The following is a 115343-nucleotide window of genomic DNA, read 5'->3' on the forward strand; positions in this document are numbered from 1 at the left end:
TTAGTGGGTTTGGTCGCACAAACACAATAACTCTTCCTTACTGCTCTCTTGCGTTTACAGCTCGGTCATCCCGGTAATCCGCGATGAACCTTTTTTATGGCTTGCTGCTTACTGCTTGCCGAAGCAGGCCGGGCACGAAACCCCGGGTACGTATTCCGGCGCCAGCTGCTGGCGCGGCGTCACCACCGCGCGGCAGGCGAAGCACTGCTTGGTCTCGGTCGGCTCCAGTTGCGGGTTCAGCGCGGTGCGATAGTCGAATACGAAGCAATCGCCGGTGTAATGCGCGCCGCCGACTTCCTCGAAGTACTTCAGGATGCCGCCTTCCAGCTGGTACACATTGTCGTAGCCGATGTTCTGCATATGGATCGCGGCCTTCTCGCAGCGAATGCCGCCGGTGCAGAAGGTCACCACGGTCTTGCCTTCGAAATCAGCCTTGTGCTTCTCGATGATTTCCGGGAATTCGGTGAACTTGGTCAGGCGGTAATCGACGGTGTTGGTGAAAGTGCCGACGTCGACTTCGTAATCGTTGCGGGTCTCCACCATCACCACCGGCTTGCCGTTGTCGTCGTGGCCCTGGTCCAGCCAGCGCTTCAGGTCTTTGGCTTGCACATGCGGTGCGCGGCCGTCTTCAGGACGGATCAGCGGATGGCGCATGGTGATGATTTCTTTCTTGATACGCACCAGCATGCGGCGGTGCGACTGATCGGCCGACAGGCTTTCCTTCACTTCCAGGTCGGCCAGGCGCGGGTCGCTGCGGACCCAGGCCAGGTACTCGTCAATGTGGGCGCGGGTGCCGGACAGGAACATATTGATGCCTTCCGGGGTCAGCAGGATGGTGCCCTTCAGGCCCAGGCGGGCACAGATGTCCTGGTATTGCGGGCGCAGTTCGTCCAGCTGCTCGAGCGTGATGAATTTGTAGGCCGCTATGTTGACGTATACGGCTGCTGCCGCGCCGGGCATTGCAGGCGCGTTTTCAATGGTTGCTTGCATGGGATGGGTAATCGATTGAATCCGGAACAGCCGACATTATAGCCGCACTCGGCGGAATGCCCAAATAATAGGCAGGGATTGCCAAATGCTTAAATGATCTGGAATAATTGCTATCAAATGTTGAAAAATGGAAAGGTCAATTCAATGAATGATGGTGCAGCAGAGTTTGTGACGCAAGAATTCCTGGCGCGCGCTGTCGCGTATCTGAAAAGCGTGGACATTGCCGGTGGCGCCGCCGCGGTTTCCCTGTCCGAAGCCGACAGCCCGGTACTGCGGCAAGTGGGTTCCGGCCTGGTGGTGGCCTACGTGGTCGACGAGCCCCAAGGGCTGGTGTATGTACAGCATCGCCATCTCGCCGAAGCCGGCATGGACGCGGCGCAGCTGCACCGCTCGGCCATCGCCAACCTGGACAAGCTTTGCAGCCAGCATATGCGGGTCGAGCAGCATGGCCCGGTCTTTGGCGTTTTCGTCGACGGCAATTTCGAGGCCAGCATGTTCCTGCTGCAGGCGTTGTGGCAGCGCGACCTGGCCGGCCTGGTGGACGAAGGGTATATGGTTGCCGTGCCGGCGCGCGACATCATGGCGTTCTGCGACATGGCGTCGGAGGAAGGTGTCGCCGCGCTGAAGGAAATGGTGGAACGCGTCCATGAAAACGGCGATCACTTGATCAGCAGGAACACCTTCCGCATCCGCAAGCCGGCGTGACGATGGGCGGTGGACGGCCGCCCCGGTTAGCGCTTACTTCTGCGCCAGCACCCAGCGTACCAGTTGGTGCGCTTCGGCGTCGGTCACCTGGTTAGGCGGCATCGGGACAGCACCCCAGACCCCGGAGCCGCCCTGCAGCACCTTCAGGATCAGTTTATCCTCGGCGCCCTTGTCGTTTTTGTATTTGGCCGCGACATCCTTGAACGAAGGCCCGACCAGTTTTTTCGCCATGGCGTGGCAGGCGAAGCAGCTCTTCGATTTGGCCAACTGCTCAGGTTCTTCCGCATAGGCCGCCAGCGAGGCGGTCATCAGCAGGGCAGCAGCAACAATTTTCATCTTCATCTCCAAGGGTGGATTGGTAAGGGTGATTCTAGCCGCGCCGTGCGGCTGCAACGGGCTCATTTGTAAGCAATTATGGCGCGCCCTATGCTGGACTAGCCAGCAATCTAGTTCATTAGGAGGCGCCCGGGGCAGCTCAGGCGTTAAAATAGGGGGATATTCGACTTAAAATCCGCCTGCCCCCATGAGCATTGAAACAATCGACCAGCCAGTAGACGCCACGCCAGCCGCCGCGCCCGTGGGACCGCAATTCGTCCACCTGCGCGTCCATACGGAATATTCGATTGTCGACGGCCTGGTGCGCTATGACGACATGATCAAGAAGGCGGTCAAGGATGGCCAGGGCGCCCTGGCCATCACCGACCTGGCCAATATGTTCGCCATGGTGCGCTTCTACAAGGCGGCGCGCGGCAAGGGCATCAAGCCGATCGTCGGTGTCGATACCTGGATCACCAACGACGACAACCGCGACAAACCGCACCGCATCATGCTGTTCGCGAAGAACCGCATGGGCTACCTGCAGCTGTGTGAGCTGCTGTCCGAAGCGTGGTTGAACAACCAGTGGAAGGGGCGCGCAGAAATCCGCACCGAGTGGCTGCGCGACTTGCCCAACAAGCAGTACCCTCTGCTGCCGGACGAAGATCCGCGCAACTGCCTGATCGCCTTGTCCGGCGCTCATTTCGGCGATATCGGCCAGGCCATCGAGAACGGCAACCTGGAACTGGCTGAAGCCAATGCCCGGAAATGGGCGGAGATTTTCCCGAACGGCCATTTCTACGTCGAGATCCAGCGCGCCGGCCAGGCCAACCAGGAAGTCCAAGTGCGCCAGTCGGTGGCGATTGCGGCCAGGCTTGGCCTGCCGGTGGTGGCGACGCACCCGGTGCAGTTCCTGTCGCGGGAAGAATATATCGCCCACGAGGCGCGTGTCTGTATCGCGGAAGGCGAGATGCTGGCCAACGCCAAGCGCGTCAAGCGCTTCAACGAGCAGATGCGCTTCCTGACCCAGGCGGAAATGGCGGAGCTGTTCCACGACCTGCCGGCGGCGCTGCAAAACTCGGTGGAGATCGCCAAGCGCTGCAACCTGTCGCTGGTGCTGGGCAAGCCGCAGCTGCCGAACTTCCCGACCCCGGGCATGACCATCGACGAATTCCTGGTGTCGGAGACGACCAGGGGCCTGGAAGAGCGCCTGGTGCAGCTGTTCCCCGATCCGGAGAAACGCGAGAAGGAGCGCCCGCGCTACGAGGCGCGCCTGAAATTCGAGAACGACACCATCATCAAGATGAAGTTCCCGGGCTACTTCCTGATCGTTGCGGAATTCATCCAGTGGGGCAAGAACAACGGCGTGCCGATCGGCCCGGGCCGCGGCTCCGGTGCCGGCTCGCTGGTGGCGTATGCGCTGAAGATTACCGACCTGGATCCGTTGAAGTACAACCTGCTGTTCGAACGTTTCCTGAACCCGGAGCGGGTATCGATGCCCGACTTCGATATTGACTTCTGCCAGGAAAAACGCGAACTGGTGATCCAGCACGTGAAGGACTTGTACGGGCGCGAGGCGGTATCGCAGATCGCCACCTTCGGTACCATGGCGGCGAAAGGCGCGATCCGCGACGTGGGCCGCGTGATGGATTTCGGCTATATGTTCTGCGATGGGGTGTCGAAGCTGATCCCGTTCAAGCCTGGCAAACCGGTGTCGATCGCGGAAGCGATCGAAGAAGAGCCGCTGCTCAAGGAGCGCCAGGAAAACGAGGAGGAAGTGCGCCAGTTGCTGGACCTGGCGCAGCAGGTCGAAGGCATCACCCGTAACATCGGTATGCACGCCGGCGGCGTGCTGATCGCACCGGGCAAGCTGACCGACTTCTGCCCGCTGTACACCCAGTCCGGCGATACCGGCGTGGTGTCGCAGTTCGACAAGGACGACGTGGAGGCGATCGGCCTGGTGAAGTTCGACTTCCTGGGCTTGACCACGCTGACCATCCTGGACCGCGCCGTCAACTACATCAAGGATCTCGATCCCGAACTGTCCGATTTCGACCTGGCCAAGCTGCCGCTGAACGACCGCCCGACCTACGAGCTGCTGACCAAGGCGAAAACCGTCGCCGTGTTCCAGCTTGAATCGCGCGGCATGCAGGGCATGCTGAAGGACGCGCGTCCCGACCGCTTTGAAGACATTATCGCGCTGGTGGCACTGTACCGCCCGGGCCCGATGGACCTGATCCCGGACTTCTGCAAGCGCAAGCACGGCGAAAAGTTCGACTACCCCGATCCGCGCACCGAGGGCATCCTGTCCGAAACCTACGGCATCATGGTGTACCAGGAACAGGTCATGCAGATGGCGCAGATCATCGGCGGCTACTCGCTGGGCGGCGCGGACATGCTGCGCCGTGCCATGGGTAAGAAAAAAGCCGAGGAGATGGCGGAGCACCGCGAGCTTTTCCGCAAGGGCGCGCAAGAAGGCGGCCTGACCGTCGAGAAGGCCGACGAGATCTTCGACTTGATGGAAAAGTTCGCGGGCTACGGCTTCAACAAGTCGCACGCGGCCGCCTACGCGCTGCTGTCGTACCATACCGCCTACCTGAAGCACCACCACACCGCAGCGTTTATGGCAGCCAACATGTCGCTGGCCATGGACGATACCGAGAAGGTCAAGATCCTGGTCGAGGACTCGATCGACGTCTGCGGCCTGACCATCCTGCCGCCGGACGTCAACCAGTCGGCCTACCACTTCCGTCCGGACGGCGAGCCGGGCAAGAAGGCGACCAGGATCCGCTACGGCCTGGGTGGCGTGAAAGGCGCGGGACAGAACGCGATCGAAGCGATCATCGCCTCGCGCACCTCGGGCGGCCCGTTCACCAGCCTGTTCGACTTCTGCAAGCGGGTCGACAAGAAGCAGATGAACCGCCGCACCATCGAAGCCCTGATCCGCGCCGGTGCGTTTGACGGCTTTGGCGTCGACCGGGCGGCGCTGTTTGCCTCGGTCGGCTTCGCCATGGAATACGCGGACCAGGAAGCCAAGTCGGCCAACCAGGTCAGCCTGTTCGGCGGCGACGATTCCGACCTGGTGGCGCCGCCTGATTATGTGCAGGCGACGCCATGGACCGACCGCGAAAAGCTGGCGGAAGAGAAGATCGCGCTGGGCTACTACCTGTCCGGCCACATGTTCGACTCCTACGCGGCGGAAGCGCGCCGCTTTGCCCGCACCAAGCTGTCCGAACTGGAGCCGTCGCGCGAACCGCGCATGATGTGCGGCGTCGTTTCCGGCATCCGTACCCAGATGACCCAGCGCGGCAAGCTGCTGATCGTCACGCTGGACGACAAGACCGCCGTGGTTGAAGTCACGGTGTACAACGAAGTCTTCGAGCCGAACAAGCATATGTTCAAGGAAGACGAATTCCTGTGCGTGACGGGCAAGGTGTCGGAAGACCGCTTCTCCGGCGGCCTGCGCATTTCGGCGGAAAAGGTCTACAACATCACCGCGGCGCGCATCCAGTTCGGCCGCCAGATCGGCCTGGCCCTGCCGAAGGCCGTGGCGCCGGCCAGGCTGGCCGAGATCCTCGGCCCGCACCGCGACGAATACGGCCTGCCCGTGTCGATGCGCGTCAAGCCGCAAGGCATCGACTGTGTGTTGCAGCTTGGCGACGACTGGCGCGTGGCGCCGTCCGATGCGCTGAAGATCGCCCTGGAACAGGGCCTGGGAGCACAGGAAGTCGCCATCGAGTATTAAGATGGGGCGCTAAGCCAACCCAACAGTATCGTGCGCCATAGTTATTAATAGTTCAACATAATCCGGTAGTACCGCTCCATTCCTCATGGTGGCCACTACCGATCATGTTGTTCAATTCTTTCAGCTTCCTGCTGGGTTTTTTGCCGATCGCCCTGGTCGGCTACTTCCTGCTGGCACGCCGCCACCCGACCTGGGGCGTGGCGTGGCTGGCGCTGGCGTCGCTGTTTTTCTACGGCTGGTGGGAGGTGCGCTATGTGCCGCTGCTGCTCGGCTCCATCGTCGCCAACTATGGCTGCGCCCAGGCCATCCGGCGCGCGCAGGGCAGGGCGCGCAGCTGCTGGCTGGGCGGCGCCGTGGCGGCCAACCTGGCGCTGCTCGGCTACTACAAGTACGCCAACTTCTTCTACACCAGCCTGACCGGCCAGCATACGGAACTGCTGCAGGTGGTGCTGCCGATCGGCATATCGTTCTTCACCTTCACCCAGATCGCCTTCCTGGTCGACACGGCGCGCGGTTTCGTGCAGGAAGGACGCTTCATCCACTACCTGCTGTTCGTGACCTACTTTCCGCACCTGGTGGCCGGGCCGGTGCTGCACCACAAGGAAATGATGCCGCAGTTCGCCGACCCGCGGAACGCCTTGCCGCGCGCCGAAAACTTCTCGGTCGGCGCCACCATCTTCATTATCGGCCTGGCCAAGAAAACACTGCTGGCCGACACCCTGGCGCCGTACGCCAACGCGCTGTTCGCGGCGCCTGGCGAGCCGACCCTGCTGATGGCCTGGGGCGGCGTGCTGGCTTATTCCTTCCAGCTGTATTTCGATTTCTCGGGCTATTCGGACATGGCGATCGGCCTGTCGCGCATGTTCGGCGTGCACCTGCCGCTGAACTTCAACTCGCCCTACAAATCGCGCAATATCGTCGACTTCTGGCGGCGCTGGCATATGACCCTGTCGCGCTTCCTGCGCGACTACCTGTACATTCCACTGGGCGGCAACCGCCATGGCGCAGTGCGCGCCGAAGCGAACCTGATGGCGACCATGCTGCTGGGCGGCCTGTGGCACGGCGCCAGCTGGAATTTCGTGCTGTGGGGCGGCCTGCACGGCGCCTACCTGATGATTGCGCACGCATGGCAGATGCTCAGGGCGCGCCTTGGCTGGCAAGGCGCCGGCAAGGCAGGGGCGGTTGCGGCCCGGGCGCTGACCTTCGCTGCCGTGGCTTATGCCTGGGTGTTCTTCCGCGCCGCCGACCTGCCCTCGGCCATGCGCATCGTGGGCGGCATGTCAGGCCAGTATGGCGTCGCGCTGCCGGATGCTATCGGCGCGCGCCTGGGCGGCCTGCACGATGCGCTGGCCGCGCTGGGAATCAAGTGGACGCTGGGCGGCGCCACCCAGTTCATTGAAACATGGTGCTGGGTCCTGCTGGCCGCGCTGGTCGCTTTCCTGGCGCCGAATACGCAGCAAATCATGCATCGCTTCGAGCCTGCGCTGGATCATGACGGCACGGCGGCCCCGGCGCGCCTGGCCTGGCTGCCGGCGCCGCGTCCGGCGCTGGTGACCGGCCTGCTGGCCGTGTTTTGCCTGCTGGCCCTGTCGCGGCCGAGCGAATTCCTTTATTTCCAGTTCTGACCATGTGCAACGCTTTGCACCATCATTATTTGCGCAAACTGGGCCTGGCCATGCTGGCGGGCCTGCTGCTGGTGGCCGGCGTGGTGATGCTGGCCGACCCCTATGGCCTGTATGGCGTGGTGCGCAAGCCCGGCCTGAATGCGGAAAAACCGGTGCCGCAGCACTTCCGTAACGAGATCAAGCTGGCCGGCGCCCGGCGCCTGGGCGCGACCCAGTTCCTGGTCGGGAATTCGCGGGTTGAAGTCGGCTTCGATCCGGACAGCCCCTTGCTGGGCGGCGGCGCCTACAACCTCGGGCTGGCGGGCACCGGCACCATGGTGGCGGTAGGGCAGTTGCAGTACTTGCGCAGCCTCGGCATCTCGCCTTCGCGCGTGATTGCCGGCCTCGATTTCCACGACGCCTTGCTGGCGCCGGGCCAGCAAGGCGGCGCGCGCAAACCGCCGGTAGCAGGGGCTGGCAAACTGGGCTGGCGTGTGGAAAGCCTGTTTTCGCTGTCCGCCTTGCGCGATGCGGCAGCCACCTTTGCCATGCAGGGCGACCGCGAGGCCGAAACCATGACGGAGCGCGGCCTGAACCCGCTGCACCAGTACATCAAATTTGTGCGCTACGACGGCTACTACAAGATCTTTCGCCAGCGCGCGGAAGAGAATGCGGCCTCGCTGGTGAAGAAAGCGCCGGGCGGGCTTGACCGGCAAGGGCTGCGCGCCGAATTGCGCGCCCTGGTCGATGCGGCGGCGAGCGATAATCCCGGCGTCGACCTGCGCCTGATGGTGTACGCTTATCACGCGCAGATGCTGGCGCTGTATGAAGCGAGCGGCATGTGGCAGCGCTTCGAGGAATGGAAACGTATCGTACTGGAGGAGGCGCAGGCCGCGCGCACCCGTTACCCGCAAGCGCAGATCACGGTGCACGACTTCAGCGGCTTCGGCGAATTCAATTGCGAAGCGATTCCGGGACCGAACCGGAAGGGCACGACGCACTGGTACTGGGAGGCCGGGCACCAGAAGCCGGCGCTGGGTGAAGAGATGCTGCGGCGCATGCTGGCTGGCGCGCCGCAGGATGGTTTTGGCATGGCGCTGACCTTGCAGAACCTGGAGCAGGACCGCCAGCGCATCGCCGCCGAACGTGCCGCTTGCGCCGCGGCGCAGCCGGCGCTGTTTGCGGAAGCACATGAACTGGTGGCGCGCGCGGCGCGCCGGCTCGGAAAGGGACAATGAAATGGAAATGAAACGCATCAACGCAGGCAAGCTGCGCGCCATTGGTTACGACGAGCGCGCACGCGTGCTGCGCGTCGAGTTCGACGACGGCAGCGCCATCGATTACGACGGCGTCGGGCGCGACGTGTGGCAGCGCCTGTCGGCCTCGGGCAGCGCCTGGAGCTTTTACCGCGACAATATCGAGGAAGAGTTCACAGGCCGCAAGGGACGCGCCAAGCCGCAGGCCGGAACGCGTCCCGCCGGGCTTGACGAGCTGTTCGGCGACTGACGCCGCCGCGCTTACATGTCTTTCAAGCCGGTAATGGCGTAGCCTTTGCTGCCCATCTGCTGGGTCAGCCGGTCGATGTGGTAATCAGGCAGGCCTTGCACATCATCGTCGACTTCCAGCGATTGCTCGGCTGGCAGCCAGTCGGTGTTGATGGCTTCCTGTGGGATGGGTTTGCCCTCGGGTACGGCGAGGTAGGAAAAAATGCCGTCATGTTCGGCACGGCGGTAGATATCCAGGCGCATCTTCATCTCCCTTCAACTAGTCCTACGCACAGGCTGGCGTAACGCTTTGATTCTACTCCGCTTGCATGGCTGTGGCCATGCAAGATTTGCCGGCGCGCTGCACTGGAAACAGCAAAATTAACATGGATCAACAAACCCGCACGCCGGATGATTGCTCAAGTTCAATGATATAGTGGGCTTTATGCGTTTTCCGTTTTTGCTGCCGGCCACCGGATTCTTTGCCGCTTACCTGCTGTTCGACTGGATCACTTACGTCGAGCCGCTGCTTGGCCTGAACATCACGCCCTGGAACCCGGACACAGCACTCGGCCTGGTGTTCTGGCTGGTGTATGGCCGGCGCGCGGCGCTGCCGTGGTTTGCCGCCCTGGTGACGGGCGATGTCCTGGTGCGCGGCCTGCCGGGCGGCTTGGCCGGCACCCTGCTCACAGCCGCCTGGCTGATCTGCGGCTACGGCTTGCTGGGCGAATGCCTGCGCCGCGCGCTCGGCGGCGGCACCATCTTCAGTTCGCGCTCGAGTTTCTACCGCTGGCTGATGATCGTTGCCGCCGGCACCTTGCTGAACGCGGTCGGCCATATCAGCCTGCTGGCCTGGCTTGGCCTGGTGCCCTGGAGCGACTGGCTGCGCGCCGCCTGGCGTTTCGGTTTCGGCGACATGGTGGGGGTGGTGGTCAGCATGCCGCTGCTGTGGAAACTGGCCAACCCGCAAGACCGGGTACGCCTGCGCGAGGCCACCTGGAAGCCGGAAACCCTGGGCTACCTGGCGCTGGCGATTTTCGTTCTGTGGGCGGTGTTCGGCTATATCATGACGGCCGAATTCAAGCACTTCTATTTCCTGTTCCTGCCGCTGATCTGGGCCGCTTCGCGCCAGGGCGTGCATGGCGCGGCGCTGGTGGTGTTCGTGCTGCAGCTCGCCATCGTGGCCCTGGTCAGGGCCAACAGCGCCAATAACATCACCGTCTCCGAACTGCAGATGCTCGATGCCGTGCTGGCGCTGGTGGGCTTCTTCATCGGCATCGTGGTCGACGAGCGGCGCCAGGTGGCGGAAGAACTGAAGCAGACCTTGCGCCTGGCCGCGGCGGGCGAAATGGCGGCCGCCCTGGCGCATGAGCTGAACCAGCCGATGACGGCGCTGGCGGTGTACGGCAAGGCTTGCGAGCACCTGCTGGCGCGCGGCGATGCGGGCGATGTGCTGAAGAACGCGATCGGGCAGATGATCAATGAATCGGCGCGCGCGGCGGAAGTGGTGCGCCGGCTGCGCGACTTCTTCCGCACCGGCGCCATGCAGCTCGAAACCGTCGGCGCGGCCGCCTTGCAGTCCGGTATTGTGCAGCAGTTCCGGCCGCAGTTTGCGGAACACGGGGTGCAGGTCTCAATCGACGAGGCGCCGGCGCTGGCGGTGCAGGTCGATCGCCTGCAGGTGGAACTGGTGCTGCGCAACCTGCTGGCCAACGCTCTGGATGCAGTGCGCATGCGCCCGGCGGGGCAGCGCCGCATCCGCCTCGCGGCCGAGAATATCGGCGGCAAGCTGCGCTTCACGGTGGAAGACAGCGGCGATGGCCTGACGCAGCAGGCGGCGGGACGCCTGTTCGAGCCCTTCGTATCGACCAAGGCCAGCGGCATGGGCCTGGGACTGGTGCTGAGCCGCTCCATCGTCGAGGCGCACGGCGGAACTTTATGGGCGGAAGTTGCCGATCACGGCGTCTTTCGTTTTATACTGCCGGCGCTGGACTCTGGAGAATAGCCTTGTCAAACCTTACCGTTTTCATCGTCGACGATGATCCTTCGCTGCGCGACGCCCTTGGCCTGCTGCTGGGGGTGCGCGGCTACCGTACCGCCGTTTTTGCCAGTGCCGAAGCGTTCCTGCATGCCTGGCTGCCCGAATGGGCGGGCTGCCTGGTGGCCGATATCCGCATGTCCGGCATGGACGGGCTGACCTTGCAGCGCAAGCTCAATGAGATGAACTGCCTGCTGCCGGTGATTATCGTGACCGGCCACGGCGACGTCAGCTCGGCGCGCGAAGCGTTCAAGGCGCGCGCTGTCGATTTCCTGGAAAAGCCGTTCGACGACGACAAGCTGATTGCCGCCATCGAGGAAGCGTTTTCGATGCAGCTGCGCCAGCGCCAGGACCAGGACCGCCGCCAGCAGCGCGACCAGCTGCTGGACGAACTGACCCCGCGCGAGCGTGAAGTCTTCGAACTGGTGGTCATGGGGCGCCACAACCGCGAAATCGCCCCCCAGCTGAACATCAGCGTACGCACCGTGGAAGTGCACAAGGCGCGCCTGATGGCCAAGCTGGGCGTGGATAACGTGGCCGACCTGGTGCGCGTCGCGCTGCGCGACTAGGCTAGCGCGACTAGGCTGCGCTTGCGCCCAGCTCGCGCAAGCCGGTCACGGCTTGCGTGGTCTTGTCGACGGCGCGCTGCAGCACCACCGCGCGGTTGCTCGATTCCTGGTCGCGTTTCGCTTCGCGGTGCCACAGGTGATATACCTCGGTGGCGAAGGCGCCGCTCTTGCGCATGACGCCGGCATTGAACAGGCGCAGCACCAGGTCGGAGTCTTCATGGCCCCAGCCGGTGAAGCTTTCGTCGAAGCCGTTCACCAGGTCCAGGTCACTGCGCCATACCGCCATATTGCAGCTCTTGATGCGGCGCCAGGTGAAGCGCTTGCTTTCACGGCCCAGGTTCGGCAGGGTCAGCATCGTTTGCAGGAATTTGTTGGCGTTGCCGGCCAGGTAAAGCTTGAGTTTTTCCAGCGCGCGCGCGCGCTGGATATCGAGGTGCTGCTCCAGCAGGCGGCGCGTATAGGCTTCGCTCAGCAGCACGCGGCTGCCCGTCACCACGTAGCCGCGCTTGGACAGGCGGCGGTGGTTGGCCACGAAGTCCTTCTGCGGCACGCAATCGCCATCGATAAAGATGATGTATTCGCCCTGCGCCGCCAGGGTGCCCAGGTTGCGCGCCCGCGCGGCGCGAAAACCGAGATCCTCCTGCCACACGTGCTGCAACGGCACCGGCGAGCGCGCCTGCAGGGCGGCGACGGTTTCCCGCGTGTTGTTGGTCGATCCGTCATCGGCGATAATGATCTCGAAATTTTGATCGTCCTGTGCAAAGCAGGCCTCCACCACGGCCGACAGGGCGTCCGGACGATTGTATGTGGTGATAATTAACGAGATGGTTGAAGCTTGTTGCATGGATGCTAAAAGATTAATAAAAAATGCCGTCCTGCCGGCGGGCGCCAATCCGGCAGTATATCAGCGCCGGGTGCGCGCCACCGGCTGTGCTGAACAGGAGGGGCGCCAATGAGGACGCTGGTGATCTCCCCCAACTGGATCGGCGACGCCGTAATGGCGCAGCCGCTGTTGCAGCGCCTGAAAGCGCTGCATCCGGAGCGCCCGATCGACGTGCTGGCGCCGCCGGCCGTGTCGCCGGCCTGGCGCCAGATGCCGGAAGTGGCCGAGGTGCTGGAAACCCCGTTCCGCCATGGCGCGCTGCAATTGAAGGAGCGCTGGCGCTACGCGCGCCTGCTGCGCCAGCGCGGCTATGCCGACGCCTACATCCTGCCCAACACCCTGAAATACGCCCTGATTCCCTGGCTGGCCGGTATTGCGCGCCGCGTCGGCTACAAGGGCGAGAGCCGTTATGGCTTGATCAATGTGATGCACCACGACGACACGCCGCCGCGGCCGATGGTGCCGTTTTACGCGGCGCTGGCCGATGCGCCGGGGGCGCCGCTGCATGGCGGCCTGCCCAAGCCGCGCATGGCCGCCAGCGGCGAGCAGGTTGCCGCTGCTTGCGCCAAGGTTGGCCTGGACCCGGCGCGCCCGCTGGTGGTGTTTGCGCCGGGCGCCGAATTCGGCGCAGCCAAGCGCTGGCCGCCTGCGCATTTCGGCCAGTTGGCGCAGCACATCCTGGCGCGCGACCCGCAAGCCCAGGTTGCGCTTCTGGGTTCGCCCAAAGATGGCCCGACATGCGATGAAGTCATTGCTGCCGCCGGGGCACCGGCTGGCCTGTCCAGCCTGGCCGGCAAGACCAGCCTGTCCGATGCCATCGCCCTGATCGCCCGTTCGGCCGCCGTGGTCAGCAACGATTCCGGCCTGCTGCACGTGGCTTCGGCGCTGAACCGGCCGGTGATCGCCATTTACGGTCCGACCGATCCGGATCACGCGCCGCCATTCTCCGAGCTGGCGGCCTCGATTTCGCTGCGCCTGGAGTGCTCGCCATGCCGCCAGCGCGAATGCCCGCTCGGCCACCAGAACTGCATGCACGGCATCAGCGCCGGCCAGGTGTGGCAGGTGCTGCAGCCAATGCTCAGCCGTTGACGATCGGCTGGGCGATGATCCAAAGGCTCAGCAGGGTGTAAGCCACCATCAGCGCCAGCATCGGCAACTGGCTGCGGGTGGCGCGCGGCCCGAACTGGCGCAAGGCGGTCTGGTGTCCCAGCCATACCGCCGCCACATGTCCCGCCACGATGGCGAACAGCGACACATACCAGACCATGCGCGCATCGACGATGCCCAGCCGGATGAAATAGAAGCGGGTGCCGAACAGGTCCCAGCCAAGGTTGAGCGGATCGGAAGCCAGGGGGACCAGGTATTGCCCCGCCATCGCCAGGAAGGACAGGTAATGGGCGAAGTGGTAGGCAATCGCGATGGGCACCAAGGTCAGCACATACCAGCCGGCGGTCGCCGCCAGCGCCGCACCGCCGCCGCACCAGGCAATCGCGCGGCACACGGCCAGGTAAGCCAGCAGGAATACCGCCGGCAGGAGGCATAGCGCTGCGCCGCGCAGCAAGGCGGGCGGCAGTGCCAGTGCGCCCTGCAGGTCCAGCCACGCCTGGGTTTCCAGCAGGCCGTCGAAGCTGACGGAAGCCAGCATCAGCATCACCAGCACGATATGCGACCAGCCGAGCGGCGCCTGCAGCAGCAAGCCGGCGCCGAAAGGGCGCAATTGCCAGCGTCCATTGTGCACCTGGTTTGGTGCAAAGCGCGCCAGCAGGCCGAATACCACCGCAAACACTTCGCCGTGCGCCAGCCAGGTGCGGCGCCCGAACAGGAACATGGCCAGCCAGGACAGGCAGGAGTAGGCCAGCATTGCAGCGGCCAGGCTGGCCGGCTGCTCGCTGCCTTCCCAGTTCAATTCCATGTTCACGAAGGCGAGGAACAGCAGGGCGGCCGGCCACACGCCGGCCCATTGCGGCCAGGCCAGCTTGGCGGGGCGCTCGCCCAGGGTCCAGCGGTACACGGTGTCGAGCGGATTGACCAGCGCCCACAAGTCGCCCAGCAGGGCCGAGACGAAGGCCATGCCGACCCACCAGATAGCCCACACCATGGCCGGCGCAATATTCTTGAACGGATTCTGTGCGCCGGCAAAGCCGGCGCAGATCACCAGCAGGTACAGCGCCAGCACCGCCAGCCGCAAGGCCGTCGCCAGCACGCTGGCCAGCGGAATTCGTTCCAGCAGCGTGAAAGCCCGTTCCGGCGCACGCGGCTGCATATTGCGCTGGCGCGCCAGCAGCAGGAAGGTGGCAGCCACTGTGGCGCCGGCCCCGCCCATGAACATCCACAAGGGCAGCGGCAAATCAAAGCGCTGGCCGAATCCATGCGCCAGCGCGGGCAAGGGAATGGCTGCCAGCAGCCAGCGCTTCATCTGGGAGTAACTTCCACGTAAAGCAGGGCCGGGGCATGGTGCTGGCCCTTGCCATGCGCCGCCAGGGGGAAGCGGCCGAGCACTCGCGCCTGGAGTTGCAGGCGTCCCGGTGCGCCGGGCTTGAGCGAGAACATCAGGTCATAGCCGTGCAGGTGCAGCTCCAGCGGGGCGTCGCTGCGCAATTCCAGCACCAGCGTGTCGCCCTGCGGCACGCGCACCGTGGGCGCCGGGTTGGCAATGCGCTGCTGCTTGACGTCGAAACTGGCACTTTGTTGCGCGGCCCATACAGGAATCCCCGCCAACAGCGTCAGGGTTGCAAACAGCCAGTGGGGGCAGGGCAGGCGCATATGGAGATTCTAGTGCGGCAGGCGTAATATTCAATGCCTGACCCTGCAAAAGAAGGAGTGGACCATGCGTATCCGTTTCCTGCTTCCCCTCGCGGTCGCCTTGGGCATTCCGGCCCTGGCCAGCGCTGAAATCCTGGCGATGATGAATTATGAAAGCAAGTCCGCCGAGTCGCTCAAGGCGCTCAAGAACCCGGTGGCGCCGGCGGCGCGCAAGGAAGGCATCGCGATTGTCGATGTCGACCCCAACTCCAGGACTTTCGGCAAGATCGTCAAGGACATCCCGCTGCCGGCCGACCTGGTGGCGCACCATATTTTCTACAACCACGACATGAGCAAGGCCTACATCACGGCGCTGGGCAAGACCGAGCTGCGCGTGATGGACATGAAGTCCAGGGACTATGCCATGACCACCGTCAGCATTCCCGACTGCAGCGTGGGCGAGGACATGGCTTTCTCGCCGGACCACAAACGCTGGTATGTGAGCTGCATGGGAAGCCAGGCCATGGTGGTGGGCGACGCCCATAGCGACAAAGTGCTATCCACCATCAAGGTGGCGGCGCCGTATCCGCATGGGCTGGCCGTTTCCGGTGCGGCCGACCGCATCCTGCTCACGTCGACCGTGCGCGCCTCCGACCTGGGCGATGCGGGGGAGGTGATCAGCGCGGTGGAGGCCAGCACCGGCAAGGTGCTTGGCACCTACAAGGTGTCGAAGAAAGCTTCGCCGGCCGGCGAGGCGCCGGTGGAAATCCTGTTCGTGCCGAATGCGAAACCGGCTGTAGCCTACATCACCAATATGTATGGCGGTACGCTATGGACGGCCAGCTGGAACAAGGACAAGAAGGATTTCGAGGTGGCGCAGGTGTATGACTTTGCCGACGCCAAGGCAGGCGTGCCGCTGGAGCTCTACTTCAACAAGGCCGCCACGCGCATGTATGTGACCAGCGCCAAGCCGGGGCAACTGCATGTCTTCGATATATCGGCCAAGGCAGGAGAGCCCAGGCTGCTCAAGTCCATCCCGGCAGCAGAAGGGGCCCACCATGTGGCCTTTACCAAGGACGGCAAATATGCCTTCGTACAGAATGCCCTGCTTAACCTGCCGGGCATGAGCGATGGATCGGTCACCGTGGTCGACCTGCAGGCCGGCACCGTCGTCACCAGCATGGATACGCTGAAGAACGCCGGCCTGAATCCCAACAGCATCGTCTTGCTGCCGCAGTGGAATGAGATGATGGGGCACTGAGCCCAGCCGGCGGTGTCATGCCGCGGATATAATCGCGGCATGATACCGCTGGTCCTGATTCCCGGCTACATGCTGGACGATGCCTTATGGGATGGCATGCTGCCGTTCCTGCCTGCCGCACTCCCGCTGCATTTCGCCAGCCTGGCCGAAGGCGATTCCATCGCCGCCATGGCGCAGGCCGTGCTGGCGCACTGCCCGCCGCAATTCAGCTTGCTTGGCTTCTCGATGGGCGGCTACGTCGCGCGCGAAGTGGTGCGGCTGGCACCCGGGCGCGTGCAGTCGCTGGCGCTGGTCGCCACTTCCAGCCGGGCCGATTTGCCGCTGCAGGTTGAACAGCGCAGCAAGGCAGCCCGCGCCAGGCCGATCGGCACCTTCCGCGGCCTGGGGCGCGCCGCCATCGCGCAATCGCTGCACCCGGATAACTCCGCCAACGAAGCGCTGCTGACGCAGGTGCGCCTGATGGGCGAACGCCTCGGCCGCGAGGTCTTCGTGCGCCAGTCGCTGATCGTGCGCGAGGCCGATACCGGCCGCCTGCCCGATATCCGATGTCCGACCCTGGTGGTTGCGGCAGCCCAAGACCAGCTGCGCCGCGCCGAAGAGGCGCGCGAACTGGCCGACGGCATTCCCGGCGCAAAGCTGGTGACCGTGCCCGACGCGGGCCACCTGATTCCCCTCGAACAGCCGCAGGCGCTGGCCAGCATCCTGACTGTGATTTTTCGATAGGATATTGCCTAAACATTAACGCTATACTCGGCCCGTATGGGCTATCACATCTCAATTTTGCGCACTGCTTCCGATCCCATCCGGCTGGAGGAGGTGTCGCTGGCGGTCGGCCGGATGTCCGGCCGCCTCGCATTCGACGGGGACGCGCAGCCGGACCCCCAGGTCTACCAGCCGGCCAGGGACGGCGAGAGTGAGATCATGTTGCTGGAAGATGGAGAACTGTGGGCCAAGAGCCCCAGCGAGGAGTTCCTGCGCCTGATGATTGACCTTGCCGGCTTGCTGGGTGCCCGCGTACGGGGCGATGAACTCGAAACCTATCGTGCCCCAGACCAAACCTACCATCACCCCGACGACAGCGGCTTGATTGCGGAAGCTGCGGAGCTATCGCGCAAGATGGCCAGCCGGCAGCGCAGCAGGGATTGGCTGACCCGCTTTGCGACTGTCGGCGTGGCAGCAATGGCCGGCTGGATTTACGCCCGTTTTATCAAATAAGGCGCAGGCATAGGGTGACGATTCCGCGAACGGCGACTGCCCTGGGCTCTTGCTAATTCCGCGGGACCGGATTTCGTCCGCGTTCCGCAAAAAAACACCTTAACAAACCAAGAGAGCGCGACGTATGAAGAAACTTTATGTGCCTGGATTGCTTGCTGCGCTGGTATGCGCCATGCCAACTGCACAGGCGAACTGCCATGCCGCCTTGAAGGAACGCTTGCCGCAGTCGGGTACGGTCATTTTCGGCGAGATGCACGGCACCAATGAGATTCCTGCATTCTTCTCGGCTTGCGTACGCGAGTTCGTCGAGCACGGCGAGCCGGTCAGGGTGTTCCTGGAATTCGACGCTTCGGACACCGAGCACACGGCGCAATATCTTCGCGGCGAGATCGATGAAGCCGCTTTGCTGTCGTCGCCGCGCTGGCGCAGGCTTGATGGCCGCACCAGCCGGGCCATGCTGGAACTGCACCGTGCACTGAAAGGCGTGCAGGTGGTCGGCTTCGCGCCGCTGTATGGCGTCGCCGATATCAATGCCGGGATGGGGGAGAACTTCCTGCAGCACCGGCTGGAAAACGGCTACAACCTGGTCCTGGTGGGCGGGGTCCATGCACAAGTATCGGCTGGCAAGGGCGATGTCTACGCTTCGGTTCCATTCGGCCAGTACATCCAGGCCAGGTCGAAGAATGTTCTCAGCCTGAACGCCCGCTACACGCGCGGCAACGCATGGACGTGCTCGCCGTATTGCGATGCCAGTCCGCTCGCCGGTAACGAGCCCACTGGCGCCACCCCTGCCCGGAGCATCGGCTTCGGCGGCAACGACCGCCGCTTCGATGGCTACTTCAGCGTGGGCGCTGCGACGGCATCGCCGCCGGCAGTGGAGAGGAAGTAATCAGGCCAGTTTGAAGCGGCCGACCTGGCCGGTCAAACGGCCGGCCTGGTCCTGCATGGCGCTGGCCGCCGCTGCCGCCTGTTCCACCAGCGCGGCATTCTGCTGCGTCACATTGTCAAGCTGCACGATCGCCTGGTTGACCTGCTCGATGCCGACCGTCTGCTCGCTGCTGGCGGACGCGATCTCCGACATGATGGAGGTGACGCGCTGGATGCTGGCCACCACTTCATCCATGGTGCTGCCGGCCTGGTTCACCAGTTCGCTGCCGGCCTGCACCTGCTGCACCGTGTTGTTGATCAATGCCTTGATCTCTCCGGCCGCCTGCGCGCTGCGCTGCGCCAGGCTGCGCACCTCGCTCGCCACCACCGCAAAGCCGCGCCCCTGTTCGCCGGCGCGCGCCGCTTCCACGGCGGCATTCAGCGCCAGGATATTGGTCTGGAACGCGATGCCGTCGATGACCCCAATGATGTCGACGATCTTGGTCGAGGCCGCGTTGATTGAACCCATGGTGTGAACCACTTCGCTCACCACGCTGCCGCCGCGCGTCGCCACGTCGGAGGCGGTGGCGGCCAGTTCGCGCGCCGTGCGCGCATTGTCGGCATTGGTACGCACCGCGGAAGTCAGCTCTTCCATCGACGATGCTGTCTGTTCCAGCGTACTGGCCTGGTGTTCGGTGCGCGCCGACAGGTCGTGGTTACCGGAGGCGATCTGCTGCGAAGCGGTGGCGATGCTCTCGGTGCCGTGGCGTACTTCGCTGACGATGCCGGCCAGGCTGTCGTTCATGGACTTCAGGGCTTTCAGGAGCTGGCCCGCTTCGTCCTCGCCGTGCGCTTCGATGCGGCGGCTCAAGTCGCCATCCGCTACGGTCTGGGCGATCTTGACGGCTTGGTTGAGCGGCTTGACGATAGAGTGGGTGGTCAGCCAGGCGAAGCCCACGCCCAGGGTGACAGCCGCCATGCCCAGCATGATCAGCAGGTTGCGGCCGCTACGGTTGCTGGCCTGGATTTCAGCGGCCAGCGCATCGAGGTTGCGATGCTCGGCTTGCGTCACTTCATCGAGCGCGCCCAGATAGCTGACGCGGCGCGCTTCCATGTCGACGAACAGGCGCTGCGCCGTTTCCTTATCGCCGTCGGCCTTGGCTTTGTAGACGGCCTTGCGCTGTTCGACATAGGCTTTGCGGTTGTCCAGCACTTTTTCGTAGGCGCTGCGCGATGCGGGATGGGCCAGGAGCTTGGCCAGCAAGTCCTGGATTTCGGTAGCGCGGCCGGAGGCGGCCTTCATTTGCGCTTCGATGGACTTCTGCTGCTCCGGATCGGACACCATATATGCCGCCGTGGTGCGGGCAGCATTGACTTCGACCACCTTCTGCCACTCGGCCACCAGGCGCTCGTTGCGCACATTTTCGGCCACCAGGGCCTCGGTCTTCGCGCTGGCGCTTTGCAGGCGCATGATGCCGACCACCGTCATCACGGCCAGGAGCAGCAGTACCACGGCAAAGGCCAGGCCAAGGCGTGCGCCAATTTTCATGTTCTTCATCGTGATCTCCCCGGACTTTGTGACAGTTCATCGCTGCCATTTGTTCCACGATGGTAACGCTAAATCCGTTTGTGTTCAGCAAGAGAATTGTTAATATGCAAATCGGAACATTTATATTTGCAAGGTAACTTTCGGCATTTCTTGCACTTTCGGGCTAGCATAGGAGCATGCCAAACCTGCTTCGCAATGGCTTGCTGTTGCTGCTGGCCTGGCCCGCCTGGGGCGTAGCTGCAACCTATACGGCCTATAACACCTACCTGAATCCGCCCTTCGTACAAGCGGATGGAAGGGGACTGGCCGCTGAGTTGGTGTCGGCCTTGAACCGCCACATGGGCGAAGACCAGTTCGTGCTGGAAAATGTGCCGCGCGCCCGCTTCCTCGCAATGGCGGGACGGTCCAACAAAAGGATCGATGGAATTGCGCTGTTCCTGTCGCCAGGCTTCCTCGACGAGGCGCTGGCCAAGCGTTACGACTGGAGCGCACCCCTGTTCTTGGACCACAATGTAGTGCTGTTCAAGGCCGGGAATGTCCCTGCCAGCGATCTGCCGGCATCGTTGCGGGGAATGCGCTTTGGCGCTGTGCGCGGCCACGTTTACCGTTTCCTGGATAGCATGGAGCGGCGCGGCGAGCTGCATATCGAAGAGGTCGGCGATGAGGCCAACAACCTGCGTAAGCTGCTGGCCGGCCGCATTGATTTTACCGTGGTGAATCGCCTGCATTTTCGCGCGCTGGCAGAGGCGTCGCCGGAATTGCAGCAGCTGGTCGCAGCGCCGGAACCGGGCGGCGACTTCCTGCGCCATATCCTGTTGTCGCCTAGCTTGCCGCCCAGGACCGCGCGGCGCATCGCGGCGGCAGTGCAGGAGCTGCAGCGCGACCCGGCATGGCAGGCCATCCTGGCGCGCCATGGCGCCGTGCCGATCAGGACTACATCAGAATGACGTCGTACTGTTCCTGGTGGTAGCTGGTTTCAACCTGCAGTGAAATCTTCTTGCCGATAAAGTCGCCCAGCATCGCCAGGTGCTGCGACTCTTCCTCGAGGAACAGGTCGACCACTTCCTGCGAAGCGAGGATACGGAATTCGCGCGGGTTGAACTGCTTGGCCTCGCGCAGCAGCTCGCGCAGGATCTCGTAGCAAATCGTGCGCGAGGTCTTGACCTGGCCTTTGCCTTCGCAGGCGGGGCAGGGTTCGCACAGGATGTGGGCCAGCGATTCGCGCGTGCGCTTGCGGGTCATCTCCACCAGGCCCAGCGCGGAGAAGCCGGATACCGACACCTTGGTGCGGTCGCGCGCCAGTGCCTTCTTTAGTTCCGCGAGCACGGCGTTGCGGTGCTCGTTGTTCTCCATGTCGATGAAGTCGAGGATGATGATGCCGCCCAGGTTGCGCAGGCGCAGCTGGCGCGCGATGGCATGCGCCGCCTCCAGGTTGGTCTTGAAGATGGTGTCGGCAAAATTGCGGCCGCCGACGAAACCGCCGGTATTGACGTCGATGGTCGTCATGGCCTCGGTCTGGTCGACGATCAGGTAGCCGCCGGACTTGAGGTCGACGCGGCGGCCCAGCGCGCGGTGGATTTCTTCTTCCACGCCGTACAGGTCGAACAGCGGGCGCTCGCCGGTGTAGTGCTGCAAGCGCGACAGGACCGACGGCGTGTAGACGCGGCTGAATTCCGTCAGCGCCAGGAAGTTCTCGCGCGAATCGACCTGGATGGTTGCCGTCTCGTCGTGCACGAAGTCGCGCAGCACGCGCTGCGCCAGGTTCAAGTCCTGGTGCAGCAGGGAAGTCGGCGGGCGGGTGCGCGCGCCGTGGCAGATCGCGCCCCAGGTCTTGCGCAGGTATTCGATGTCGGCCTGCAGGTCGCTGTCCGAGGCGTCTTCGGCCTGGGTGCGCACGATGTAGCCGCCTTTTTCGTCGTCCGGCAGCAGGCCTTGCATGCGCGCGCGCAGGGCTTCGCGGTCGGCTTCCTTCTCGATCTTTTGCGAGATGCCGATATGGCCGTCCTGCGGCAGGTAGACCAGCATGCGGCCGGCAATCGAGATCTGGGTCGACAGGCGCGCGCCCTTGGTGCCGATCGGGTCCTTGATCACCTGCACGGTCAGCACCTGGCCGTCGAACAGCAGTTTTTCGATCGGGGTCGGGGTCGCGTTCTGGGCGCCGTCATGCGGACGCGCCTCCCAGATATCGGCCACGTGCAGGAAGGCTGCGCGCTCCAGGCCGATGTCGATGAAGGCCGACTGCATGCCGGGCAGCACCCGCACCACTTTGCCGGAATAGACATTGCCCGCCAGGCCGCGCGTCAGCGTGCGCTCGATATGCAGTTCCTGCACGGCGCCCTGCATGATGAGGGCAACGCGGGTTTCCTGCGGGGTGATATTAATGAGGATATCTTCGTTCATCAGGGGAGTTTCAATCCTGCCTGGCGCAACAGTTGCGCCGTTTCATACAGCGGCAGGCCCATGATGCCGGAGTGGCTGCCTTCGATGTGTTCAACGAACAGGGCGGCCAGGCCCTGGATGCCATAGCCGCCGGCCTTGTCGTAAGGCTCGGTGGTGGCGCAGTAAGTCTTGATTTCGGCCTCCGTCAGCTTGCCGAAGCGGACCTCGGAGACCTGGGTGATATGGCCGGAAAAGTCCTGCGAATGCACGGCCACCGAAGTCAGTACCTGGTGGGTGCGGCCCGACAGCTTGTGCAGCATGTCGCTAGCCTCGCGCACATTGGCCGGCTTGCCGAGGATGTCGCCGTCGATGGTGACGGTGGTGTCGGCCGCCAGGATGGGACGCAGGATCAGGCGGCGGCGCTGGATCATGTCCCAGGCAAAATCGGCTTTTTCCTGGGCCACCCGGCCGACATACACCAGCGGCTCCTCGCCGGAATGGACGTTTTCGCTGACGTCCGGCCCGCGCGGGCCGTCGTTGCGCAGCAATAGCAACTCAAAGTCCACGCCAATCTGGCGCAGTAATTCGCGCCGGCGTGGACTCTTGGAAGCCAGGTAGATCTTCTTTTCGACCAGTTTCATCAGATGCCTTAAGGGTTAGACACGATGATAAGGGTGGTTTTGTGTAATTGTCCACGCCCTGTACAACTGTTCGGCCAACATGACGCGCACCATGCCATGCGGCAGGGTCAGGCTGGACAGGCGAAGCAAGCCTTCCGCCTTGGCTTTCAGCCCCGGATCGAGGCCATCGGCGCCGCCGATCAGGAAGGCGGTATCGCGGCCATCCTGCTGCCAGGCCTCCAGCTGCTGGGACAGACCCACGCTGGTCAGGTCCTTGCCGCGCTCATCGAGGGCGATGATGCGCACCGATTTCGGCAATGCCGCCTCGATGCGCTCCCGTTCCAGGGCCATGGCGGTGGCGGCGGTCTTGCTGCCGGAACGCTCGACGGGCTTGATTTCCTTCAGCACGATGCGCAATTCCGGCGGCATGCGCTTCACGTATTCGGTGAAGCCATTCTCGATCCAGGCCGGCATTTTGTGGCCGACCGCAGCGATAATCAGCTGCACGGGGCTTACTCAGCCGCTGCAGCCTTCTTCAGGCGCTTGATGACGGTCTTGACCGGCGTTGCGGCGGCGGCGGCGGCTTTCTTCTCCTTGGCGGCCTTGACGTTTGCCTCGGCGGTCTTGGTGGAAGCGACCTTCACTTTCTTGCCTTCCGGTGCGACCACCTTCGGCGCAGCCTTTTTGGCGGCAGCTTTCTTCGCTACGGCGCCGGCAGCGGCGGTTGCCTTGGCGGTGCCCGGCTTCTTGGCAGCCGTCTTCTTCTCGATCACGGGTTCGGCGGCTTTGGCAGGCTTGGTGGCGGCCAGGTGGCCGGATTTCTTCGGCGTGGCTTCCTTGGCGGCCGCTTCCTTGCCTTCAGTGGTCGACTTGCGCTTGGCGGCGCCCAGTTTCACCGGCTTTTCGCCCCAGATTTCTTCCAGGCGGTAGTAAGCGCGGATCGGCGCCTGCATGATGTGGACGATCATGTCGCCCAGGTCCACCAGCACCCATTCGCCGGTGTCTTCACCCTCGATGCCGATCACGTCGCCGCCGGCTTCCTTGACCTTGTCGCGCACCGAGGCAGCCAGTGCCTTGGTCTGGCGGTTGGAGGTACCGGAAGCGATGGCGATGCGGTCAAAGAGGCTGGTCAAGCCGGTGGTGTCGAATACGACGATTTCCTGGCCCTTCACGTCTTCCAGGGCGTCCACGACGAGGGTTTGCAGTTTTTTGATATCCATTATTTAGTTCTTATACAAATTATGTTGTTCAATATAGTCTAGCACTACCGGTGGCAGAAGCGAGTTCGCCCCATCCCCCCGTTGTAATGCAGCACGAATGGCAGTGGCCGAGATGTCGACGGCCAAATCGGCCGCCAGCATGGTCCTGCCCGCCGGGGTGTTCCTGACCTGCTCCGGCGTGGCCAGGCGGCGCTGGAATTCAGCTGCCACCTCGGCCGGCACGTGGGCGTCGTCCAGCTCGAAGCCGGGCCTGGCCGCCACGCAGAAGTGGGCCAGGTCGAACAGGTTGCGCCATTCGTGCCAGGTATTCAGTCGCTGCAGCTGGTCGGCGCCCATCAGGAAGGCCAGCGCTACGTCGGGCCCCACGTCGGCGCGGATTGCCCGCAGCGTTTCGATCGTATAAGTGGCGCTGCCGCGCGCCAGTTCCTGCCAGTCGATCGTGACCGGGCAGGGCAGGCCGGTAAAGGCCAAAGTCAGCATATCCACCCGCTGCTGCGGCGTCGCCACCAGCACGCCCTTTTGCCAGGGCAGGGCCGGAATCACCAGCAATGCATCGGCATTGAGCAGCTGGACAAACTGTTTGCCAAGCGCGACGTGGCCGTTGTGCACCGGATCGAAACTGCCTCCCAGCAGTGCGATGCAGCGTTTCACTCGGCCAGCCAGTCGCGGTGCGGCAGGAAGTCCGAGTACAGCGCCGCTTCCGCGCTGCCGTCTTCCGGATGCCAGTCATAACGCCATTTGACCACCGGCGGCATCGACATCAGGATCGCTTCCGTGCGGCCGCCGGACTGCAGGCCGAACAGGGTGCCGCGGTCGAACACCAGGTTGAACTCGACGTAGCGTCCACGGCGGTAGGCCTGGAAGTCGCGCTCGCGCTCACCGTAGGGTGCGTTCTTGCGGGCTTTCACGATCGGCAGGTAGGCGGCCAGGAATGCGTCGCCTACGCTGCGTGTCATGTCAAAACTCTTTTCGAAGCCGAGCGCGTTGAAGTCATCGAAGAAGATGCCGCCCACGCCGCGCGCTTCCTTGCGGTGCTTCAGGTAGAAGTACTCGTCGCACCATTGCTTGAACTTTGGATGCAGCTCGTCGCCGAAGGGCTGCAGCGCGTCGCGGCAAGTTGCGTGGAAGTGCTTTGCGTCTTCCTTGTTGCCGTAATACGGCGTCAGGTCCATGCCGCCGCCGAACCACCATACCGGCTTGCCGTCGGCAGTGGCGGTGCTGAAGAAGCGCACATTCATGTGCACGGTCGGTGCGTAGGGGTTGCGCGGGTGCAGCACGAGCGATACACCCATGGCTTCCCACGGCTGGCCGCCCAGATCGGGACGGTGCGCCGAGGCCGATGGCGGCAGCTTGGCGCCCGTTACGTGGCTGAAGTTGCAGCCGCCGCGCTCGAACACATTGCCGTCCTCGATCAGGCGCGAAATGCCGCCGCCGCCTTCCGGGCGCTCCCACGCATCGCGCAGGAATGGCTTGCCGTCCACATCCTCCAGGGCGGAGATGATGCGCTCTTGCAGGCCAAGCAGCCAGGCTTTGACGTCTTGTGGGGCGGGGGCGGTCATTTCTTCTTTTGCTCTCTTCTTCTAAACCGGTAAAGCTGGGTCTGACCCAAGGGTCAGACCCGCCTGTTCCGGAGTCCGCGGCGTTGGCACGCGCGGGTCCGACCCTTGGGTCGGACCCTGGTTTACCGGTTTTAGTGCTTCAAACCCCGCCAGCCGATATCGCGGCGGAACTGCACGCCTTCGAAACCGATCTTTTCGACCGCTTCGTAAGCCTGCTTCTGTGCCATCTTGATGTTGTCGCCCAGGCCGACGACGCACAGTACGCGGCCGCCGGCGGTGACCAGCTTGCCGTCCGCATCGTCGATGGTGCCGGCGTGGAAGGTCACGGAATCGGTCGTTTCAGCCGGAATGCCGTGGATATGGTCGCCCTTGCGCGGTGCGTCCGGGTAGCCGGCGGCTGCCAGCACCACGCCAACGGCGGTGCGGCGGTCCCATTCCAGTTCCACCTGGTCCAGGCTGCCGTTCACGGCGTGTTCCATCACGCCCAGCAGGTCGGTCTTCAGGCGCGACATGATCGGCTGGGTCTCCGGGTCGCCCATGCGGCAGTTGAATTCCAGCGTCTTCGGGTTGCCGGCAGCGTCGATCATCAGGCCGGCGTACAGGAAGCCGGTGAACTGGATGCCGTCTTTGGACATGCCCTGGATGGTAGGCATGATGATCTCGCGCATGACGCGCGCATGCATGGCCGGGGTCACGATCGGGGCCGGGGAGTAGGCGCCCATGCCGCCGGTGTTCGGGCCCTGGTCGTTATCCTGCAGCCGCTTGTGGTCTTGCGAGGTGGCCAGCGGCAGCACGTTCTTGCCGTCGCACATGACGATGAAGGAGGCTTCTTCGCCGGCCAGGAATTCTTCGATCACGATGCGCGCACCGGCGTCGCCGAAGGCGTTATCGGACAGCATGTGGTCGACTGCGCCGTGCGCTTCTTCCAGGGTCATGGCAACCACCACGCCCTTGCCGGCGGCCAGGCCGTCGGCCTTGATCACGATCGGCGCGCCCTTGGCGTCCACGTAGGCGTGGGCCGCCTTGGCATCGGCGAAGGTTTCATATTCAGCGGTCGGGATGCCGTGGCGCTTCATGAAGGCTTTGGCGAAGTCCTTGGAGGACTCGAGCTGCGCAGCTTCCCTGGTCGGGCCGAATACTTTCAGGCCGCGCGCGCGGAACAGGTTGACGATACCGGCAGCCAGCGGCACTTCCGGGCCGACCACGGTCAGGCCGATGTGCTCTTTCTCGACGAAGGCAGCGAGTTCCTCCAGGTCGGTGATCGGCACGTTTTCCAGGCGCACATCGCGCGCGGTGCCGCCGTTGCCAGGCGCAACATAGACCATCTGTACGCGTTCCGACTGCGCCAGTTTCCAAGCCAAAGCATGTTCACGGCCGCCCGAGCCGACTACCAGGATCTTCATAAGGATTATTCTTCGATGACAGCGTTGGTATAGATTTCCTGGACGTCGTCCAGGTTTTCCAGTGCGTCCAGCAGCTTTTGCATCTTGGCCGCGTCTTCACCGGTGAATACGGTTTCGGTGGCTGGCTTCATGATCACTTCCGCCACTTCGGCCTTGAAGCCTGCCGCTTCCAGCGCGTCTTTCACGCCAGCGAAATCGTGCGGGCCGCACAGTACTTCGATGCCGCCTTCTTCGTCGGTCACCACGTCTTCGGCGCCGGCTTCCAGCGCTGCGTCCATCAGCCTGGTTTCGTCGGTGCCCGGTGCGAACAGGAACTGGCCGGTGTGCTGGAACATGAAGGCCACGGAGCCTTCGGTGCCCATATTGCCGCCGTATTTGTTGAATGCATGGCGCACTTCAGCCACGGTACGCACACGGTTGTCGGTCATGCAGTCCACGATGATGGCCGCGCCGCCGATGCCGTAGCCTTCGTAGCGAACTTCTTCATAGTTGGCGCCGTCGCCGCCACCGGTGCCGCGGGTGATCGCGCGGTTCACATTGTCCTTCGGCATATTGGCATCAGCGGCCTTGTCGACTGCCAGGCGCAGGCGCGGATTGGAGTTCAGGTCGCCGCCGCCCATGCGTGCAGCCACCGTGATCTCCTTGATCAGGCGCGTCCAGATTTTGCCGCGTTTCGCGTCCGTTGCAGCCTTTTTGTGCTTAATATTGGCCCATTTGCTGTGTCCAGCCATGTTCAATCTTCCTTAGACGGTATCCAATCGAGGGCGACATTCTAGCATACCGGTACCTCTCTGAAATTGTCGCGCCGGCGCGACCAAAAGTGCTTCCGCAAGGGGTGCCGGCATGTTTAGTAGCTTTCCTCAGGGCTAATTCATCTGCTTGTAAAGTTAATATCGTAAAACAATAAACTTTTATCATGAAGGAGACATATGGATCGTCGGCAATTTATCAAATTGGGCGGCTTTATTACGGTATCGGCTGCTACTGGCGGCCTGGCAGGCTGCGGCGGCGGCAGCGATTCACCCGCGCCGGCACCTGGCTTGCCGCCCGCGACCGGCGCCAACTGGAAATTCCCGCAAAGCGTAGCCTCCGGTGACCCGCGCGCCGACAGCATCATGCTGTGGACCCGCGTGGTGCCGACTTCCCTGGACGACGTGGCGACGGTCGCCGCCAAGAGCGGCGTTACGGTGCGCGTGCAGGTCACCGCGGCCGACAATACCGCTTCCCTGGGCGGCAACAAGGCGCTTGAAGGCGCCACGGTGGTCGATGCGCAGATCGAGCTGAACGCCGATTTCGATAACACGATCCGCCACAAGGTCACCGGCCTGCTGCCGAACACCGCCTACTTCTATCAGTTCACCGCCGGCGACGTGCGTTCCAATGTGGCCCGCTTCAAGACCGCAGCGGCAGCCGATGCCAGCGTCGACCAGCTGAAATTTGCTTACCTGACCTGCCAGGACTGGAGCATCAACCACTGGGGCGCGTTGGACCATATTGCCAAAAATGAAAAACTGGACTTCATCGTCCACCTCGGCGATTACATTTACGAGACCGTGGGCGAGGGTTTCCAGGCCGGCTCCGTCGAAAAACGCCATGCCGAGTTGAAGCTGCCGGACGGCACGTTCAAGAACGGCGCTTCGGGCGCGAAATACGCGACCACGCTGGCCGACTACCGCTACCTGTACAAGACCTACCGCACCGATACCCGCCTGCAGGCGGTGCACGAGCGCTTCGCCTTCATCGCGATCTGGGACGACCATGAGTTCAGCGACGATTGCTGGGGCGATACCCAGACCTATGCCGAGGGCGAGAAACATGACACGCCGCGCCGCCGCAGCGCCAACCAGGCCTGGTTCGAATTCATGCCGGCCGACGTTACCCTCGACAGCGCGGCCACCGGCTTCCAGAACATCAAGATCTACCGCGACTTCAAGTTCGGTAAGCTGATGCAGCTGGTGATGACCGATGAACGCCTCTACCGCGCCGACCACGTGGTGCCGGAACAGATGGCCAACCCGGCCACCGGCCTGCCGCTGGGCAGCATTGGCGCGCGCTATCTGGTGGCGCAGGACCTGTACAACGGCGTCGAAGCGCAGAAGATGGCGGCCGCCACCGCGGCCGGCGCCGATCCGCTGTCCGTGGCCGGCATGCTGGGCGCCACCCAGCGCGACTGGTGGAAGTCGACCATGAAGGCTTCGAGCGCGACCTGGAAACTGTGGGGCAATGAAGTATCGCTGCTGCGCATGGGCATGAACGGCACCGACGCCATTGCGACCCTGATTGCACTGCAGGCCGTGGGCACTTTGGCCAAAACTATCGGCGACACCGCCATCGGTTCGACCGGCGGCAATGTGCCGGTGGCCGCTGCCATTGTGGCTGCAATGACTGCCGGCGCTTCGGCTTCGGTGGCGAGTGGCGCCGCCATGGCCATAGCCGGCGTGGCAGCCGGCGGCGGCGATACCAGCGCACGCCTGACCGCGGCCGTCGGCGCTGGCCTGACCTCGACCCAGGCCGGCGTCGCCGTGCTGGCGTTCGGCCAGGCGGAGAACGTGGCCAAGGCCGCGGGCGACGCCACGGCGCAGGCTACAGCCGCGGCCCAGGGCATCGCCATTGGCTACATCAAGCCCGATATCCAGGCCAACAAAGCGGCATCGCCAATCGTGGTCGCTTCCGGCAAGGCGGCCGCATTGGCTCCTTACTTCCGCAAGTTCCTGATCAACTGCGACCAGTGGGACGGCTACAATGCCGAGCGCAAGGCCCTGATGTCGCACCTGAAAACCAATGCCATCGGCAATGTGGTGGCGCTGACCGGCGACATCCATTCCTTCTTCGCCGGCACGGTGAGCGACGATTACGACGCAGCGGGCGGCGGCACGCCGGTAATGGTGGACCTGGTATCGGCCGGCGCCAGCTCCGACTCTTTCTTCACCTACCTGCGTGATGCGGCGAAGAGCCTGGGCGCCGAATTGGCCACGCTGGTGTCCTGGCCGCTGCAACTGCCAGTGCCGAATGTGGGCATCGTGGACCTCGACCTGAACCTGCTGGACTACACCCTGGGCAAGGCCGCGCCGACCGCCGATACGCTGGCCGCCTCGCTGACCGTGCAGCTGCGCGGGGCCCTGGGTGCGAAAGGCGTGCCGGAAGCGGCGCTGGATGCGACCGTGGATGCCGTGCTGGCAGGCCTCAAGGCCGACGCCACCTTCAGCAGCCAACTGGTGCCGCTGGCGCAGCAACTGGCAGGCCTGAACAGCAACCCGCACCTGCGTCACGTGAATACCGACGCGCAAGGGTTCACCGTGGTGACGCTGACCCCGGGCTCGTTGACGGCACAGTTCAAGCAGGTCAACAAACTGGTAGGCGGCAATGCCCCGGCCAATGTGATCGCCAAGATCACCACCGCTGCGGTTACCGCAGGCCAGGCGTCCGTCAACGTGTACTAAGGTCGGCAAAACCGGCAAACCGGTGCCTGACCCACAGGGTCAGGCAGCTGGCACGCGGCGGCCGCCAGCAAACCTGGCGGCTTGCCGCTACAATGGTGGCATGGAAATAGCCACTCAGGAATCGCAAGGCAAGCGTGCCGCCTATCTTGGCGGATTGGCAATCGCAATTGGCGGCGCCATCCTGTTTTCCACCAAGGCCATCGTGGCCAAGCTGCTATACCGGTATCACCTCGACGCCGTCACGGTGATCGCCTTCCGCATGCTGTTTTCCCTGCCCGTCTTCGCCGCCATCGCGCTGTGGAAGATGCGCACCGAACCGCCTTTGAGCCGCGCCGATGCCTGGCGCCTGGTTGGACTGGGACTGGTCGGCTACTACCTGTCTTCCTACCTCGATTTTCTCGGGCTGCAATTCATCACTGTCGGCCTGGAGCGCCTGATCCTGTTCCTGACGCCGACTTTTGTACTGCTGGCCTCCGCGCTGTGGCTGAAGAAGCATATCGGGCGCAGCCAGTGGATTTCGCTGCTCACCGCCTATGCCGGCATCGTACTGGTGTTCTTCCACGACCTGCGTGATGGCGGCAGCAATGTGGCCCTCGGCTCGCTGCTGGTGCTGGGCTCGGCCATGGCCTACGCCTTGTACCTGCTGGCTTCAGGCGAAATGGTCAAGCGCCTTGGCTCGCTGCGCCTGGTGTCGTATGCCATGTGCGTCTCGAGTGCCGCCTGTATCGGCCAGTTCTTCCTGCTGCGGCCCGCCGGCCTGCTGGTGCAGCCGATGGAAGTGTACGGCCTGTCGCTGGTGAACGGCATCCTGTGCACGGTGATGCCTGTATTCATGACCATGATCGCTGTGCAGCGCATAGGCGCTGGCCCCGCTTCGCTGGCGGGTATGATTGGTCCTGTTTCCACGCTGTTCTTTGGCGCCGTCATCCTGTCCGAACCCGTCACCAGCTGGCAGCTGGCGGGGACGGCCCTGGTGCTGGCCGGTATCTACCTGCTGTCGAATGTGAAAGGTAAAGAGAAATGACGCCCCGCATTGCCCTGATTGCCCACGACAAGAAAAAAGACGACATGATCGCGCTGGCGCGCGAGTACGCTGCCTTCCTGCGTACCTGCAAACTGTGCGCGACCGGCACTACGGGCGGCCGCCTGATTGCTGAAGTAGGCCTGACGGTGGAGCGCAAGCATTCCGGCCCCCTGGGCGGCGACCTGCAGATCGGCGCCTTGCTGGTCGACGGGCATATTGACGCCATCATCTTCCTGCGCGACCCGATGACCCCGCAGCCGCACGAGCCGGATATCAATGCACTGGTCCGTGCCTGCGACGTGCATAACGTTGCTTGCGCTACCAACCTGGCGACTGCCCACCTGGTGCTGTCCCAATTGCAGGCTGATGCCGCAAAATCGCAGCCTGTCGCATGAGTCTTGGCCGGCGCCCTGGCGCGCTGGCAATGTAGCGCCCTCATTACAAAATCGGGGAGACTGCATATGAAAATCATCCTGGGCGGCATTGCCGCCTTTGCCATTGCTTCCGCCGCGCATGCCGCGCCACCGGTGCTGGCTGGGCATTGGGTCGGCACCTACGGTGTCGGCAACGACGTCAACTTCCTGCGGCCGCATTTCGGCGTCGATGGCAAGGCCACAGTCGATATGCCCGCCTTTGAAAAGAAAGGCCTGCCGCTCGACGCGGTTGCGCAGCAGGGCAGCCAGGTGCGCTTCGCCTTGCCGGGCCCTGACGGCGTGCTGCAATTCGACGGCAAGCTGCAAGGCGGCCTGCTGTCCGGCAAAGTAAGCCTGAACGGGAAGGAAGGCAGGTTCGCCTTCCGCCGCACCCTGGCCGACGATCCCGCACGCCACCAGCCGCTGCTGGGCGCCTATGAATTCCCCGGCAAGCGCGTGGTCGTGCTGTCGGAGTGGGGCGACTTCCCGCAACTGTTTTACAGCGATATGAGCACTGGGCGCTATGCCTCCATGTTCGCCGACAGCGAGAAGGTATATTACGCAGGCGCGGGCAACCTGAATCCCGAAGTGCGCGAAGCCACGATGCGCTTCGAGGGCAACAAGATGATCTGGCGCCAGGCCGGCAAGAAGGAAACCGGCCGCCGCCTGCAGTTCCGTTCCGAAGAAGTCACATTCAGGAACGGCGACGTCACCCTCTCCGGGACCCTGGTCCTGCCGGAAGGGAAGGGGCCATTCCCGGCCATTGTACTGACGCAGATGTCCAGTCCCGCGCCGCGCGGCGCCTATGCGCTGCAAGCCTATTATTTCGCAGCCCACGGCATGGCCGCGCTGATGTACGACAAGCGCGGCGTCGGCAAATCCAGCGGTGAGTTCAACAAGGCCACCATGGAGCAACTGGCCGACGATGCAATCGCCGGCATCGAACTGCTTGGCAAGCGTGGCGACATCAAGGCCAACGCCATCGGCACATGGGGACATAGCCAGGGCGGCTGGTTGGCGCCGCTGGCAGCGATTCGTTCACAGAAAGTCGCCTTCGTGATCGCACAAGCCGCGTCGGCCGTGCCGCCGGCCGAACAGGAGGTCTATCGCATCGAGAATTCGCTGCGTGCGCAAGGATTCAGTGAAGACGAGGTAAAGGCGGGCGCCGCCTACCAGGAAAAACTGATGCGCTGGGTGACCAGCCGCGGCGCCAACCGCGCCGAGTTGCTGGCAGCAGCACGCGCCGGCGAGAGTGCGCGCTGGGCCAGCCAGGTCGAAATCGTGCCCGACACGCTGAAAGAGAAACCGAGCGAAACCAGCACCGCCTTCTACAGCTACGACCCGCTGCCGGACCTGAAGAAGCTGAATGCGCCAGTGGTGTATATCCTCGGCGAGAAAGACGCCTTCGTGCCGGTGCATAAGAGCGCGAAACTGTTCCAGCAAACGCTGGACGCGAGCGGCCACAAGGATCACCAGGTGTGGATGCTGCCGCGCGCCGCGCACGGCTTGTGGGAAACCGATCTCGATGGCGGCAGTGCCTACATCAACTCCACGCACTGGGCGCGTGAACACTATCCACGCATGACACAATGGCTGCGCGAGCGCGGCTTCATCACACACTAAAGGAGTAGGTAATGGTTAAGGCGATACGCATGTCCCGCACCGGCGGGCCGGAAGTGATGGAATACGTCGACGTCGAGGTAGGCGCACCTGGTCCGGGCGAAGCGACGGTGCGGCACGAGGCGATCGGCCTTAACTTTATCGACGTGTACTTCCGTACCGGCCTGTATCCGCAGCCGCTGCCGGGCGGCCTGGGCCAGGAAGGCGCCGGCATCGTGGAAGCAGTGGGCGAGGGCGTGAGCCATGTGCGCGTGGGCGACCGCGTGGCGTATGCTGGCCGTCCCAACGGCGCCTATGCGCAGGCGCGCAACATGCCCGCCAGCCTGCTGGTCAAGCTGCCGGATGCCATCGGCAGCGACACGGCGGCCGCCATGATGCTGCAGGGGATGACGGTGCAGTACCTGTTCCACAGCGCGGCGCCGCTCAAGGCGGGCGACACCATCCTGTTCCATGCCGCGGCCGGCGGCGTGGGGCTGATCGCTTGCCAATGGGCGCGTGCCCTCGGCGTGAACCTGATCGGTACCGCCGGTTCGGACGAGAAGGTGGCGCTGGCGCTGCAGCATGGCGCGGCCCACGCGATCAACTACAACGCGGAGAACTTTACTGAGCGGGTCCGCGAGATCACAGGCGGCAAGGGCGTCTCCACTGTGTTCGATTCGATCGGCAAGGACACCTTCATTGGTTCGCTTGACTGCCTGCAGCCGCGCGGCATGATGGTCAGCTTCGGCAATGCTTCCGGGCCGGTGGCCAACTTCTCGCTGGGTGAACTGGCTTCGCGCGGCTCGCTGTTCCTGACCCGTCCCGCGCTGGGCAACTACACCGCCACGCGCGCCGACCTTGAGGCTTGTGCGCAATCGCTGTTCGACGTGGTGGCGCGCGGCGACGTGAAGATCGAAATCAAGCAGCGGTATAATTTGGCCGATGTTGCGCAAGCGCATCGCGACCTGGAGGCGCGCCGCACCACGGGTTCCACCATCCTACTGCCCTGAGTGAATATGACCGACCAGAACCGCCCAACCGAAGACGATGACGGCACCCCGAAATTTGGACGCTTGCTGATCGTCCTGCTGAGTGCTGTGGCCCTGATCGGTCTCATCACCTTCGCCAGCGAAGCGTATTACCGCTGACCATGCGCCTTGTGCTGTCGCTCCTTCTGCTGGTGCTGGCGGTGTATGTCGCCGTATGCGCGCTGGTGTTTTTCCGCCAGCGCAGCATGATCTATTATCCCCAGGCGTTTGAAGGCGGCACGATCCTGACGCTGGGAGGAGGTGCGCGCGTTGGCGTCACGCTGCGCGAGCAGCCGGGGCCTGGCGCCGTGATCTACTTCGGCGGCAATGCGGAAGCGGTGGGATACAGCCTGCCGGAATTGCAGGCTGCCTTTCCCGGCCAGACGCTGTACCTGATGCACTACCGAGGCTACGGCGCCACGCCGGGCGAACCAACGGAAGCGGGCCTGTTTGCCGATGCGCAGGCGCTGTACGAGCATGTGCGTGCACTGCACCCGCAGGTAACGGTGGTCGGGCGCAGCCTTGGCAGCGGTATCGCCACCAGGCTCGCGAGTGTCAAGACTGTGGACCGGCTGGTGCTGCTCGCACCTTACGACAGCATGGCCGGAGCAGCGTCGCACCATTTCCCTTGGCTGCCGGTGCGTCTGCTGCTGCGCGACCGCTACGAGTCGGTAAGCTACGCCGCCAAGGTCAACGCCCCCACCACCATTTTCGCTGCCGAACGCGACGAAGTCATTCCCCGCGCCAGCAGCGAAGCCCTGTACCGCAGCTTCCGCCCTGGCCTCGCCACTTTCCACGTTGTGTCCGGTGTTGGGCACAATGATATCTCGCTCCGATCCTTGCAGCTTCATTGAACTTTCAAGCGCGTGCTTGGTCCAACTCCTGTCACAATTTCAGGCAAGGGCAACTCAAAGTAGACGTCGCGCAACTCAGGGAGGATGTTGGCAGCATGAAGGAGGACGTCACAGGGATCAAGAAATGGATCGAATCTGCAGACCGGATTTACGCGACAAAAGAAGACCTCCACAAGCAAACCTGGAGAATATACGGGGCAATGGCCAGCCTAACAGCGGCGGTCTTTTTCATTGCCCGTTACGTTCACTGAAACGTAGCAAGCTTGGCGCGGATGGCAGTACCGACCGAGATTTGCGGATTCGAGTAGCCGTCGTCCTTGCCCGCTTCGACTTCGCGCTTGCGGATCACTTCGCGCGCGGCGGCGTGGGCTTGTTCAAAGGAGCGCGTGCGGGTGCGCAGCTGTTCGTCGAACATGGCGCGGCCGAAGAAAGTCAGCTCCGATTTGTAGCCGCAACCGTAGGAAGTGTGATCGGCATCGGCCGCGGTCAGAACCATGGTTGCGTCGTCCTTCAGTGACGGAATCCAGCTGCCGGAGAAGCAGGCCGACACTGCGATCACGCGATGCCTGATGCCCGCTTCGTCGAGCCACTTGCGTAGCGTGGATGGAGTCAGCTCGGTGAGCTCGAACGGCCAGAAGTCCGCCGCCAGCTGGCCTTCGCGCGCGCCGTGCGAAGTCAGATAGATGAACAGCACGTCTTCATCCTTGTCCATGGTACGCGCCACGCTGCGGATTGCCTTCTGCAGGTTCACCGTCGTGGCCCAAGGCAGTTTTTCCGCAGTCTGGAAATGATTCACCAGCTGCAGCGTGCGGCCGGCAGTACCGAAACGCTGGGACATCACGTCCGCCACCATCTGGCTTTCGCGGCGGAAGACTTCATCGCCGTAGGGCGCGAAGGTCAGCGCATACATATCGACCTTGCCCGGACGCTGCGGCGCCAGCGCCGCCAGTTGGCGCGACAGCAGCACCGGCTGTGACTCCATCAATTCCGCAGTCAGTTTCAGGTAGCGCGAAGACTCTTCGTTGTTGGCTTCCTGCTTTTTGGGATACCAGAAGTCCGGCTGCTGCGTGGTCACGCCCAGGGCCACCACGCCCGCCATCATGCCCGCCGCGAGCGTCAGCGGCCAACGTCGTCCACGCCCGCCGCGCGCCAGCAGCACCAGTTGCGACAGGATCATCAGGGTGACCGGAATCCCCCAGATGATCCAGGCACCCCATTGGCCAAGGTAGCGCACCGACCACGCTTCCGACCCGCTGTACAGCATGGCGGTAAAGCACAGGTCTACAAACAGTTCCAGCCAGACAGTCTGCGCCAGCAGCAAGGTAGTAAGCAGTGCCAGGTCGGGCGCCGCACCGGGACGTCCGCTCGGTCCCGTGCCGCGCGCCATCAAGGCATAGAAGGGCAGCAGGGCAAAGGGCAGCCAGCCGTAAGCGATAGCCTTCCAGTAGAAGATCGCGGGACCGTGGATATACACGCGCTGGAACAGGACCGACAGTCCCAATACCAGCAGCACGAGTGCCGCAACGACACCAGGGCCGGTGGAAAGGCCTTCCCAGCGCGGGAAACGGAAAAAGGCGGTGGAAACGCCTGCGCGCAACCACTGCCCGATTGATTTGATGGAGTTATTGAAGCTCAAGATCTACGCGCTTGGCCTTTCCGCTTTCGCCAGGGAAGCCGGTGAAGGCGCTTTGCACCAGGGCCGGCATGACCAACGGGGTCGATTGCTTGCGGCTGGTATTCTGGACAGTCACGTCATATAGCTTTTTACCCTGCAGGTTATTGATGGTGACACGCAGGTTGCGGTCGTAGTTATGCTGGATGGTTTCGCGGAATTCCATCGGCCCCCACATCCACGGGTCGTAGTATGGGCGGTAGAAGCCGTAGTAGCGGTACCGGTATGGGTAGTAGCCCCAGCGCGGGTAATAGCCCCACGGGCCTGGCCCATACATCCACGGGTCGCTCGCGGTCAGGACTTTGACCGGGCGGTCGATGGTGCTGAACTGCATGGCGACGCGCAGCTTGGCGTCCTTGGTCGTAGCGGCCTGGGTGAAGCCCAGCTTGGCCAGTTCACCGCTCACCAGGTTCTGGTAGCTGCGGAATTCCAGCGTATCCTCGCCGGGCGAAGGCGTTTCGAAGGAATATGATTTGTCCTGCAGGTCGCTCGGCCACTCATGGAAGACCGTAACGTTGCTGTGCAGGGTAGTGGCGCAGCCGCTCAGCAACAGACTGGTGGCTGCCACCAAAATGGCTAGCGCTTTCATGGCGAAACTCCTTTTTGTCCTATAAGCCAGTTTAATCCGGCAACATGCGTTTCACCTAATTATTACAGAATGTTACCCCCGCAGGGACTCCGGAAAAGAATCGGGCGTGTCCCTTGCCCGGTATTGGTAAAATAGCCTTCTTTGTCCTCGCTCGCCCAAACCATGCGTACCGACAGCCCGCAAACGATTTATCGTAAAGACTACACGCCGCCCAGCTACCTGGTGGAGACCGTGGAACTGGGCTTCGACCTTGATCCCGTCTGCACCATCGTCGCCAACCGCGTGCAACTGCGCCATAACCCGGACAGCAAGAGCCACGACCTGGTGCTGCACGGCGAAGCCATTGAGCTGGTCGCCCTGCGCATGAACGGGGTGGCGCTGAACCCAGACCAATATATTATTGGCAACAATACTCTGACCATCCGCAACGCACCGATCAATGTGCTGCTGGAAATCGAAACCACCTGCGCCCCGGTCGAAAACACCACGCTTTCCGGCCTGTACACTTCGGGCAGTGGTTTCTATACGCAGTGCGAAGCCGAAGGCTTCCGCCGCATCACCTACTTCCCGGACCGTCCGGATGTGATGGCGCGCTACACCGTGATGCTGCGCGCCGACAAGGAGCAATACCCGGTTCTGCTCTCCAACGGCAATCTGCTGGAAGAGGGCGACCTTGGCGACGGCCGACACTACGCCAAGTGGGAAGACCCGTTCAAGAAGCCGTCCTACCTGTTTGCCCTGGTGGCCGCACGCCTGGTGTGCCAGGAAGAGAAATACAAGCTGAAGTCCGGCCGCGAAGTGCTGCTGCAGGTGTGGGTGGAAGAGGGCAACCTCGATAAGACCGACTACGCGATGGAGTCGCTGAAGAACTCGATCCGCTGGGACGAGGAACGCTGGGGCCTGGAACTGGACCTGGACCGCTTCATGATTGTTGCCGTCAGCGACTTCAATATGGGCGCGATGGAAAACAAGGGCCTGAACATCTTCAACACCAAGTTCGTGCTGGCCAATCCGCGCGTGGCGACCGATATCGACTACGCCGGCATCGAAGCCGTGGTCGGCCACGAATACTTCCACAACTGGACCGGCAACCGCGTGACGTGCCGCGACTGGTTCCAGCTGTCGTTGAAAGAAGGCCTGACCGTATTCCGCGACCAGGAATTCAGCGCCGACATGATCGGTACCGAGAGCGGCCGCGCCGTGACCCGCATCGACCAGGTGCGCACGCTGCGCCAGGCCCAGTTCCCGGAAGACGCAGGCCCGATGGCGCACCCGGTGCGTCCCGATTCCTTCGTCGAGATCAACAACTTCTACACGGTGACCGTGTACGAGAAGGGCGCTGAAGTAGTGCGCATGTACCAGACCTTGCTGGGCCGCGAAGGCTTCCGCAAGGGCATGGACCTGTACTTCGAACGCCATGACGGCCAGGCCGTGCAATGCGATGATTTCCGCGCCGCGATGGCCGACGCCAACAAGCGCGACCTGAAGCAGTTCGAGCGCTGGTACAGCCAGGCTGGCACGCCAATAGTCAGCGCCAGCGGCCACCACGATGGCGCCAGGCAGGTGTATGAACTGACGCTACGCCAGACCTGTCCGGCCACGCCGGGCCAGTCCGAGAAGCAGCCGTTCCATATTCCAGTGGCCGTGGGCCTGCTGGACCGCCATGGCAAGGACCTGATCCCGACCAAGGTGCTGGAACTGACCAAGGCCGAGCAGACCTTCCGCTTCGAAGGCGTGGCCGAAGCGCCGGTACCTTCGATCCTGCGCGATTTTTCCGCGCCGGTGGTACTGGAATACCCGTACACCGATGACGAGCTGCTGCACCTGTTCCGCTACGACAGCGACCCGGTGAACCGCTGGGAAGCCGGCCAGCGCCTGGCCATGGAACGCCTGCTGTCGCTGACCGCCGCCGTGCAAAAGGGCGAAGAGCTGGTACTCGATCACACCTATATCGTCGCGCTGCGCGAGCTGCTGGCCGATACGTCGCTGGATCCAGCTTTCCGCGAAATGGCATTGATCCTGCCGTCGGAGACCATCATCGGCGAGCGGATGGACGTGGTCGATCCGCAAGCGATCCACATCGCACGCCAGTTTGTACGTTCCGTCATCGGCGATGCGCTGGAAAACGAGCTGCTGGAGGCGTATCACGCCAACGGCACGCCGGGGCCATACAGCCCGGATGCCCTCTCGGCCGGCAAGCGTGGCCTGAAGAATCTGGCGCTGGCCTATATGCTGGTAGAGCCTCATCCCAAAGCGGTCAAGCTGGCCAGCGAGCAGTTCTCTGCCGCCACCAATATGACCGATCGCGCCGCCGCCTTGTCCGCCCTGATCCACAGCGGCGCCGACGCAGGCAAGCAGCTCGACGCCTTCTACAAGGACTTCAAAGGCGAAGCGCTGGTGGTGGACAAATGGTTCGCCATGCAGGGTTCCGCCCCGCACACCAACGTGGCCAAGGTACGCGAGCTGATGAAACACCCGGCCTTCACGCTGAAGAACCCGAACCGCGCCCGCAGCCTGTTGTTCAGCTTCTGCAACCAGAATCCATCGCAATTCCACGCCGCCGACGGCAGCGCCTACGAATTCTGGGCCGAGCACGTGATCAAGCTCGACGCCCTAAACCCGCAAGTGGCCGCCCGCCTGGCCCGCAGCATGGACCGCTGGCGCCGCTATGCGCCGGCGCTGCAAATCCATATGCGCCATGCGCTGGAAAAAGTCGCCGCCGCCGCCAAACTGTCGAACGACGTGATGGAAGTGGTCAGCAAAGCACTCGCAAACTAATTAAGCACAAACCTAGGGAAATAATGAAACGCATCAGCCTGACCCAATACCTCGTTGAAGAACAACGCCAGCACCACAGCATCCCAGCCGAACTGCGCCTCCTGATCGAGGTGGTAGGCCGCGCCTGCAAAACCATTTCCCACAGCGTTGGCAAAGGCGCACTGGGCGAGGTGCTGGGCGCACTGGAATCGGAAAACGTGCAGGGTGAAGTCCAGAAGAAACTGGACGTGATCTCCAACGAAATCCTGCTGGAAGCGAACGAATGGGGCGGTCACCTGGCGGCGATGGCGTCGGAAGAAATGGAAGACATCCACCCGATCCCTAACCGCTACCCGAAAGGCGAATACCTGCTGGTGTTCGACCCGCTGGACGGCTCCTCCAACATCGACGTCAACGTATCGATCGGTACTATCTTCTCCGTGTTGAAGGCGCCGGAAGGCATGACCGAGCCGACCGAAAAAGACTTCCTGCAGCCAGGCGCCAAGCAAGTGGCCGCCGGCTACGCCGTGTACGGCCCGCAAACCCTGCTGGTGCTCACCACCGGCAACGGCGTGAACTGCTTCACCCTGGACCGCGAGATGGGCTCGTGGGTGCTGACCCAGCGCAATATGCAGATTCCTGCCAAGACCAAGGAATTTGCGATCAATTCGTCCAACATGCGCCACTGGCACGCGCCGGTGCAGCGCTACATCGGCGAACTGCTGGCCGGCACCACCGGCCCGCGCGGTACCGACTTCAATATGCGCTGGATCGCCTCGATGGTGTCCGACGTGCACCGCATCCTGAACCGCGGCGGCATCTTCATGTACCCGGCCGATAATAAAGACCCATCCAAGCCGGGCCGCCTGCGCCTGATGTACGAAGCGAACCCGATGGCCTTTATCGTTGAACAGGCCGGCGGCATGGCCACCGATGGCCAGAAGCGCATCCTCGACATCCAGCCTGAAAAACTGCACCAGCGCGTGCCAGTCTTCCTCGGTTCCCGCGACGAAGTGGCACTGGTCACCAGCTACCACCAGGAATCCGTGTAATTTTTGCAATGATGGCGCCCTGATACTAGCAAACGCGCAAGTTTGTTTGTTATAATCCGGGCTCTTTGCCGGTGTAGCTCAGTTGGTAGAGCAGCTCATTCGTAATGAGAAGGTCGTAGGTTCGATTCCTATCTCCGGCACCAGGACGTACAGAAACCCTGCCAGGTCATTGATCTGGCAGGGTTTTTTCGTTAACTCGCGACCAGCGCAACCAGGGCGAGAAAGACCGCCACCAGCATGCCGATGATCATATAAGTTTGTGAGTCCATGCGGGCATTGAGCTTTTCCGTTGTCGCGAAAAGCTGAGCATCAAAATGGGCACGTTGCTCAATGAAGCGGCCGTCTATGTGCGATCGCAGCGTTTTCAGGTCGCAGGAGAGATCATTCACCGTTTTCTCCAGTTGCGTAGTGCGTTGCTCATATGCGGCGAGCTCGGGCGGGGGAGTGGCTTCCATGGCAGCTCCTTGAAAAGGATCCTATCATTTTCGCCTCTGGCTAAAGCGCGCGGTTGATGTGGCTCAAACGCGCGCGGTGCCGACTTACTTGGCGTTACGTTCGACGAAAGTGCCCATCAGCTAATGGTCGATGACGTTGCGTCATTAGCCGCGCCATCAACCGAAGAAGAATTCCATGAAACCTGCCTCACCAGCAGGCACAAGCACGCGCCGTGCAATGGCACTGACTGCATTGAGAAAGTCGGGAATGGGGCTAAAGTCTTCGTCGAGCACTTCGTAGTTGAAGGTACTCGCCTCAAGCGTCATAGCCTCGGCCATGACTTGGAAAAAGCTGGCGAGATCGTCGGCAATCTTCACATTGAATGAGCCAATGTGGCCAGTTACAACGCCGCTGGCGGTACTGTCATCGACAACGATAGCATCGCCATGGTGGTAGGCGATGACGATCCAATGCTTGTTCCAGGCGGGATCGTCTATGACAGGGCCATTATTTTTGCGTATCCAGCGCCATCCATGCTGGCAAGTCTCAAGATCATCGAGCGTGAACAGCATCAGCAGGAGTCGCCCGCCCACCTGCGGTTTGTCGCTCATACTCAGCCGTCCATAGTAGTCGTGTAGGACCGGACCAAGCGGAATCGGTTCAACGATCGGCTGGAATTCACGACACTCGAGCGTTCCGAAATTTGCGGACCCGGCTGCAAAAGCGCCAGCAAAGTTTTTCAATGCGACGTCAAGCGGCATTCAATTTCTCCAGAAGCATGGTGCGGCTCGGTCCACGCTGAGCCGCCTCAATTTCATCGAGGATGAACGATTTACTGGGTCAATGCATAAAGGTGTCAAATTCACGGTAATAGTTGACCTGATCAATGAATTTTCTTACGCAGTTCTCTTTCGACTCAAGGCGAGCCGCAATGTCAGCAAGCACATTGACAAGCATTCATTCGTTCAAATTTTTTTCCCTCAATACAAGTGGTAGCTCGTCACCATCATCGTTCTCGAAAACTTCGTCATCATCCAGACTTTGCAAGTAAGCCCAATGCACGTAATAAAAATCTGCCGTTTCGGGATTCGACAGCCAAACCGTCATATCCGTGTGAATCCATGCCTCCTGTTTAAGCTTGCTTAAGCCTGCAATCAAATCTGAAATAGACTTGAAGTGCACCATAACTTTATCCTTCTAGAAATTGCGAGTTCTCCGGTAAGGAGTGGACGGTATTGGCAGCCGCGTCCTAACTGAACAGATCGAGCTGTGCGTCGTGAGTCGGAAGTGCTGCGGCCCAGCGGATCCTATGCATATGAACATGAGCCTCGCCGTGAGTGACGCTTTTTGGCCAGCCCTCATGATTGACCCATTAGGGGCTTACGCGGCCTGCGTGCCTTTTCCACGTCTTCCCAATTTTTAAATCGCGCATCCATCGCTTCAGCTAAGGCAATTACTTCTTCCTTTGCTGCGGGGTCGTCCACGCGCAGTCCTTTTGGTACGCGGTGATAGTCATAGCAATCATTTGGGCCGAAGATTCCGGCCAAGTGTGCATTGACCCTAAAAACGATGTGATGCATCCGCCAGCAGGTCGAGTCCTCAAATTCCTGGAGTTCCTCCTTTGTTGCGCTTCGGCTCTTCCCGCCACTCCAGAGCTTTGTATCAAATGCGATGGCAATACTGCCGTAGTCCGATTGGCTTGTGTCGTAACTGGGATCGCTGAACAAAACCTTCCATTTGGGAATTTCCTCAAATCGTAGCGAACACATGATCGGGCGGAATAAGCGCTGGCTTTTATCAACCTCATCGATCGACTTGGGCAGTTCTGTATAAAATCTTGCAAATACCTCGATCAAATGACCAGCATTCGTAGGGACAAGTTCAATATAGCGCCCGATCACAAAGCCAGATTTGCACTCTTTGTTCGTGGCCGGGACGTAAAACAAATCACCCGGTTTGACCTTGCTCATTAGTGGTTTCATGCCCATTTTTTCGTATGCTTAAGGCTGCCTTGTCATACAGCCGGTTGCGCCATATGCCGTGCGCGTAATCGAAGAAGAACTCCATGAAACCTGCCGCACCATCAGGACCAAGCATACGAAGTGCAGTGTCACTGATCGCATCGGAAAATTGGGAATGGAGTGAATTCGTCGTGGAGCATGTTGTAGTTGATGTTGCTTGTTCCAGGTGAAGCCCTTTACGTTGCGCTGGAACAGGAAGCACAAACCGAAGCCCCAGTTGCGCTGGTTGTTCGTCAGGCGAACCAGCCAATCGGCTATGGCCTCATTTTCAGCATTGAGCTTGGCTTGATAACGGTAGCAAGTCTGGCTGATGCCGAAGGCCACACAGGCACTCTTGACAGTCATGCGGCCGGCTTCGACGTAGTGGCGGGCCATCTCACGTCGGCGAGATGGCTTATCAAGTTCAGCGCACCATTTTCCCCAGTGGGCCATCTCGTGGAAAAACGCAATTGCCACGGCCTTTGCGTTTCCTAGCATAGTTGCATCATTCACCGATATCTCTTTGTCATTTCAAATGTTGAGGCTCTTCGCAAATATCGCGCAGAGCCTGCAGATGCTCGGCTTGCGTTTCCTCGCGAAGTAGGAATTGAACCCGACAGGCACGCCTCTCGTTGGCCACCTTCTTCAAAAATGATGCGACGACGCCTACAATCCTATCGAACTTGGTTATCGCATCTCTCCCGCTCTCAAAAGCTCTTGCGGTCATCGTCGGACCGATATCGTCTTTTGCCGACCCGGAGATCCGTCGACAGACTACGCCAAGGATTATAGATCTAAGGCCTTCCTCCATTTTCCGGTATTCGCGACATCGTCTTCCCTAAATGCCACCTTCCAAGTGCCGTCTTCGCTCTCCATTAGAAAGCGCGCACGTCCGTTCATCATGCCTGTCGGCTTATAGACCCAGACCTTTCCACCTTCTGCCGGTTCGACACTGGAAATGCCGTGAGAGAACTCCGGCGGCATCTCGAAGTCAAGGAACTCGTAGCGCGACTGCTTGTGCTTGAGCGCCTTCGCGGTGAGATAGTTGTTGAATATTGCCTCAAGGCGGGTGAGGCGTAACTCATGAGTTTCCTCGCTTGACCGATTCACATCAAATTCAGCACACCATTTCTCCCATTCAGTCATCTCGTGGAAGAACTCAGTTGCCACGGCCTTTGCATTTCCTAGCATAGTTTCAGTCGTTGCCATTTCGCTGTCATATCAGATATCGAGGTATCTTTTCCATTTTCCGATGTTGGCCGGATCCTGTTCCTTCAACGCCACCTTCCAGGCGCCGGCTTCATTCGCCATTAAGAAGCGTGCTTGCCCGTTCATTGCGCCGGTCCCATGGAGCCAGACAACGTTCAAGCAATTCGTCAGCGGTACCGATACTGTCTATTAAAGATCTAGATACCGTTTCCATTTACCGGTATTTGCAGGATCTTGCTCCTTCAACGCCAGCTTCCAAGCGCCGCCTTCGTTTTCCATGAGAAAACGTGCCCGTCCGTTCATTGCGCCAATCGGTTTATAGATCCAAACTTTCCCCCCATCTGCTGGCTCAACATCGGAAATGCCACGAGAGAATTCAGGAGGCATCTTAAAGTCAAGAAACTCGTAACGCGACTGCTTGTGCTTGAGTGCCTTCGAAGTGAGGTATTTGTTAAATATCGCTTCTAAGCGGGCCAAGCGTATTTCGTGCGTTTCCTCGCTTGGTTGATCAATATCAAATTCAGCGCACCATTTTTCCCACTCGGTCATTTCGTGGAAGAACTCTATTGCCACTGCTTTCGCACTTTCCAAAGTTACGTCAGACATCTTTTTTCTCCTATGGACAATTTCTTGGGTTTTGGAACACCGTCGACTCGGTGTGACCATTAATTGTATAGCTGTATGCAATACGGTCGGGTCGGGTTGAATTACCGTTATATATGAGCCTGATGTCAAGATACGCGGTTGCGCCTTGTCTCACCTGGTCGGCAATTTCGCTTTCCCACTGCGCGAATCTTCCTCGGTTAACGCCTAACGTCTGTGGGAATACATACTTCTTCCCTCCGCGCCCGCCTAGCTGATTGCCGACCACGTGACCAGCATCATCCAGCGGACAGCCCAATTTGCGTGCCCATCGTCGAGATGTAGCGTTGGTATTGCTGCCAGTATTGAGGTCCGATGGCGTAATAGTAGCCGTTGCGCTTTCGATTCGATTGCCCACACCGTAGACATACGCTGCCGTGGCAAATAGGCCTAGCGGGTCGACATAAGTAGTTGGGGAATCGACATAGCGATAGAGGTTCGTACCTCCAGCCAAACCGATCGGATCTTGCGTGATATAGCGGGCGCAATCCGGATCGTAATAGCGATAGCGGTTGTAGTAAAGGCCGGTCTCTGCGTCCTCGTATTGCCCCTGGAAGCGCAATGGTTGCGCGACGATTGCTCGGTCGGCGGAGAGCACGCGGCCCCAGGTGCGGTAGATGGCGGACCAAACCAGCGTGCCATCGTCGGCATGCAGCCTTTGCGGAGTCCCCAGCCGATCGCAGCTATAGTGATAAATTCGGTCAGAAGCGCATAATTCAGCTGCCTGCTGGCGGCGCGCGTTCCAACGTTCCTGGTGTTGTAGCTCTTCGAGCTTTGCCAAATGCGCTTGCCAGTCCTCCAAATGCGCTGTCGCATCCCCGACATCCGGCAGGCGCCATGCGGAAACCGGCGCCCTGAACGTTTGCCGGGATGCGTACTCCTTGCTGCCGACCGGTGTTTCGACCATGGCTAATGGCACAAAGCTTTCCGGCTCATACAAATAGCTGACAGACTTATCGTCCCGCACTTCGTGGCACAACTGATCGCCGTCCCAAACGTAGAAGGTCACGCCACCTTGCTCAGTGTGCTTGGCGATTCGGCGCCCGAAACCATCGTATCGGTAATGGACAATGGTAGCGGAGTCGGCGTTGGCAAAAGCGCGGCTGACATGCAGGAGCCGGTTTTCCGAATCGTAAGCAAAGCTCAGTTCGCCCGCATCATTGGCGCCGGCCAGCCGATGGATGGACTTGCGAATGGTGTTACCTTGCTCATCGTATTGATAAGCAAAATTCATGTACTGGCGCAGCAGGTTATGCGTGACTTTTGGCAGGCGCGGCCGAGGAGCCTCAGCCAGTGGTTGTTCTTGCAGGCTTTGTGTGCTGTCTTTGGCGCCAGGGTCCAGCAGGTTCCCTGCGGGATCAAATTCAAATAGCTCAGTGAGGCCCGGCTGTACCGCGGAGCGAATCTGCCCCACAGGATCGTAGGTATAGCGGGTAACGCCACGCAATTCGTCGTCAACCTGGCTCAGGTTTCCCGCCCGATCGTATCCATAATTCTGCTTGTGAAGCACTTGCCCGCCTTTGTGCAAGGAGATGGCAGTCAAGCGGGATTGCGGATCGTAGCGCTTTTCGGTCCGCATGCGTTCGTTGCCGTTGCCGGCCAGCCGCTCGGTTTCGCGGTGCAGCTTGTCGCGCTCAATATCTACGATGGAATTGCCATTCCACAGGGTTCCGTGCCAGTGACCCGAACCGTAGCGCTGGATCTCCACCAAGCGGCCATTGGGCAGGACGGTGTGGATCCTGTTACCCAATTCATCATAGGCGTGTGTCAGCGTGAATGCGGCGTCGTATTCCACTTCCTGATCGGGCAGGGCGACATTGTGCAGGGCATAAGCGGTGCGCTCGTCAATGAGTTGACCCACAGGATCGTAGGCATAGCGAATATCGGCACCGGCGTTGCGGATGGCAGTCAGGCGGCCCAAGGCATCGTAGGCATAGCGCACGCTGCCGTCGACGTCAACTTTGGCATCGAGCTGGCCCAGCGAGTCGCGCGCGTAGCTGGTGCGTTTGCCGGCAGTTTCGCTGGCGCTCAAATAGCCGGCGCGGTCATATTCATAGCTGGTTGTTTTGCCATCGAACCCGGTTTCGCTGGCGAGCCGGCTCTCTGCGTCATACGTGAAGCGATAGCTCTCATTATTCGCGTTGACCAGCTCGACGACGCGCAACGCCTCGTCATGGACGTAGCGCATCGTCTGGTTGTTTGCGTCCATTCGTTCGACAGGCAAGCCGTGACCGTTGTAGGCATAGCGTGTGCGCTGGCCTTTCGGATCGACGTAGTCGATGAGGCGTCCTTCTGCGTCATAGGCCAGGTGCTCGCTTGTACCATCTGGGCGAGCTATTTCCGACAATTCCCCAGTTACATTGTAGCGGTAGGTAGTGCGCTGGCCTGCAGCGTCTTCGACCTGCGACAGGCTGCCACGGTTATCGTAGCTGTAGCGCGTAGTCAGTTGCGAGCAGTCCGTGTAAGAGGCCAGCCTGCCTGAAGCGTCGTAGTGAAGCTGCTTGATGCCGCCACGCGCATCGACAATCTGGATTAACTGGCCGCTGGAGTCGTAACGGTAGCGGGTACTGCGGCCGAGTGCATCCTTGGTTTCAATGAGATTGCCCTGGCCGTCGTACTCCATTGTCGACGTATGGCCCAGGGCGTCAGTTTCGGCGATCAGCTGGTTTTGCGCGTTGTAGGCGAGTGTGGTGACGTAGCCCAAGGCGTCGGTCACTGTCAGCAGGTTGCCTTTGGCGTCGTACGTGTAGCGGCTTGCGTTGCCCATCGCGTCGATGTCCGCAAGCAGCTTGCCGTCTTTGTCCCATTCTCGCTTGCCCAGTGATACTGGCTTTCCTGTGGCGTCGATGCGGCGAATCTCTGTAATCAGCCAATTGTGGTCGAAACTGTATTCGAGCTTTCCGCCATCGGCCTCTGTCACGATGGTGGTGTCGATATCGCGATACTCAATTTGCACCTGGTCGCGGCCATCAGCGGTGGTAGTGCGTACTGCGCGCGCGCTGTAGCTGTTGGCCAGCGTGAGTGGGTGGCGTTGGGCAAGTTCGGCATCGCTTAGCTTGCTGCCAGCCCAGCGTTCTCGAATGTGCGCCAGGCTGACCCATTCCAGGCCGTAGGAAAAACCGCTGTAGGTGGTGCATACGGTGAGCAAGCCGTGAGAATACGCGTAGGTGCGTGCATCGCCGGCGATGTTGGACTGGCGTACCAGGCGCCAGCGTTGCGGAAGCGCCGCATCGGTGCCGGCAGGCTCCACTTCGAAGTCATAACGCGCGTGGCAAAGGCGGGTTTCTTCGTCCAATACTTGCTCGACGCGCCCGATGCGCGCGCTGGCACGCTGTGGGCCGGAGACGACCTCGCCCGGCAGCAGGGGGCCCCGGAAGGCTTCCACCTGCAAACCGTCGTCAGTCGACACGCGCAGCAGGATTTCATCCGGCGCGGCGTCGAAGAAGCGCTGGATGCTGGTGCCGCGCCCATTCCGGCCGACTGCGCGCGTCAGGTAGAAGCGTTGCGTAAGCGCAGGGTCGCGCGGCTTAAGCATGGCGTTGACGCCTTGATAGCCATGCGGCAGAACGCCGTCCGGACCGCGATGGAAGGTGTCGACGTTGCCGTTGCGCCATGCAAGGGTGAACATCGCTTCGCTGTTGCGACAAAGGGTGAAGCCTTCGCCGCGGTGCTCGTGTTCGGCGCCAATCTCCAGGTAGGGCAGGCGTACTGCACGGCCGGTGTCATCGTGGTAAACGATGCCTTCGCGGCAGACCGAGACGCCAGAGTTGAACGGCAGGGCCCAGCGTCCGCCCATCATGCTCCAGTCCTCAGTCTCCGATCCGGAGCGGTAGGTGCGGCTCCAAATGATGGGAATCGCGCCGCTCAGTTCGAAATCTTCCTGGTACAGGATTTCTTCGCCAGTGCCGAAGTGTACCGGCTTGTTGCTGCTGGCTTTCTTCTTCCCCGGACCTTTATCTTTGGGGCAGCACGATGCCGGCTTGTCCTGCTTCTTCGGCTTTTCCTGTTTGGTCTTGCCGCCATCCCTGCCGTCGCCATCGTTGCCGCCCTTTTTCGACTCGGGCGGCTTTTTCGGTGGCGGGGGCGTATGGCCTGGTGCCTGCTTCTTCTTGAAGAGGCGTTTCAGCAAGCCGCTGGCGCCGGGAATCTTTTTCAGTACGAAGTTTTCCGCAGCGTTGGTTGCCATGCCTCCCAAGGTGCCCATCACGTCCGGCGTTTTGCCGCTAAGGATGTAGTCCGCGGCGTTGTCCAGCATGGTGGCCGAGGAGTCTGCAGCGAAACCAGTGCCGGCTACCGCGCCCGCGGTGATGCCGCCAGCGACAGCGCCGGTTTCCATTGCGGCGGCAGCGGGCAAGCCGACACCGGTGGCTGCGACGCCGGCGCCTGCGACACCCAGCGCTGCGCTGCCAGTTCCGATCTTGCCGCCCACGTCCATGGCCTTATTGCCGAAATCGTGCAGCGGTTCGGAGATGTTGTCCTTGTACTCCTGTGCTGCTTCCTTCAGCGTAGGGACTTCGACGCCGAAGATCTTCAAGCGTGGACGAGCTCCTTGCACCTTGCGTTCCTGGATGCGCCCGACCGTGTTCTTGTCGTTCATGTAGACAAAGCGCGATTCCTGGATTGTCTGGGCGCCATTCGAACCCTTCGTGGAGCTGAACTCCATCGGTTGGGCGCGTTTGAGGTAAGTCTGGCTCTTGATACCGCCCAAGGTGCCCCGTTCGTCGCCAGTAATACTGGGGATGTAGCTCTTGTTGTGCAGAAGGACCGGTTCGCTGTGCGTCTTGACGCTTTTGGAGACGCTTTCTGCACCCTTGAACTCACCCTTGATGTTATAGGGAAGCACGGCGACGCTGCTACCTACCGGTGTTTTGCAAAAGTCCGGCGTCATGCTGACGCAATAGAAGCGTGCGGATTTGGTGACTGTTTCGTGAGCCATGGCGTGTAAATGGAGCGGTTATGCAGGCTGCAGGGTGTTCGTTTGGGACGCGGGATCTTCTTTCCCGGACTGCCATTCCTTCAGGCGTGTCAACTGAGCTGGATCCGTTGCGTGCATCAACCTCACTTCTTCGAAATCGCCATCGGCGACGATGGCGATGCGCCACGTGAGTTCGACTTGCTCGGATTCCATGTCAATCAGAACGGTATCTATGGATAGAGGCATGACGGCCACTGCGCCATCCTCATTTGCCCCGAGCGCAAACAGTGACTGCTGCGGCAGGCCGAACGTGAGCTTGCGGTTGCCGCTCGCATCGGCCTGGCCCAACACCGAGCTCTCGCGCCCCAGGTTGGTCAACGTGAACTGTTCACTGCCGGTGAGGTGAGGGCATTGCTGGTCGTCGGGAGCGCCATTCCAGTATCGGAAATCAAACTCTTTCGGTAGTTGCGGGAATTCGTCCTCACCCCAGTCGCTTTTTTCCTCCACTTTGCCAACCAGCTGCCGGCGCGGCAGCCAGCCGCGGCCTACGAATCCCAGGCCGGCCGCGGACATGGCTTCCCCGCCATTGGCAGTTTGCCAGAATAGCTCTGCAGTAAGCGGAGCATCGGAATATTCGATGCAGGGTGCAGGCAGTTCGGAAGTGCGCGTCGCATCCAGGTACCAGCGACGGCTGAAGCCCTGGCCCACCGGATTGCGCTGGCTGCTGTCGTGCGCTTCGGGTGGACCAGGCGGTGTCGGGTAATTGGCGGCTTGGTCTTGCGGCAGGCGATGCTTCTTGGGTATCCGTTTGGACAAGCCGCTGGCGCGTTCGATGCGGCACTCGCCGCCGGGAGCTGCTTCATAACGTAATGGGATTGCCGTTGCTGCTTCGGCCGGCGTCAGGCGCCACGGGCAAGGCTTTACCACACCTAGTGACGCGAAACGCAGCACGCTACCCAGTGCTCGCAGCAGGGCAGGGCGACGGCGCAAATAGCGCTTGCCGCTTACATGCAGCGTCTTGTCGACCAGGACTTTGCCGGGGATGCGGGTATTTTCTGCAATGGCCAACTGTTCCTGCCACTCTTCGAACACGGCTGGTGCCAATGCCTGCATAGGGTTCAACGGCCGCGGGCGTTCGGGCAAAGGCGCCTTGGTGTCGGGAAGCTGGACACGCAGGCCAATGTCGAATTGACGAACCTTTGCATTTGCCGGCGGGCAGGCGTCGCCGATTACCACGACGTCGCAAACGGGCTTGTACGGGGCCAGGTCGCTTTCCGCGCGAACGCTGTGGTCCAGGTCATTGTCGTAGTAGTGATCCTGGTCGTACAGGGGGAGCGGTTCATCGGTTGGGGCGAGCGTCGCTTGTCCGGCCTCGCCAGGGACCAGGCGGTATCCGGTTTTTGCCACAATCACGTGGAACGCTACGCCGTTCTGGTCCAGCGTATCGAAGTGCAGCGCGTCAAATTCGGTGCGATTGTCGAGTCGCAGTGTCGGCAAGGATGGGATCAAGGCGGCATTACCCTTTTGGGTTGGTGTCGACATCGTCACCATGCAGTTCAATCTTCTTCGATGCCCGAATGATGATTTCCTTGCCCGTGATCTCGATTCGCCCGTCTTTTTTCATCACAAAGACGCTTTCGCCCACTTCGATGCGGAACTCTTCGCCCGCGGTGAACGAAGTTTTCTTACCGACGATCACCGACTTGGAAAGGCCAACCTGCTCCGCCTGCATCAGTGCAACGGTGGTGTTCATGCCGGCGCCGACGGTAGTCTGGTAGGCACCGCCGATCGTCAGCATTTTGGCCAACGCCACTGTCTCGGTTTTGATCATGCCGACTGTCACATGGCGGCTGCCGCCAATTGAGACTTTTTCGTCTTTGCCTACGTCCTCGCTCCGATTGTCGCCAATGCTGATCGTTTCATTGTGGTCGACCCGCTCGCTGCGATTGTTATGGACCGTGATGGTTTCGTCCCTGCCGACGGTCTCGGTACGGTCACGCTTTACCTCGGTCGTCTCGTCGCGGTCAACGGTTTTGCGGCGATCATTGCCCACCCACTTGTCTTCATCGTTTTCCACCTCGGTGAGCTGGTCTTTCTCGGCGTGGAGCCACAACTGCTCCTGGCCTTTTTTGTCCTCAAAGCGGATGGCATTGGCATGGTCGTAACTTCCACCAGGGGATGAGCGCGACAGGATGCCGCTCTGCGTCTTATTGGCGGGCAGGTCCCAGGGCGGCATGGTGTCGGCGTTCGGCACCATGCCCATGATTAGCGGACGATCCGGATTCCCATTGAGGAACTGGATGATTACTTCCGTGCCAATACGGGGAATGCTTGTCATGCCGAAATTCGATCCCGACCAGGCGGTTGCAACTCGTACCCAGGCCGAACTCTTATCGTCGTACTTGCCGTCGCGGTCCCAGTGGAACTGGATCCTCACGCGACCATACTTGTCGGTATAGATTTCCTCGCCCGGTGGCCCGACAACCAGCGCGGTTTCCATACCGTAGGCTTGCGGCTCCTCGCTGTTGAAGCCGCGCCCCGGATGCCAGGGAATCGTATTGCGGATGCAGCGAATCGAGTTCTCGTAACTGGAGCGTGCCTGCTTACCGGCTTGGTAGTTGTTACTGGCCTGATGGCGCGCTTCCAGAATCAGGAAGGTCATTGCGGCGGCATCGCCGCCGGCTGCGCCATCGAAATGGCCTTTGAGCTCGAAATGCCGGCCTGGTTGTACCGTGCGGTCGTTGCCGGCGCCCTCAAAGTGCTTGGCATTTGCTTCGATTTCCTCCAGGCGAAGGCGCGTCATCGCATCGCCTTCTCCCTGGTTGCGGAAGCCATACGTCCCAGTGAATTCGTACATCTCCTTGTTCAGGACTTTGCCCTGCCGGTTGATGCTGGGCTGGTCGGTAAACACTGGGCGCGGATTCTTGAAGTCGAAGCTCGACATGGCGTAACTGGCGGGCACCAGGTGGCGCACCGCAGTCCATTCCCCCAAGGCGTCGTCTTCAGTGGCGCCAGCCTCTTTCTGGAACGGTATTTCGGGGTGCTGGCCGTCGATTGCCGCGGACTGCGTGGAATCATCGGTTACTAACAGTGTGTGACCATCGGCCCGATGCTCATACCAGTACATCCAGCCATGCTGCTCCCAGCGTCGGTGCAGGTAGTTGTAATCGGTTTCGCCGTATTGGCAGGCATCGGTGTATGCGGGATCCTCGCCGATGATACGGAACTCAACGTCGCGCACGGGGTAGTCTGCCAGGATGTCGTCGCTTTGCCCAAGCAAGGATTTGTCGTGGAACAGATAGTGATCCCGCCGCAGCTTGAGATAGCTCAACCAGGGCCGCAGGACCAATTCATAGAAGACCAGGCCGCCATCGGCACGTAAGAGCCGGAACTCGAACACATAACCATTGAAGTAGCGCAAGCTGCGGTCTTCACGCACCAGTTCAATGGTGACCATCTTCCCCAGCACATCCTTCAGCGCGATGCCGGGATCGCTCGAGATCGCTTCGACCGTGAATTCGAAATCGCGCGAGACGCCCTCGGAAGCATCAAGGCGATTTGCCAGCAAGCTGGCATCGGGCCCGTCTTCATGGGGGAAGCGCAAGCGAAGCAACCGGTTGGTTTGGTGGAGCTCACCGGTTGCTGATAAGGGATCGGATATGGTGTTCATTCAAGGGTTCTGCGAAGATTGCTTTATGGCATTAAAGCCATGGCCGAATTAAATATTAAAAAAGCATTTAGATATTTGCAACTGCCATTTCAATCGTGCGCAGATCCTTGCATATCGCTACCTAGTCTTGCGCGCCAGAAAATCGCCCATCAGCTTGCCGATTTGCTCGCCGTCCTCTTCGAGGGCGAAGTGACCGGTGTCGAGCAGGTGCAGCTCGGCCTTCGGCAGGTCGCGCAGGTATGGTGCTGCGCCGGCGGCGGGGAAGATCTTGTCGTTCTTGCCCCAGGCGATCAGCATCGGCGGCTGGTGTTTGCGGAAGTAGGCTTGCCACTCCGGATAGCGCGCCGGGTTGCTGCCGTAGCTGTAGAACAGTTCGAGCTGGATGTCCTTGTTGCCGGGGCGGTCCATATAGGCCTGGTCGACGGTCCATGCATCGGGGCTGATCTTGCTGGCGTCGCGCGCGCCGTGTGTGTATTGCCATTTGGTCGCACCGATCTCGAAGAATGGTTTGAGCTTGGCTGCATTCGCCTCGGTCCTGTCGGCCCAATAGACCTTGAACGGCGCCCAGAACTCGTTGTCGAGGCCTTCGGCGTAGGCATTGCCGTTCTGGACCACGATGGCAGATACCCGCTCTGGGTGGGCGGCTGCGAGGCGGAAGCCGATCGGGGCGCCGTAATCTTGCACGTACAAAGCGTATTTCGATGCGCCGACGACGGTGGTGAATTTGTCGACTACGTTTGCCAGGTTATCGAAGCTGTAGGGGAATTTGTCGACGGCCGGTGCATCGCTTTGCCCGAAACCAGGGTAGTCAGGCGCAATGACATGATAGCGGTCGGCCAACTGTGGAATCAGGTTACGGAACATCTGTGATGACGTGGGGAAGCCGTGCAGCAGCAGCACGGTTGGCGCGTCTTTCGGGCCAGCCTCGCGATAGAAGATGTTGACGCCGTCGACTTTCACGCTGCGGTAGCTCACGTCCGTTGAAGCGGCGGATGCGGTGGCGGCTGCAAAGGCCAGGGCCAGGGATGCGGCGATGCGGGAGGTGTTCATGTTCGCTTCCTTCAAAAATAGTTGTGATGGGATGGATTGTAGGAAGCGCTTTTGGGAGCCGGAACTACGCGCAGCGAAACAATCCATTTCGCATGGCGGCGTTCCGCCCGGCCCTTGGCGTCGGTACAGTGGGGCCATCGACATCCCACTGGAGAACAACATGAACAAACTCGTAGCCGCCGCCACCCTCGCACTTGCCGGGGCCGCCCAAGCCGCCCCTGTCGCTTATCGCACGGTCGCCGTGGATGGCATCAACATCGCTTATCGTGAAGCGGGCGATGTCAGCAAACCCACGGTGCTGCTGTTGCACGGCGTGCCAAGTTCCTCACGCATGTATGACGGCCTGCTGCGCAAGCTGGGTGACCGCTACCACCTGGTGGCGCCGGACTATCCTGGCTTCGGCAACAGCGATGCACCCGATCCAGCCAAGTTCGCCTATACCTTCGAGAACCTGGCGTCGGTGATGCACAAGTTCACCGATGCAGTCGGTGCACAACGCTACGTGCTGCTGATGCAGGATTATGGGGCGCCGGTCGGCATGCGCATGGCGCTGTCGCGGCCGCAGGCGGTGCAGGCGCTGGTATTCCAGAACGGGAATGTGTACGAGGAAGGGCTAGGGGCAATGTGGGCCAAGCGCAAGCCATTCTGGGCGGACCGTGCGGCGCACGAGAAGGATGTCATCGCCGTGCACCAGTCGGTGGCTGCGACGCGTGCAAGGCATATCGGCAGTGATCCTGCCATCGACGCGTACGATCCCGACTTGTGGATGGATGAATATGCCTATCTCAATCGCCCGGGCCAGGCGCGTATCCAGGCCGACCTGATTTACGACTACCAGCACAACCTGGCGGCCTATCCTGAGTGGCAGGCCTGGCTGAAGCAGCGACGGTTGCCGACCCTGGTGGTGTGGGGTAAGCACGACCTGGCGTTCACCGTGCCGGGCGCGCAGGCCTTCAAACGCGACAACCCTGCGGCGGAAGTACACGTCCTGGACGGCGGGCACTTTGTGATGGATACGAAGCTGGACGAAGTCGCTGCCATCACCGGCAGCTTCCTCGGCAAGCTCAGTTCAGGTGCGGGTGCGTCCGAAGGTGCTGCGCCAGCAGGTCGATAAACTTGCGGACCTTGGAGGAGCCGTATTTGCTTTCGCGGTGCAGGATGTGTACCGGCCACGGCTCCTCTTCGAATTCCGGCAGGATGATCTTCAGTTTGCCGGCCGCCAGTTCGTCCGCCATCTGGTAGGAAAGCAGGCGGCAGATGCCAAGGCCGTCCACTGCAGCGCGGATGGCGGAGTCGTTGCTGGTGACGGTGAAGCGCGGTTTCATGCGGACGGTTAGGGCATTGTCCCCATCGCCGAACTTCCATTCCACGCGCGGAGTGATATTGCTGGCCGCGATGATCGTATGCTGTTGCAGTTCTTCCGGATGTTGCGGCACGCCGTTCCGGGCCAGGTATTCGGGGGAGGCACACAGGACGCGCCGCATCTGGCCCACGCGCAGCGCCTTCATGCTGGAATCGGGCAGGGGGCCCAGGCGCACGGCAACGTCCATGCCTTCTTCAATCAGGTTGACTACTCGGTCAAGGAAGTAGGCCGACACGTCGACATCAGGGTACTGCTGCAGGAATTGTACGATGCAGGGGGTAACGAAGTTCTTCCCGAACAGGACGGAAGCAGTGACCGACAGGTTGCCCTTCGGCGTCGAATTGACGCCTGCGACGGCGTCGTTGGCCTCGTCGATGCTGGCCAGGATGTTGCGGCAATCGTCCAGGTAACGCTGGCCGGCTTCGGTCAGGCGGACATTGCGGGTGGTCCTTTGCAGCAGCTGGGCGCCCAACTTTTCTTCCAGCGCCGCGATGGCGCGTGTGATTGCGGCCGGCGACATATCCAGGGTGCGCGAAGCGCCGGCAAAACTTTCCTGTTCGCCCACCGCCACAAATACCGACATCAGGTGCACGTGATCCATGAATCTCCTCCTGAACGTGATGGTAGCTGTTAATTATTGAACCAGATTAACTTTTTTGCCTTATACTTCTTGCATCATTGAATGAGAATGATTATCATTTGCGTTCTTTTTCAAACTCACTGCTTGTTATGTCCCTTTCGAAAACCCTTCTCGCGGCAAGCCTGGCCGCCATCGGCCTGCCTGCCTTTGCCGATGATGCTGGCGGCGTCGGCGATGGCAACGTCGTCGTGGTCACCGCTTCCATGCGAGCACACACCGTGGCCAATGCACCCGCCTTCACTACCGTCATTACGGCCGAAGATATCGCCAGGTCGCCGGTCAACGGCCTGGCCGACCTGCTGCGCGACAGCGTCGGTGTGAACAACCAGACCGACGACAACGGCCGCGACGAAATTCGCATCCGCGGCCTGGGCGGCAAATACACCCTGATGCTGGTGAACGGCAAGCGCGTCTCGTCCGGCGGGGCACTGTGGCGCGGCGGGGATTTCGATTTCAGCTCGATCCCGCTGTCCAGCATCAAACGGGTGGAGATCGTACGCGGTCCGATGGCGGCGCTGTATGGCTCGGATGCGATGGGCGGCGTGATCAACATCATCACCTGGCCGGCCACGAAAGAATGGAAGGGCAGCGTGACCGGTGAATACCGCACCGTGGACAGCGGCTACGACGGCGACCAGTATCGCGTGGGCGCCAACGTCTCGGGTGCGCTGAGCGACACCGTCAGCCTGTCGCTGGCGGGTGAGCGCTATGACCGCGACGCGTGGTGGGGAGCCCCGGCCAGCGACCAGACGCGCACCCCGCGCCTGGAGGAGAAAAAGGCCAGCAACCTGACCGGCACTTTGACCTGGCAGCTGGCGGAAAACCAGTCGCTGGACTTCGACCTGGGCTACAACAAGGACAAGCGCCCGCGCGTGATGTACTACTACGCCTTTTACCCTGAATGGAACTTCGAATCCAAGGATATCCGCGACCAGGAGATCGAACGCAACACCTACGGCCTGACCCATCGCGCCAACTGGGACTGGGGCAATACCACAGCCTACATCACCCGCGAGAGCGCCGAGATCCACGATTTCAACACGCGCTACGACAAGCCGCAGCAGCGCACCTTGAAGGAAGAGAACACCTACGCCAAGTTTTACGGCAACACGACCTTTGGCATCAACGCGCTGACCGCCGGTGTCGACCTGCGCCGCCAGGTGATCCGCGATGCCGTCAGCTACAAGGATACCGGGAAGGTCAGCACCGACAGCAAGGCGGTCTTCGTGGAAGATGAACTGACGCTGGCCAAAGACCTGCACCTGACGCTGGCCGGCCGACTGGACGACCACAGCGTGTTCGGCAGCCACTTCTCACCCAAGAGCTACCTGGTATGGCAGGGCAATGACGTGCTGACCGTCAAGGGCGGCATCAGCAAGGCCTTCAAGGCGCCGGATGCCTACCAGTTGACGAAGGAGTACCGTATCGTGAGCTGCGGCGGCAGCTGCTTCCTGGCCGGCAATCCCGAACTGTCGCCTGAGACCAGCACCAACTATGAACTGGGCTTCGAAGTGCACCAGAAGGGCTGGGACCTGACCGCCGTCGCCTTCAAGAACGACGTCGACGACCTGATTGTGGCGACCTATGACGCACCGACCAATTCGCGCCGCTGGGTCAATGTGGCGCAGGCCAAGACCAAAGGCCTGGAGCTGGAAGCGAGCGTGCAGCTGCATCCTTTGCTCACGCTGTCGGGCAACTTCACCCACCTGAAGGCGGATTACACCAACGAAAACGGCAAGACCACGGTGCTGGACAACCGTCCTGAAAACGTGGGCCGCGTCGGGCTGACCTGGTCTGCAGTACCGGGCGTACAGGCTTCGCTGTCGGCGCATTACACCGGCAAGCAGTTCTACTCGGAGAAAGAGCTGCCAGGCTACACCCGCGTCGACCTGGGCATGTCCGCCAAGGCGGGCAAGCACTGGACCCTGCGCACCGGCGTCAAGAACCTGACCGATGTCGACCTGTCGAAGAAGAGCAAGGACTTCAGCTTCTTTGAGCTGGGCCGCAATTACTACGCCAGCGCCACTTACAGCTTCTGATGCACACAGGGGCCAGCCCCCTGATCCCGTAGCCAGCGTAAAGCCAGCGAACATTTCAAACAGTTTGCGAGGTAGAACATGGCTACAAGCTTATTCCTGTCGCCGCACCGTTCGCTGCGTGGCAGCGGCGTTGCGGAACGCATCGATACGCCGGCACACGATGCCGGCCGCCTGCAGGCCGATGTCGCGGCAGCCTTGCGCCGCGCCCGCGAGCGCGGCAATCCGCACCCGGTGGTGCTGGGGGCAATTCCTTTCGATACGCGCCAGCCGTCGGCGCTGGTGGTGCCGCTGGCGTCCGAGTTCGTCGACCGTAACGACATGGTGCGCGGCACGGCGGCGGAACTGCCGCCCATCCTGCATACGCAAAGCATTCCAGGCGAAGAGCGCTTCAAGCAAGGCGTGCGCCAGGCTGTGGCGAATTTTGGCCTGAGCGATATCCGCAAGGCCGTGCTATCGCGCCTGCTGGACGTGGAGCTGGCCGGCAATGCCGATGCCGGCGATATCTTCCGCCGCCTGGTGGCGCGCAATCCTTCCGGCTTCCAGTTCCGGCTGCCGCTGGCGGACGGTTCCGAACTGGTTGGCGTCTCGCCTGAGCTGCTGGTGCGCAAGGAGGGCGGGCGCCTGGAGTCGAATCCGCTGGCCGGTTCGGCGCGGCGCGATGCCAACCCGGCGCGCGACCGCGAGGTGAGCGAGGCGCTGCTGCGCTCTTCCAAGGACGCTTACGAGCACCGCCTGGTGACCGATGAAATCCGCCGCGTGCTGGCGCCGGTCTGCCGAGACCTGAATATTCCTGAGCGGCCTTCTCTGCTGTCGACGGCCGCCATGTGGCACCTGTCCACGCCGATCGAAGGGGCGTTGCACGATCCCGCCATGGGGGCGCTGGAGCTGGCCTGCCGCCTGCACCCGACGCCGGCGGTGTGCGGCTTCCCGACGCGCCTTGCGCGCAAGCTGATCGATCTGGTCGAACCGTTTGACCGGGGGCTGTTCGCGGGCATGGTGGGCTGGTGCGACGATGAGGGCAACGGCGAATGGGCGGTGACGATCCGCTGCGGCCGCGTGGCCGGCAACCGCGTGCAGTTGTTTGCAGGCGCCGGCATTGTGGCCGATTCCTGCCCGGATGCCGAGTGGGCCGAAACCCAGGCCAAGCTGCAGACCATGCTCGGCGCACTGACCGCAAGGGAGGCCGCATGATCGAATTCACCGCATGGCCGCAGGAGGCGGCGCAGCGCTACCGGGAGCAGGGCCTGTGGGCCGGGCTGCCTTTGACCGAGATCCTGGAACGCCAGGCGCGCGCACATCCGCAGGGCATCGCCGTCATCTGCGGCGAGCGCATGCTCAGCTACCGCGAGCTGGACGAACAGGCGGAGCAGCTGGCGCAAGTGCTGGCCCGGCGCGGCCTGGGCGTGGGCGATACCGCCCTGGTGCAATTGCCCAATGTGGCGGAACTGTATATTGCCTTCTTCGGCCTGCTGAAAGCCGGCGTGGCGCCGGTGAATGCGCTGTTCAGCCACCAGCGGCTGGAACTCGCGGCGTATGCGCAGCAGCTGCGGCCCAAGCTGCTGGTGGCTTCGGCCAGCCATGCGCTGTTTGCCAACGACGGGTTCGCGCGCGAGCTGGCCGTGCCGCACACCATGGTGCTGGGGGAGGACGGCTTCCGCGAACAGGCCCAGGGCATCGGGCCGCGGCCGCAGCATTCGCCCGCCTCCGAAGTGGCCTTCTTCCAGCTCTCCGGCGGCAGCACCGGCACGCCCAAGCTGATCCCGCGCACCCATGACGACTACTACTACAGCGTGCGGCGCAGCGCCGAGATCTGCCGCCTGGACCGCGGCACGCGCTTCCTGTGCGCGCTGCCGGCAGGCCACAACTTCCTGCTCAGTTCTCCAGGGGCGCTTGGCGTGTTCCATGCCGGCGGCACCGTGGTGCTGGCGCCGGCGCCGGAACCGCTGGCCTGCTTCGCGCTGATCGAAAAGCACTCAGTGAACATGGCGGCGCTGGTGCCGTCCGCTGTCGCCCTGTGGCTGCAGGCGGCGCAGCAGGCGGAACGCCGCGCGCAGCTTGCGTCGCTGCGCCTGCTGCAGGTGGGCGGCGCCAGCTTTGCGGAGGCCCTGGCGCGCCGCGTACCGCAGGAACTCGGATGCGCGCTGCAGCAGGTGTTCGGCATGGCCGAAGGCCTGGTCAACTACACGCGCCTGGATGACGCCGACGACGTGGTCTACACCACCCAGGGCCGCCCCATGAGCGATGCCGACGAGGTGCGCGTGCTGGATGCGGATGGCCGGCCGGTGGCGGACGGCGAGACCGGCATGCTGGCCACGCGCGGTCCGTACACTTTCCGCGGCTACTACCGCGCGCCCGAACACAATGCGCGCGTGTTTGATGCGGACGGCTTCTACCACACGGGCGACCTGGTGCAGCGCGGCGCCGGCGGCAACCTGCGCGTGGTCGGCCGCGTGAAGGACCAGATCAACCGCGGCGGCGAAAAGATCGCTGCCGAGGAAGTGGAGAACCTGCTGCTGCGCCATCCCGGCGTGCTGCAGGCGGCGCTGATTTCGGTGCCCCATGCGCTGCTGGGCGAAATGAGCTGCGCCTGCATCGTGCCGCGCGGCGACAGCCTGCGTCCGGTCGAACTGCGCAAATACCTGCGCGGCCTGGGCGTGGCCGACTACAAGCTGCCCGACCGCTTTGAAATGCTGGACCGCCTGCCGCTTACGGCGGTCGGCAAGACCGACAAGCTGGCGCTGCGCGCCAGTATCCCGAATTGAGATGGAGCCTGGACCATGAGCATTCCCGTAATTTCTTCCTACCCGATGCCGCAGCCCGACAGCCTGCCCGCCAATAAGGTGGCGTGGCAGCTGGAGGCGCGCCGCGCCGTGCTGCTGGTGCATGACATGCAGGACTACTTCCTGCGCTTTTACGGCGCGGACAGTGAATTGCGCAGCAAGCTGGTGGCCAATATCGGCGCCCTGTGCGCCTGGGCGCGTGCCCGCGGCGTGCCGGTGGTGTACACCGCGCAGCCGGTCGAGCAGAGCGCCGAGGAGCGCGCGCTGCTGAACGATATGTGGGGCCCGGGCCTGACCACCGCCGATCCGGCGCTGCAGCAGGTGAATGCCGCGCTGGCGCCGCAGCCGGGCGATACGGTGCTGGTCAAATGGCGCTACAGCGCCTTCCAGCGCTCCGAGCTGCAGTCGCTGATGCGCGACTGGGGGCGCGACCAGCTGCTGATCGCCGGGGTATACGCCCATATCGGCTGCATGACGACGGCGCTGGACGCCTTCATGCGCGACGTGCAGCCGTTCATGGTGGCCGATGCGCTGGCCGACTTCAGCGAGGAGGAGCACCGCATGGCGCTGCGCTACGTGGCCGGCCGCTGCGGCAGCGTGACCCACACTGCGCAGGTGCTGGCGGCGCGTCCGCAGCTGGACATCGAGTGGCTGCGCGCCAGCCTGCTGCCGCGCCTGGAGGAGGGCGGCTTCGGCCCGGACGACAACCTGGTCGACTACGGCCTCGATTCGCTGGAGGTGATGGCGCTGGTGGCCGAATGGGAGAAGCTGGGCGTGCGCGTCAGCTTCGAAGAGCTGGCCGGCACGCCAACGCTGAACGCGTGGTGGGACGTCCTGCAGCGCAAGCTGGCCGCATGAGGTGAGCCATGTTCCTGGCTGACCAGAACAACCTGACTTCGGCGCGCCCGCATGCGCCGCCGCGCCCTCCCGGCCTTGATTTCGAGGGGCGCCAGGTATGGGTGACGGGCGCCGGGCGCGGCATCGGCTACCAGGCGGCGATGGCATTCCGCCAGCTGGGTGCGCGCGTGATCGGCATCGACCGCTGCTTCGATTCGGAGCTGGGCTCCATGCATGGCAAGAAGTATCCCTTCAAAACGGTGCAGCTGGATATCACCGACCGCGCCGCGATCGACAAAGCCTGCAGCCAGCTGCTGCTGGAAACGCCGCGGGTGGACGTGCTGGTCAACGCGGCCGGCGTGCTGCGCCTGGGGCGGCTGGAGAACACCAGCGCCGAGGACTGGCAGGCTTGCTTCGACATCAATGTGGGCGGCGTGTTCCACATCCTGAGCCGGCTGCTGCCGCAGTTCAAGGCGCAGCGCTTCGGCAGCATCGTCAACGTGGCGTCGAATGCGGCGCACGTGCCGCGCCTGAACATGGTGGCGTATTGCGCCTCCAAGTCGGCACTGGTCAGCCTGAGTCACTGCGCGGGACTGGAACTGGCGCAGTACGGGGTGCGCTGTAACCTGGTGTCGCCCGGTTCGACCGACACGCCGATGCTGCGCTCCATGCTGCCGGACGAGGAGGGCATGCAGCGCACCATCGCCGGCCTGCCGGAGCTGTTCAAGCTCGGCATCCCGCTGCGCAAGATCGCCACCGCGCGCGAGATTGCCAACACCATTGTTTTCCTGGCCTCCGACCTGGCCAGCCATATCACCATGCAGGACCTGGTCGTCGACGGCGGTGCCACGCTGGCCGCATGACCGCACTGGAGCATTTATGCAATTCATGAAGTACCTGCCGGCCCTGTTGCTGCTGGCCGCCTGCGGCGCGAAAGAGGACAAGCCGCCCGTGCCGGCGCTGCCGGAAGTGGCGGTCGCCACGCTGGCGCTGGAAAAGCTGGCGCTGAACAGCGAGCTGCCGGGCCGTGTGGCCGCGGTACGCGTGTCGGAAGTGCGTCCGCAGGTGGACGGCGTCATCGTGCAGCGCTATTTCGAGGAAGGCGCCGACGTGCGCGCCGGCCAGCTGCTGTACCGCATCGACAGTGCCAGCTATGCGGCGCGCCAGGAGCAGGCCAGCGCCGAGCTGGCGCTGGAGAAGGCCAGCCTGGTCAACCTGCGCGTCATCGCCGAGCGCTACGTGCGCCTGCTCGATTCGCGTACGGTGACGCAGCAGGATCACGACCTGGCGCAGGCCAATTACCTGCAGGGACTGGCCCGGGTGCGCGCCCGCGAAGCATCGCTGAAGGCCGCCGACATCGACCTGCAGCGTACCGAGGTGCGGGCCGCGATCGCCGGCCGCATCGGCCGCGCGGAGGCGACCGAAGGGGCGCTGGTGGCGCGTGCGCAGCAGGAACCGCTGGCGCGCGTGCAGCAGCTCGATCCGGTGTACGTTGACGTGGTGCAGTCCAGCCAGCAGATGCTGGCTCTGCAGCGCGCGCTGCGCAGCGGCAGCGTCAAGCCGGGCGCGCGCGCGGTCACGCTGGCGCTGGAAGACGGCAGCGAGTACACCCATGCCGGACAGCTGCAGTTCGCCGAAATGCAGGTGGACCAGCAGACCGGCATGGTGACGCTGCGGGCGCGCTTCCCGAATCCCGACCGGCTGCTGGTGCCGGGCATGTATGTCCGCGCGCGCGTCGAGCATGGCGTTCAGCCGGAAGTGGTGATGCTGCCGCAGCAGTCGGTGCGCCTGGGCGAGGGCGAGAAAGCTTCGGCCCTTGTGGTCAATGCCAAAGGCGAGGTCGAGCCGCGCCAGCTGGTGCTGGCCGGCAGCCACCAGGGACGCTGGGCGGCGCTGTCCGGCGTGCGGGCCGGCGAACGGGTGATCGTTGAAGGCGCCATGAAGGCGGCGTCGGGCACCCGCGTCAACGCTGTCGAATGGCGCGATCCGGCGCTCGGTGCCGCTGCCGCACCGGCGCCGGCGGGGCACGAGGGCTGAGCGATGGTGGCACGTTTCTTTATCGCCCGGCCGGTGCTGGCCTGGGTGCTGGCAGCCGTGGTCATGCTGGGCGGCTTGCTGGCGCTCGCCTTGCTGCCGGTGGCGCAGTATCCGAATATCGCACCGCCGACGGTGCGCGTGTCGGCCAGCTATCCGGGCGCGTCGGCCCAGGTGGTCGAGCACAGCGTGGTGCAGGTGCTGGAGCAGGAGCTGAAGAACCTCAAGCACCTGACCTATTTCGACGCCAGCAGCAGCTCGGCCGGCGAGGCGGAGATCATGCTGACGTTCGCGCAAGGCGCCGACCCGGCGCTGGCCCAGCTCGAGGTGCAGAACAAGGTGAACCAGCTGGCGTACCGCCTGCCGCGCGCGGTGCAGCAGAACGGCCTGAATGTGACGGCCATGCAGAACAGCTTCCTGATGGTAGTGGTGTTCAGCGACCGCCAGGGCACGCTGGGCGAGGGTGCGCTGGCCGACTGGATGAGCAGCCAGGTGATCGATGCAGTCAGCCGCGTGCCCGGGGTGGGCGAAGTGCGCAACTTCGGTTCGCCGTACGCCATGCGCGTGTGGCTGCAGCCGCACAAGCTGCACAGCTTCGGCCTGATGCCGGCCGACGTGGTGCGCGCCATCGAAAGCCAGAATACCGAAGTGCCGGTGGGCGAACTGGGTGCGCGGCCGGCGCCGGCGGGGCAGGCGCTGAACGTGTCGGTGACTGCTCTGTCGCGCCTGAAAACCCCGCAGCAGTTCCGCGACCTGATCCTGAAGACGCGCCCGGACGGCGCCGTGGTGCGCCTGGCCGACGTGGCGCGGGTGGAGACCGGCAGCGAGTCCTATGGCGCGGCATCGCGCCTGGACGGCCAGCCGGCTTCCGGCTTTGCCGTCATGCTGGCGCCGGGCGCCAACGGCCTTGCCACGGCGGCTGGCGTGCGCGAGCGCATCGCGGCGCTGCAGCCGTCCTTCCCGGCCGGCGTCGAGGTGGGCTATCCGGAGGATGCTACGCGCTTCGTCAAGCTCTCGATCCGCCAGGTGGCGGCGACGCTGGCCGAGGCGGTGCTGCTGGTGGTGCTGGTGATGTTCGTCTTCCTGCAGGGCTGGCGCGCCACGCTGGTGCCGGTGATTACGGTGCCGGTGGTCCTGCTCGGGACCTGCGGCGTGCTGGCGCTGACCGGTTTCTCGATCAATACCCTGACGCTGTTTGCCATGGTGCTGGCGATCGGCCTGCTGGTGGACGATTCCATCGTGGTAGTGGAGAACGTCGAGCGCATCATGTCGGAGCAGCGCGTCGGCGCGCGCGAAGCCACCCTGCAGTCGATGCGCGGCATCACCGGCGCCTTGGCCGGCATCGCCATCGTGCTGGGCGCGGTTTTCCTGCCGATGGCCTTCTTCCCCGGTTCCGTCGGGGTGATCTACCGCCAGTTCTCGATCACGCTGGTGACGGCGATGGCGCTGTCCGTGCTGGTGGCGATCACCCTGACGCCGGTGCTGTGCGCGGCCCTGCTGCGCCCGGCCGCGGCGCATGCGGCGGACGGCCGCTTCGCGCGCGCCATGGCGGCGTTGCAGCGGCGCTACGACGCCCTGCTGCGCAAGCTGCCTGGCCGCCGCTGGCGCCTGGTCGCGGTGTACGCCGTGCTGCTGGGGGCCACCGCCTGGGGCTACCTGCGCCTGCCGGCTTCCTTCATCCCGGTCGACGACCAGGACACGGTGATGGTGCGCTTTGCGCTGCCGGCCGGCGCCACCTATCCGCGCACAGCCGAACTGGCGCGCCAGGTGGAACGCCATTTCCGCGAGAATGAAAAGGACAATGTGGCGATGGTTTACACCATTGCCGGCATGGGAATGGGCGGCGCAGGCCAGAACGCCGGCATGGCCTTCGTCAACCTGAAGGACTGGTCGCAGCGCAAGGGCGTGGAAAACTCGGCGCAGGCGATCGCCGCCCGCGCCACCGGCGCGCTGGGCAAGCTGCGCGATGCGCGCGTGTTCGCCATGGTGCCGCCGCCGATCGACGGCCTGGGCGAGGCCAGCGGCTTCGAATTCTGGCTGCAGGACACCTCCGGCGCCACACCGGAAGCATTGGCCGGGCGTGCCATGCAACTGGCGGCGAAGGCGGGCGAACTGGCCGGCGTGATGTACGCCGAAGCCGACGGCAGCGAAAGCAAGGCCCTGCTGCGCATCGACATCGACCAGGCCAAGGCGCTGACATTGGGCCTGAACCTGGACGACGTCAACAGCACGCTGAGCGCGGCCTGGGGCGGCGTCTACGTCAACGACTACCTGCATGAAGGCCGCGTGCGCAAGGTGCTGGTCCAGTCCGACGCGCAGTGGCGCGCCAGCCCGGACGACTTGCAGCACTGGTCGGTGCGCGGCAGCGGCAACGCCATGACGCCGCTGGCCGCTTTTGCCAGTACGCGCTGGGATAGCGGCCCGACGCAGCTGCGCCGCTTCAACGGCCTGCCTGCGGTGCATATCAGCGGCGCCGGTGCGCCCGGCGCCAGCTCGGGCGAACTGATGGCGCATATCGAAAGGCTGGTGGCGCAGCAGCCCTCCAGCCGCCTGGCCTGGAGCGGCCTGTCCTACCAGGACCAGCTCTCGCGCGGCCAGGCGCCGCTGCTGTATGCGGTATCGGTGCTGTTCGTGTTCCTGTGCCTGGCCGGCCTGTACGGCAGCTGGTCGATCCCGTTCTGCGTGCTGCTGGCGATTCCGCCTGGCGTGCTGGGCGCGGTGGCCGGCGCCGGACTGCTCGGCCTGGAGCGCGACATCTTCTTCCAGGTTGGCGTGCTGGCGACGGTCGGCCTGTCGGCCAAGAACGCCATCCTGATTGTCGAATTCGCCCAGGCGGCGGTGCGTGCGGGGCAGGGACCCTGGGCCGCGGTGACGGCCGCCGCCAGCCAGCGCCTGCGGCCGATCCTGATGACGTCCCTGGCGTTCGGGGCGGGCATCGTGCCGCTGGTGCTGGCCAGCGGGCCGGGCGCGGCGGCGCAGCAGGCCATCGGCGCCAGCGTGCTGGGCGGTGTTCTGGTCTCGACGGCGCTGGGCGTGTTCCTGGTTCCGCTGTTCTATCTCTCCATCCTTGAACTCGGCCAACGCCGGGCAATTCCAAATGATCCTGTTCCTATTGCTTGATATTGCGGGCTGCTGCCTGCTGTACCTCGGCCACCGCCACCAGGGCTGGCTGGCGCAGCCCATTGGCCCGCTCGGCGTAGCGGCCGGCGTGCTGGCCCTGCTGCTGGCATTGGCCTCCGCCTGTCTGGCCTTGTCGCCGCTGGCGGCCGTTTTCGCGTGGCTCGCCATCAGCATGCTGGCATTCAGCGTGCTGCCCTTCGCCTCCCTGCTGAAAGGAAAACCATGAGCGCCAAACCCGATGCGATCCGGCCTGACTGGTGGAGCAAGACCTTTGCCGGCGCGGTGCTGGGTGCCACGCTGGCGCTGGCCGTGGCCGGCCTGTTCGCCTGGGCTGGCCCGGGCGGTATCGGCGCCCGCGAGAAGGCGCAGTTCGTGATGTGGATCATGGCGCCGTTGTGGATGGCGGTTTTCTCCACCGTCTACCTGTTCCGCAGCGGCCTGCGTGCCGTGCTGTGGCTGGGCGGCGCCAATGCGGCGGCATACAGCCTGTTGTTCTATGTCCGTTACACCCTGGGGTAAGCCATGAAAGTCCGCAGCGATATCCTTCGCATTTACCAGTCACTTCATACCTGGACCGGCATCTGCGCCGGCATCCTGCTGTTCATCGGCTTTTTCGGCGGCGCACTGACCATGTTCAAGCATCCGCTGGAACGCTGGGTCAGCGCACCGTCCGCAGTCGCCGGTGCGCTGGCGCCGCAGCAGGTCGACACCGTCGTACGCGACGTGCTGGCGGCGCACCCGGCCGCACGGGAAGAATTTACGCTGCACGTGCTGCGGCATGAGAACAATCCGGCGCCGGTGACCTGGAGCGCAGGGCATGCGGGCCGCGACATCGACCTGGATGCCATGCGCTGGCAGGGAATGCTGGATGCGCAGGGCAGGCTGGTGGCGCAGGAAGTGCGTCCTTCCCTGTTCGGCGAACTGGTGGACATGCTGCACCGTACCGGCGGCATTCCCGGCACCTTGGGCGACGAGTACCTCGGCGTGTACCTGATGGGCGTGGCGGGCGTGCTCTATTTCCTGGCGCTGGTGTCCGGCGTGATCCTGCTGCTGCCGACGCTGGTCAAGGACTTCTTCGCCCTGCGCAAGGGCAAGAACCGCAAGCGCTTCTGGCTCGATGCGCACAATGTGATCGGCATCGCCAGCCTGCCGTTCCACATCGTGATCAGCCTGACGGTGATCGTGTTTGCTTTCCACGACCAGTTCTACGGCAGCCTGCAGCAAGTGGTGTACGGCGAGAAGAAGATGTGGATGCGCCCGGCCGGGACGCCGGGCCCGGGCGATGTGGCGAAGCTGGCGCCGGCCAGCGAGCTGCTGCGCCGCGCGCAGCTGGAGGCGCCGGGCTTCGAGGTGACCGACATGCTGTTCATGGACCTGGAGAGCCCGCGGCCGCTGGTTCGCGTCGGCATAGCCAACGAGGACTATGTGGTGCGCGGGGCGGTATCGGGCTATCTCCTGATGGATCCGTACAACGGCGAGGTGCTCAACACCAGCATGCTGCCGACCAAAAGCGACACCTGGAGCAGCATCGTGGCGCCATTCTTCTCGCTGCACTTCGGCAGCTACGGCGGCGACTGGATACGCTGGGCCTATTTCGCATTCGGGCTGTCGGGGGCGTTCCTGTTCTACTCGGGCAACCTGCTGTGGGTCGAGAAGCGGCGCAAGAACCAGCTGCGCGACCAGGCGCCGCCGGAGCAGCCGCGCCGCACGGCCTTGCTGGCGGCAGCTACCGTGGGTATCTGCCTCGGCAGCGTGGCCGGCGTGGCAGGGGCCTTGCTGGCTGCGAAATGGCTGCACGCATCGGCAGGCAATCTCAATGCGGCGCTGATGACGTCCTATTATCTGGTGTTCCTGGCATGCGTGGCCTGGGCCTTTTGGCGCGGCGCTGCGCGGGCTGCGCCCGAGCTGCTGGCGCTGTGCGCCCTGGCCGGGTTCGCGATCCCGGCCACCTCGCTGCTGGCGCGTCTGCTGCCTTCGCTTGGCATGTGGGCGCACGGCAGCATGGGCGCGCTCGGCGTCGACCTGGCAGCGCTGGCGCTGGCATTGCTGCTGGCATGGGCGGCGCGCCTGGCTGCACGCCGTGCCCGCAGCGGCCCGGTGGATAGCGTGTGGGCGGCTCCTGCCGCCGCCGTTGCCTTGCCCGGTCCGGCACAGCCCCTGGAGCGCCGGGCATGATGGATCGCGCCGATCTTGGCAGCGCGTCGTGGTGGAGCGGGGTTGCCGCGCGCGGCACGCCGCTGTTGCGGGTCGCTGAAGGCGAGGATGGGGCCATGGCCGCCGTCACTTTCCTGTGGCGCGAACCTGCGGCCGCGCAGACGCAGGATGTCTACATTGACGTGTACTCGCACACGCCGCACCCCAGCAACGGGCCGGCCGCCATGCGCCGCCATCCCGGCACCGATGTCTGGAGCTGGGAGACTACGCTGCCTTGGGACTGGCGCGGCAGCTATTTCCTGCTGCCGGTGGCAGCGGGCCAGCAGCCGCCGCAAGAGGGCGGTGGCGCAGCCTTGCGCCGCTGGTGGGTCGGTTTGCTGGAGACCAATGCCCAGGCCGACCCGCTCAATCCGGGGCCGGCCCATGGCGGCAATTGGGGCCAGCCGCTGTCGCCCCTGGTGCTGCCCGATGCTGCCGTGCACCGGGCCTGGGACCGGGCTGGCGGTGCCTTGCCCCAAGGTCGCCTGGCCCGCCATCGCTGGCAGAGCGCCGCGCTGGACATCGGCCGCGAAACATGGATCTACCGCACGGCGCCGCATACGGCGTGCGAAGCGCCACTGGTGCTCCTGCTGGATGGCCAGTACTGGGCGCAGCAAATGCCGCTGTTCGGGGCGCTGGATGTGCTGACAGCGCAGGGGGAGCTGCCACCGGCGGTCTACCTGCTGGTGGATGCCGTATCGCCCGGGCGGCGCGCGCTGGAGCTGCCTTGCCACGCCCCGTTCTGGGAAGCGCTGCTGGAGGAGCTGCTGCCTGCGGCGCACGCGCTGGAGCCGTTCAGCGCGCAGCCCGGCCGCACGGTGGTCGCCGGCCAGAGCTTCGGCGGCCTGGCGGCAGCCTATGCGGCACTGCACTGGCCCGCGCGCTTCGGCAATGTGCTGAGCCAGTCGGGTTCCTTCTGGTGGCCGGATCCATCCGATACCGCCAGCGGCGGCTGGCTCGCCGGCTCGGTAGCCCAGGGGCCGGCGCTCGGCCAGCCGCTGCGCTTCCTGCTGGAGATCGGCTGCTACGAAGACGAGATGCTTGGCCCTAATCGTTCCTTCCACCAGGCGCTGTGCGCTGCCGGCCACCGTTCCTTCCTGCGCGAAGTGCGCGGCGGCCACGACTGGCTGTGCTGGCGCGACGGCCTGCTGGAAGGCTTGTGTGAATTGATGAAAGACTTTGACGAGACCGAACAACCATGAACAACGAGAACACGACCAATCCATTTGACGACGAGCGCCACCAGTTCACGGTGCTGCGCAACAGCTCTGGCCAATACAGCCTGTGGCCTGAATTCGCCGCGCAGCCGGCCGGCTGGCAGGTGCAGCACGGACCGGCGCCGCGCAGCGAATGCGTTGAATTCATCGAGCGCCACTGGCTCGCGATCAACCCGTTCGCAGCAAGCGCCTGAGGAGCCCCCATGGACCAGCAATTCCTGCCGCTGAACGGCAGCCAGCTTGGCATCTGGCTGGCCGACCAGGTGGCTGAAAACAAACAAGGCTACGTGATTGCCCACTGCATCGAAGTGCGCGGCGCCCTGCAGCCGGAGCTGTTGTCGCGCGCGATCCAGCTGGGACTGGCCGAAGCCGATACGGTGACCGCGCGCTATGTGCAGACCGGGGACGGCGCCCGCCAGCAGTTGCGCGGCGCCGATGCTGCCCATGCCATCGCGCCGCCAGTGCAGCTCGACCTGCGCAGCCATGCCGATGCACGGCAGCAGGCCGAGGCCTGGATGCGCGCCGACATGGCCGCGCCATTCGATCTGTCCGGCGGCGAGGCGTGCTACCGGCAGGCGCTGTTCCAGGTCGGCCCGGACCACTGGCTGTGGTACCAGCGCTTCCACCACATCATGCTTGACGGCTTCAGCTTCCTCGCGCTGACGCGCCGGATTGCCGCCCACTACACCGCGCTCGCCGCCGGTGTCGAGGCCGCAGCGGCGCCATTCGTGCCGGTCGCCGTGGCGGTTGAGGAGTATGAAGCCTACCAGCGCAGCGAGTCCCGCGAGCGCGATCGCGCCTTCTGGGCCGGTTTCTGCGAAACTTTGCCGCCGGCCGCCAGCCTGTCGCTGCGCAATGCTGCGCCATCCGGCCAGGCGCTCAGCGTGGCGTGGGAATTCCCCGCCGCGGCAACGGCAGCCCTGCAGCAGCATGCCGCCGGTGCTGGCCTGGCAGTGCCGGACCTGCTGCATGGCCTGCTGGCGGCCTACCTGTACCGCATGACTGGCCAGAAACGCCAGGCCATCGGCATGCCGTTCATGCGCCGCATGGGCTCGCGCGCCATCAATGCACTGGCCCCAGCCGTCAATGTTCTGCCGCTTTCGGTGGAGATGGAAGGCAGCATGGATTGGTTCTCGGTATCGCGCGCCTTCCGCGCCGCCGCGCAGGCGGTACGCCCGCACCAGCGCTACGAAGCGGAGCAGATCCAGCGCGATGCAGGCCTCGTCGGCAGCGGCCGCAAACTGTATGGCGCGCTGGTGAACTTCAAGATGTTCGATTACCGTCTGGACCTGGCAGGCCTGCAGGGCCGGACGCACCACCTGGCCACCGGGCCGGTGGACGACCTGGAATTCAACCTGCAGGTGGCCGAACGCATTTCGCTGGAGCTGCGCGCCGACGCGGCACGCTACGAACTTGCGGAGCTGGAGCAGCACGTGACCCGGCTGGCCGGCATGCTGGAGCAATGGCTGACGCAGCCGCAGCGCGAGCTGCAGGCGCTGGCGCCGGCAACGGAGGGGGAGCTGGCCGCCATGGGCGCGTGGTCGCGCGGACCGGACGTCGCGGCGCCGGAGGTGGACCGCCTGTCCTCCCTGCTGGCGCAGCAAGCGGCGGCGCGGCCGGACGCGCTCGCGCTGGTGTGCGGCGCCGACAGTGTGACTTTCGCCGGACTGGCGGGCCGCGTGGCGCAGCTGGCGCGCCTGCTGCGCGCCCAGGGCGCCGGTCCTGGCCGGGTGGTGGCCGTTGCCATTCCCCGTTCCACCGGATCGGTGGTTGCGATGCTGGCGGTGATGGAGTGCGGTGCCGTCTTCCTGCCGCTGGACCTGGACTACCCGGCGGACCGCATCGCCCTGATGTGCGAAGATGCGGCACCCGTGCTGCTGCTGTCCAGCGCTGCGGCTGCGATCGCGCTGCCGACCGGTATCGCGCGCATCGACCTGGATAGCGAAGCTGCACACACCGCGCTGGCGCAATTGTCGTCCGCGCCGCTGCGCGAGGATGAGCGCGGAGGTCCGCTGCCGGCCGACAGCGTGGCGTACATCATCTTCACTTCCGGCAGCACCGGGCGGCCGAAAGGCGTGATGAACACCCATGGCGCCCTGCTCAACCTGTTCCTGGCGCACGAACATACCGTGTACGGCCCGGCGCTGGCCGCCGTGGCCGAACGCCATCCGGGCCGTGCCCTGCGCGCCGCCCACACCCATTCGTTCTCCTTCGATTCTTCGTGGCTGCAGCTGTTCTGGATGCTGCGCGGCCAGGAGCTGTACGTGTTCGATGAAGAGCTGCGGCGCGATGCCTACGGCCTGGTGCAGGAGGTGCGCCGTATCGGTATCGACGCGTTGGACCTGCCGCCTTCGTTCCTGGCGCAGATGCTGGGCAATGGCCTGATGGCGCCGGACGCGCACCAGCCGACGCTGCTGCTGATCGGCGGCGAGGCCGCGCCGGCGGCCCTGTGGCAGCAGCTGCGCTCCTTCCCGGGCCTGCAGGCGCACAACCTGTACGGCCCGACCGAATACACGGTGGATACCTTGCGCGCGGCGCTGGCCGACAGTGAACTGCCGGTGGTCGGGCGCCCGATCGGCAACACGGTGGCGCACGTGCTGGACGCGCGCCTCATGCCGGTGCCGGTCGGGGTGGCAGGGGAGCTGTATATCAGCGGCGCCGGCCTGGCCCTGGGTTACCTGGCGCGCGGTGGCCTGAGTGCCGCGCGCTTCGTCGCCTGTCCGTTCGGCGAGCCTGGCGGCCGCATGTACCGCAGCGGCGACCTGGTACGGTGGAACCATGCCGGCCGCCTGGAATTCCTCGGCCGCGGCGACGACCAGGTCAAGGTGCGGGGCTACCGCGTCGAACTGGGCGAAGTGGAGAATGCGCTGTCGCTGCTGCCGGGCGTGGAAAGCGTAGTGGTGCTGGCGCAGGCTGTGAACAACACGCACCGCCTGGCCGGCTATTGCGTGGTGCCGGGCCTGGACCAGGCCGGGCGTGCCGCGCGCAGTGCCGAACTGCTGGCCGCGCTGCGCCAGACCTTGCCGGACTATATGGTGCCGGCCGCGCTGGTGGTGCTCGATAAGTTCCCGCGCAACGTCAGCGGCAAGGTGGACCGCAAGCAGCTGCCGCCGCCGCATGCCGCTGCTGCGAACGTGCCGGCCGCGCTGGACGAGGCGGCAGGAGCATTGCCGCTGCGGGTGGCACGCGCGATGGCCGAGGTGCTGAAGTTGGCCCATGCTTCGGTCGACGATGATTTCTTCGCCCTCGGCGGCGACAGCATTTCCGCCATCATGCTGTGCACCACGCTGCGCCACGGCGGCCACCTGCTGCGTCCCTCCGCGGTGTTCGCACAGCGCACGCCGCGTGCCATGGCCGTCCAGCTGGCGCCGTTTGCCGCACTGGAAGCCGTATTGCCGGCCGGCGCAGCCGCGTTGCCTGCCGTGACCGCGCAGCAGCGCGAACTGCTGCAGCGGCGCCATGGCGTCCATGGCGATATCCTGCCTGTGCTGCCGCTGCAGGAGGGCATGCTGTTCCATGCGCAAACGGCGCAGGGGCGGGGCAGCTATAACGCTTTCACGCTCTTGCACCTGCAAGGCGAAGTCGATGCGGCGCGCCTGGGCGTGGCGCTTAACGCAGTGCTGCGCCGCTATCCGCAGCTGGGCGGCATGTTCGACCTTGACGCAGCCGAACGGCCGCTGTTCCTGATGCCCGCGCCGGCGGCGGTGCCGGACTGGCCATGGCAGCAGCATGACTTCAGTGGCTTGCCGGAGGCAGGGGCCCAGGCGCAGTTGGCTGAGCTGCAGGCTTCCCTGCTGGCGCGGGACGGTTCGACCACGCGCTTCGGCGGCATGCTGCAGGCGGCCCTGGCGACCATGGCCCCGGGCCGCCACGTACTGCTGCTGGTGGTGCACCACCTGGTCATCGATGGCTGGTCCACGCCGCTGCTGCTGCGCGACCTGCTGGCAGCCTACCGCGAACCTGGCGCGGCGTTTGCGCCGCTGCGGGCAGGCTACGGCCAGTTGCTGGAGCGCCTGGCGCAGCGCGATACCGCGGCTGCGCAAGCCGCCTGGCGCGACGACCTGCAGGGGGCGGAGCCCTTGCTGCTGTTCGACGCCGCAGCGCAAGCCGCACCGGTGCAGGAGTACATGCTGGAACTGCCGGCATCGCTGAGCGCGAAGCTGCAGGAAGAGCTGCGCAGCCGCGGTATTACGCTGAATGTGCTGATGCAGGCGGTCTGGGGCCAGGTACTGGGCATGATGTCCGGCCGCAGCGATGTGCTGTTCGGCAGCCCGGTATCGGGCCGCCACAGCGAAATCGACGGCATCGAAGAGCAGGTTGGCCTGTTCCTGAACACGATTCCGGTGCGGACCCGCCTGGATGCGTCGCAATCCCTGTGGGACCAGCTGCCCGCGCTGCAGCGCCGCCATATCGCCCTGATGGAGCACGACGGCCTGGGGCTGGCGGCGATCCAGCGTGCGGCCGGCGTGCCTGCCTTGTTTGACACGCTGCTGGTGGTGGAAAACTATCCGGACAACGCCTACCTGGCGCAGGACCTGCCTGGGCGCGACAGCCAGCCGCTGCGCATCGGCGAAGTGCTGAACCGCGGCTACAGCCATTATCCGCTGGCCCTGCTGGTGCTGCCGGGCGAACGCCTGTCGCTGCTGGTGGAGCAGCGCGGCGCCGCCGTCGACGCGGCCATGCTGGCCCAGCGCGTGGTGCAGGTGCTGCGCACAGCGCTGTCGCAGCCGCATTTGCCGCTGTCGCGCTACCCCTTGCTGACATCCGGCGAGGAGCAGGCGCTGGCTGCCGCCAACGACACCGGCGTCGACCTGTCCTCCCTGACGCTGCGCGACGTGCTGGCGGCCCAGGCCCAGCGCACACCGCGCCGCCCGGCGCTGGCCGATGCGCGAATCGGGCTGGATTACGCCGAAACGCGGCGCCAGGTTTGTATCCTGGCCGGGAAACTGCTGCAGCAGGGCGTGCAGCCGGGCGATATCGTGGCGGTGGCGTTGCCGCGCTCGGTGCGCCTCAGCATCGCCATCATGGCGGTGACTGAGGCCGGCGCCGCCTACCTGCCACTGGAGCTGGCATATCCCGCCGATCGCCTGGCTTATATGCTGGCCGACGCCGCACCCCGCCTGCTGCTTACCGACAGCGCCCACGCCGGCCGCTTCGATGCCTGCGCCGCGCCGGTGCTGCGCTTCGATGAACTGGCGGGCGCCGGCGAGCCGGCGCCAACACTCGAAGTGAAGATCACGCCGGCGCATCCGGCCTACGTGATCTACACTTCCGGCACCACTGGCCGTCCCAAGGGCACCATGGTGCCGCACAAGGCTATCTACAACCGTATCGCATGGATGCAGTACCAATACCAGCTGCGCGAAGAAGACGTGGTGCTGCAGAAAACCCCGTGCGGTTTCGACGTGTCGGTGTGGGAGTTCTTCTGGCCGCTGATGCAGGGCGCCTGCCTGGTGCTGGCGGAGCCGGATGCGCACCGCGATCCGGCGGCGCTGGTGCAGGCGATCGAGCGGCATGGAGTCACTTGCCTGCACTTCGTGCCCTCGATGCTGTCGGTATTTGCCGGCCACCTGGCGGAACTGGAATCGCGCCGCTGCGCCAGCCTGCGCCTGGTGTTCTGCAGCGGCGAAGCGCTGGGCAAGTCGCTTGCGTGCGAGTTCGCACAATACAGCGCGGCGGCGTTGCACAACCTGTACGGTCCGACCGAGGCGGCGGTAGACGTCAGCTACATGCCGGCCTTTGGCGACCTGGGGCAGGGCGGAGCCGGCGTGCCGATCGGGCGCCCGGTCTGGAATACCCAGCTGCGCGTGCTGGACCGCTGGCTGCGCCAGGTCCCGCCTGGCGCAGTCGGCGAGCTGTACCTGGGCGGCATCCAGCTGGCGGACGGCTATATCGGCAAGCCGGGCCTGACTGCGGCGCGTTTCGTGGCCGACCCGTTCGTGGCCGGCGCACGCCTGTACCGCACCGGCGACATCGTGCGCTGGCTGGATGGCGGCATCGTGGAATACCTGGGCCGCGCCGACGACCAGTTGAAGATCCGTGGCCAGCGCATCGAGCTGGGCGAGATCGAAGCGGTCCTGCGCGAGCAGCCGGGCGTGGCGGAAGCGGCGGTGCATGCCGCGGTGCTGGGCGGCGAGAGCGGCGGCGCGGATGCGCGGCAGCTGCTGGCCTACGTGGTGGCGGCAGCCGATGCCAGGCCGGACGGCGAGCAGCTGCGGGCCGCGCTGGCGGCGCGCCTGCCGCCGCACATGGTGCCGGTGGCGGTGCAGGAGCTGCCGGCGCTGCCGCTCAGCGCCAACGGCAAGCTCGATCGCAAGGCGCTGCCGCTGCCGGCGCGCGGCGGCAAAGTGGACGCCCGGGCGCCGGCGCGCGGCCTGGAGCAGCGCCTCGCCGAAGTTTTCGCGCGCGTGCTGGGACTGGAATCGGTCGGCGCCGACGACGATTTCTTTGCCATTGGCGGATATTCGCTGCTCGCCATGAAGCTGGCGGCGGAAGTGCGGCGCACGCTGCAGCGGCGCATCACAGTAGGCCAGGTCATGACGGCGCCGACGGTGGCGCGCCTGGCGGCGCTGATGAATGGACAAGGCATGGTCAATGACTTCGGCAACGACGGCTTCGACCAGGTGATCCAGCTGCGCCAGGGCGATGGGCCGCCGCTGATCTGCTTCTATCCCGGCTCCGGTTTTGCCTGGCAGTACAGCGTCCTGTCGCGCTACCTTGGCGGCGGCCGCGCCATTGTCGGCCTGCAGTCGCCCCGTCCGCACGGGCTGGTCGCTGCCAGCCGCGACATGGAAGCACTGCTGGACCGCCAGGTCGAAATCGTACGCGGCGTGCAGGAGCAAGGACCGTACTACCTGCTTGGCTACTCGCTGGGCGGCACCGTTGCCTATGGCGTGGCCGAGCGCCTGCGGGCGCAGGGTCAAGAAGTCAGCTTCCTTGGGCTGCTCGACACCTATCCGGCCGAGGTGCATGACTGGAGCGATCCGCAAGGGGCTGAAGCGGCGCTGGGCGCGCAACGGGAGCAGGAACGCCTGCTGGGCGATGCTTATGAGGGAGAAACGGACGATGTGCTGCAGCAGGAAAAGGCGGCGATGCTGGAACAGGTTTTTGCCAACTACCGCGATGCGGTACGCCTGCTGGCGCAGGCGCGGACGCCGGCTTACGACGGCCCGGTCACGCTGTTCATCGCGGGCCAGTCCCTGCCTGGCTACATCCGCCCGGTCGAAGCATGGCGCAAGCACGTAGCCGACCTGGAAGTGCACCACCTGGCGCACTGTTCGCATGAAAACATCCTGTCGCCGCAATCGCTGGAGACGCTGGGCCCGTTGCTGGACCGGGCTATCGACGGTGCCGGGCAGCGGCTCCGGCTGCGCCAGCAACGCCGCGCATGAAAGGAATAGAAAGAAAATGAGTATGAAAATGTTTGTCGACCTTGGCCTGCTGCGGCGCAACCGCGATTTCCGCAGCGTCTTCATCGCCCGCACCATTTCGCTGCTGGGACTTGGCATGCTGTCGGTGGCGGTGCCGATGCAGGTGTTTGCGCTGACCGGCGACAGCCTGCAGGTGGGGCTGGCGCTGGCGCTGGAAGGGGGCGGCATGTTTGCCGGCCTGCTGCTGGGCGGCGTGCTGGCCGACCGCTACGACCGCCGCAAGCTGATATTGCTGGCGCGCGCCATCTGCGGTTTGGGTTTTGTCGGCCTGGCAGCCAATGCCTGGCTGCCGGCGCCCTCGTTATGGGCGGTCTGCCTGCTGTCGGCCTGGGATGGCTTCTTCGGCGCCCTTGGCGTGACAGCGCTGCTGGCCTGCATGCCGGCCATCGTCGGCCGCGAAAACCTGATGCAGGCGCGCGCGGTGAGCATGGTCTCGATGCGGCTGGCGACGGTGATCTCGCCCGCCATCGGCGGCACGCTGATTGCCGCCACCGATGTGGGTTGGGCCTACGCCATTGCCGCCATCGGCACCGGGCTGACGCTGCTGCCCTTGCTGCGCCTGCCCGCGATGCTGCCGCAGCATGCCAGTGACGAGCATCCCTTGCGCGCGCTGGCAGACGGCGTACGTTTCCTGTCAACCAGCCCGGTGCTGGCGGCGACGTTGCTGGTCGGCACGCTGGTGACGCTGACCACGGCGGTACGGGTGCTGTTCCCGGCCATGGCGCCGGGGGCGCTGGAACTGGGCCTGATGTACTCCGCGGTGTCGCTGGGCGCCACGCTGGGCGCCATCCTCAGCGGCTGGACCGAGCGCCTGCAGCGTCCAGGGCAGGCCATGATTGCAGCCAGCCTTGCCGCGTTCGCCTGCCTGATGCTGCTCGGCGCCCAGCCGGCATTCCCCTTGATACTGGCGCTGCTGGCCTGCTTCGGCTATTGCGTGTCGATTGCATCGCTGCTGCAGTACGGACTGGTACAGGGCCACACGCCGGACCACTACCTGGGGCGCGTCAACGGCCTGTGGGCAGCGCAGGATGCGGCCGGCGACTCGCTGGCCACGATCGGCATTGGGCTGCTGGGCAAGCTGCTGTCGGCCACGGCAGGCATCTTCGTGCTCGGCGCCACCGCGGGCATACTGGGCCTGGCGATGCTGGGCCTGTGCAAGCGCCTGCGCAGCGTGCCGCTGAATGATCCCTCGCTGCCCGCTGCCTAAGCGAGGGCAGCTGGGCGCAGGAAGTCCAGTACTGCGGCGCTGAATTGCTCCGGCAATTCAATGTTCGACAGGTGGACGGTCGGCAGGGTCAGCAGGCGTGCGCCGGGGATGGCCGCCGCGATGTCGGCGCCGTGCCGGGCCGATGTCACAGTGTCGTCGCGACCGGCAATGACCAGGGTCGGGGCTTCAATCAGCCTGATGGTACGGCGCAGGTCCGCGTCGCGCACTGCCGCCAGGCTGGCGGCAAGGCCTTGGCGTGTCGTCGCCAGCAGCATCTCGCGGAACTTGCCGACCGGCGGGCGTTGCGCGGCAAGCATATGCGCCGGGAACCAGCGCGCAAGGAAGCCCTCGGCGGTATCGTGCATGTCGCTTGCGGCGCGCACGCTTGCGATCTGCTCGTCAAAGCCTTCCGGTCCCAGGTTGGCGGCGGTATTGGCCAAGACCAGGCGCGCCACCCGTTCGGGGGTATGGATGGCCAGCCATTGGCCGATGAAGCCGCCCAGCGAGAGACCGAGGAAGTGCGCGCGCCGGATGCCGAGGGCATCCATCATCTCGAGCACGTCGCGGCCCAGGCGGTCGAGGGAATAGTCGCCGGCCGGCACATCCGATGCGCCGTGGCCGCGCGTGTCGAAGCGCAGTACGCGGAAATGCTGCGACAGCGCAGCCACTTCGCCATCCCACATGTGGTAGCTGGTACCGATCGAATTGGACAGGATCAGGACGGGCAGGTTTTCCGAGCCGTCGAAGCGGTAAGCAATGCGCACATTGTCGCCGGTGGTGATGTACATGATGCAGGTCCTTTCAAAAAGCAGTTGATGGACCGGATCTTAGGTGCGCTTGCCGGAAAAATATATTATAAAGATCGGCATATCTTTGTAAGGAAAATGGACATTGAGCACATTCACCCTGCACGACCTGCAATGTTTCGACGCGGTGGCCCGCAGCGGCGGCTTCCAGCCTGCCGCGGAGCTGCTGCATCGCTCCCATCCGGCGGTGCACGCGGCGGTGACGCGCCTGGAGCGGCAAACCGGCCTGCAACTGCTGGACCGCAGCGGCTACCGCGTCACGTTGACCGCGGCGGGCAAGTCCTTCCACCGCAAGGCGCAGGCCACGCTGACCGAGTTGAGCGGGCTGCAGGTGCATGCCCAGCAACTGGCCATGGGCCAGGAGGATGAACTGCGGGTGGTCATCGGCGATATGTGCCCGCAGCGCGAAGTGCTGGCGACACTGGCCGCATTCTTCCGCAACCGCCCGGCAACACGCCTGCACGTGCAGGTCGAGGCGGTTACCGGCCCGATCGAGCGGTTATACGACGGCGATGCGGACCTGATCGTGCACGGCGTCGACCAGGGCGATCCGCGCATCGAATGGATGCCATTGTCCAGGATCCCCTTCGTGCCGGTGGTGGCGCCGGGCTTCCTGCGCTTCCCCGCCAGCGGTGCGATCAAGCCGGTGCAATTGCGCGGGTACACCCAATGCGTGATCCGCGACACCGCGCGCCATACGCCGGGCAAAGACTACTTCATGGTCGAAGGCGCGCACCAGTGTTCGGTGCCGGACCAGCAAATGAAGAAAGAGATCATCCTGCAAGGCCTGGCCTGGGGCCATTTGCCGCGCTTCCTGGTGGAGCGCGAGCTGGAAGAGGGGAGTCTGCTGTCGATCGCCGGCAGGTACCTGCCGGGAAGCGTGGAAGAGCTGGTGGCGGCGCGCCGCAACGACCGGCCGCATGGACCGGTCGCGCAGGAATTATGGGAATTCCTTAGTAGCTCGAAATCGCAGCCGGCTGGCCGTTCTTGAAGTTGAAGATGGTCACCGGCGAAGACTTCATATCGCCCTTGGCATCAAACGCGTAGGTGCCCGAAACGCCCTTGTAGCTGCCAGCCGAGATATCGGCGCCAACCTTGACAGGGTCGATGGAATTCACCTTCTGCATCGACGCTGCGTACATCAGCACGGCGTCGTAGTAGGCCGAAGCGTAGACGTCGGGTTCGGCGTTGAAGCGCTTCTTGAACTTCGCCTTGAAGGCCGGGCCGGAAGCCGCCTTCTCCAGCAGCGCTCCGCCCTGGGCGCACAGCACGTTGTCGCCGACGGCGTCGCTGCCCAGCTTGCCCATCTCCGCGGTGCAGATGGTGTCGCCGCCCAGCAGTTTGGCCTGGATGCCCAGTTGCTTCATCTGGCGCGCCATCGGGGCGCCTTGTGGCGCGTAGCCGCCGAAGAAGACGGCCTGCACGTTCTTCGACTTCAGCTTGGTCAGGATGGCGGTGAAGTCGACCGCCTTGTCGGTGGTGTACTCGTGGCCCGCGACCTGCATACCGGAAGCGCGCGCCTGCTTCTTGAATTCTTCCGCCAGGCCCTGGCCGAAGGCGGTGCGGTCGTCGATCACGGCGACGTTCTTCACCTTCAGCTCATTGGCAGCGTAGAGCGCCATCCTGGAGCCGAGCTGGGTGTCGCTGGCGTTGATGCGAAAGATGTTCTTGTAACCTTGTTGCGTTAACTTCGGGTTGGTCGCCACCGGTGCGATCAGGGTACCCGCTTCGTTGTAGATGCGCGATGCCGGGATGGCGACGCCGGAGTTGTATGGGCCGACCACGTATTTGACGCCGGCATCGGCCAGCTTCTGTGCGGCCGAGACGCCAGCTTTCGGGTCGCCCTGGTCGTCTTCCGACATCAGCTCGAATTTGATTTTCTTGCCGCCGACGGTGATCGGTTTGGCGTTCAGTTCCTCGACGGCCAGGCGGGCGCCGTTTTCATTGTCTTTGCCGGAAAACGCTTGTGCGCCGGACAGTGGGCCGCTATGGCCGATCTTTACCACCGTGTCCTGCGCGCAGGCGCCAGCGGCCATTGCCAGCAGCGCCACCGCGCTTACCGAGTGCTTCAGCTTCATCGAGGGGTCTCCCTTTATTTGTCGATGGCGTGATTATCCACAATCCGGGCCGCGCGGCAAGCCGCACCGCATCATGGCGCTCGACGGGTCTTCGGGAGCGAGGCGGGCTTCTGCTGCCGTGCAAGGGCGGCGTTGATACGGTCGATCAGTCCTTCATCCTTGCCCTTCGACATGGCGAAGAACTGCTGGTTCCCGACCTGCAGCGGATGCGGCAGCACGCTGAGGGTCAGGCCTTGCGGCAGCGACAGCTCGCGCGCCAGCGGGGCGGCAAAGGTACGCAGTTCGGCTTCCACTTCTGCTGCATTCTGCCAGCCTGGCTGGTAAAGCAGCACAGCGTCCACCCGTTTCAGGAAAAGGCGCTGCAGGCGGGTCGCGCGCGAGGGGATGTCCTCTTCGACGCGAAACAATTTGTTACGCGATTGTTCGAACTCGGCGCCGTAGCCATAGCCGCGTACGGCGCCGACGGACTTGCCTTTCAGGTCGGCCAGCGATGCAAACGGAAAGGTGGCGTCGCTGCGGGTGACGATCCAGAGCGTGTTGCTGACGGCGGCTTCGCTGTAGCGCAGCTCGCGCAGGCGCTCGGGGTTCTTGGGCAGGCCGAAGACCAGCCCCGCGCCGTTGCGGGCATTGCGTTCGGCACGGGCCCAGGGGTACAGGCGGACCTGGAATTTGACGCCCAGTTCGGCCTCCAGGTATTCGAACAGTTCGCGTTGCCATGGGCGCAGCGGTTTGACCTTGCCGCTTTCGTCCAGCGATTCGCCCACAATCAGCGTGACCGGCTGCGGCTCGGCCTTGGCAGGCAAGCCAAGGGCGCTGGCCAGGAGCAGTGGGGCGGTGCGCAGCAGGCGGCGCCGGGCGTGGGAAATCATGCGCCTGATTATGCAGGGGTCTGGCAGGGCGGGCTAGCAAATTGCGCAGCAGGTAGTGCGAGGGCGCAACGTTTCTCTTGCAGATCAGGCATTGTTGTCGATTCGGCTGCCGAGGGCGGGTGCCGTTCCCGTTGCAGCTGCGGCGCCGGGTGCTGGCCCGTTGCGGGCCAACGCACCTTCGCCGGGCGTGCCGCCGCCCGTTGTCCCGCCGCCAGTCTCGCCGGCAGTCTCGCCGGCCGCTGCGCCGGCGCGTCCACCCCCGGGTTGCGCGCCCGTGCCCGTGCCGGTACCGCGTCCGGTTGCCGCTTCGCCGGCGCGCTGGACGGGGCGGGACTGGACCGGGGCGACCGGCGTGGTGGCGGGCACGGCCACCGGTGCCGGAACTGCCTCGATGGCGGGTGCGGTGGCAGGTGGGCGACCTGCCGCCGCCGCGATATCGCCGGTACGGTAGGCTGCCACGGCGGCCGCAATGGCCGGGTCGGTGGCTTGCTGGCGCTGGGTTTGCAGCGAAGCCGGGGCTGCGGCGCGGCGTGCCGCCTCGGCAGCCTGGGCCGCGCGTTCGGCTGCGGTGCTGGCTTCCTGCGCGGCAGCGGCGGCAGACGCCGTTGCCGCGGCGGTGAGCGTAGGCTGGCCGATACCGATACCGGTGCCTGCCGCTGCCCCTGGACCCGGGCCGGCCGCGATGCCGGTGGCCGTGGCGCCGCTGACTTGCGGGCCGGCGGCGCTGGTGGCGGCCTCCGCTGGGCGGATCGCCGTGTTGCCTGGCGTAACTGTGCCGTCTGGTGCTGCCGGGGCGCCAGCGGTGGCCGGGTTGGGCGGCGCGCCGGGCGGCGCAATGGCAGCGTTGCTTGCCAGGGTTGCAGCGGCCTGGGCGGCGGCCTGTGCTTCGCGCAAGGCTTGCCTGCGCGCTTCGAGGCGCAATTCGGTTTGTTCGATTTCGAGGTCGCGGGTGACGTCGCGCGCGTCCTCCAGGCGCTGTGCGGTCAGGCGGTCTTGCAGGGACAGTGCTTGGGTGGCCGCGGCTGCGCGGGTGCGTTCGGCGTCGTCTTCCATACGTCTTGCCTCTGCTGCAGTGGCATTGCTCCGGACCTGTCGCGTGCGTGCGGCAGTCGTCGCGGCTTCCGCAGCCCTGGCTTCCAGCGCGGCGGGTGTCGCTTCGTCACTGGCTGTCGAGGCAGGGGCGCCAGCGCCTTGCTGGCCGGTCCGGGCCAGGCGCGCTTCGGCGGCCAGGGCTTGCTGGCGATCGCGGGCAAGGCGCGCCTCGCCGGCTGCGCTGGCTTCTGCCGCGGCGTTGGTGGCCGCTGCCTGTTGGCGCGCCAGGGCTGTGCGCGCATCGTTCGTCGCTGCGTTCCCGGCTTCGGCATTGGCGGTCGCGGCTTGCTGGCGCGCCAGGGCCAGCCGTGCAGCAACGGCTTGTTCCGACTCAAGTGTTCCGGCCTGCTCGGCGACCAGGCGGCGCGCGGTGTCGAGGCGGTCGGCAGCGGCGCGTTCGGCGCGGGTGCGGCCCAGCTGGCCGGCCTCTGCTTCCTGCAGCGCCGCGCGGCGTTCGGCATTGAGGCGATCAGCCAGGGCCTGGGCTGCCAGGTCTTGCTCGCGCGTACTCTCCAGTTGCCGTGTCGTTGCGGCCTGTGCCTCGGCCAGGCGCTGCTGTTGCGTATCGTTAAGCTCATCGGCAGCCAGGGCCGCGCCCGCAACTTGGCGCGCCTCCAACAATTGATCGGCGGCAACGCGCTGCTGCGTAGTCAGTTCGGCCAGGTTGGGGGAGGGTGTCGCCAACTCCTGCGCGGCGGCATCGGGCTGCAGCGCGGCCGCAGCATCGCCGACGACTGCGGCCGCCTCGCCCAGCGCGGACAAGGCGCGCTGCGGTGCCGCATTGAATGCTGCAGTCAATGAATCCTCATCCGCCGAAAGCGTGCCGCCGCTGGCGACATCGATGCCAGCCCGGCCGAGCGCCGCCTGCTGCGATGTCAAGACCGCTGCCAGCGAAGGCGGCGCATTGGCATTCGCGTTATCGACAAGCTGCCGTGCCGCCGCGGCGAACGCCGCCGCATCGCCACCATTGGCGGCAAGCTCGCGCAAGCGCCGCTGCGCCAGCACCAGGTTGGACAGGAACAGGCCCAGCGAAGACACCGAAGGTGCCGTTTCGGCGGGCGGCGGGGTGGCGGTGGCAGGCGCCACACGATCGCCCAGCGTTGCCGGAGTGACAGTGGTGGCACTGCTGACAGGGTCGATAGGAATCACGCGGCACCTTTCAACGGGGACAATTGCAGGTTGCCAGAAATCGCGGCCGCGCATCGTTAGGTGGCGCACGGTGGGCGCAGGCGTGCAGCCTTATCTTGACCCTTCCACTGCAACCCTAACGACGAGGAACCCGATCATGGATAACAACATCACCCGCAGCGAAAACCCAGCCAAAGACCTGCGCGCCGGTATGCACAGCACCATCGATAAAGTAGCCGACAATATCACCAGCATCACCGACCAGGTAGGCGTCAAAGGCGACCAGTTGAACGCTGCCTATAAACGATTTGCGGAATCCGGCCGCAATTATGTGCGCCAGAGCCCCGGCAAATCGTTGCTGGTAGCGCTGGCCGCTGGCTACGCTGTCTCCAAGCTGCTCGGTACGCGTAAGCACTAAGCCGGGGAGCGCGCCGTGCCCACAAGCAAACCTGACCCGGCTAAACGCGGCGCTGGACTGGCCGCGCAGTTTCCCTATAACGTTAACAAGGCTGCGGAGCACGGCGCCGGCATACCGTCCACAGGGGCCAATACCAGCCCTGCGGACCCGCTGGAAACAGCCAGCAGCGCGAGCGAAAGCGCCGCTTCGCCCAAGGCCGGCGCGGGCGTGCCGCCGCAGGGTGTCAATCCCGGCAACGGCCCGCTCGACCGGCTGCGTACCGATGCCGCCGGCCGCCCGCTCACTACCAACCAGGGCGTGCCCGTATCGGACAACCAGAATTCCTTGAAGGCCGGCTTGCGCGGCCCCGCGCTGCTGGAAGACTTCATCCTGCGCGAGAAGATCACGCACTTCGACCACGAGCGGATTCCCGAACGGGTAGTGCATGCACGCGGCTCCGCTGCGCATGGGTATTTCGAGTGCTACAGCGAATTGTCCGAACTGACGCGCGCCTCGCCATTCGCGGCCGCCGGCAAGCGCACACCGGTGTTTGTGCGTTTTTCCACTGTCGCCGGCGAGCGCGGTTCCACCGACACCGCACGCGACGTGCGCGGCTTCGCGGTCAAGTTCTATACCGATGAAGGCAACTGGGACCTGGTCGGCAATAACATCCCGGTTTTCTTCATCCAGGACGCGATGAAATTCCCGGACCTGGTGCATGCGGTAAAGCCCGAGCCGCACAACGCGATGCCGCAGGCGGCCAGCGCGCATGACACCTTCTGGGATTTCGTGTCCCTGATGCCGGAATCCATGCACATGCTGATGTGGGTGATGTCGGACCGGGCGATCCCGCGCAGCTTCCGCACCATGCAGGGATTTGGCGTGCATACCTTCCGCCTGGTGAATGCGGCGGGACAGTCGCGCTTCGTCAAATTCCACTGGCTGCCCAGGCAGGGCACCTATTCCCTGGTGTGGGACGAGGCGGTGCGCATCTCCGGCGCCGATCCCGACTTCCACCGGCGCGACCTGTGGGAATCGATCGAGATGGGCGAATACCCCGAGTGGGAGCTGGCGCTGCAGGTCTTCACGGAAGAAGAAGCGGCCGAATTCCCCTTCGACGTGCTGGACCCGACCAAGATCGTACCGGAAGAACTGGTGCCGCTGCAGGTAGTCGGGCGCATGGTGCTGGACCGTAACCCGGACAATTTCTTTGCCGAGACGGAGCAGGTGGCGTTCTGCGCCGCGCATGTGGTTCCCGGGATCGATTTCAGCAACGATCCATTGCTGGCGGGGCGCATCCATTCCTACGTGGATACCCAGATCAGCCGACTGGGCGGGCCGAACTTCCACGAAATCCCGATCAATGCGCCGCTCGCGCAAGTGCACAACAACCAGCGCGACGGCATGCACCGGCAGGCTATCCATCGCGGCCGCGTTGCCTATGAACCGAACTCGCTGGGCGGCGGTTGCCCGTTCCAGGCCGGCCGCATGGGCTTCATGTCCTTCCCGGAGCCGATGCAGGAAGATAAGGTGCGCGGCAAGCCGGAGCTGTTCGCCGACCACTATTCACAGGCGCGCCTGTTCTGGCAAAGCCAGACGCCGGTCGAGCAGATGCACATCGCCCATGCTTTCAGTTTCGAATTGAGCAAGGTGCAGGTGCCGGCGATCCGCGAACGCACCCTGTCCATGCTGGTCAATGTCGATGCGGCGCTGGCGGATATGGTGGCGCTGCGCCTCGGCACCAAGGCGCCGGATCCGCAACCGATGGCTACCACGGGCGAGCTGCCCACCTACCAGCCGTCGCCGGCGCTGTCGCTGATGGCGCGGCCGGGCCAGGCCGGTGTCCATGGGCGCAAGGTGGCGCTGCTGGTTGCCGCCGGCTGCGACGAGGCCATGGTGGATGCGCTGCAGGCCGAGCTGGAAGCGCAGGGGGCTGTCACGCGCCTGGTGGCGCCGCATGTCGGCCTGGTCGGTGGCCTGGAAGCCGATATGTCGCTGGAGACCGGGCCGGCGGTGCTGTTCGATGCTGTCGTGGTGCCGGACGGGAGTGCGGCAGCCGAGGCACTGGCCGCCAATGCGCTGGCAGTGGAGTTCGTGACCCTGCAATACCGTCACTGCAAGCCTTTGATGGTGGTCGGGGCCGGCGCAACGCTGCTGGCGGCGGCGGGAATTCCAGCGACCTTGCCGGGCGGCGCCCCCGACCCGGGCCTGGTGGGAACGGCGCCGGCCGACTTGCAGCCGGCGCTGGCGGCATTCATCGCGGCCCTGGCCGGCCCGCGCATGTTCGACAGGGAGACCGATCCGCCGGTTGTATGAATATAGGCAGCCACCCTGGGGCGGTGTAGACTAGCCCAATGGATGAGTACGCCCCACAAAAATGGCTGCCTCACGAGCGCCCGCTGTTGCCGGGCTCTCCCTCTACGCCGCTGCACTCGGCGCCCAAGCGGCTGGCCTTCCTGCTGGTAGGTCTGGTGGTGGCGCTGACCGGCGGCCTTGGTAACGCGCTGGTCACGGTCAACCTGGTGTATGCCCAGGGATCGCTGGGCGTGACCAGCGCGGAAATCCAGTGGCTGCCGGCGGCCTACGTCATGGGCAATGTCTCCATGAACCTGCTGCTGGTGAAGTTCCGCCAGCAGTTCGGCCTGCGCCTGTTCACAGAGTTGTTCCTGCTGCTGTATGCCGTGGTTACGGTGGCCCACCTGTTCGTGCACGGCCTGGCGTCGGCCATTGCAGTGCGCGCGGCGCACGGCATCAGCGGCGCAGCACTGACGGTGCTGGGGCTGTACTACGTGCTGCAGGCTTTTCCAGCGCAGCACCGCTTGAAAGGCGTGGTGCTGGGCATCGGCTTTGCGCAATTATCGCTGCCGCTGGCGCGCATCTTTTCCTCCGAACTGCTGTCCATCGGCGAATGGCGCGGCTTGTACTCGTTTGAACTGGGCATGGCCTTGGTGTCCTTCGGCTGCGTGCTGCTGCTCAAGCTTCCTCCGGGCGACCGCGTGAAAGCATTCGAGAAGATGGACTTCGTGACTTTTGCACTGTTTGCGCCCGGAGTCGCTTTCCTGTGCGCGGTGCTGGCGCTGGGCCGCACGGTGTGGTGGTTCGAAGCGCGCTGGATCGGCTGGGCGCTGGTGGCCTTCATCGTGCTGTTCACGGCGGCGGTGGCAATCGAACATAACCGCCGCAAGCCCCTGCTCAACACGCGCTGGCTGACCACAACCAGCATGACACGCCTGGCGATCTCGGTGCTGCTGATCCGCGTGGTGCAGTCGGAAGCTGGCGGTGCGGTGGGCTTCCTGCAGGCGATCGGGTTGAACAACGACCAGATGCAAACCTTGTGGCTGGTGGCCCTGGCGGGTTGCGCGCTGGGCATCCTGAGCAGTGCCCTGATCATCACGCCGCAGCGGCTGCAGCCAATGCTGATGTTCGCGCTGGCGCTGATGGCTGCCGGAGCGTGGATCGATTCGCAGGCCAGCAGCCTGACGCGCCCGGAGCAGATGTATTTCAGCCAGTTCCTGCTGGCGTTCAGCGGTACTTTCTTCCTGGGGCCGATCTTCGTATCGGGCTTCGGCGCCGTAATTGCGCAACCGTGCAACCTGATCAGCTTTTCGCTGATGTTTTCGATGACGCAGAACCTGGGTAGCCTGCTTGGCTCGGCGCTGGTGGGCACCTTCCAGGTCGTGCGTGAAAAATTCCATTCGAGCCAGCTGGTCGAGCACCTGACGCTGCAGGACCCGCAGGTGGCGGCGCGCGTGCAGGCTTTCGGCCTGCCGTCGCTGAGCGGGGCGGCGACGAGGGAAGCCAATATCCTGGCCTATAACGATGTTTTCCTGATGATCTTCTTTGTTGCCTGCGGCACGCTGGCGTGGATGGCCCTGCATTATGCGTGGCAGGTCTGCACTGCCACCCGGGCGGCGGCGCCGGCACAGGATGCGCAGACTGGCATGGCACAGGTTTCACTTTCCAACTCGGGGGGCCAATGAGCACATCACCACCAGCAAGCGAAACTGCCGCAGCGCCCCCTGCGCCCGACCGGCGCGCGCAATGGCTGTCGGGCGTCGGTTTCGCCCTGATCGCCTTGATCGGTGTGCTGGTTGTACTGTACGCGTGGCGCCTGCCGCCTTTCACCAGCCCTATCGTGTCGACCGAAAATGCCACTGTGCGTGGCCAGGTGACGGTGATCGGCTCGCAGTTGCCGGCCTATGTCGCGGACGTGAAAGTGCAGGACTTCCAGTTCGTTCGCAAGGGCGATTTGCTGGTGGAGCTGGATTCGCGCATCTACCGCCAGCGTTTCGAGCAGGCGCAGGCCCAGTTGGCTGCGCAAAAGGCAGCGCTGGCGAACTGGGAACAGTCGCGCGCCAGCGCCAAGGCAGGCATTGCACTGCAAGAGGCGGTGCTCTCAAACGCGCAGGCGCAAGCTGCGCGCGCCTCGGCCGACTACAGGCGTGCGGAGCAACTGGTCGGCGACGGCTCGCTGTCGGTGCGCGAGCGGGACGCCCAGCGTGCGGCCCGCGCGCAGGCGCAAGCGGCGGTAGCGCAGGCCAGGGCGAATGTCGATATCGCGCGGCAGCAAGCGCAGTCGGTCACCGTCAATCGCGGCGCGCTGGAGGCTACGGTGGCGAATGCGGAGGCGGCGCTGAAGGCCGCGACCGTGGACCTGGACAACACGCGCATCATTGCACCGGCAGATGGACAGTTGGGGCAGGTGAATGTGCGGCGCGGCGCCTATGTGGGTTCAGGCGCCCAGCTTATGGGGCTGGTGCCGCGCGACATGTGGGTCATCGCCAACCTCAAGGAAACGCAGATGAACGGCGTGCAGGTGGGGCAGGGGGCGACCTTCAAGGTCGACGCGCTGGACGGCGCGACGCTGACCGGGCAGGTCGAACGCATATCGCCCGCTACCGGCTCCGAGTTCGCCGTGCTGCCGGCGGATAATGCCACAGGCAACTTCGTCAAGATCTCGCAGCGGATTCCGGTTCGCATCAAGATTGACCAGGGCCAGAAGCTGGCACAGCGCCTGCGCCCGGGGATGTCGGTGATCGTCAGCATCGATACAGCCTCGGTGCTGAATGAAAAAACGGACGGGGCGCGGCCATGAAACGCAGCGCTGCCGCCGCAGGGGTAGCCCTGGTGCTGGCTGGCTGCGCCGCGCGCATCCCCGCACCGATTGAATCGCAGCTATCGGTTCCCGCGCAATGGCGTAGCCAGGCAGCCGGCATGGAAAAGGCTGCGCTGGAGCGCGAGTGGTGGCAGGCGTATGGCGATCCGGCGCTGTCGGACCTGGTGGCGCGCGTACTGCGGCACAATACGGATGTGCGGCTGGCACAACTGCGGGTGGCGGAGTTTCGCGCCCGGCTGGCCGCAGCGGATGCGAACCGGGCGCCGACGCTGGGTGCAACCTTGACTCCGGTGCGCACGCGCACGCTGGCCTACAACGGCGTGCCAGCCATCACCAACCTGTTTGCAGGCGAATTCCAGGCCGCCTATGAAATCGACTTGTGGGGGCGCCTGGCTCACGCCAGCGAAGCCGCGGCCCAATCGCTGGCCGCGGAACGCGCCAATGCGGATGCTGCGCAACTGTCGGTGGCGGCCCTGGCGGCCAACGGCTACCTGCAGTTGCGCGGGCTTGACGCACAGCTTGACCTGGCGCGCGCCACGCTGGATTTGCGCGAGCAATCGCGCCGGCTTGCGCAGCGGCAGTTTGAAACCGGCTATACCTCGCGCCTGGAATGGCTGCAGGCGCAGGCCGAGTACGAGGCGGCAGCAGAGCAGGTGCCCCAGTTGCTGCGGCAGATCAGCGAGCAGGAAAACGCGCTGTCCCTGCTGGCCGGCAGCAGCCCCGGTCCGATCGCGCGCGGCAAGACCCTGGACGAGCTGTCGCCGCCGGTAATCCCGGTCGGCCTGCCATCAACCCTGCTGCAACGACGCCCGGACATCGCGCGCGCCGGGCATGGTGTAGCCGCGGCGAAGTCCGGCGTGCAGGCGACCAGCGAACAATTACTGCCCACATTGCGCCTGACCGCTACCGGCGGCGTGCAATCGACGGATTTCAGCAAGTTCCTGCATGATCCGGCCTTCCTGTGGCGGGTGGGCGCGGGGCTGGCGGCTCCGGTCTGGGACGGCGGCCGTGTACAGGCCCAGACCGATGCCGCCGCCGCGCAGCGCGACCAGTCGCTGGTAGCCTATGAGCAAACAGTGCGCGTCGCGCTTGCCGAAGTTGAAAACAGCCTGAGCGCCTTGCAGCGCCTGCGCGAGCAGACGGTGCAGAACGACGCCCGCCGCGCCACGGCGGCAGAAACGCTGCGCATTGCGCGCAACCGCTACCGCAATGGCTACGCGTCCTACCTGGAAGAACTCGATGCCCAACGCACCCTGTTCAATGCCGACGTGACGCGCCTCCAGTTGCGCAGCCGCCTGCTGGGCGCCAGCGTGGACTTGTACCGGGCGCTGGGCGGCGGCTGGGCGGGCGACTAGCTGCCAACGTTCTGCGCAACGGTAATGGCCCACCACGGGCCTTTCGTTTGGCCCAGTTGCGCGGCCCAATACCATGCCGAGACGTCGCTCCACTGTCCGCCGTAGGCATCGGCGATGCGTTCGTGAACCTCCAGCTTTTGCGTTCCCCGCGATGCAATGAAGCCGGACCAGCGCTCTTGCCCGACGATTTTGACTGGCTGCACGGTAAGTTCGTAGCCGTTCGCCTTGAAGCAGTCGCTGCTTGCGTGGAGCTTGCGCGTGCCCTGGTCCACCCAGCGGATGACGATTTCGCGCTCGCCATCGCTGAAACGGCCGACACGGCCGGGAAAGTTCTGCTGGAAGCGCGTCTCGATCGGCGTCAGGGGAAGCGGGGTGAGCTTTCGGCCCTCGAAGCTTGTGGGCCATCCCGGGAAGCCGGCGGTTACGCGGGCACCGGCGTTGTTCTCGAAAGCCAGCGGCGCGAGGGACGCTAAAGCGCATAGGCCGGCAAATGCAATGGTGGCGAGCGATTTCATGCTGCGGGCGGCTCCAGGCGGCGGGTCATGAAGAGGATACCTGCACCCGCGGCAGCAAAACTGACAATACCGATGGCGCCATGGGCTGTAGCGGGCAGCTGCACGATGCCGGCCTCCATATAGAACAGTGCCGTGGCGCGGACGGCGTTGGCGGCGACGACGGCGACGATTGCCAGCATCAGGGCGGCGGCCGTACGCAAGGACGACAGCCGGACTGCGCCAGCCAAGGTGGCGGCCAGCAGCAGTCCGGCCCACAGCATTTTTACGCCACTGCAAGGAGCATCGATGGCAACCAGTTGTCCGTGCCATGCCAGCATGGCGCCCTCGCGCGCGACCGCGATGCCGTTCATGCGCAGCAGGAATACCGACAGGTCGCCAGCGATAACGCGCAGTGGATAACCCAGGTAGAACTGCAAGGTCGCCGCAAACGGCAGCGCCAGGATGCACAGCGCGAACAAGGCCATGTCAAAACGCTTGCCCAGCCGCAGGCTGCTGGCCAGCGTGGTGAGCGCCAGCGCAAAAACCAGGGAGCGAGCCGGAACAGGAACGTGGCATGCAGTGGCGGCGAGGTAGGCGGCCAGGCATGCGCTCGGCAGCAGTAGCGGACGGGCCAAGGCAGCGCGTTTCGGCGTCAAAGCGATGCTGGCGGCAGCAGCGGCAATGGCCAGCAGCCCGGCACTGTCGTTCGATCCATCCAAGGTTCCGGCTACGAACCAGTGCAGGGCTGGCCAGAACGCCAGGCATAAGGCGGCCAGCAGCAGCGAAAATGGCGGCAGCTTCATTGGCTGCGGTAGCGGCGATGCCATGCCAGCATGAGGGCCGCTACCATGATCATGGCCCAGGTTTCCGGTTCCGGAATGGTTGGCACGCTGCCAGGCGGCACTGGCTCCAGGCCCGCATCCTTATATTGCTCGCGTGTTTCCAGCACGACGGCGCCGGAAACGGCAGTGACCAGCTGGTAGCGCGTGGCCAGCGTGACGGCAGCGCCGCTCCGGCCCGGGTCCGCGCTCATGGCAGTGACTTCGTTTGCTGCCCACAACCGAACCAGGTGCTGGGAGCTACGGCTGGATAGCGGCATGCCGCTGCCGCTGCGGCGCTCGCGGGACAGGACCGTTTGCGTGGCTCCCGGTTGCCACTGCGCCAACAGCTTGCGCAGGTCATCGCCCACGTTGCCGAAGCCGGGTACAGCGCTTACTCCCTTGAGTTGCTGGGCAATCTCGTTGGGCCCACGCTCCAGCGCCAGGTCATACAGGGCAACCTGGCTTGCACGGCGTTCAAAGCGCTGCCGCAAGGCTTCAGCCGACTGCGATGCCAGCGGTTGTGCGCCATGTATCCATACGATCGCGCCGCGTGACGACATGGCAGCCCAGTCCCACGCCGCGCCCAGTGCTTCGCTGTTATCGCGTCCGCCTTTGAATTCCAGCTGCGCGAGGTACTGGCGCGTGAGGAGCGAGTTGGCGCTGTTATGAAGGAACAGCGCCGGCTTTTCATCGTCGGCAAATACCACGGCCATCTCGATGTTTGCGGGCAAGGATGCCAGCCCTTCAAGCAGCTGGCGTTTGCGCTGCTGCATGGACAAGGAGCCGTCAATGACCACGGCAACCCGCTGGGGCGGCATGGCTGCGGTTTCGCTGAACTTCTGGACGACGATCTTTCCGTCATTGCTTATCTGGTCGGGGCTCCAGGCCAGCGCTGCCGGACGGCTAGCGGGCGCCCAGACCGTGTGCATCGGCTGCCATGGCGACGGCTCTTCCAGCTCGCCACGGACGGCATACAGGTCGCGGGGACCCGCTTGTGCATTCAGTCCAGGGCTGCCTTTCAAAGGGGCCGTCGATTCGAACCAAACCGCGTGGCGCAGGTCCGGGGCCAGGTCGAAGTTGCGTTCGCTGAAAGCCGGCAGCTGGAGATGCATCGCGCCTTGCGCGGGAGGAGCCATGGGAACGGTGATGCCCAGGCGGATTTTCATGTTGCCCGAAGGAGGAATCGGGAACAGCTGCACCAGCACCCGGTCGTTGCCCGCCGTGGTGACCAGCAATGGATCGCGGCTCTGCCTGACCACTTTTGCGTAGGCCTCGCGCACTTGTGCGCGGCCGCCGAAGGCAGCCTCACGCTCCTCACCGTCAATCCAAAGCGTTGCGCGCGAAACTACGCCGCCCGGCGGCAAGGCGATTTCGGCCCGGCCTTCCTGCTGGCCCGGTGACTTGTTGTGGAACTCCATGGTCCATTCCATGTAGCCCAGCGCGGCATTGGCATCGATCGAGCCATCCATGCGCGAGGCCACAAGGGCTATGTCGTTGACGCGCTGGCCTACACTGGTGCCTCCCCGGTCATTGTCGAAAGTGCGCTCCCAATCGCGCATCGAGCGGTGCAGTGGGGCGGGATGGGAATTGAACACGGTGCCCGTCACCCGATAGAAGGTGGTTCTTGCTTGCTCCGGGTCGCTCTCCGTCTGGCTGGTGAACAGGGTGCCGAGCAAGTCGGTCGCTTGCCCCGCCTGCCGGTAGCAAAGGCGCAGCATCATTTTTTCATCGCCGGCCTTGCGCAGGAGCTGGATGCCGCGCAGCCGGGTCGCGGCAGAATCCGATGCGGCCATCTGCATGCCTATCCGTGTCAAAGTGGAAGGGGCATCAATCGCCAGCAGTACAAGAAAGGCGAGCGCTATGCCTTTCCATAGCTTGCCGGGCGGCTGGCCGCTGCGAGATTTCAAAGCCTTGCGGGCAAAGACGGCGCATAGCAGGGCAAGCATCGGCGAAAGCCCGAGCAGTCCGATGCCGAAGGCGATAATCGCGATTGCTGCAATGGGGGATATCGGCAGGAACACCAGGCTGTAAAACACGGCCACGCCGGCAGAGAAGGTGTGCAGCAAGGCCCAGCGCGGCGGCACGGCTTCGCCGCGCACGAGCGCCAGCAGAAGCCGCGCATTTGCCAGCGGTATCGTGGCGTAGAGGATGAAGTGAAGCGGCGTTGGCAGGGGATCGAAGAAGATCTGGCGGCACATGCCGGTGAATGATTCGAACAGCAATGCGGCTATGGGCAGCACCACCCCGAACAGCGCAACAAAGGCGATGGTGCCATGGGGCTGGCGCGGCCGGCGCGGCAGGTCTTCTGCGGAGGAGTGTTCGGGCATTGCGCTTCCAATGTGGATAGGGAAGCGCAATCCTAGTTGATGAATGTGCGTTGACTATGTGTTTCGTGTGAAGCTGCGCGCCGCCTAATGCAGAAGGTGGCCGTGCACTTCAGCAGTCAGCTTGTCTATGCGTTCGACCAGCTGCTTGGTGGTCTCGGTCAACTCGGTATTCTGGCGAAGCAGCTCCATCATCTGTGCCGTATGGCGCGCCGCCTGCTGCGCCAGCGCTTCCCGGTGCCGGGCGTCGGCATCATTATGGGCTTTGTCACGCTCGGCCTGGCGGGTCTGCGCCAGCAGGATCAGCGGCGCCGCGTAGGCGGCCTGCAGGCTGAATGCAAGGTTCAGCAGGATGAAGGGGTAGCGGTCGAAATGCGCGAAGCCCCATATGTTGGCGCCGATCCACAGCGCGACAATGATAGTCTGTGCCCCCAGGAATAGCGGGGTACCGAAGAAGCGGGCGAAGGCTTCCGCTTTCAGGCCGAAGGTGTCCGCGCCAAACGTCTTGCTCAGGTGTTCATGCTCGCGGTGGAAGCGCAGGTGGTCGCCGTCGTGGCCTGGCTGGGCGCTCATGACATTCTTTCCTTAGTCGACCGGGATGAACAGTTCGCAGGCAAATTCACCTGTTTCCGGATCTGCACGGAAGTCGGCGGCATAGCGTTCGAAGCAGGGGCCGGGGCGGCTTGCCAGCCCCGCTGAGGGCAGGCCCTCGCTGTAGAAGGCATGCCACGCTTCGCCGATGCCGGCCGGGTCGCCGTAGTAATCGGCCACCGCGTAGCGCCCGCCGGGAATGGTGGCCAGCGCCGCCGGCGGCGGCGCCGGGTCATCATGGCCGATTTCGACGCAGGCGTCGTAGCGGCATTTTTCCGGCGGCGTATTGCCGGGATCATCCATCGCTACGCCATAAGTGACCCGCCCCAGCAGGCCGTTGTCCCGCATCCAGGGCGCCACGACGCCGCGCCAGAATTCGCCCAATGCCGGTCCAAAGGGGCCGGTGTGGCGCAGGAAGGCGACACGGGCGGGAGCAATTTCGATGGCGCGGACTTTCATGGCAGGCTCCTTATTCGGCAACGGGTGCCGGTGCGTGCTTCTGATGCTTGCGTACCTTGTGGACGATGCGCTTGAGCAGGTGCTCTGCATCGTCCACATAGGTGAACACGGCCGGCACCACCAGCAGCGACAGCAGGGTTGAAGTAATCAGGCCGCCGATCACCGCAATCGCCATCGGCGAGCGGAAGCTCGGGTCGGCGCCCCAGCCCATGGCTAGCGGCATCATGCCGGCGCCCATGGCGATGGTGGTCATCAGGATCGGGCGGCTGCGCTTGTGGCAGGCGTCGACCAGCGCATCGAAGCGGCTCATGCCGTCGGCGCGCGCCAGGATCGCATAGTCGACCAGCAGGATCGAATTCTTGGTCACGATCCCCATCAGCATGATCAGGCCGATCATGGACGGCATCGACAGCGCTTTCTGCGTCACCAGCAGTGCCACGAAGGCGCCGCCGATCGACAGCGGCAGCGCGGCCAGGATGGTCAGCGGCTGCAGGAAGTCGTGGAACAGCAGCACCAGCACGCCATAGATGCACAGCACGCCGATCAGCATGGCGATGCCGAAACTGGCGAACAGGTTCTGCATCTCCTGGGTGTCGCCGAGTTCAGCGCGGGTCACGGTTGGCGGCAGGTTTTTCATTGAAGGCAGCTGGCGTGCTTCTTCGTCCAGCTCACCCAGCGAGCGGCTGCCCAGTTCCACGTCCAGCGTTACATTGCGGCTGCGGTTCAGGCGGTCGATCTGTGCCGGTCCCGAATCCATCGTGATGGATGCGACATTGGCCAGCATGACCGGGCCGTTGCGGCCGGGAACGGTCAGGCGTCCGATGGCATCGAGGTCGGCGCGCACGCTGTCCGGCAGCTTGACGCGGATCGGCACCTGGCGCTCGGCCAGGTTCATCTTGGTCAGCTCGAAGTCGTAATCGCCGGCGGTCGCCACGCGCACCGTTTCGCCGATGGCGTTGGCGGTTACGCCCAGGTCGGCGGCCCTGGCAAAGTCGGGACGCACGATGATTTCAGGACGCACCAGCGAGGCGCTGGAGGTCACGTTGCCGATGCCGTGCAGCGTGCGCAGGTCGCGCTCGACCTTGCGCGCCGAATCAATCAGCGCCACCGGGTCTTCCGAGCGCAGCACGAGCTGCATCTTCACGCCGGTATCCGGCGGACCGACTGTGAAGCGGGCGCCGGGCAGGGCGGACAGCTTCTCGCGGATCATATCGTCGATCTGCGGCATCGATTCCTTGCGGTCGTTGCGGTGCCTGGTAGTGATGGTCAGCACGGCACGGCGCGCTTCGGCAGCGGCGCCGGGCGCGAACGCATCGCCCGAGGAACCGCCGCCAATGGAACTGAACACATTGGTCACCGGCTTCACTTCCATGATGGCCAGGCGTGCACGTTCTGCAATGGCGCGGGTCTCGGCCAGCGTGGAACCCGGCGGCAGTTCCAGGTTGACCATGGTCTGGCCGCGATCGGCCGGCGGCACGAAGCCGGTCGGCAGCAGGCCTACCAGCATGATCGAGCCGATGAAGAAGGCGCCTGCCGCCAGTGCGGTCTTGCCGCGATTGTTCAGGCACCAGCGCATGGTCTTCATGTAGCGCTGCATGATCCAGCCGTCTTCCTGCTGCGCCTTGTCGGTCGCTTTCAGCAGGTGGGCCGCCATCATCGGCGTCAGCAGGCGCGCCACCACCAGCGAAGCCAGCACCGCCAGCACTGCGGCCCAGCCGAACTGCTTGAAGAACTTGCCGGGAATGCCGCCCATGAAGGCGGTCGGCAGGAACACGGCCACCAGGGCGAAGGTGGTGGCGATCACCGCCATGCCGATTTCGTCGGCCGCTTCCATGGCTGCCTGCATCGGTGTCTTGCCCATGTGCAGGTGGCGTTCGATATTCTCGATTTCCACGATGGCGTCGTCCACCAGCACGCCGACCACCAGCGCCAGCGAGAGCAGGGTCACGGTGTTGAGCGTGAAGCCCATCCAGTACATGCCGAGGAAGGCCGGCAGCACGGACAACGGCAGCGCGGACGCGGCCACCAGCGTAGCGCGCCAGTCGCGCAGGAACCAGAACACCACCAGCACGGCCAGGATGGCACCTTCGTACAGCAGTTCCATCGAGCCGGAGAAGTTTTCGGCCACCGGTTCGGCGTTGTCGATCGATTGCGTGATGTCGATGGTCGGATGCGCCTTGCGCAGCTCTTCCACTGCGGCGCGCGCGTCGGCGGCGACCTGGGTTTCGCTGGCGCCCTTGGTGCGGAAGATTTCGAAGGCGACGACCTGCTTGCCGTCCTGGGATGCCTCGGAGCGCGGCTCGGCAATCGTATCGGTCACGTTGGCCACCTGCTCGAGGCGAATATGGCGGCCGTCGCCCAGCGGAATATCCATCTGCGACAGTTCCTGCGCGCTTTTTACGGTGGCGATGGTGCGTACCGATTGCTCGGCGCCGCTGACGTCGCCGCGCCCGCCCGGCGCTTCTTTTTGCACCTGGCGCAGCATGCGCGACACATCCAGCGCCGATACGCGCAGCGCTGCCATGCGTTCGTCATCGAGCTCGACGCGGATTTCGCGGCTCACGCCGCCGACCCGCTTGACCGCGCCAACGCCCTGCACCGACAGCAGCTTCTTGGCGACGGCATTATCCACATACCAGCTGAGGTCCGCGTCGTCGACTTTGGTGCCTTCTTTCGGTGTGACGTTGAAAGCCAGGATCACGCGGCCTGCGGTGGAAACCTTGCTTACCACCGGGTCGCGCATCTCGCCGGGCATGTCGGCACGCACCTGGGTGACCGCATCGCGCACTTCGTTGACGGCGTCGGACAGGTTCTTCTCGAGGATGAATTCGACGGTAATGGTGGCGGTGCCGTCCAGCACCTTGGCATAGATATTCTTCACGCCTTGCAGCGTAGCGACCGAATCTTCGATCTTGCGCGCCACTTCGGTTTCCAGCTGGGCAGGGGCGGCCCCCGGCAGGGACGCTGAAACGGTGACGATCGGCAGTTCGATGTCCGGGAAGTCCTGCACCGGATTGGCGCGGTAGGCCATCCAGCCTGCCAGCGACAGCAGGATGAACAGCATGATTGCCGGAACCGGGTGTTTGATTGAGAGGGCTGAAAAATTCACGGCGCCTCCTTAGCGTGCCGGCTTGATCGGCGTCGAGGCCTGGGCTGGCGCGCCGGTATTGCGCACCAGGTCACCGTCATTCAGGAAGCCCGCGCCGGCAGCCACAATCTGTGCGTCGGGCGCCAAACCGGACAGCACTTCAATGCGCTCGCCGATGCGGCGGCCCGGCTGCACCTTGACCTGGCTCACGCGCTGGTCCTGGTTCAGGCGGAACACGTAGCTGAAGCCATCGCGCACCGTAATCGCCTGCTGCGGCACGGTCAGCGCATCGGAGGCGCCCAGCTCGAACTGGCCGGAAGCGAACATGCCTGCCTTGAATGGCGCCTGCTTGCCGCTGTTCGGCGGCAGGTCGACGTAGACCAGGGCCGAGCGGGTTTGCGGGTCGATGGTCGGCGCCACCATGCGCACCTTGCCGGTCAGTTCGCTGCCGTTGGCGGCCTTCACCACGGCGCTGCCGCCGAGCTTGACGTTGCGCAGGTCGGCCGCGGTGACTTCGGCGCGCCATTCCAGGCGGCCCTGGCGGATCATGCGGAACAATTCGGTGCCGGGGCCTGCGACCGCGCCGACGGTGGCGCTGCGGGCCGAGATCACGCCCGCATCGGGCGCGACAACCCTGGTGTAGCGCAAACGCAGTTCGGCCGAGGCCAACATGGCCTTGGCGGAGGCGGCGCGCGCCTTGGCGGTGGCTTCGGCCGTGGTGTACTGGCTGATTTGCTGGGCGCTCAAGGCGCCGGTGTCTTCAATCGAACGGGCGCGGTCGGCGTTGGCCTTGGCTTCCGCCGCGGCGGCTTCCGCTTCCATCAGCGCGGCCTTGGCCTGCGCCACTTCCGCCTGCGGGGTTTCCGGTGCAAACACGGCCAGCACTTCGCCCTTGGTGACTGCATCGCCGACGTTGACTTTGACGTCGGACAGGCGCAAACCGTTCGATTCGCTGCTGATAATGGCTTCCTGCCAGGCGGCGACGTTGCCGTTGGCGGTAAGACGGATCGGCAGGCTGGTTTTTTGCGGGCGAACGGTGCTGACGGTCAGCGCGGGCTTGGCGGTGGCCGGTTTCTTGTCCTCGGCCATGGCGGAAGGCGCCTGCGCCAGGGCGGCGAGGGCGGCGGCAACGGCGATGGCGGCGACGGCGGAGGGAGTGCGGTGCAGTGGTTTCATAGATTATCCAGTCTCATTGCGCTGCGGGTGCGGTCCAGCCGCCGCCTGCTGCACGGTACAGGGAGATCCAGGCGGCGCTGCGTTCGCGCTCCAGGTTCACCACTGTGTTTTCTGCGGCCAGCCGCGTACGGCGGGCGTCTTCCAGTTCGAGCAGGCTGGCCAGCCCGTTCTTGTAGCGTTCTTCGGTCGCGGTGAAGAAAATGCGGTAGCCTTCCAGCGCGGTCTGGGCATCCCCGGCGCGTTCCTGGGTGCTTTGCAGCGCCACCAGCGCCTGTTCAACTTCGGACACGGCCTGGCGCACGCTGGCCTTGTAGCTCGATACGGCGGCGTCGTAACGGGCGCGTGAAGCATCCACATTGGCGCGGCGCACGCCCCAGTCGATGATCGGCAGGGTCATTTGCAGCGGGCCGATGGTCCAGACATTGGCGCTGATGTCCTGGCCTTCGGCATGCAGGCGGCCGCGCCCGACGGAGCCGGACAGGCCCAGGCGCGGCAGGCGCTCGGCGCGCGCATTGGCGACGTCGTAGCTGGCCGCCGCCACTTCCCGTTCGGCGTTGAACACGTCCGGGCGCTGGGCCAGCAACCGGGCCGGCAGCGAATCGATGGCGACGCCGGCGGCCGGTGACAGCACGGCATTGGCCGCGCTGTCGGCCAGGCGCGCGCGCAGGTCCGGTTCCGCGATGGCGGTCAGCGCCACCAGCACTTTCAATTCGCTGTCGCAGGCGGCGCGCTGGGCTACTGCACGGTTATTGCCATCGGCGGCGCTGGCGCGGGCCAGGGCGTTGGCCGACGTCGACTGGAAGCCGGCCTTGGTCGTGATGTCGGTCAGGCGCGCGGTATGGGTGCGCGATGCTGCGTCCATGCGGGCCACGGTCGACAGCTTTTCGCAGGCGCGCAGGCTGTAATACTGGTTGGCCGTTTCAGCCGCCACGCTGACGCGGGCTTCGTGCCAGCCCGCCTGGGCGCCTTCATGGCGCGCGATGGCGGCATTGCGGCGCGCCCGGCCGCCGCCGAACAGGTCGATTTCCCACTGGGCCTGGGCCAGCAGCTGGGTGGTGGTATTGCTTGGCGCGCTGGCGGACTGCTGGCTCATGCGGGTTGACGTCAATACGCCGGTCAGCGAAGGGGCGAGGGCGGCGCCGGCGGCGGTGCGCTCGGCGCTGGCTGCGGCAAAGCGCGCCTGGGCGCTGGCAATGGTGGGGCTGGCCGCCTGGGCGGCTTCAATCAATTGCACCAGCAGCGGGTCGGACTGGCGCTGCCACCAATCAGCCAGTTCGCCGGTGCTGCCGTTATGCGGCAGCGGGGCCTGCCATTGTTGCGGCGCATCCGCCGCGACCTTGTTCGCCGGTCCGGTGATGCCGCAGGCGCTTAGCGCCAGCATGGCCACCACCGATAGCGGGACCTGATATCTCTTCATGCCGTCCTTTCATTTTGCGCAACGTGAATTAGAGCATACAAATCAAACTATTAACATCCTGATACAAAGGAGTCTTTGCCCTCAATTCGGCGCCTAGCGTATAAAGAAAGCTCTGCGAATCATTGTATTGGGACGACATCATGCGAGGCTGGATACTCGGCGCCGTGCTAGCGGCGCTACCCCAAGCTGCCCTGTGGGCGGCGCCGCTGGCTGGCGAGCAGGCTGCTATCCATGTCCTGAACCGGCTGGCATACGGGCCGCGGCCTGGCGACATCGAGCGGGTGCGCCAGGCCGGCGTGCAAGCCTATATCGATGAGCAACTCAAGCCGCCGCCCTTGCCCGTGGAGCTGGCCCAGCGGCTGGACAAGCTGGAAACGCTGCAACTGAGCGCCGGCGACGCGCTGGAACGATTCCAGGAAGCACGAAATGGCGACAAAGGCGAGCGCCGCGAGGTGGTGCAGCAGATGGCGTCTGAAGCCGCCGAAGCCCGCCTGCTGCGCGCCATCGACAGCCCGCGCCAGCTGGAAGAAGTGATGGTTGACTTCTGGTACAACCATTTCAACGTATTTTCGGGCAAAGGGCAGGATCGCGCGCTGGTCACCAGCTATGAGCGCGACGCGATCCGTCCATACGTGTTCGGCTCCTTCCGCCAGATGCTGGGCGCCACGGCCCATCATCCGGCCATGCTGTTCTACCTGGATAACTGGGTCTCGAAGGCCGGCGGCCTGAATGAAAACTATGCGCGCGAGCTGATGGAGCTGCACACGCTGGGCGTGGACGGCGGCTATACGCAGAAGGACGTGACCGAACTGGCGCGCATGCTGACCGGCTGGACCTACCGTCCCAAGCGCGATGCCCGGTTTGCGTTCGATCCGCGCCGCCACGACAACGGCACCAAGACCTGGCTGGGCAAGCCGGTGAGCGCGCGCGGCGAGGCCGAAGGCGAGTATGCGCTGGACGTGCTGGCGGTGCATCCGGCCACCGCGCGCAATATCAGCCGCAAGCTGGCGCAGTATTTCGTGGCCGACCAGCCGCCGCCTGCCCTGGTGGAGCGCATGGCGCAGGGCTGGATCGCCAGCAAGGGCGATATCCGCGCCGTGCTGCGCACCCTGTTTGCCAGCCCGGAATTCATGGACCAGCAGTACGCCGGCGCCAAGTTCAAGACGCCGTACCAGTACGTGGTCTCCGCCTCGCGCGCGGCCGCCATGCCGCTGCCCGAAGTGAAGCCGCTGGTGGGCATCCTGAACCGCCTCGGCATGCCGCTGTACGGCTGCCAGACGCCGGACGGCTACAAGAATACCGAAGGCGCCTGGCTTAATCCGGATGGCCTTAGCCGCCGCATCAGCTACGCGCTGGCGCTTTCTGCCGGCGCCGATGCCGACAAGGTGCAGGAGGCGCTCGGCACGTCGGTATCCAGGCAGACCGCCGCCACCGTCGCCGGCAGCAACGAGCACCTGCGTGCCGCCATGCTGCTCGGCAGCCCCGATTTCATGCAACGCTAACGGAGCGCGCCATGCAACGACGCCAATTCCTGAATGCCTTTGCCGCCAGCGCCGGCCTGCTGCTGCCGCTCGGCCCCGATGCCTGGGCAGCCACCATGGCGCCGGGCAGCACCTCGCCGACCGCGAAAAAACTGATCGTTGTCATGCTGCGCGGCGCGGTGGACGGTTTGCACGTGGTGGCCCCGGTGTCCGACCCCGAATATGCGCGCCTGCGCCCGAATATCGCGCTGGCCAAACCGGGCGCCGAGGACGGCGCGCTGAACCTGGATGGCTACTTTGGCCTGCACCCCGCGCTGGCACCGCTAATGCCGCTGTGGGAGCAGAAGAAGCTGGCTTTCGTGCACGCCAGCGGTTCGCCCGATGCCAGCCGTTCCCACTTCGACGCGCAAGACTATATGGAATCGGCCACGCCGGGGGTGAAGAGCACGCAGGATGGCTGGATGAACCGCCTGCTGGGCGCCCTGCCGGGCGACACCACGCCGACGCGGGCGCTCAGCATCGGGCCTGTGATGCCGCGCGTGCTTGCCGGTGCGCTGCCGGCCACCAACCTGGCCAACGGCGCGGCCGGCACGCGATCCACGCCGCTCGACCGGCCGCAGATTGCGAAAGCCTTCGACGCGCTGTATGCCGGCAATGAGCGCTATGGCAAGGTGTACCAGGCCGGCCGCCAGGCCCATGAAGAGGTGATGGCCGCGGCCAACAGCGGCATCATGTCCGAAATGCAGGCCGCCGATAATGGCGCCCCGCTGCCGAACGGCTTCCCCGACGATGCCGGCCGGCTCGCCACGCTGATGCGCAATAACCAGAATATCCAGCTCGCCTTCATTGCACTGGGCGGCTGGGACACCCACGCCAACCAGGGCGCTGGCACCGGGCAGCTTGCCAACCGGCTGCAGCCGCTCGGGCAAGGGCTGGCAACCCTGGCGCAGCGCCTTGGCCCGCTGTTCGACGATACGGTGATCGTGGTGATGTCCGAATTCGGCCGCACCGCGCGCGAAAACGGCAATCGCGGCACCGACCATGGCCATGGCAACGCCATGTGGCTGCTGGGCGGGAAAGTCCAGGGCGGCAAGGTGGCCGGCGAATGGAAAGGCCTGGCCGACGCCCAGTTGAACGAAGGGCGCGACTTGCCGGTCACCACCGATTTCCGCCACGTGCTGGCCCATGTCGCCGAGCGCCACCTGCGCCTGCCTGATAGCGCGCTGGCGCGGACTTTCCCCGGCCTGCCGTCCGGTGCGCGCTTGCAGTTGCTGGCTTAGTCCGCAAGCACCCCGAGCTGGCGCAGGAAGGCGAGGTTGTCTTCGATGTGCCAGTTATCGGTAATGCGGCCGCCGGCAATGCGGTAGATGTCGGTGGCGATGAAGTCGATCGCCTGTCCCCTGCCTTGCACGCCTTTGAAGCTGCCGGTGAAATGGCCGCGAAAGCGCAGGTGCACGACTGCGCGGTCGCCGCTGACGATCAACTGTTTGATGTCGGCGCGCATATCGGGTACGGCGCCGCGCACGAAGGCGGAAGCGGCCAGCGGGCCCGGCAAGCCCTGGGCGCGGCCGGGCGGCAGGGTGCGGTCGGTGAAGCCGGGCGCCAGCGCGGCGCGCGCCATTGCCTCGTCGCCGCTGTTCCAGAACGATGCATAGCGGCGGGCTGCGAGTACGCTGGCTTCAGCCAGTGCTGCCGGCAGCGAGGGATCGACGAATTGCGTGCGCGGGCGGACCAGTTGCGGGTCCGGCGCGGCGTGCGAGGCGGTCATCGCGAACGCGGCCAACAGCAGGGCAGTAGCGTGTTTCATATTATCTCCTGTGGAAAGGATCTCATGCTATCCGCTTGGGAATCGCTAAAATAGCGCCTGACAACGAATACATATTTTCCAATTCGCGGAGAATGACGATGCTAGACGACTTGCCTGCGCTAAGGGCCTTTGCGCAGATTGTTGCCGCAGGCAGCATGTCTGCCGCCGCACGCGAACTCGCGCTGCCGCTATCGGTGGTGAGCAAGCGCCTGGCGCAACTGGAGAAAAACGTCGGCCTGCGGCTTTTGCAGCGCACCACCCGGCGCCAGACGCTGACATCCGAGGGCGCAATGTTCCATGCGCGTGTCTTGCGCATCCTGGAGGAGGTGGCACAGGCGGAGTCCCTGCTCACGCATAGCCGGCGCGAGGTGGAGGGCCTGCTGCGCCTGAGTGCTCCCGCTGAACTGGGGCGGCAGTATATCGTGCCGATTGTTGCCGGTTTCCAGCGCCGGCATCCCGCCCTGCAAGTGCAGCTCGAATTGACCGATACCGTGGTGAACCTGCTGGAAACCGGCCAGGATATGGCGATTCGCTTCGGCAACGTGGCAGATCCCAACCTCGTCGTGCGCAGGCTGGCCCCGAATTTTCGCGTACTGTGCGCCGCACCGTCCTACCTGGCACAGCATGGCACACCGGCACGTCCTGCTGAGCTAAGCGCGCATCGCTGCATCCTGATCGGCGACAGCAGTCGGGCTGATTGGCGCTTCGAAGGCACGGAATCGGCCAGCGTGCGCGTGGCGGCCACCTTCCTCACCAATGACGGCCAGGCCGCGCACGCACTGGCGCTACAAGGTTCTGGCTTGGTAGTAAAATCGATCTGGGATGTAGGCGATGACCTGCTGGCCGGGCGCTTGCAGCGCCTGTTGCCACAGCACAGCATGCCAGCCGCGCCGCTGCAGGCGATTTTGCCGCACGGCCGCAACTTGCCGCTTCGGGTTCGCCTCTTCCTCGATTACTTGCAGGCAGGCCTGACGGCTGCATGGCGTTGGGACGCGGTTGGGGACAAGAATGCTGAAATTTCTTTGGAAGCTGACCAGCGCCGATGAGCGCTCGGAGAACACACTGGGCATGGCAGCCGCAGTGTTCAGCCTGCTTGCGCTGGGTTGGCTGGTGCTGGCTTAACGCGCCGGACCATGGTGATGGCGGCTGCGGTATCCGCGCAGCCAGTGCCAGCCGAATGGGCCGAGCAGGACGACACCCAATAACAGGTGCAGCAGCGCTGCGATCGTTCCCGCTTGTTCTTCGCCCAGGTAGTAGACCGCTACTGCGCTCATGCACAGCAGCACCAGCAAGGAACCCAGGAACAAGCCACTGCCGCGATGCTTCCTGCGGCGCCAGCCTGCACGCATATGCAGGCTCCATAAAGATCCGGTAAATGCCGCCAGGCCGAAGCCGCCGGCCGCATGCAGCATGGCGGTGTAAACGCGTGCGCCGCCAGGCAGCCGCCAGGGCAGGTCCATCTCGGCTCGCATGACCAGGGTGCCGGGCGCCAGCAGCAAGCCGGTGGCCAGCATCAAGAGCATTGCGCCTATCAGTGCTCGCAGGAACCAATGCGGATAGCCTTTCATGCCAATCGTCCTCGCAGGCGTTCCAGCAGCTGCTTGCGTGAATCGCCAGGTGCGATGGCGGCCACCTTGGTCAATGCGTCGGCGCGCCACGCGCTGCGGGCCAGTACCGACCAGACGCCTTGTTGCGGCGCCAGCCCGATGGGACCGATAATGTCTGAAGGGAAGGAATCGCTGGGCACAGCGGCCACCTGCGAACTGGCGAAAGCAGCGTTGCGCAGCACGCCGCAAGGCTGTACGCCGCCATCCTCGCCACGCAGGGCGAGCGGCAATTCGATGTCGCCGAAGACGCGGATATCTCCGCCGGCATTGACCCAGCCGGTGGGGGCGCCTGCGCCGCGCATCGCACGGCACGCGAGGTCGACGGCGAAACCCTTGGCAATCCCATCCAGCACCAGGCGCACCGGGCGCCGCAGGCGGACTGCGCCCGGACGCAGCTCCACATCCTGCGCCGAACCGCGCTCCAGCGCCGGCAAGCCGCCATGGTCGGGCAGGCTGCCGCGCCTTACTTGCGCGCCGCCGACGGTAAAGTCGAAATAGCCGCCGCTGGCCAGCATCAGACCGCGTGCAAGGTGCAGCAGGCGCACGGTATGGCCATGCACGGCCACCCAGTTGCCATTGCTGCCGTTGATGCGCGACAGCTCGCTGGACGGGTCCTGGAAGCTCCAGCGCTGTTGTGCCAGCGCCAGGCTGTCGAACGCCGCGTCGAGGGCGGGCAGGCCCGCGCTGGCGCTGGCACCCGCCTCGACGAAAGTGCCCAGTGCAGGGCGCATGCGGCGTACGACGCCCATCACGCCTTGAGGAACATCTGCTGGATCACCAGCAGGCGCTTGACGCCATCCGTCACATTGCGGCACGACAGGGTAGCGCCGCTGATGTTCTGGATATCCTGGTCCAGTTTGAAAGGATCGGAGACTGACTTGCCCGTGAACTGCTTGCGCCACGATTGCTCGCGCACCTGGCCGCCATGCGTTTCCCGGTAGCTCATGATCTCGATGCCGAGCACCTTGCCGTCTGCCCCGATGGCGGTGGCGTAGGTAATGAACTCGTGCTTGCCGATCACTTCATCGACCATCAGCCAGCCTTGCAGCTTGCCGTTCTTTTCGGCGCGCCACAGTTTCATTTCGTCGTTGCGCTGGCGCACGCCGGCAGCGGCCTTGATGCGGTCGCGCTGCTCGCTGCTGAACTTCAGCGCCTGCTCGCTGAACTGGGCGCCTGGAAACAACTGTTCCTGCGCCTGCGCCACCGTCAGGTAGTCGGTAGCGTATGCGGTAGGGCCAGCCAGCACCGCAACGGGAAGGAACAAGGCATTCCAGCGATGTGCACTCATGGTGGGCTCCTTAGAAGTTGTAGCCGACCTTCAGGCGCAGCTCGTTTTTGGTGCGCTCGATCAGATGCAGCTGTTTTGCCGGCTGGCCGTCGTAACGCTCGCCGCCGCCGCGCAATTGGCGGAACACGGTCAGGGTCGCCCACCATTGCTTGCCGCCGTAATGCAGCGAAGGACCGCCGAAAACAGACCAGCGTTCCTGGCCAACTTCGGTTTCGTACTCGTTTTCGAACAGCGCTTCCACACCGGCATACCAGCCTGGCGCGAAACGGTAGGACAGGCCGGTGCCGATCTTTGTCGAGATTTCCATCTCAGGATCGGCAGGCCACTCGAAATCTTCCGGCAGGTCCGCAATCGCTTTGCGTTTTTCGTGCGCGGCGCGCAGGCCGATATTGCCAACCCAGGTCAGCTGGCCTTCCAGGAAGTATTTCTGTGCCTGCAGCTGCGCTTCGAATTCCAGTTCGCGCTTGCGCTGCCCCGAATGCACATCGAGGCGGCCATATTCGACGGAGGTGTAGGCGGACAGGCCGAAATCGTCCTTGGCCGGGCTGAGGAAGTTGTATTTGGCGGCGACTTCAAAGCCCTGCAGGCGCAGGTTGGAGTCGATGTCTTTCGGCAGGTAGCCGTTGATCAGCAGGCCCTGGCTCTTGACGGCCAGGCCGTTCACTTCAGCCGATACCTGGAAGCGGTCAGTTACGCCGTATTCGACTTCGGTCTTGGTGTCGAGCGCACGGTAATGGCCAGTGCCCTTGTTGTTGCGCTGGGTGACCCACTGGTAAAACTCGCCGCTGCCTTTTGGCAGGACTTCGGAGCCGCGGACATAGCCGAACAGGTTTTCATCCGCTACAGCGGGCAAGGCGGCAGCCAGCAGGCCGGCAGCCAAAAAGACATGATTGCGCATTGAACTGGTTTGATAAAGTTGAAAAATGCGCAATCATAAATGCGAATCATTATCATTTCAAGTGAGGGAAACCCTTAATCGTGCAGCAGCGCCTCGATTGCGGCGACCAGTTGCTGCGGGTCGAGCGGGTGTGATAGCAAGCTGCGGCGGCGGCCCGCTCCCAAGCCACCCAGGTCATCCTCGTCGTCGGGACGAATCACCAGCACTGGCAGGCCGGGAGCCATTTCCAGTGCATCCCTCAGGAAGGACAGTCGGCCAGCCTCCAGCATTCCCAGTTCGCACAGCACCAGGTGGTAGGAGTGGCCGCCCATCAGGGCGCCGGCATCCATCGGATTGGATACCGTGCTGACCGTGTAGCCGCTATGCGCCAGGATGGCAGCGACCAGGCCGGCATTCTCGGGTGCGGCGTCGAGCAGCAGCACGTGGGCTCGCGCGGCCGGCGCCATAGGCGGCGCGGCGTCGGGCTGCGCGGCAGCAGGCGCGGGTGCAGGCGGCGCGCTGCCGGAACGCAGGTGCGCAGGCAGGAAGGACTCCAGTGCCGGAATCAGGACGTCCGGCTCCAGCGATTTTGGCAGGCAGCCGGAAAAACCGGCGCGGCGCAAGGCCGCGCAACCGTCGGTGACGGGCAGGGCGCTGGCAGCCAGGACCGGGATTGCTTGCGTGGCCGGCTCGGCGCGCAGCCGCGCCACCACGCCCAGGCCATCCAGCTTGGGCAGGTGCAGGTCGCTCAGGATCAGGTCGGGTTTCTCGCTGATGGCCATCGCCACACCCGTTTCACCGTCGGTGGCGCACAAGGGGCGATGGCCGAAAGCCTGCAGCAAGTACGTCATCAGGTCCATATTGGCCTGGTTGTCTTCGATGATCAGGATGCGTGCCGACATTTGAGTGCGAGCGTGAAGGTGCTGCCTTTGCCAAAGTCGCTGCTGAAGAACAGCGAACCGCCGAGGAGGTTGGCCAGGTTCTGGCTCAGGTAAAGGCCAAGGCCAGCGCCTTCCGCATGCCGGGTCGAGGTGCTATCCAGTTGCGAGAACGCCAGGAACAGCTTGGCCTGGTCTTCTTGCTTGATGCCGCTGCCGCTGTCGGTCACGCTGAACTCCGTGATCACCGCCTGCTCGTCGTCGGTGCGCTGCCTGAGCGCCAGTTTGACCATGCCTTTCTCGGTGAACTTGATGGCGTTGTTGGCCAGGTTGATCAAGATCTGCGCCAGTGCGCGGCGGTCGGTTTGCAGGGTGATCGGCTGCTGCGGCATTTCAATGAGGACCTCCAGGCCCTTCTGTCCGGCTAGCGGGCGCAGGGTATCGGCCACTTCGCCCATCAGCTGCTGGCATTGCACCGGCTCCACCGTCAGCGTAACTTTGCCCGCTTCGATCTTGGCCACATCGAGGATGTCGTTGATCAGGGACAGCAGGTGGCGCGCGCTGTTGCGGATGGTGTTGAGCTGGCGATCCTGTTCATCGGTCAGCGGGCCGGGGAGCTTCATCAGCAGCGCGCCGGTAAAGCCGATGATGGCGTTCAGCGGCGTGCGCAGCTCGTGCGACATATTGGCAATGAAGGCCGACTTCATGCGGCTCGCTTCGGCCAGCTCCAGGTTCTTCAGCGCGATTTCGCGGTTGATGGTTTCCAGTTCGCCCGCATGGTGGGCCAGGCGCATATTCAGTTCGATCACCTGCCGTTCGCGCGCCTGCAGCTCGCTGTTGACCTGCACCGCCTGCTCGTAAGTCGAAATCAGCAGGTCGAGGATCTGCTGGCGTTCAGCGTTGATGAAGTGCTTCTGGTCGCCCAGGTAGAGGGCGATGCCGACCTCCATGCTGGAATTCTTGCGCAGCTTCTGGTTGACCAGCATCTGGCCGATGCGGTTCAGCAGGTAGTCTTCGGCGTAGGGCTTGCGGATGAAGTTATCGGCGCCGCATTCGATGCCGCGGATGATGTCCTTGGGATCGGTCAGCGAGGTGACCAGGATGACCGGGATGTCGCGCAGGGCAGGGTCGGCCTTGATGGCGCGGCACAGTTCATAGCCGTTCATCTCGGGCATGACGATGTCGGACAGGACCAGATGCGGCTTGTGTTCGTGGATCTCGCCCAGGGCCAGTTTACCGTTGGCGGCCACCCGGGCGTGGTAGCCCGAGGACCTGATCAGCCGCCGCAGGCGCTCGGCCTGGGTCGGACTGTCCTCCACGATGAGTATTTCCAGCTCATCGGGCGCGATATCGTAGCTGGAGTCCAAGTCACCTCCAAAATGGTTGGGTGATCAGACTATACCGTTTTTTCACCCGCCTTGGAAACCGCCGTCACGATAGGTGATGACCAGTGTGTCGCGGTGGCCATGATCGGCCACGGGCTGGATCGGGGTCGATTCATGAATGACAGCCGCGTCGTCCAGCAGCAGCATGGTCCATGGCTCGGTCATGGTGAAGCGTTTGCCGTTCGGGCCATCGGCCTCGAACACGCGGGTCTCGCCGCCCTTGATGCCGTGGCGTCCAACCAGCAGCACTGCCACGAAGTCGACGCCGTCGCGGTGGGCGCCCTCCGGGGTGGGACGGCCGATGCCATCGGTGGTGTCGATGCGGAACTGGTGGGCTTCGACGTACCAGGGATGCTGGCCGCGCACCTGGGCGCAGGACTGGCCGATGGCGGCGAGCAGCTTGCTCCAGGCCGGGTTGGCGACGGTCTCCGCTGCCACAGGTTCGAACAGCCGGCGCATGCCGCCGTGCAGGGCGTTGTATTCGACCGGCTGCCAATGGGCGCGGTGTTCGGTCTGGTCCAGCGCCAGGCCGTCCTGCACGAAGCAGGAATGGCGGCGGCGGCGATAGCGGCCGCCGTCTTTCAGGTAGTTGTCCGTGGCCAGGTCGTCCCAGCTTGGGACCAGGGAATTCAGTTCATCCAGGGTGCAGCCAGCCAGGCTGGCCACGTCGGCCGGCTTGAGCAGGGCGTAGCCGGCGCTGCGCAGGGTGTGGATCAATTGGGGCAAGGGCGTCATCATGCCCTTTATTGTACTTAGAATATGCAATTCAGGCTGAGGCGGAAAGACCTGGCCTCGACCGGGTGGAAATGGATGCCGGCACTGGGCCCGGATTCGCCCTTCAGGCGCGACTCGTAGAAGTAGTCGATGGCCGATACCCGGCGGTTGGCCAGGTTGAAGGCTTCCAGCTCCAGCGTGGTGCGGGCGGCCAGCTTGTAGGCCAGCCGGCTGTTGACGATGGCGCTGGCTTTCGAGCGCACCGAATTATCCTCCACCAGCGGGCGCGGGCCGAACCAGCGCAGGCGCAGGGCGCCCGACCAGGGGCCGGCCGGGGTAAAGGTGGCGGCCAGTTGGGCCACGCCTTCGACCGCACCCGGGATGCGGTCGCCTTCGGGCGCCGCATGTTGCAAGCGGCCGCGCGCAAAGGCCAGGTCGGCATCCAGCGACAGCCATTTGAACGGCTTGTAGTAGTTGGAAAACTCGATGCCGTAGCGGCGGCTCGGGCGGCCCGCTTCGGTGCTGCCGGCGTCGCCCAGGTAGACCAGTTCCGAATCGAAGTCCAGGCGGTACAGGGCCAGGACCGTCTGCAGGCCTTTGACTGCTTCGCTACGCAAGCCCAATTCGAGGCCGCGCGAGCGGGCCAGGGGCGTGGCCGGATCCTGCGCCTGCGTCACGCCGCGCGCATCGTTGCTGTGGAAGCCGCGGCCGGCGTTCAGGTAGAACTCGGAACGCGACCAGGGGCCGAAGGCCAGGCTGATGCTCGGGCTGGCCAGGGTTTTGTCGGCGCGCGCATCGCCAACTGCAAAGCGGTAGCGGTCCAGCCGCACGCCGGCCTCGCCGCGCAGCCACGAAGTCACGCGCAGGCGCTGCTGCAGGTAGAGGGCGGCGCTGGTTTCGACGATATGGTCGGCGCGGACGGTCGCCAGCACTTGCCGCGCTTCCGTGCGCTGCAAGGCGTTGAAGATATTGTCGTTCTGCGCCTGCAGGCCCAGCGTGGTGCTCCAGGCCATGTCGTCCATATGGTCATGCCAGCTATGGCTTAGGTCGAAGCCGCTGGTGACGCGGCGGTCGGGCTGGGCGAACTGGTCGCCATGCACCGGGTCGTCGAGGAAATAGGTGAAGTTGGAGAACAGCTCGAGCCGGTTGTTGATGATGTAGGCGTTGGCACGGCTGGTCTGCTTGTCGTCGCTGCGGGCCCAGCCGGCGGACAGGCTGAAACGGCGCGCCAGGCCGCCATCGGTCGGGTCGATGCCGTCAAAGCGGCCCAGCAGGCCGCTGTCCACTGCGCGTTGCGGGATCTGGTCGGTCGCATTCCATGCGCCGCGATACGCCATGGCGGTGATGGCGTAGCCGTTGTTGGCGAAGCCCTCGCTGTAGCGCAGCACCGCGTTCAGCTTGCGATAATTGTCGCCGCGTGTATACGGGCCGTCGCTGTGCACGGTCTCCAGCGCATACAGCCACGCTCCACTGGCGCCGGATTCGCGCGAGCCGGCCAGCAGGGCGCGGCCATAGCCGTTCTGCCCCGCCGTGGTGCTGGCCTGGTCCTGTGGCAAACGGCTGGAATAATGGATTGCAGTGGCGCCGGCTGAGGAAAAATCGCCGCTGCCGGCGTTGTACGGCCCCTTGCTGTAATCGAGCCGCGCCACCAGTTCAGGGATGATGAAATTCAGGTCGGTCCAGCCCTGGCCGTGTGCATGGCTGCGCTGGTTGACCGGCATGCCGTCCACCGTGGTGC

At 64.2% G+C, this 115343-nt stretch carries 95 protein-coding genes, 1 tRNA gene and 1 pseudogene (1 of these 97 running past the window's edge); 47 read left to right on the forward strand and 50 right to left on the reverse strand.

Features of this window, described 5'->3' with window-relative positions; translation table 11 throughout:
• Window positions 1-108: 108 nt before the first annotated feature.
• A complete protein-coding gene (locus ASE26_RS11670; protein ID WP_057246283.1) occupies window positions 109-990 on the reverse strand; it encodes a sulfurtransferase in 882 nt (293 codons plus the stop codon).
• A gap of 168 nt (window positions 991-1158) precedes the next feature.
• Here ASE26_RS11670 and ASE26_RS11675 point away from each other — a divergent pair, with 168 nt between their 5' ends.
• Entirely contained in the window at window positions 1159-1695 is a 537-nt protein-coding gene (locus ASE26_RS11675; RefSeq protein WP_162246552.1) for a DUF1444 family protein, read from the forward strand.
• Between the two features lie 33 nt (window positions 1696-1728).
• Here ASE26_RS11675 and ASE26_RS11680 read toward each other — a convergent pair whose 3' ends face one another.
• Window positions 1729-2031, reverse strand: coding sequence for a c-type cytochrome (locus ASE26_RS11680; RefSeq protein WP_055929792.1), 303 nt, complete (start codon window positions 2029-2031; stop codon window positions 1729-1731).
• 187 nt (window positions 2032-2218) lie between these two features.
• Between ASE26_RS11680 and dnaE the strand changes: the two genes are divergently transcribed.
• The 4 genes from dnaE (at window position 2219) to ASE26_RS11700 (ending at window position 8865) form a co-directional block, all read left to right on the forward strand.
• On the forward strand, window positions 2219-5755 hold the full coding sequence (gene dnaE, locus ASE26_RS11685; protein ID WP_055929796.1) for a DNA polymerase III subunit alpha: 3537 nt from the start codon (window positions 2219-2221) through the stop codon (window positions 5753-5755).
• A gap of 104 nt (window positions 5756-5859) precedes the next feature.
• Entirely contained in the window at window positions 5860-7380 is a 1521-nt protein-coding gene (locus tag ASE26_RS11690) for an MBOAT family protein (RefSeq protein WP_057246284.1), read from the forward strand.
• Between the two features lie 14 nt (window positions 7381-7394).
• Window positions 7395-8597, forward strand: coding sequence for a hypothetical protein (locus tag ASE26_RS11695; RefSeq protein WP_229208143.1), 1203 nt, complete (start codon window positions 7395-7397; stop codon window positions 8595-8597).
• Between the two features lie 7 nt (window positions 8598-8604).
• Complete coding sequence (locus ASE26_RS11700) at window positions 8605-8865, forward strand: KTSC domain-containing protein (RefSeq protein WP_229207120.1); 261 nt, start codon at window positions 8605-8607, stop codon at window positions 8863-8865.
• Window positions 8866-8876: 11 nt separating this feature from the next.
• On the opposite strand, the gene ASE26_RS11705 is transcribed toward ASE26_RS11700, so the two are convergent.
• Window positions 8877-9107 carry a DUF6139 family protein gene (locus ASE26_RS11705; RefSeq protein WP_055931772.1) on the reverse strand — a complete coding sequence of 77 codons (231 nt, stop codon included), beginning with the start codon at window positions 9105-9107 and terminating at the stop codon, window positions 8877-8879.
• A gap of 181 nt (window positions 9108-9288) precedes the next feature.
• Between ASE26_RS11705 and ASE26_RS11710 the strand changes: the two genes are divergently transcribed.
• Window positions 9289-10848 carry an ATP-binding protein gene (locus tag ASE26_RS11710; RefSeq protein WP_055929807.1) on the forward strand — a complete coding sequence of 520 codons (1560 nt, stop codon included), beginning with the start codon at window positions 9289-9291 and terminating at the stop codon, window positions 10846-10848.
• A gap of 2 nt (window positions 10849-10850) precedes the next feature.
• Window positions 10851-11450 (forward strand): response regulator transcription factor, encoded by a 600-nt coding sequence (locus tag ASE26_RS11715; protein WP_229207121.1) that lies wholly within the window; start codon window positions 10851-10853, stop codon window positions 11448-11450.
• A 10-nt stretch (window positions 11451-11460) separates the two neighbouring features.
• Here the strand turns inward: ASE26_RS11715 and ASE26_RS11720 are convergent, their stop codons facing one another.
• Window positions 11461-12294, reverse strand: coding sequence for a glycosyltransferase family 2 protein (locus tag ASE26_RS11720; RefSeq protein WP_055929809.1), 834 nt, complete (start codon window positions 12292-12294; stop codon window positions 11461-11463).
• A gap of 108 nt (window positions 12295-12402) precedes the next feature.
• Between ASE26_RS11720 and waaF the strand changes: the two genes are divergently transcribed.
• Complete coding sequence (waaF, locus tag ASE26_RS11725) at window positions 12403-13422, forward strand: lipopolysaccharide heptosyltransferase II (RefSeq protein ID WP_055929812.1); 1020 nt, start codon at window positions 12403-12405, stop codon at window positions 13420-13422.
• Here the strand turns inward: waaF and ASE26_RS11730 are convergent.
• Both ASE26_RS11730 and ASE26_RS11735 read right to left on the reverse strand, forming a co-directional pair.
• A complete protein-coding gene (locus tag ASE26_RS11730; RefSeq protein ID WP_055929814.1) occupies window positions 13412-14749 on the reverse strand; it encodes a hypothetical protein in 1338 nt (445 codons plus the stop codon). The two genes, waaF and ASE26_RS11730, sit on opposite strands and share 11 nt — an antisense overlap.
• The gene (locus ASE26_RS11735; RefSeq protein WP_055929817.1) at window positions 14746-15096 is read right to left on the reverse strand and encodes a hypothetical protein; all 351 of its coding nucleotides are present in this window, start codon (window positions 15094-15096) and stop codon (window positions 14746-14748) included. The genes ASE26_RS11730 and ASE26_RS11735 overlap by 4 nt, the downstream gene beginning before the upstream one ends.
• Before the next feature lie 64 nt (window positions 15097-15160).
• Here ASE26_RS11735 and ASE26_RS11740 point away from each other — a divergent pair, with 64 nt between their 5' ends.
• The 4 genes from ASE26_RS11740 to ASE26_RS11755 all read left to right on the forward strand — a co-directional run bounded on the left by ASE26_RS11740 (window position 15161) and on the right by ASE26_RS11755 (window position 18440).
• Window positions 15161-16336 carry a YncE family protein gene (locus ASE26_RS11740; protein WP_055929820.1) on the forward strand — a complete coding sequence of 392 codons (1176 nt, stop codon included), beginning with the start codon at window positions 15161-15163 and terminating at the stop codon, window positions 16334-16336.
• 39 nt (window positions 16337-16375) lie between these two features.
• Window positions 16376-17059: an alpha/beta fold hydrolase gene (locus ASE26_RS11745; RefSeq protein ID WP_229207122.1), complete on the forward strand. Its 684-nt coding sequence runs from the start codon at window positions 16376-16378 to the stop codon at window positions 17057-17059.
• A 36-nt stretch (window positions 17060-17095) separates the two neighbouring features.
• Window positions 17096-17551: a hypothetical protein gene (locus ASE26_RS11750; protein WP_055929823.1), complete on the forward strand. Its 456-nt coding sequence runs from the start codon at window positions 17096-17098 to the stop codon at window positions 17549-17551.
• A gap of 124 nt (window positions 17552-17675) precedes the next feature.
• A complete protein-coding gene (locus tag ASE26_RS11755) occupies window positions 17676-18440 on the forward strand; it encodes a hypothetical protein (RefSeq protein ID WP_055929827.1) in 765 nt (254 codons plus the stop codon).
• Here the strand turns inward: ASE26_RS11755 and ASE26_RS11760 are convergent, their stop codons facing one another.
• The gene (locus ASE26_RS11760) at window positions 18441-19976 is read right to left on the reverse strand and encodes a methyl-accepting chemotaxis protein (RefSeq protein ID WP_055929828.1); all 1536 of its coding nucleotides are present in this window, start codon (window positions 19974-19976) and stop codon (window positions 18441-18443) included.
• Window positions 19977-20143: 167 nt separating this feature from the next.
• On the opposite strand from ASE26_RS11760, the gene ASE26_RS11765 reads away from it, so the two are divergent.
• On the forward strand, window positions 20144-20914 hold the full coding sequence (locus ASE26_RS11765) for an ABC transporter substrate-binding protein (RefSeq protein ID WP_055929831.1): 771 nt from the start codon (window positions 20144-20146) through the stop codon (window positions 20912-20914).
• Here ASE26_RS11765 and rng read toward each other — a convergent pair.
• The 8 genes from rng to ASE26_RS11805 all read right to left on the reverse strand — a co-directional run bounded on the left by rng (window position 20901) and on the right by ASE26_RS11805 (window position 27879).
• Window positions 20901-22367, reverse strand: a complete 1467-nt coding sequence (rng, locus tag ASE26_RS11770) for a ribonuclease G (protein ID WP_055929835.1) — start codon at window positions 22365-22367, stop codon at window positions 20901-20903. The two genes, ASE26_RS11765 and rng, sit on opposite strands and share 14 nt — an antisense overlap.
• Entirely contained in the window at window positions 22367-22987 is a 621-nt protein-coding gene (locus ASE26_RS11775) for a nucleoside triphosphate pyrophosphatase (RefSeq protein ID WP_055929838.1), read from the reverse strand. The genes rng and ASE26_RS11775 overlap by 1 nt, the downstream gene beginning before the upstream one ends.
• Window positions 22988-23002: 15 nt before the next feature.
• Window positions 23003-23473, reverse strand: coding sequence for a 23S rRNA (pseudouridine(1915)-N(3))-methyltransferase RlmH (gene rlmH / locus ASE26_RS11780; RefSeq protein ID WP_055929840.1), 471 nt, complete (start codon window positions 23471-23473; stop codon window positions 23003-23005).
• Window positions 23474-23478: 5 nt separating this feature from the next.
• Window positions 23479-24186, reverse strand: a complete 708-nt coding sequence (gene rsfS, locus ASE26_RS11785; protein ID WP_055929844.1) for a ribosome silencing factor — start codon at window positions 24184-24186, stop codon at window positions 23479-23481.
• A 3-nt stretch (window positions 24187-24189) separates the two neighbouring features.
• Complete coding sequence (gene nadD, locus ASE26_RS11790) at window positions 24190-24837, reverse strand: nicotinate-nucleotide adenylyltransferase (RefSeq protein WP_156397973.1); 648 nt, start codon at window positions 24835-24837, stop codon at window positions 24190-24192.
• Window positions 24834-25745 (reverse strand): oxygen-dependent coproporphyrinogen oxidase, encoded by a 912-nt coding sequence (gene hemF / locus ASE26_RS11795; protein ID WP_055929850.1) that lies wholly within the window; start codon window positions 25743-25745, stop codon window positions 24834-24836. Before hemF ends, nadD begins: the two co-directional genes overlap by 4 nt.
• A gap of 131 nt (window positions 25746-25876) precedes the next feature.
• Window positions 25877-27148, reverse strand: coding sequence for a phosphoribosylamine--glycine ligase (purD, locus tag ASE26_RS11800; RefSeq protein ID WP_055929853.1), 1272 nt, complete (start codon window positions 27146-27148; stop codon window positions 25877-25879).
• A 5-nt stretch (window positions 27149-27153) separates the two neighbouring features.
• Window positions 27154-27879 (reverse strand): YebC/PmpR family DNA-binding transcriptional regulator, encoded by a 726-nt coding sequence (locus ASE26_RS11805; protein WP_055929854.1) that lies wholly within the window; start codon window positions 27877-27879, stop codon window positions 27154-27156.
• Between the two features lie 198 nt (window positions 27880-28077).
• On the opposite strand from ASE26_RS11805, the gene ASE26_RS11810 reads away from it, so the two are divergent.
• The 7 genes from ASE26_RS11810 to ASE26_RS11835 all read left to right on the forward strand — a co-directional run bounded on the left by ASE26_RS11810 (window position 28078) and on the right by ASE26_RS11835 (window position 35506).
• Entirely contained in the window at window positions 28078-30588 is a 2511-nt protein-coding gene (locus ASE26_RS11810; RefSeq protein WP_057246285.1) for an alkaline phosphatase, read from the forward strand.
• Window positions 30589-30688: 100 nt separating this feature from the next.
• Window positions 30689-31612 (forward strand): DMT family transporter, encoded by a 924-nt coding sequence (locus ASE26_RS11815; protein WP_055929859.1) that lies wholly within the window; start codon window positions 30689-30691, stop codon window positions 31610-31612.
• Entirely contained in the window at window positions 31609-32007 is a 399-nt protein-coding gene (locus ASE26_RS11820) for a methylglyoxal synthase (RefSeq protein WP_055929862.1), read from the forward strand. Before ASE26_RS11815 ends, ASE26_RS11820 begins: the two co-directional genes overlap by 4 nt.
• A gap of 66 nt (window positions 32008-32073) precedes the next feature.
• Window positions 32074-33648, forward strand: a complete 1575-nt coding sequence (locus ASE26_RS11825; RefSeq protein WP_057246286.1) for a S9 family peptidase — start codon at window positions 32074-32076, stop codon at window positions 33646-33648.
• Window positions 33649-33659: 11 nt separating this feature from the next.
• Window positions 33660-34634, forward strand: coding sequence for a quinone oxidoreductase (locus ASE26_RS11830; protein ID WP_057246287.1), 975 nt, complete (start codon window positions 33660-33662; stop codon window positions 34632-34634).
• Window positions 34635-34640: 6 nt separating this feature from the next.
• Window positions 34641-34772 (forward strand): hypothetical protein, encoded by a 132-nt coding sequence (locus ASE26_RS31830; RefSeq protein WP_255356996.1) that lies wholly within the window; start codon window positions 34641-34643, stop codon window positions 34770-34772.
• Between the two features lie 11 nt (window positions 34773-34783).
• Complete coding sequence (locus tag ASE26_RS11835) at window positions 34784-35506, forward strand: alpha/beta hydrolase (protein ID WP_229208144.1); 723 nt, start codon at window positions 34784-34786, stop codon at window positions 35504-35506.
• A gap of 244 nt (window positions 35507-35750) precedes the next feature.
• On the opposite strand, the gene ASE26_RS11845 is transcribed toward ASE26_RS11835, so the two are convergent.
• Window positions 35751-37142, reverse strand: coding sequence for a C13 family peptidase (locus tag ASE26_RS11845; RefSeq protein ID WP_057246290.1), 1392 nt, complete (start codon window positions 37140-37142; stop codon window positions 35751-35753).
• Complete coding sequence (locus ASE26_RS11850; RefSeq protein WP_057246291.1) at window positions 37129-37767, reverse strand: DUF4136 domain-containing protein; 639 nt, start codon at window positions 37765-37767, stop codon at window positions 37129-37131. The genes ASE26_RS11845 and ASE26_RS11850 overlap by 14 nt, the downstream gene beginning before the upstream one ends.
• A gap of 162 nt (window positions 37768-37929) precedes the next feature.
• On the opposite strand from ASE26_RS11850, the gene pepN reads away from it, so the two are divergent.
• The 3 genes from pepN to ASE26_RS11865 all read left to right on the forward strand — a co-directional run bounded on the left by pepN (window position 37930) and on the right by ASE26_RS11865 (window position 41719).
• Window positions 37930-40545: an aminopeptidase N gene (gene pepN / locus ASE26_RS11855; RefSeq protein ID WP_055929881.1), complete on the forward strand. Its 2616-nt coding sequence runs from the start codon at window positions 37930-37932 to the stop codon at window positions 40543-40545.
• Between the two features lie 23 nt (window positions 40546-40568).
• The gene (locus ASE26_RS11860) at window positions 40569-41576 is read left to right on the forward strand and encodes a class 1 fructose-bisphosphatase (RefSeq protein ID WP_055929884.1); all 1008 of its coding nucleotides are present in this window, start codon (window positions 40569-40571) and stop codon (window positions 41574-41576) included.
• Between the two features lie 67 nt (window positions 41577-41643).
• Window positions 41644-41719, forward strand: a tRNA-Thr gene (locus ASE26_RS11865).
• Between the two features lie 48 nt (window positions 41720-41767).
• On the opposite strand, the gene ASE26_RS11870 is transcribed toward ASE26_RS11865, so the two are convergent.
• The 11 genes and pseudogenes from ASE26_RS11870 to ASE26_RS11925 all read right to left on the reverse strand — a co-directional run bounded on the left by ASE26_RS11870 (window position 41768) and on the right by ASE26_RS11925 (window position 55497).
• The gene (locus ASE26_RS11870) at window positions 41768-42031 is read right to left on the reverse strand and encodes a hypothetical protein (protein ID WP_055929887.1); all 264 of its coding nucleotides are present in this window, start codon (window positions 42029-42031) and stop codon (window positions 41768-41770) included.
• 156 nt (window positions 42032-42187) lie between these two features.
• Complete coding sequence (locus tag ASE26_RS11875; RefSeq protein ID WP_055929890.1) at window positions 42188-42772, reverse strand: hypothetical protein; 585 nt, start codon at window positions 42770-42772, stop codon at window positions 42188-42190.
• A gap of 196 nt (window positions 42773-42968) precedes the next feature.
• Entirely contained in the window at window positions 42969-43196 is a 228-nt protein-coding gene (locus ASE26_RS11880) for a hypothetical protein (protein WP_055929893.1), read from the reverse strand.
• A 173-nt stretch (window positions 43197-43369) separates the two neighbouring features.
• The gene (locus ASE26_RS11885) at window positions 43370-43981 is read right to left on the reverse strand and encodes an Imm26 family immunity protein (RefSeq protein WP_200953791.1); all 612 of its coding nucleotides are present in this window, start codon (window positions 43979-43981) and stop codon (window positions 43370-43372) included.
• A gap of 210 nt (window positions 43982-44191) precedes the next feature.
• Window positions 44192-44428 (reverse strand): annotated as a pseudogene (locus ASE26_RS31500) (IS3 family transposase); the annotation flags it as partial.
• Window positions 44429-44797: 369 nt separating this feature from the next.
• Window positions 44798-45220: an NTF2 fold immunity protein gene (locus tag ASE26_RS11900; protein WP_055929902.1), complete on the reverse strand. Its 423-nt coding sequence runs from the start codon at window positions 45218-45220 to the stop codon at window positions 44798-44800.
• 189 nt (window positions 45221-45409) lie between these two features.
• Complete coding sequence (locus ASE26_RS11905) at window positions 45410-45826, reverse strand: NTF2 fold immunity protein (protein ID WP_055929905.1); 417 nt, start codon at window positions 45824-45826, stop codon at window positions 45410-45412.
• A gap of 10 nt (window positions 45827-45836) precedes the next feature.
• Window positions 45837-50798, reverse strand: a complete 4962-nt coding sequence (locus ASE26_RS11910; RefSeq protein WP_082507274.1) for an RHS repeat-associated core domain-containing protein — start codon at window positions 50796-50798, stop codon at window positions 45837-45839.
• An 18-nt stretch (window positions 50799-50816) separates the two neighbouring features.
• Window positions 50817-52319 (reverse strand): DUF2169 domain-containing protein, encoded by a 1503-nt coding sequence (locus tag ASE26_RS11915; protein ID WP_162246554.1) that lies wholly within the window; start codon window positions 52317-52319, stop codon window positions 50817-50819.
• Entirely contained in the window at window positions 52294-54447 is a 2154-nt protein-coding gene (locus ASE26_RS11920) for a type VI secretion system Vgr family protein (protein ID WP_057246293.1), read from the reverse strand. The genes ASE26_RS11915 and ASE26_RS11920 overlap by 26 nt, the downstream gene beginning before the upstream one ends.
• 117 nt (window positions 54448-54564) lie before the next feature.
• On the reverse strand, window positions 54565-55497 hold the full coding sequence (locus ASE26_RS11925; RefSeq protein ID WP_055929916.1) for an alpha/beta fold hydrolase: 933 nt from the start codon (window positions 55495-55497) through the stop codon (window positions 54565-54567).
• Between the two features lie 160 nt (window positions 55498-55657).
• Between ASE26_RS11925 and ASE26_RS11930 the strand changes: the two genes are divergently transcribed.
• The gene (locus tag ASE26_RS11930) at window positions 55658-56611 is read left to right on the forward strand and encodes an alpha/beta fold hydrolase (RefSeq protein WP_055929920.1); all 954 of its coding nucleotides are present in this window, start codon (window positions 55658-55660) and stop codon (window positions 56609-56611) included.
• Here ASE26_RS11930 and ASE26_RS11935 read toward each other — a convergent pair.
• The gene (locus ASE26_RS11935) at window positions 56562-57461 is read right to left on the reverse strand and encodes a LysR family transcriptional regulator (RefSeq protein ID WP_055929924.1); all 900 of its coding nucleotides are present in this window, start codon (window positions 57459-57461) and stop codon (window positions 56562-56564) included. The two genes, ASE26_RS11930 and ASE26_RS11935, sit on opposite strands and share 50 nt — an antisense overlap.
• Window positions 57462-57589: 128 nt before the next feature.
• Between ASE26_RS11935 and ASE26_RS11940 the strand changes: the two genes are divergently transcribed.
• From ASE26_RS11940 to entS, 14 genes are all read left to right on the forward strand, one after another.
• Window positions 57590-59539: a TonB-dependent receptor domain-containing protein gene (locus ASE26_RS11940; RefSeq protein WP_057246294.1), complete on the forward strand. Its 1950-nt coding sequence runs from the start codon at window positions 57590-57592 to the stop codon at window positions 59537-59539.
• A 78-nt stretch (window positions 59540-59617) separates the two neighbouring features.
• Window positions 59618-60730 (forward strand): isochorismate synthase MenF, encoded by a 1113-nt coding sequence (locus ASE26_RS11945; RefSeq protein WP_055929929.1) that lies wholly within the window; start codon window positions 59618-59620, stop codon window positions 60728-60730.
• Window positions 60727-62301 (forward strand): (2,3-dihydroxybenzoyl)adenylate synthase, encoded by a 1575-nt coding sequence (locus tag ASE26_RS11950; protein WP_055929932.1) that lies wholly within the window; start codon window positions 60727-60729, stop codon window positions 62299-62301. Before ASE26_RS11945 ends, ASE26_RS11950 begins: the two co-directional genes overlap by 4 nt.
• 15 nt (window positions 62302-62316) lie before the next feature.
• On the forward strand, window positions 62317-63177 hold the full coding sequence (locus ASE26_RS11955; protein WP_055929935.1) for an isochorismatase family protein: 861 nt from the start codon (window positions 62317-62319) through the stop codon (window positions 63175-63177).
• A gap of 8 nt (window positions 63178-63185) precedes the next feature.
• Window positions 63186-64019, forward strand: coding sequence for a 2,3-dihydro-2,3-dihydroxybenzoate dehydrogenase (gene dhbA / locus ASE26_RS11960; protein WP_082591344.1), 834 nt, complete (start codon window positions 63186-63188; stop codon window positions 64017-64019).
• Between the two features lie 16 nt (window positions 64020-64035).
• The gene (locus ASE26_RS11965; protein WP_057246295.1) at window positions 64036-65193 is read left to right on the forward strand and encodes an efflux RND transporter periplasmic adaptor subunit; all 1158 of its coding nucleotides are present in this window, start codon (window positions 64036-64038) and stop codon (window positions 65191-65193) included.
• 3 nt (window positions 65194-65196) lie between these two features.
• A complete protein-coding gene (locus ASE26_RS11970; protein WP_055929941.1) occupies window positions 65197-68310 on the forward strand; it encodes a multidrug efflux RND transporter permease subunit in 3114 nt (1037 codons plus the stop codon).
• Window positions 68288-68536, forward strand: coding sequence for a hypothetical protein (locus ASE26_RS11975; protein ID WP_055929943.1), 249 nt, complete (start codon window positions 68288-68290; stop codon window positions 68534-68536). Before ASE26_RS11970 ends, ASE26_RS11975 begins: the two co-directional genes overlap by 23 nt.
• A complete protein-coding gene (locus ASE26_RS11980; protein ID WP_057246296.1) occupies window positions 68533-68829 on the forward strand; it encodes a hypothetical protein in 297 nt (98 codons plus the stop codon). Before ASE26_RS11975 ends, ASE26_RS11980 begins: the two co-directional genes overlap by 4 nt.
• Before the next feature lie 3 nt (window positions 68830-68832).
• On the forward strand, window positions 68833-70485 hold the full coding sequence (locus tag ASE26_RS11985; protein ID WP_057246297.1) for a PepSY domain-containing protein: 1653 nt from the start codon (window positions 68833-68835) through the stop codon (window positions 70483-70485).
• Window positions 70482-71705: an enterochelin esterase gene (gene fes / locus ASE26_RS11990; RefSeq protein WP_055929952.1), complete on the forward strand. Its 1224-nt coding sequence runs from the start codon at window positions 70482-70484 to the stop codon at window positions 71703-71705. The genes ASE26_RS11985 and fes overlap by 4 nt, the downstream gene beginning before the upstream one ends.
• A complete protein-coding gene (locus ASE26_RS11995) occupies window positions 71702-71914 on the forward strand; it encodes an MbtH family protein (protein WP_055929955.1) in 213 nt (70 codons plus the stop codon). The genes fes and ASE26_RS11995 overlap by 4 nt, the downstream gene beginning before the upstream one ends.
• A gap of 9 nt (window positions 71915-71923) precedes the next feature.
• Window positions 71924-79111, forward strand: a complete 7188-nt coding sequence (locus ASE26_RS12000) for a non-ribosomal peptide synthetase (protein ID WP_057246298.1) — start codon at window positions 71924-71926, stop codon at window positions 79109-79111.
• A 16-nt stretch (window positions 79112-79127) separates the two neighbouring features.
• Entirely contained in the window at window positions 79128-80357 is a 1230-nt protein-coding gene (gene entS, locus ASE26_RS12005; RefSeq protein ID WP_229208145.1) for an enterobactin transporter EntS, read from the forward strand.
• On the opposite strand, the gene pcaD is transcribed toward entS, so the two are convergent.
• A complete protein-coding gene (gene pcaD / locus ASE26_RS12010; protein WP_055929960.1) occupies window positions 80354-81145 on the reverse strand; it encodes a 3-oxoadipate enol-lactonase in 792 nt (263 codons plus the stop codon). The genes entS and pcaD overlap by 4 nt on opposite strands.
• Window positions 81146-81248: 103 nt before the next feature.
• Between pcaD and ASE26_RS12015 the strand changes: the two genes are divergently transcribed.
• Complete coding sequence (locus ASE26_RS12015) at window positions 81249-82154, forward strand: LysR family transcriptional regulator (RefSeq protein ID WP_055929963.1); 906 nt, start codon at window positions 81249-81251, stop codon at window positions 82152-82154.
• Here the strand turns inward: ASE26_RS12015 and ASE26_RS12020 are convergent.
• The 3 genes from ASE26_RS12020 to ASE26_RS12030 all read right to left on the reverse strand — a co-directional run bounded on the left by ASE26_RS12020 (window position 82117) and on the right by ASE26_RS12030 (window position 86351).
• Window positions 82117-83241, reverse strand: coding sequence for a branched-chain amino acid ABC transporter substrate-binding protein (locus ASE26_RS12020; RefSeq protein ID WP_055929966.1), 1125 nt, complete (start codon window positions 83239-83241; stop codon window positions 82117-82119). The two genes, ASE26_RS12015 and ASE26_RS12020, sit on opposite strands and share 38 nt — an antisense overlap.
• Before the next feature lie 71 nt (window positions 83242-83312).
• Window positions 83313-84110, reverse strand: a complete 798-nt coding sequence (locus ASE26_RS12025; protein ID WP_055929969.1) for an ABC transporter substrate-binding protein — start codon at window positions 84108-84110, stop codon at window positions 83313-83315.
• 84 nt (window positions 84111-84194) lie between these two features.
• On the reverse strand, window positions 84195-86351 hold the full coding sequence (locus ASE26_RS12030; RefSeq protein ID WP_156409919.1) for a hypothetical protein: 2157 nt from the start codon (window positions 86349-86351) through the stop codon (window positions 84195-84197).
• A gap of 136 nt (window positions 86352-86487) precedes the next feature.
• Between ASE26_RS12030 and ASE26_RS12035 the strand changes: the two genes are divergently transcribed.
• Genes ASE26_RS12035 through ASE26_RS12055 form a run of 5 tightly spaced genes read left to right on the forward strand, consistent with a single transcriptional unit; the run spans window position 86488 to window position 93198 of the window.
• A complete protein-coding gene (locus tag ASE26_RS12035; protein WP_055929975.1) occupies window positions 86488-86748 on the forward strand; it encodes a hypothetical protein in 261 nt (86 codons plus the stop codon).
• A gap of 15 nt (window positions 86749-86763) precedes the next feature.
• On the forward strand, window positions 86764-89043 hold the full coding sequence (locus ASE26_RS12040) for a catalase (RefSeq protein WP_082591345.1): 2280 nt from the start codon (window positions 86764-86766) through the stop codon (window positions 89041-89043).
• Between the two features lie 38 nt (window positions 89044-89081).
• The gene (locus tag ASE26_RS12045; RefSeq protein WP_057246300.1) at window positions 89082-90707 is read left to right on the forward strand and encodes an MFS transporter; all 1626 of its coding nucleotides are present in this window, start codon (window positions 89082-89084) and stop codon (window positions 90705-90707) included.
• Complete coding sequence (locus ASE26_RS12050) at window positions 90704-91822, forward strand: HlyD family secretion protein (protein WP_057246301.1); 1119 nt, start codon at window positions 90704-90706, stop codon at window positions 91820-91822. The genes ASE26_RS12045 and ASE26_RS12050 overlap by 4 nt, the downstream gene beginning before the upstream one ends.
• Window positions 91819-93198, forward strand: a complete 1380-nt coding sequence (locus ASE26_RS12055; protein ID WP_055929984.1) for an efflux transporter outer membrane subunit — start codon at window positions 91819-91821, stop codon at window positions 93196-93198. The genes ASE26_RS12050 and ASE26_RS12055 overlap by 4 nt, the downstream gene beginning before the upstream one ends.
• On the opposite strand, the gene ASE26_RS12060 is transcribed toward ASE26_RS12055, so the two are convergent.
• From ASE26_RS12060 to ASE26_RS12095, 8 genes are all read right to left on the reverse strand, one after another.
• A complete protein-coding gene (locus ASE26_RS12060) occupies window positions 93195-93713 on the reverse strand; it encodes a hypothetical protein (RefSeq protein WP_055929987.1) in 519 nt (172 codons plus the stop codon). The two genes, ASE26_RS12055 and ASE26_RS12060, sit on opposite strands and share 4 nt — an antisense overlap.
• Entirely contained in the window at window positions 93710-94519 is an 810-nt protein-coding gene (locus ASE26_RS12065) for an archaeosortase/exosortase family protein (protein WP_082507277.1), read from the reverse strand. The genes ASE26_RS12060 and ASE26_RS12065 overlap by 4 nt, the downstream gene beginning before the upstream one ends.
• Window positions 94492-96840, reverse strand: coding sequence for a VIT domain-containing protein (locus ASE26_RS12070; protein WP_057246302.1), 2349 nt, complete (start codon window positions 96838-96840; stop codon window positions 94492-94494). The genes ASE26_RS12065 and ASE26_RS12070 overlap by 28 nt, the downstream gene beginning before the upstream one ends.
• Before the next feature lie 84 nt (window positions 96841-96924).
• The gene (locus ASE26_RS12075) at window positions 96925-97410 is read right to left on the reverse strand and encodes a DUF1003 domain-containing protein (protein WP_055929996.1); all 486 of its coding nucleotides are present in this window, start codon (window positions 97408-97410) and stop codon (window positions 96925-96927) included.
• A 12-nt stretch (window positions 97411-97422) separates the two neighbouring features.
• Window positions 97423-97887 carry a GyrI-like domain-containing protein gene (locus ASE26_RS12080; RefSeq protein ID WP_055929999.1) on the reverse strand — a complete coding sequence of 155 codons (465 nt, stop codon included), beginning with the start codon at window positions 97885-97887 and terminating at the stop codon, window positions 97423-97425.
• A 10-nt stretch (window positions 97888-97897) separates the two neighbouring features.
• Window positions 97898-100996, reverse strand: a complete 3099-nt coding sequence (locus tag ASE26_RS12085) for an efflux RND transporter permease subunit (RefSeq protein ID WP_055930001.1) — start codon at window positions 100994-100996, stop codon at window positions 97898-97900.
• 9 nt (window positions 100997-101005) lie between these two features.
• On the reverse strand, window positions 101006-102151 hold the full coding sequence (locus ASE26_RS12090) for an efflux RND transporter periplasmic adaptor subunit (RefSeq protein WP_055930004.1): 1146 nt from the start codon (window positions 102149-102151) through the stop codon (window positions 101006-101008).
• Between the two features lie 13 nt (window positions 102152-102164).
• The gene (locus ASE26_RS12095) at window positions 102165-103568 is read right to left on the reverse strand and encodes an efflux transporter outer membrane subunit (protein ID WP_055930007.1); all 1404 of its coding nucleotides are present in this window, start codon (window positions 103566-103568) and stop codon (window positions 102165-102167) included.
• A 140-nt stretch (window positions 103569-103708) separates the two neighbouring features.
• On the opposite strand from ASE26_RS12095, the gene ASE26_RS12100 reads away from it, so the two are divergent.
• Entirely contained in the window at window positions 103709-105070 is a 1362-nt protein-coding gene (locus ASE26_RS12100) for a DUF1800 domain-containing protein (RefSeq protein WP_055931792.1), read from the forward strand.
• A gap of 11 nt (window positions 105071-105081) precedes the next feature.
• Window positions 105082-106329 carry a DUF1501 domain-containing protein gene (locus ASE26_RS12105; protein ID WP_057246303.1) on the forward strand — a complete coding sequence of 416 codons (1248 nt, stop codon included), beginning with the start codon at window positions 105082-105084 and terminating at the stop codon, window positions 106327-106329.
• On the opposite strand, the gene ASE26_RS12110 is transcribed toward ASE26_RS12105, so the two are convergent.
• Window positions 106326-106856: an ester cyclase gene (locus ASE26_RS12110; RefSeq protein ID WP_055930013.1), complete on the reverse strand. Its 531-nt coding sequence runs from the start codon at window positions 106854-106856 to the stop codon at window positions 106326-106328. The two genes, ASE26_RS12105 and ASE26_RS12110, sit on opposite strands and share 4 nt — an antisense overlap.
• Window positions 106857-106948: 92 nt before the next feature.
• On the opposite strand from ASE26_RS12110, the gene ASE26_RS12115 reads away from it, so the two are divergent.
• A complete protein-coding gene (locus ASE26_RS12115; RefSeq protein WP_055930017.1) occupies window positions 106949-107902 on the forward strand; it encodes a LysR family transcriptional regulator in 954 nt (317 codons plus the stop codon).
• Between the two features lie 72 nt (window positions 107903-107974).
• On the opposite strand, the gene ASE26_RS12120 is transcribed toward ASE26_RS12115, so the two are convergent.
• The 8 genes from ASE26_RS12120 to ASE26_RS12155 all read right to left on the reverse strand — a co-directional run.
• The gene (locus ASE26_RS12120) at window positions 107975-108424 is read right to left on the reverse strand and encodes a hypothetical protein (protein WP_055930020.1); all 450 of its coding nucleotides are present in this window, start codon (window positions 108422-108424) and stop codon (window positions 107975-107977) included.
• The gene (locus ASE26_RS12125; protein ID WP_055930023.1) at window positions 108421-109212 is read right to left on the reverse strand and encodes an FAD:protein FMN transferase; all 792 of its coding nucleotides are present in this window, start codon (window positions 109210-109212) and stop codon (window positions 108421-108423) included. The genes ASE26_RS12120 and ASE26_RS12125 overlap by 4 nt, the downstream gene beginning before the upstream one ends.
• Complete coding sequence (locus tag ASE26_RS12130; RefSeq protein ID WP_055930026.1) at window positions 109212-109751, reverse strand: FMN-binding protein; 540 nt, start codon at window positions 109749-109751, stop codon at window positions 109212-109214. Before ASE26_RS12130 ends, ASE26_RS12125 begins: the two co-directional genes overlap by 1 nt.
• A 10-nt stretch (window positions 109752-109761) precedes the next feature.
• Entirely contained in the window at window positions 109762-110649 is an 888-nt protein-coding gene (locus tag ASE26_RS12135; RefSeq protein WP_055930029.1) for a DUF6662 family protein, read from the reverse strand.
• A 74-nt stretch (window positions 110650-110723) separates the two neighbouring features.
• Window positions 110724-111530, reverse strand: a complete 807-nt coding sequence (locus tag ASE26_RS29900) for a response regulator (RefSeq protein ID WP_082591346.1) — start codon at window positions 111528-111530, stop codon at window positions 110724-110726.
• Window positions 111512-112873 (reverse strand): hybrid sensor histidine kinase/response regulator, encoded by a 1362-nt coding sequence (locus ASE26_RS12145; protein ID WP_055930031.1) that lies wholly within the window; start codon window positions 112871-112873, stop codon window positions 111512-111514. Before ASE26_RS12145 ends, ASE26_RS29900 begins: the two co-directional genes overlap by 19 nt.
• A 42-nt stretch (window positions 112874-112915) precedes the next feature.
• On the reverse strand, window positions 112916-113629 hold the full coding sequence (locus tag ASE26_RS12150) for a 2OG-Fe dioxygenase family protein (protein WP_055930035.1): 714 nt from the start codon (window positions 113627-113629) through the stop codon (window positions 112916-112918).
• A gap of 14 nt (window positions 113630-113643) precedes the next feature.
• Window positions 113644-115343, reverse strand: partial view of a TonB-dependent receptor gene (locus ASE26_RS12155; protein WP_057246304.1) — the 3' portion only. Its footprint extends 313 nt past the window's final position; 1700 of the gene's 2013 nt are visible here — the last part of the coding sequence; its start codon lies beyond the right edge, outside the window; its stop codon occupies window positions 113644-113646.

Origin of the sequence: Duganella sp. Root198D2, assembly GCF_001428585.1 — a bacterium.
GTDB lineage: Bacteria > Pseudomonadota > Gammaproteobacteria > Burkholderiales > Burkholderiaceae_D > Rugamonas.

Coding starts and splice junctions, on each gene's coding strand:
- dnaE (WP_055929796.1), top strand. CDS start 2,219: ATGAGCATTGAAACAATCGACCAGCCAGTAGACGCCACGCCAGCCGCC.
- ASE26_RS12035 (WP_055929975.1), top strand. CDS start 86,488: ATGGATAACAACATCACCCGCAGCGAAAACCCAGCCAAAGACCTGCGC.
- ASE26_RS31830 (WP_255356996.1), top strand. CDS start 34,641: ATGACCGACCAGAACCGCCCAACCGAAGACGATGACGGCACCCCGAAA.
- ASE26_RS12110 (WP_055930013.1), bottom strand. CDS start 106,856: ATGAAACACGCTACTGCCCTGCTGTTGGCCGCGTTCGCGATGACCGCC.
- ASE26_RS11735 (WP_055929817.1), bottom strand. CDS start 15,096: ATGCGCCTGCCCTGCCCCCACTGGCTGTTTGCAACCCTGACGCTGTTG.
- ASE26_RS12150 (WP_055930035.1), bottom strand. CDS start 113,629: ATGATGACGCCCTTGCCCCAATTGATCCACACCCTGCGCAGCGCCGGC.
- ASE26_RS11985 (WP_057246297.1), top strand. CDS start 68,833: ATGAAAGTCCGCAGCGATATCCTTCGCATTTACCAGTCACTTCATACC.
- ASE26_RS12050 (WP_057246301.1), top strand. CDS start 90,704: ATGAGCACATCACCACCAGCAAGCGAAACTGCCGCAGCGCCCCCTGCG.
- ASE26_RS11935 (WP_055929924.1), bottom strand. CDS start 57,461: ATGGATCACGTGCACCTGATGTCGGTATTTGTGGCGGTGGGCGAACAG.
- ASE26_RS11820 (WP_055929862.1), top strand. CDS start 31,609: ATGACGCCCCGCATTGCCCTGATTGCCCACGACAAGAAAAAAGACGAC.
- ASE26_RS11980 (WP_057246296.1), top strand. CDS start 68,533: ATGAGCGCCAAACCCGATGCGATCCGGCCTGACTGGTGGAGCAAGACC.
- ASE26_RS11880 (WP_055929893.1), bottom strand. CDS start 43,196: ATGGTGCACTTCAAGTCTATTTCAGATTTGATTGCAGGCTTAAGCAAG.
- ASE26_RS12045 (WP_057246300.1), top strand. CDS start 89,082: ATGGATGAGTACGCCCCACAAAAATGGCTGCCTCACGAGCGCCCGCTG.
- ASE26_RS11950 (WP_055929932.1), top strand. CDS start 60,727: ATGATCGAATTCACCGCATGGCCGCAGGAGGCGGCGCAGCGCTACCGG.
- ASE26_RS11690 (WP_057246284.1), top strand. CDS start 5,860: ATGTTGTTCAATTCTTTCAGCTTCCTGCTGGGTTTTTTGCCGATCGCC.
- ASE26_RS11805 (WP_055929854.1), bottom strand. CDS start 27,879: ATGGCTGGACACAGCAAATGGGCCAATATTAAGCACAAAAAGGCTGCA.
- pepN (WP_055929881.1), top strand. CDS start 37,930: ATGCGTACCGACAGCCCGCAAACGATTTATCGTAAAGACTACACGCCG.
- ASE26_RS12025 (WP_055929969.1), bottom strand. CDS start 84,110: ATGATTTCCCACGCCCGGCGCCGCCTGCTGCGCACCGCCCCACTGCTC.
- ASE26_RS11700 (WP_229207120.1), top strand. CDS start 8,605: ATGAAACGCATCAACGCAGGCAAGCTGCGCGCCATTGGTTACGACGAG.
- ASE26_RS11995 (WP_055929955.1), top strand. CDS start 71,702: ATGAACAACGAGAACACGACCAATCCATTTGACGACGAGCGCCACCAG.
- dhbA (WP_082591344.1), top strand. CDS start 63,186: ATGTTCCTGGCTGACCAGAACAACCTGACTTCGGCGCGCCCGCATGCG.
- ASE26_RS11910 (WP_082507274.1), bottom strand. CDS start 50,798: ATGGCTCACGAAACAGTCACCAAATCCGCACGCTTCTATTGCGTCAGC.
- ASE26_RS11745 (WP_229207122.1), top strand. CDS start 16,376: ATGATACCGCTGGTCCTGATTCCCGGCTACATGCTGGACGATGCCTTA.
- ASE26_RS11815 (WP_055929859.1), top strand. CDS start 30,689: ATGGAAATAGCCACTCAGGAATCGCAAGGCAAGCGTGCCGCCTATCTT.
- ASE26_RS11760 (WP_055929828.1), bottom strand. CDS start 19,976: ATGAAGAACATGAAAATTGGCGCACGCCTTGGCCTGGCCTTTGCCGTG.
- ASE26_RS12120 (WP_055930020.1), bottom strand. CDS start 108,424: ATGAAAGGCTATCCGCATTGGTTCCTGCGAGCACTGATAGGCGCAATG.
- ASE26_RS11775 (WP_055929838.1), bottom strand. CDS start 22,987: ATGAAACTGGTCGAAAAGAAGATCTACCTGGCTTCCAAGAGTCCACGC.
- ASE26_RS12125 (WP_055930023.1), bottom strand. CDS start 109,212: ATGGGCGTCGTACGCCGCATGCGCCCTGCACTGGGCACTTTCGTCGAG.
- ASE26_RS12075 (WP_055929996.1), bottom strand. CDS start 97,410: ATGAGCGCCCAGCCAGGCCACGACGGCGACCACCTGCGCTTCCACCGC.
- ASE26_RS11755 (WP_055929827.1), top strand. CDS start 17,676: ATGAAGAAACTTTATGTGCCTGGATTGCTTGCTGCGCTGGTATGCGCC.
- ASE26_RS12095 (WP_055930007.1), bottom strand. CDS start 103,568: ATGAAGAGATATCAGGTCCCGCTATCGGTGGTGGCCATGCTGGCGCTA.
- ASE26_RS11920 (WP_057246293.1), bottom strand. CDS start 54,447: ATGAACACCATATCCGATCCCTTATCAGCAACCGGTGAGCTCCACCAA.
- ASE26_RS11955 (WP_055929935.1), top strand. CDS start 62,317: ATGAGCATTCCCGTAATTTCTTCCTACCCGATGCCGCAGCCCGACAGC.
- ASE26_RS11885 (WP_200953791.1), bottom strand. CDS start 43,981: ATGAGCAAGGTCAAACCGGGTGATTTGTTTTACGTCCCGGCCACGAAC.
- pcaD (WP_055929960.1), bottom strand. CDS start 81,145: ATGTACATCACCACCGGCGACAATGTGCGCATTGCTTACCGCTTCGAC.
- purD (WP_055929853.1), bottom strand. CDS start 27,148: ATGAAGATCCTGGTAGTCGGCTCGGGCGGCCGTGAACATGCTTTGGCT.
- fes (WP_055929952.1), top strand. CDS start 70,482: ATGATGGATCGCGCCGATCTTGGCAGCGCGTCGTGGTGGAGCGGGGTT.
- ASE26_RS11730 (WP_055929814.1), bottom strand. CDS start 14,749: ATGAAGCGCTGGCTGCTGGCAGCCATTCCCTTGCCCGCGCTGGCGCAT.
- ASE26_RS11945 (WP_055929929.1), top strand. CDS start 59,618: ATGGCTACAAGCTTATTCCTGTCGCCGCACCGTTCGCTGCGTGGCAGC.
- ASE26_RS11930 (WP_055929920.1), top strand. CDS start 55,658: ATGAACAAACTCGTAGCCGCCGCCACCCTCGCACTTGCCGGGGCCGCC.
- ASE26_RS12090 (WP_055930004.1), bottom strand. CDS start 102,151: ATGAAACCACTGCACCGCACTCCCTCCGCCGTCGCCGCCATCGCCGTT.
- ASE26_RS11900 (WP_055929902.1), bottom strand. CDS start 45,220: ATGGCAACGACTGAAACTATGCTAGGAAATGCAAAGGCCGTGGCAACT.
- ASE26_RS11875 (WP_055929890.1), bottom strand. CDS start 42,772: ATGCCGCTTGACGTCGCATTGAAAAACTTTGCTGGCGCTTTTGCAGCC.
- rng (WP_055929835.1), bottom strand. CDS start 22,367: ATGAACGAAGATATCCTCATTAATATCACCCCGCAGGAAACCCGCGTT.
- ASE26_RS12130 (WP_055930026.1), bottom strand. CDS start 109,751: ATGAGTGCACATCGCTGGAATGCCTTGTTCCTTCCCGTTGCGGTGCTG.
- ASE26_RS11870 (WP_055929887.1), bottom strand. CDS start 42,031: ATGGAAGCCACTCCCCCGCCCGAGCTCGCCGCATATGAGCAACGCACT.
- ASE26_RS12060 (WP_055929987.1), bottom strand. CDS start 93,713: ATGAAATCGCTCGCCACCATTGCATTTGCCGGCCTATGCGCTTTAGCG.
- ASE26_RS11765 (WP_055929831.1), top strand. CDS start 20,144: ATGCCAAACCTGCTTCGCAATGGCTTGCTGTTGCTGCTGGCCTGGCCC.
- ASE26_RS12000 (WP_057246298.1), top strand. CDS start 71,924: ATGGACCAGCAATTCCTGCCGCTGAACGGCAGCCAGCTTGGCATCTGG.
- ASE26_RS29900 (WP_082591346.1), bottom strand. CDS start 111,530: ATGTCGGCACGCATCCTGATCATCGAAGACAACCAGGCCAATATGGAC.
- ASE26_RS12080 (WP_055929999.1), bottom strand. CDS start 97,887: ATGAAAGTCCGCGCCATCGAAATTGCTCCCGCCCGTGTCGCCTTCCTG.
- ASE26_RS12100 (WP_055931792.1), top strand. CDS start 103,709: ATGCGAGGCTGGATACTCGGCGCCGTGCTAGCGGCGCTACCCCAAGCT.
- ASE26_RS11830 (WP_057246287.1), top strand. CDS start 33,660: ATGGTTAAGGCGATACGCATGTCCCGCACCGGCGGGCCGGAAGTGATG.
- ASE26_RS11915 (WP_162246554.1), bottom strand. CDS start 52,319: ATGTCGACACCAACCCAAAAGGGTAATGCCGCCTTGATCCCATCCTTG.
- ASE26_RS11965 (WP_057246295.1), top strand. CDS start 64,036: ATGCAATTCATGAAGTACCTGCCGGCCCTGTTGCTGCTGGCCGCCTGC.
- ASE26_RS11670 (WP_057246283.1), bottom strand. CDS start 990: ATGCAAGCAACCATTGAAAACGCGCCTGCAATGCCCGGCGCGGCAGCA.
- ASE26_RS11975 (WP_055929943.1), top strand. CDS start 68,288: ATGATCCTGTTCCTATTGCTTGATATTGCGGGCTGCTGCCTGCTGTAC.
- ASE26_RS11970 (WP_055929941.1), top strand. CDS start 65,197: ATGGTGGCACGTTTCTTTATCGCCCGGCCGGTGCTGGCCTGGGTGCTG.
- entS (WP_229208145.1), top strand. CDS start 79,128: ATGAGTATGAAAATGTTTGTCGACCTTGGCCTGCTGCGGCGCAACCGC.
- ASE26_RS12020 (WP_055929966.1), bottom strand. CDS start 83,241: ATGAAGCTGAAGCACTCGGTAAGCGCGGTGGCGCTGCTGGCAATGGCC.
- ASE26_RS11720 (WP_055929809.1), bottom strand. CDS start 12,294: ATGCAACAAGCTTCAACCATCTCGTTAATTATCACCACATACAATCGT.
- ASE26_RS11925 (WP_055929916.1), bottom strand. CDS start 55,497: ATGAACACCTCCCGCATCGCCGCATCCCTGGCCCTGGCCTTTGCAGCC.
- ASE26_RS12105 (WP_057246303.1), top strand. CDS start 105,082: ATGCAACGACGCCAATTCCTGAATGCCTTTGCCGCCAGCGCCGGCCTG.
- ASE26_RS11710 (WP_055929807.1), top strand. CDS start 9,289: ATGCGTTTTCCGTTTTTGCTGCCGGCCACCGGATTCTTTGCCGCTTAC.
- ASE26_RS12115 (WP_055930017.1), top strand. CDS start 106,949: ATGACGATGCTAGACGACTTGCCTGCGCTAAGGGCCTTTGCGCAGATT.
- waaF (WP_055929812.1), top strand. CDS start 12,403: ATGAGGACGCTGGTGATCTCCCCCAACTGGATCGGCGACGCCGTAATG.
- ASE26_RS12070 (WP_057246302.1), bottom strand. CDS start 96,840: ATGCCCGAACACTCCTCCGCAGAAGACCTGCCGCGCCGGCCGCGCCAG.
- ASE26_RS11810 (WP_057246285.1), top strand. CDS start 28,078: ATGGATCGTCGGCAATTTATCAAATTGGGCGGCTTTATTACGGTATCG.
- ASE26_RS12135 (WP_055930029.1), bottom strand. CDS start 110,649: ATGCGCAATCATGTCTTTTTGGCTGCCGGCCTGCTGGCTGCCGCCTTG.
- rsfS (WP_055929844.1), bottom strand. CDS start 24,186: ATGGATATCAAAAAACTGCAAACCCTCGTCGTGGACGCCCTGGAAGAC.
- ASE26_RS11905 (WP_055929905.1), bottom strand. CDS start 45,826: ATGTCTGACGTAACTTTGGAAAGTGCGAAAGCAGTGGCAATAGAGTTC.
- ASE26_RS11680 (WP_055929792.1), bottom strand. CDS start 2,031: ATGAAAATTGTTGCTGCTGCCCTGCTGATGACCGCCTCGCTGGCGGCC.
- ASE26_RS11740 (WP_055929820.1), top strand. CDS start 15,161: ATGCGTATCCGTTTCCTGCTTCCCCTCGCGGTCGCCTTGGGCATTCCG.
- ASE26_RS11850 (WP_057246291.1), bottom strand. CDS start 37,767: ATGAAAGCGCTAGCCATTTTGGTGGCAGCCACCAGTCTGTTGCTGAGC.
- ASE26_RS11825 (WP_057246286.1), top strand. CDS start 32,074: ATGAAAATCATCCTGGGCGGCATTGCCGCCTTTGCCATTGCTTCCGCC.
- ASE26_RS11750 (WP_055929823.1), top strand. CDS start 17,096: ATGGGCTATCACATCTCAATTTTGCGCACTGCTTCCGATCCCATCCGG.
- hemF (WP_055929850.1), bottom strand. CDS start 25,745: ATGACCGCCCCCGCCCCACAAGACGTCAAAGCCTGGCTGCTTGGCCTG.
- ASE26_RS12065 (WP_082507277.1), bottom strand. CDS start 94,519: ATGGCATCGCCGCTACCGCAGCCAATGAAGCTGCCGCCATTTTCGCTG.
- ASE26_RS12055 (WP_055929984.1), top strand. CDS start 91,819: ATGAAACGCAGCGCTGCCGCCGCAGGGGTAGCCCTGGTGCTGGCTGGC.
- ASE26_RS11705 (WP_055931772.1), bottom strand. CDS start 9,107: ATGCGCCTGGATATCTACCGCCGTGCCGAACATGACGGCATTTTTTCC.
- ASE26_RS11860 (WP_055929884.1), top strand. CDS start 40,569: ATGAAACGCATCAGCCTGACCCAATACCTCGTTGAAGAACAACGCCAG.
- ASE26_RS11940 (WP_057246294.1), top strand. CDS start 57,590: ATGTCCCTTTCGAAAACCCTTCTCGCGGCAAGCCTGGCCGCCATCGGC.